Genomic DNA, 115,028 nt, shown 5'->3' with positions numbered 1-115,028 from the left:
GGCATCGTCGACGACGACACGGTCTCGCTCTCCAATCTGCAGCGGCAGGTCATTCACGGCACGCCCGATATCGGTCGTCCGAAGATCGACAGCGCCGCCGATGCCGTGGCGCGTCTAAATCCGCATGTGCGGATCGAACCGCATCTCATGCGGATCGACGCGGACAATGCCGTCGCGTTGATTGGCCGATACGATATCGTCGCCGATGGGTCGGACAATTTCGCGACCCGCTATGCCGTCTCCGATGCCTGTTTCCACGCCAAGCGTCCGCTCGTCACGGCCGCCCTCGGGCAGTTCGACGGCACACTGACGACGATCCGCGCCCATGAGACTGGAAAGGACGGCCGCCCGAATCCGACCTATCGCTGCCTGTTCCCGAACCCGCCTCCCCCTGGCAGCGTGCCCGCCTGCGCCGAGGCCGGTGTGCTCGGCGCTCTGGCGGGGGTGATGGGATCTCTGATGGCGATGGAAGTGATCCGCGCGGTTGCGGATTTCGGCGAGCCGCTGGTGGGACGGCTGCTCATGGTCGATGCCCGATCCATGCGGTTCGAGACGCTCGGCTATGGTTGGGACGAAGGAAATCCGTTGAACGGATCGGCGAATTAGGGACCGGAAAGTCGCTTTCGCCGTCCTTTACCCACCGAATACGGTACCGCGCATCCGGCAAGCGGGGCTTCTTTCGCGACCCAAAACCCACGTCATGGGCGTTCCGTGAGATTCCGGAATTCAGGACTTAGAGGGCTTCTCCGGATCGGGCGTGACGCCGTTCCAATGCGGCCCGACGAGATTGCTGTGCCCCGCCGGGTCGGAGACCCGCGTGCCGGAGGTCGTGAAGGCCTGGTAGGCGAAGCGCTGCTGCTGGTTGAGAAGCATAGCGGCCAGCGTGCCGAGGGCGACGGCAACGACGAGGGCGATGATGAAAGCTTTCATGGACGTTGTCCGATCCTCGACATGCCGGCTCCGGTCGCCGAGCGCCTGTATTAGTCCGTCAGGTTACTCGGCAGGCACCTGATGCCGCCCGAGTTGCGGGCCGCTCGCGTTCTTGGCCTGCTCTTCCTCAACCCAGAGGTCGTGGTGGACCTTTGCCCAGCCAAGATCGACCTTGCCACTGCCCATCGCGTCGTAGGCGCCCTCCATGCCGAGCGTGCCGATGTAGATATGGGCGAGGATGCCGGCGATGAAGGCGATGCCGATGAGGGCGTGGATCACCTGCATCAGCTGCATTCCGGTGATGTCGGTGAGGGCGAATGGAAAGATCATCATCAGGCCGGTGACGCTCATGGCCGTGCCGAAGCCGATCACCATCCAGAACACCATCTTTTGGCCTGCGTTGAAACGGCCAGCGCTGGGATGCTTGTTGCCGATGAAGCCGCCGAAGGCCTTGATCCAGGCAATGTCGATCTTGTTCGGGATGTTGTCCTTCAGCCAGAGCACCAGCATCAGCGCGACGCCAATCATGAACGGCCACGCGAGGTAGATGTGGCTGAACTTCGCGTATTGCGCCACCACGCCGAACGCATCCGCACCGATGAGAGGCATCAGCAGGCGCTTGCCGAAGATGTAGTTCAGGCCTGACAGAGCCAGGATGATGAAGCAGCTCGACGTCATCCAGTGCGCGAACCGCTCGAACCCGTTGAAGCGCAGGATCTTGCGGCCCGTATCGGGACCGGGCTCCATCAGGATTCGGCCCCGGAAGAAGTAGAACAGGCCGAGAAGCGCGACGGCGCCGAGGACGGCGAGCGCGCTGAGCCAGGGCAGCCACCGTTCCCGGAAATCACGGTAGTCGCGGCCGGCGGGCTGGATCAGGTGAGCCGCCTTGCCGTCGGGGATGCTGATGCGGCCGGTGATCTTCGGGTCCTGCTTGAACAGGAAATCCTCGTTGACGGATTCCGCCGTCGGGTTCTGCCCGGTCGGGTTCAGTCCGTCGCGCGTCTGCTGCGCGAAGGAGGCCGACGAGGCGCCGACAGCCGCCGTGAGGATGGTCGCTGCGACCAGCGTCCTGAAAGTCGTCAGTGTCCGCCGCATCGGCGTTTCCTTCCTGAAGTCTCGACCCCGGCAGTCCAATCCGTCGCCTAGATGGCGACGGTTTCGCGATAGGCGGTCTTCCAGCCCCAGGCGCCGGAGCCGTAGCCGCGCTTGATCACGCGCTGCTTGTAGATCTGGGCGATCATCTCACCGTCACCCGCCAGCAACGCCTTGGTCGAGCACATCTCGGCGCAGAGCGGCAGCTTGCCCTCGGCGAGACGGTTCGAACCGTATTTCTCGTACTCGATGGTGGAGAGATCGGATTCGGGACCGCCGGCGCAGTAGGTGCACTTGTCCATCTTGCCGCGCGAACCGAAGTTGCCGACCTTCGGATATTGCGGCGCGCCGAACGGACAGGCGTAGAAGCAGTATCCGCAGCCGATGCAGATGTCCTTCGAATGCAGCACCACCGCGTCGGCCGTGGTGTAGAAACAATTCACCGGGCACACCGCCGCGCAGGGCGCGTCGGTGCAGTGCATGCAGGCCATGGAGACCGAGCGCTCGCCGGGCTTGCCGTCATTGAGCGTGACGACACGCCGGCGGTTGATGCCCCACGGCACCTCGTGCTCGTTCTTGCAGGCGGTGACGCAGGCGTTGCATTCGATGCAGCGGTCCGCGTCGCAGAGGAATTTCATGCGAGCCATGGCGATTATCCCTCAAACGGCCCGGATCTGACACAGGGTGCACTTCGTCTCCTGCATGCCCGTCACAGGATCGAAGCCATAGGTCGTCGTGTTGTTGGAGCTCTCGCCCAGCACCACGGGGTCGGTGCCGTGCGGATAGAATTTCCGCATGTCGTCGCCCTGGTACCAGCCGGAGAAGTGGAACGGCATGAAGGCGACGCCCTTGCCGACCCGGTCCGTCACCAGCGCCTTGACCTTGGCCTTGGCGTTGTTCTCGGGGCCGGAGACCCAGACGAACTGACCGTCCTTGATGCCGCGATCGGTGGCATCGCCGGTGTTGATCTCGACGAACATGTCCTGCTGCAACTCGGCGAGCCACGGGTTCGAGCGCGTCTCCTCGCCGCCGCCCTCGTATTCCACGAGACGGCCGGAGGTGAGGATGATCGGGAAGTCCTTGGCGATGCCGCGATCCACCGCCGCCTTCTGCACCGAGAAGCCGATATTCGGCATGCGCAGCTGACGTTCGTCGGGGCGGGTCGGGTACTGGGCCACGAGATCGGGACGCGGCGTATAGATGGGCTCGCGGTGCACCGGCACGGGGTCGGGCAGGTTCCAGGCATTCGCCCGGGCCTTGCCGTTGCCGTAGGGCGTGACGCCGTGGTCGAGGCAGACGCGCTGGATACCGCCCGACAGGTCGGTCGCCCAGCTCACCGTATCGATGTTGGCCCCACCGATCTTCGTGATGGTCGCCATCTCCTCGGCGGTCAGATCCTTGTCCCAGCCGAGCTTCTTGAACACCGCCATGGTGAATTCGGGGTAGCCGTCGGTGAGCTCGGAGCCCTTGGCGAAGGAATCCTCTGCCAGCAGGGTCACGCCGTTACGCTCGGTGCCGAAGCGGGCCCGGAACGTTCCGCCACCGTCCTTGATGTGGAGATTGGTGTTGTAGAGGATATGCGTGCCCGGATGGCGGAGCTCCGGCTTGCCCCAGCACGGCCAGGGCAGGCCGTAATAGTCGCCGCCCACTTCAGGGTCGTCCTTGGGTGCCCGCAGCGTCACCAGATCGAACTTGGCCTGGTTGCGCATATGCGCCTTCAGGCGTTCCGGGCTCTGGCCGCAATAGCCCGTCGACCAGCCGCCGCGGTTGATCTCCCGCAGGATATCCTCTGCGTCCGGCACCGCGTCCACGACTTTGATGTTCTTGAACATCTTGTCGGCGAAGCCGAGCTTCGCCGCCAGACGATAGATGACCTCGTAATCGTTCTTCGATTCGAAGGCGGGTTTCACGATCTGCTCGCCCCATTGGAGCGAGCGGTTCGAGGCCGTGCGGCTGCCATCCATCTCCAGCGAGGTGCAGATCGGAAGGAGGTAGGTGTTGTCGCGCCGCGCATCGAGGGCGGCGAAGGTGGTGGGATGCGGATCCGCCACTACGAGGAGGTCGAGCTTGGTCAAGCCCTTCACCGCCTCCGGCAGGCGGGTGACGGTGTTGCCGCCATGGCCGAACACCATCATCGCCTTGATGCCGGTGCGCTGGTCCACCTGTTCTTCGGGCAGGTTCACGCCGTCGAACCACCTCGTGGAGGTGATGCCGGGTAATTCCATGCTCTCCTTGCGCGTACGAGCCTTCCGACCGCCCTTGGCCGGCACCTCGTCGAATCGCGACTGGAGCCAGTCGTATTCCACGTCCCAGACGCGCGCCCAGTGCTTCCAGGCCCCTTCGACGAGACCGTAATAGAGCGGCAGCGACGTCACATCGAGGCCCAAATCGGTGGCCCCCTGTACGTTGGTGTGGCCGCGGAAGATGTTCGCGCCCGTTCCCGGCTTGCCGACATTGCCCGTGGCGAGACACAGAATGCAGAGCGCACGGACGTTGGCGGTGCCCACCGTGTGCTGGGTCGCGCCCATGCACCAGATCAGGGTGGCGGGCTTCTCCTTGGCGAACTTCTCGGCCACGCGGCGCAGCTGCTCGCCCGGCACGCCGGAAACACGCTCGACCTCCTCGGGATTCCACTTGGCGACTTCCTTGCGGACGTCGTCCATGGCGTAGACCCGCTGGCTGATGAACTCCTTGTCCTCCCAGCCATTCTGGAACACGTGCCAGAGGATGCCCCAAACCACTGGGATGTCGGTGCCGGAACGGATGCGGACATATTCCGTGGCGTGGGCGGCCGTGCGGGTGAAGCGCGGATCGATGACGATCATGTTCGCGCGGTTGATCTCCTTGCCGGACAGCAGGTGCTGAAGGGAGACCGGATGCGCTTCGGCGGGGTTGCCACCGAGAATGATCATCGTCTTGGCGTTGCGGATGTCGTTGTAGGAATTGGTCTGAGCGCCGTAGCCCCAGGTATTGGCAACGCCGGCCACCGTCGTCGAATGGCAGATCCGCGCCTGGTGATCGACCGAGTTGGTACCCCAGAAGGCGCCGAACTTACGCAGGACGTAGGCGGCTTCGTTGGTGAATTTGGCGGAGCCGAGCCAGTAGACGGAATCCGGGCCGTATTTATCCCGCAGACCGGTGATCTTATCGCCGATCTCATCGATGGCCTGATCCCAGGAGATGCGGGTCCACTGCCCGTCGACCATCTTCATCGGATATTTCAGGCGGCGGTCGCTGGAGACGAGCTCGCGGATCGCCGCGCCCTTGGCGCAATGGGTACCCCGGTTGATCGGGCTGCTGAAGGAGGGCTCCTGGCCGACCCAGACGCCGTTCACGACCTCCGCCGTTACCGTGCAACCCACCGAGCAATGGGTGCAGATGTTCTTCTTGATCGTCACCTCGGGGCCGATCGCGGAGGCGCCCGCCGCCTGGGCCTTGCGGACCGAGCCGAGCTGGATCGAGCCGGCGGCCGCGAGCCCTCCGGCGACGAGGCCGGAATTGCGCAGGAAGGCGCGACGGTCGAGGGCCTTCGGCGTCTCGCCGATGGTGACGGCATGATGGAAGGTGCGGCCCGGGCCGCCTGTCTTGCGCTTGATCAGCATGGCGCCCTCAATTCTTCTTCAGGGTCTCGTAGCCGTTGGTGCGGTAGAACGCCTTGACGTGGTCGGACTCGCGGTAGCGGGCCTTCGTCTCATCCGCGCCGGGGTCGTAAGCCTGCGCGGGCGTCGCAATCATCGGCTGGGCCGTGATCGCGGCAGCGGCCGCCACCGATCCGCCGCCGAGGGCGCGGAAGAAATGGCGCCGTCCCATCTCGTCCTTTCGATCGTCCCGCATGCTCGTCACTCCTGAATGCGACCGATGTTTCAATGATTCCCGCCTCACGCGTCGAGCGCGTAAGCCCGGGTCTCGATGTCGATGAACGTCCGGCCGAGGTCGCCCACGGCACGGTAGAAAGACGAACGGGTATTGGCCGCCACATCGTCGAACAAACGCCCGGCCCAGGGCTTTAGATGCCGCTCGAAGAAGACGCGGTCCTCGCCGGCTCCCGTCTCGAAACGGCCCGAGACGAGACCCGCCATGGTCTCGAGCAGCATCGCCACATGGTCTTCCGGCTCGCTCATGCCGCCCGAGGCTTCGATGCCGAGCCGGGCCAGATCCTGGCGGATGCGCGCCAGCGGGCGCTCGTTGAGAAAGCCGGTCAGGTAGTAGGAAGCGTGCGGCACGACTTCGCCGCGTCCGACGCCGACGAAGAGATCGAAATACTCGCGCCCGACCTTGGCCAGATCCGCACCGGCCGCTTCGCGAGCGAGGGCGGAGCTCGCCTTGCCCAGGGGAGTCTCATCGCCACCCGAGCCGGCAAGAAGCGACAGGATATCATCGGACGGGACTCGGCCGGTCAGGGCCGCGAGGAGATCGTAGAGATGAGCGCGCAGAAAATCGACGTCGTCCACGACCGGCTGCGTCATGCCGGGCGCGCCGGAAGCGAGTTTCGCTTCGTCTTCGCGCAACAACTCAACCGAACGCATACCATCCTCAAACCGCGACCCGATCGCGGGCGAAGTGAATTCACTTCGTCCACAATACCGCGGAATGGGACGTGCGCAACGTAGTTTTTAATTGCTCAAAGTGGGATGGCGCTGCCATGTCGTCGCGGCCTCGGCGTGGCCGTATCCACGGGGGCAGAACGTGGCGGCGACAAGGCCAAGCTTGGCTCGTCAACCTGCACGACAGTGAGACGCGGTTCTTCACTGCCGCGATCCATCTCTTCGGTTTTCACCGGTTCGGATTCCTCCGCCAGCTCCTCCGCTTCGATCAGCGTGGCCTCTTCGCTTTCCTGCTCAGGCTCAATTTTTTCGTCGGGCGTCCCGTCGAAGATGTCCCGCAGCATGGCCTTGATGTCGTCTGTGGGCAGAAGCGGGCCGTTTCCCGGCACACCGCCCACCACATTCCAGTCATAGGCGTATTCCCGCGCCTCGCTGACATAGTCGCGGATGTTGGTGTCGAGGGACCACATCCGGCGCAAAGCCGCCTTGCGCATCACCATCGGAACGCCAGCCCGAAGGAACTGGGTCAGGTCGGTCTGTGCCGTCAGGCTGTCCAGGGAGGGCAACTTGGCGAGTTCCTCGGGCGACAGGGTCTCACCCTCGGAGAGTTCCTCCGCGAGAAGCGCCGCCTCCCTCTCGACCGCCTCGCCCGCGACCGCCTCGCTTCCAACCGGCACGGTCGCGGGCGGGTTCTCGCGGACGACAGCCCGCTTGCGCTTCGACCAGCGAGAAAAGAAATCGCCGCCGCTCAACCTTCGTCCCCCCGTCTGCGCGTACCGGTCCCCTGTCGCGCCAGGGCCTCGGGATCGGCCCGGTCGCGCTTACGCTTGTGGAACACCTGTTCGACGTGGAAGGCCTCGAAGAAAGCCAGAACCTTGGCCTGCACCTCCAGCGGCATCGGCACCGCCTCGACCACCTCGCCGATACCCTCGGCCATGGATTCGCCCTCATAGGGATCGGCCGTCACATTGGCGACTTCGTAGCTGCCCTCCGCGATCTGCCGCAGGGCGACCCAGAGCGAGGGCCGGCCCGAGATCAGGTTGTCGCGGTAATGCGACGTCTCGGCGGGGTGGAGCGAGACCTCGTAGGCGCCGGCATAGAAAGTTTCCTCCTCCGGCGTCGACGACAGCACAGTCCAGGGCGAGGCGGCCGGGATCGCCGGAAGGGCCGCGACCGGTAGCCAGGCATGGCTTGTCCAACGGCTCTTCAAGGCCCGTTTGACGACAATGATCCCGACGTCGAAACGGTCGTCGGGCGGCGCCGGTGCGGAGGTCGGATTCTCATCGGTCATGCGGCCTCCGCGCCGTCGGCGAGCGGCAATCCCGCCACGAGGTTCTGAGGTTTGAGAAAAAGGCGCTTGTCGGGGTCCATGGCCATCAGGAGATAGACCGGCCGGCCCGCCACGCGCGGGTCGATCCGCCGGTCATCGGCGAAGGTAAGGCGGAACAGGGCCAGGATGCGCATGCGGCTCGCCTCGTCCAGGGTCTCGCCGTTCCAGAGGGCGTTGCCGATTCGGGTCGCTTGAGCGTCGAGCCCGACGAACCAGCGCCAATCAGGATCGTCCATGGAGGCGATCGGCTCCACCTTCGCCTCCACATGCAGAAGGTGTCGAACCCAGGCCTCGATGGCGCGCGCTAGACCGTCGCGGCTCTTCGGGTTGCTCCCGAGGTTGAGCGCCATGGTGAATGCGTCGGAGCGGCTCCAATAGGTCCAGGCCGTCTCGTCCGTGAGCACGTCGAGCTCATTCGCCGGCTCCTTGCCCAGCATGGCGACGAGGGGCGATTGTGCGGCCCCGGTCTCCCGCGCCTCGATCACCTCGGCATCGGCCAGCAACGCCGCACCATCGACGAAGGAGACGCGCTGCGGACGGAAAAAGAGTTCGCCGGCGCGGAGCGTGTAGGGGTCATCGCAGCCATCGAGGGCATTACGCAGGATGAGATGCGCCAATTGATTGAGGAAGATCGGCGGCGTGCCGTTCAGGCCCCTGCGAACGAGGTCGAGATAGGCCGCCTCCACCGACCGCGCGGCCATCAACCGGTCGCGGAAGGCGAGCATCATGGTCCAGTTCTCGCGCGCATCGGCATCCGCCATCGCGGCGATCTCACCGGGGGAGACCGGCCGGCGCGGCGCCGTCACGAGGCCGCGGTGGAGCGCCCGCTCCGCCATGCAGGCTTCGTCGGGCGGCACGAGCTCGGGCCGCGCGAGATAGGCGAGGATCAACTCGTCGGTGACGGCAAGGCCGCCCCCTTCCGTGCGCCCGGCGAGGTGGTGTCCGCTGGAGACCCAGAACTCGGTCATCGTCCGTCATTCCCGGAAACAGGTGCGTTGGCCATGCCGATGAGGTCCGCCCGTTCCTCGGGTTCGTCATCGGTCTCCTCGAAGGTGAAAGCCCTGGCATGGGCATGCAACTTGTCCGCCCCGGCGACGCCCGGCCCACGCTGATGCAGCGTGCGGAACGCTTCGCGGATCGCACCGTCCTCGAAGGTCCGATGCAACGCGATCACGCTTCCCACCGCCGGCTGACAAAGGGTGGCGGCGAAGGCGATCTCCTCGTCGGCCGCGATGCGGGCCACATCGAGGGTCGGCGCGCCGAGGCGCTCGCAAAGGTGATGCGCCAGCTGCTCGACCGCTTTGTCCCGCTCGGCCATCGTCGCCTCGCTGACCACTGCCAGGGTCGAGAAGCCGAGGGAGGTCACCCCGAGGAACCCGGAACGAAACGCCGTACGGTCCTTACCTTCGAGAAGCGGAACGTCGGCATCCCAGAACAGGAACGAGCCCGTGACGGCCCATTCGCCGGGTTCGGCCGCCTTCGCGAAGACGAAGGTATCGGACGGATCGAGGCGGATCGTCCGGGGAAGTTTGAGACTGCTCATCGAGGCCTTCGCCTGTTCATTCCGTCGCCACCACCCGAACCGGCCGAGAGCTGGTGGCGATGGCCCTTGTCGAGGCACCTGTCCGGCGTCCACGGCACGTATCTGGTGTCGGCTCGCGGAAATTGCTCCCGGCTGGGCGCGACGCCCGTCACCAATACAATTGAAACCGGCCGATGAACGTATCGGCGTCGATCGTCCGTCCGTTCTGAAGCGCGGAGGGAGACGTATGGGACCGGACGTAATCGGCCATGATGCGGATGTTGGTATCGGGATACCAGGATAGGCCCACCGTGCCGTCCCGCTCGATGCCGCCGCGCACGCCGCCATCGTCGAGATCGATGGCCGAGAAACGCAGGCCGAGTTCGAAGACGCCGAAACCGCCACGGGTGATGCGCTGCGCTTCTGCGACTTTGACGCCACCGAAGACCGCGTAGCCGGTGCCGTTGAAGTCGGGCGCCATGCGATAGGCCCGATTGTCGCCGTTGAGCACCCAGCTCGCCTGGACGTATCCCCCCTGGAAGCTCAGCGGCGATCCGCCATCGAACCGGCCGATCTCGGTTCGCGTGTATTCCGCGCTCACCAGAAGCGGACCGGAGCGATAGGCCAGCTCCGCACCGAGGCGGGCGATGCTCGCCGCATCGCGGATATCGCCGGTATCGACGAACCTCCTCGTATAGAGGAACGCTTCGGATCGGCTCGAGAGCGAGAGGGGGCTCTCGTCACGCGGCAGGCTGCGGTAGCTCCCGGCGAGGCCGACATGGAGCGTCCGCTTCTCGTCGTTGATCGGCGCGTAGGTCACCCGGCTCGTCGAGGCCAAGCCCTCACTGCCGATACCGGTATTGGCGTTGCCGCCGAAGATCCCGGTGACGATGCTCCAATCCTTGCCGTGTCTGCCCACCGCGAAGCCGAAGTTCCGCGCCGGAACGAAGGCGTCGGACAGGGCCCGTTCGGTGAACAGGATGTTGTTGTTGGAGGCGAGCTGGTCGAGGCCGAACGGCTCCTTCTCGTTGCCGATGCTGAAGAGCATGTCCGGCACACCGCGATAGACCAGGACCGCGTCGTTGATCGGCGTCACCGGATCGGCGAAATCGTATTGGAAGCCGAGCCCGACATCCTTGCCGAGGCTCAAGGTGGTCTCGATCCACGAGCGGCGCACGGCGATATTGTCGCTGAACGGGTCGCCGAAGCCCGATTGGCGGATGCCGGCCGCACCGAAATCGAGGTGAAGGCGACCGCCGATGCGCAATGTCGCGGCATCGTCGGGAAAGGTCAGGGTGATGCCCTTGTCGTCGATGGTGAGCCGCTCGCCATAGGGGCCGGGCATGCCCTTCGCCTCGATGGCCGGGCCCCTCGGAGCCTCCTCGGCCCGAAGCCCACCCGGCAGGGATAGAAGTGCGGCCAGCGCGGCGAGGCAGGCGATGCGGGTTCTCAATGATGTCTTCTCTCCGGGGAACGCCCTCACTACGGGCGATCTCGACGGACATTCCCACAATCCGGGCATCGCGACATTCACAGATGAGGCTCGCCCGTCTGCGGATCGCCCCAGCGCATCGCGGCCAGGGCTTCGACGAGATCGCGGCGATCGCCGTCGCCGCCGATCAGGTCGCCGCCAGCATCGATCCGTGCCACCGGGCCACCCTCGGCGAGCCGCCGGAGATAGCGTCGTTCGATCCCCGCGAACCCGTCTTCCTCCCAGATGGCGAAGGTCTTCATGAGATGACGGGCGAAGCTCTCCACGAGGATTCCGTGGCCATCCTCGAAACTGAAACCCTCGTTCTCGAGGGAGGTCGAATCCGGCGTCAGGCCCGGATCGCCGGCCCGTGCCTTCGAGGCGATGATCGTGGCGGAGAAGACGAGCCAGTCCGGCACGTCGCCCTCGCCGCAGGTTTCCGGCCATCCGAGACGCCCGCCGCCGAGGCGCGCGCCGTCGAAGCGGAGCGTATCGGGCCAGCCGAACGTCACCGGGACCTCGGGCGGACCATGCGCACCGATGGCCTCGGCAAGCGCCACCATGCCGGCGAAGACGGCGCGGCGCGCCGTGGCGAGAGGCTCGTCCGGCTCGAGGATCACCGCAAAGTCGAGCAGCTCTGCGTTCTTTCGCCAGACGAGACGCCCGGTCCGGCCGCCGGATGCGGCCGCGTCGCGGGCTTCGTCGAACGCGCTCGCCGGCCCGGCTGAGATTGCGAAAGAAAAGACGGGCGGCAGGATCAGGTCCGGGTCGTCGGAGCTCGGCGCCATGCGTTTCGGTTCTACCTGCGCCCGTATGTCGGGTCCTAGTTTCGAGCCGTTATAGTATACGATGCACCAACTTGAGCGCGAGTGGGCTGGTACCCTCGCCGCTGTGACCAAACGTTCGGGGTAAATCATTGTCCGACCGGATCGTGTTCGCGTGCTCCTGCGATGAGACCGTCGCCCTAGACGGGCAGGCGATCGGCAAGGCGTGCGGTGGCCGCCTGGAGACCGCCGATCAACTGTGCGGGCGTGAGATCGCCCGGTTCGAGGACGCGCTGGCACAGGGCGCGCCCGTCACCGTCTCGTGCACGCTGCAGGCCCCCCTCTTCACCGACATCGCCGCCGGGGCCGGGGCGGAAGCCCGCGTGTCCTATGCCAATATCCGCGAGAACGCGGGCTGGTCGAGGGAGGCCGATGCGGCCGGACCGAAGATCGCGGCCCTGCTGGCCGCCGCGGCCGAGACGACGCCCGCGCCGGGCACCGTCGCGATGGTGAGCCAGGGCGTCGCCCTCATCTACGGACGCGACGAAGTCGCCATCGAGGCCGGGCGGCGGCTCGCCGACCATCTCGACGTGACGGTTCTGCTGAGCCGACCGCGCGATGTACCGGTGCCGCGCCGCCACGAGTTTCCCGTGCTCCAGGGCAGTGTCGTTTCGGCGAGCGGGCATCTCGGGGCGTTCTCCCTGCGCATCGACGATTACGCGGTGCCGAGCCCCTCATCCCGTCAATCCCTGTTCTTCGGCCCGTCGCGCAACGGCGCCACCTCCACCTGCGACGTGGTGCTCGACCTGACGGGGGGCACGCCCCTCTTTCCCGCGCATGACCTGCGCAGCGGCTATGTCCGGGCGGATCCCGGTGACCCGGCCGCCGTGGAGCGGGCGATCTTTACGATCTCCCATCTCGTCGGCGAGTTCGAGAAGGCGCGCTTCATCGATTTCCAGGCCGATCTCTGCGCGCATTCGCGCTCGCGCATCACCGGCTGCACGCGCTGCCTCGAAGCCTGCCCGACCGGCGCCATCGCGCCCGCAGGCGATCACGTCGCCATCGATCCCTATATCTGCGCCGGCTGCGGCTCTTGCGCCTCCGTGTGCCCCACCGGTGCGGCGGCCTACGCCCTGCCCGCCGCCGACGGGCTGATGCGCCGCCTGCGGACCCTGATGCGTGCCTATCACGAGGGCGGGGGACGGAACGGCGTGGTGCTGTTCCACGACGCTGAGCACGGCGAGCCCCTGATCGAGGCGCTGGCCCGCTACGGCGACGGCCTGCCGGCCAACGTGCTTCCTGTCGCCGTCAACGAGGTCACGCAACTCGGCCCGGAGGCCGCCGCGGCGCTCCTGGCCTACGGCGCCGTGGGCATCCGCCTCCTCGTCCGTGACCGTCCCAAGCACGACATCGCGGCTCTGCGCCGAATGGCTCACCTTGCCGATACCCTCGCTGGGGCGCTGGGCTACGGTTCGGCCGATGGGACGCTCGTCGTCTCGCTCATCGAGACCGACGATCCAGACATGCTGGGCTCCACGCTGACGACCGGCGGTCTCGGCACAGCCGCGCCGGTGCCCGCGGCCTTCATGCCGGTCGGCCCCAAGCGCAACGTCCTGCAATTCGCCTTCCGCGAGATGCATGTCGCCGCCCCGGCCCCTGTCGCCGTCGTCCCCTTGGAAGCCGGTTCGCCGTTCGGTGGTCTCGATTTCCGCACCGAGGATTGCACCCTGTGCCTCGCCTGTGTCGGCACCTGCCCGACCCATGCCCTCAGTGACAGCCAGGACCGGCCGCTGCTGGCATTCGAGGAAAGTCTCTGCGTGCAATGCGGGCTCTGCGCCGCCACCTGCCCGGAAGATGTCATCTCTCTGAAGCCGCAGGTGGATTTCGCCGCCTGGAGCCAGCCGCGCCGTATCGTCAAGGAGGAAGAGCCGTTCGATTGTGTCTCCTGCGGCAAGCCCTTCGGCACACGCAGCAGCATCGAGCGGGTCATCGAGAAGCTTCAGGGCCGCCACTGGATGTTCAGAGGCAGTGCCGGCGAGGCCAGGATCCGTACCCTGATGATGTGCGACACCTGCCGCGTCGAGGTCGTCGTGAACGAGGCTTTCGACCCGCATACGGTGCCGGAGCGGTCGAAGCCGAGAACCTCCGAGGATTACTTCCGGGCGCGGGAAACGAGCGGAAGCGGCGGCGCCTGAGAAACAGTTTGGCCGGATTTCCCAGCGGGTGCTCCTGCCAAAATAGTCTTCCCAACAGACGACCTCATCCTGAGGTGCCCGCGTCAGCGGGCCTCGAAGGAGCCCACCAGTTCGCTCAGTGGGTTCTGGAGCCCTCCTTCGAGGCCGCTACGCGGCACCTCAAGATGAGGTAAAGCCTTGGAAAGCAACTCAAAAAGTGTCTTACAAATAGCCCGCTGCGCCGTCTTGCTCCGAGCAAGAACCGACCGAGACGGGAAGATTCGTGATGCGTCTCACTTCCGTTTTGATCACGGCGTCTTCGTCGCCCTCTCGAGGAAACGCACCAGGGCCTCGCGGTCGTCCGGGTTATTGATCGTCTGCTCGGGCATCTTGGTGCCGGGCGTGTAGCGGGATGGGCCGATCTCGAACAGTTTCGAGATGGTCCGCGCATCCCAGACGATGTCGAGGCCCTTCAGGGCCTGCGAGAACGTGTATCCCTCGGCGGTGGCGACACGCCGACCGAACACGCCGCTCAAGGTAGGGCCGGCTCGCGTGCCGTCCTCCGGCGTCAGGGTATGGCAGGCGACGCAGGCGCGAAAGACCTCGGCCCCGTGATCGCCCTTGAAGGCCGCCAGCGAATCCACCGGCCGCGGCATCGACAGCGACCCGATGGGCTCGCCCGTCCCGGCATTCCATCGACGGACCAGCCTGTCCCCGCCCCCGGTCAGCAATTCGGTTCCGTCCGGCCGGAAGGCGAGCGACCAGATCGGCAGTCCCGGCCCCACGAGGCTGAACGCCACCTTGGCCGCACCACGGTCGATCATGGCCACGGTGCCGGCCACCGTGGCAGCGGCGACCCGCCGCCCGTCTGGAGACAAAGCGAGACCGATGACAGGGTTGGTCGCGAGGTCGACCGACGCGCGGATGGTGCCGTCGGCGGACAGGAAGCGGACCACGCTATCCGCACCGGCGGCGACGATCTCGCCATCCCCGGCCACGGCCACGCTGTTCACCGGCGATGGGAGTTGAACGATGCGCGGTGGCTCGTCGGTCTCGGCGAGGGGCCAGACTCGAAGTGTGGCGTCATAGCCCCCGGTGACCAATCTGCCATCGGGCAGGAAGGCGACGGCGTTGACGTTGCCCGCATGTCCCCGCAGCACCCGCACCGGCCCGCCGGCAAGGGACCGGATATGCGCCGTGCCATCCCAGGAAGCGGAGGCGAGGCTCGCCCCGTCCGGCGAGACCGCGAGGGCCGCGATGGGTCCGGCATGGTCGGAAAAGATCTCGACGGGCTCCGGGCGTCCGGCCTGCCAGAGGGCGATGCGCCCGTCCTCGCTGGCCGTGACGAAGCGGCCGCCATCGAGGGCAGCGACGGCATTCACCGCACCGTCGTGGAAACGAAGGACCGAGAGGGCCGTCCCCTGGTCGATCGCCCACAGAATGCCGGAATGGTCGAACCCTCCGGAAATCGCGATGCGTCCGTCCGGGGCAATCGCCAGCGCCCGCACCGGACCACCATGACCGCGAAGCTGCGCTGAGCCCGGAAGCGGTGCGGAGAGGACGAGCAGCATCGCGCAGATCGGCCAGACGCGGCGGAGCGTCTGTCGAGAGAACCGAGGTCGAACCGACAACCCTGATATCCGCGCCACGCCGTCGCTCTCTTACGGGATCGAGGACGTTGAGAATTAGTCGCGGCGACGCAACCTGTCTTCCCTCCCGGCTACCACTCGGCTGATGGGCCGCAGGCGGGGTTGCTCAGCCGCTCGCAATGCCGCATCCGTCACGGGGCATGTCGATCCGGTCCGCGACTTCGGCCTTGATGCCCCTCGACGACGCCTTGGCGCAGCTTCTGGTCGCAGAGCCGGTAAGCGCCATTGCCGTGCCGGTGGGCGATGCGATCGGCTCCGTTCTCGCGGCGGATGTCGTCGCCCCCGCCGACTTACCCACGCATCCGCGCGCGCTGCGGGACGGCTGGGCCGTGGCCGCCAGCACTGTGACGGGTGCCTCGGCCTATGCGCCGGTCACGCCGCTCTCGCCTCCGCCCTGGCTGGACACGGGCGATGCGATGCCGCCTGGCACCGATACGATTCTGCCTCCTGACGCGATCGACACCGACGGGGACATCGTGGCGGATGCGGCACCGGGCGCAGGCGTGGTCGGCACCGGCCAGGAGATCGCCCGGGGAGACGTTCTGGCGCGATACGGGGAACGGCTGACGCCGCTCGGTGCTCTCGCACTCGGTGCCAGTGGGATCGACACAGTCGCGGTCCGCGTGCCGCATGTTCACATCCTCGACATCGGGGGCCATTCCGCATCCACCATCGCGGCTTTGGCGAAGAAGGCGGGCGTTCGGGTGACGTCGAGCCGATGCTCGCGCGAAAGAGAGTCCATCGCCGATGCGCTGCTCGTCCCGGGGGCGGACGCAGTGTTCGTCGTCGGCGGCACCGGTTTCGGCCGCAATGACCACAGCGCCGAGGCCCTGGCGTTGCGGGGCCGGCTCGACGCGCATGGGATCGCGCTTCGTCCGGGAGACAGCGCCGGTTTTGGCTCGATCGGGTCTGTCCCGGTCCTGCTCCTACCGGGCAGGCCTGACGCCGCCCTCGCGACATTCCTTGCCCTAGGGCGTCCCCTACTGGCGAGGCTCTCCGGAGCGAGCCTCCCCGGCAGGGCCAAGGGGCGTCTCGCCCGCAAGATGTCCTCGACCATTGGAATGAGCGACATCGTCTTTATCGGCCTGAAGAACGAGCGGGTAGAGCCTCTCGGCGGAGCGGATCTGCCGCTGCGACGGTTGATCCACGCCTGGGGCGCGGTTCTGGTGCCGCCGGAGCGGGAAGGCTATCCCGAGGGCGAGTGGATCGAGGTCATGCCCCTGTGAAGCGTCTCGACGCATCGGAGTCGAACGAGGATTTCCTGGCGAGGCTGTCGCGCGCGGCCCGTCAGGAGCAGTTTCTTCATGTGGTCAGCCGAGACGAGGCCGCATCGCGGTTTCGCGCGGCGGTGCCGCATGTGGCGCTGCCATCCGAGAGCGTGCCACTCGCCGCAACGCTCGGCCGCGCGCTGGCGCGGGATGTAGCCTCGCCCATCGACGTGCCTCCCTTCGACCGAGCCCTCGTCGACGGGTTCGCACTCCGCTCCTCCGACACGCTCGGCGCGAGCGAGGCCGAACCGGCCCGGCTCGGACTCAACCACGAAATCCTCGCCTGCGGCGTCGCTCCCCGATTGGCGGTGGAGCCCGGCACGGCGACGGCCATCGCCACGGGCGGCATGATTCCACGCGGCGCCGACGCGGTGGTGATGGTGGAGGCGACCGAGATCGCGTCCGGCGAAGGAGCCCTGGCGATCGACCTCGACCGGGGAGCCGCGCCCGGACAGTTCGTCGGTTATGCCGGGTCGGATATGGCGCGCGGCGAGACCGTTCTCCGCAAGGGCACCGTCATCACCGCGCGCGAGATCGGCATGCTGGCCGCCTGCGGCCTCGATGCGGTCGAGATGGTGCGCCGGCCGAGGGTCGCCGTGCTCTCCACCGGCGACGAGCTGTCGCCACCGGGCCAACCCCTGCCGGCAGCCGGCATTTACGATTCGAACGGCGCCATCGTCTCCGCTTCAGTCACCGAGAATGGCGGCGAACCCGTGCCCTTCGGCATCGTCGCGGACGATGAGGCCGCTCTCGAAAGCGCCATCCGCGCGGCGCTTTCGGAGTGCGACGTCGTCGTCCTTTCGGGAGGGACGTCGAAGGGGGCGGGTGACGTGTCCCACCGCATCCTCTCCCGCCTGGGCGAGCCGGGTATCCTCGTCCACGGCGTCGCGCTCAAGCCCGGCAAGCCCCTCTGCCTCGCCAAGGCACAGGGCAAGGCCATCGTCGTCCTGCCCGGTTTCCCGACCTCGGCGATGTTCACCTTCCACGAATTCGTCGTGCCCCTGATCCGCTCGCTGGCCGGGCTTCCCCCGCGCGAGGAAGAGAGCGTCGAAGCTGTGCTGCCCCGGCGCATCCCCTCAGAACTCGGGCGCATGGAATTCGTGATGGCCTCCCTCGCCCATGGGCGGGACGCTCCGGTCGCCGTTCCGCTGTCCAAGGGTTCCGGCTCGGTGACGGCCTTCTCGCAAGCCGACGGCTTCTTCGCGATTCCCGCCGCGCGCGCCGGGCTGGAGGCCGGCGAGCCGGTGCGCCTCTCGCGGATCGGCGCGGGCACCCGCGCCCCCGACCTCACCATCGTCGGCAGCCATTGCGTCGGGCTCGATGCCGTCGTCGGACGCCTGGCCGAGCGCGGCATCCGGGCCCGCACCATCTGGGTCGGGTCCTCAGGAGGGCTCGCCGCCCTTAAGCGGGGCGAGTGCGAGATCGCCTCGATGCATCTCTTCGATCCCACGACCGGCCGCTACAATGCGCCGTTCCTGACCCCAGCGTTGCGCCTCGCCGAGGGCTGGACGCGGATGCAGGGATTGGTGTTCCACCCCGGCGACAGCCGGTTCGCGGAACGCGACGCGGCGGGTGCCGTCGCGGCGCTCCTCCTCGACCCGGACGCCATCATGGTGAGCCGCAACACCGGCTCGGGGACACACCTCCTCATCGACGGGCTTCTGAACGGGGCGCGCCCTCCCGGCTACTGGAACCAGCCACGTTCGCACAACGCCGTGGCCGCCGCCGTGGCCCAAGGCCGAGCCGATTGGGGTGTCGCCATCGAGAGCGTCGCGAGTGCCTATGGCCTCGGCTTCCTGCCGCTGGTGAGCGAGCATTACGATTTTGCCTATTCCGAAGACCGAGGGCGGGAGCCGGCCGTGGCCGCCTTCCTCGCGCTGCTCGCCGAGCGGGAAACGGGGGCGCTTCTCGCCGAACTCGGATTTTCCTTGCCGGAGGCCCAGCCATGACGGACCGGACCATGCGGGTCATCGGCCTCGCCGGCTGGAGCGGGGCGGGCAAGACCACACTTCTCGCCAAGCTCATTCCCGAACTGATCACCCGCGGCTTCACGGTCTCGACGATCAAGCACGCGCACCACGCCTTCGACGTGGACCAACCGGGCAAGGATTCCCACCGGCACCGGCAGGCCGGCGCATCCGAAGTGCTGATCTCGTCGGCGGCCCGGTGGGTGCAGATGCACGAAGTGCGCGACGGCGCCGAGGCGAGCTTGGCCGACCTGCTGCGCCGCCTCAGCCCCTGCGACCTCGTGCTGGTGGAAGGCTTCAAGCGCGAGGGGCATCTCAAGATCGAGATTCATCGGAACGCCAACGGCCGTCCGCCGCTTCATCCGCAGGACGAGAACATCGTCGCCGTTGCGACGGATGCGGAATTCCCCGACGCTCGGATTCCGGTGATAGGCCTCGACGATGTCGGTGGAATCGCCGGTCTCGTGGCGGTCATGGCGGAGCCGATCGAGGTCGTCCTGAACAGGCTCGGAGGCCATGGCGCAGCTGACTGACGATTGCTTCGCCTTCGGTGGGCAGCTCATGAGCGTGGACGACGCCCTGGCGCTGATCGCCGAGCGGCTTCCGGTGGTCGCCGGGATCGAGACCGTACCGCTCCACGAGGCGGACGGACGCATCGCGGCGGAGGACGTCATCGCCGCTATCGACTTGCCGCCATTCGATAATTCCGCCGTCGACGGCTACGCGTTGCGCCACACCGACCTTGCTCCCAACGGCGAAACGCGGCTGCCCGTGGAAGGCCGGATCGCCGCCGGCCAAGCCGGTCGGGAGATGGGAAGCGGGCCGAGCGCGGTCCGCATCTTCACTGGCGCCAGAATGCCGGACGGCGCCGACACGGTCTTCATGCAGGAGGACGTGACGGTCGAGGGCACCGAGGTGGTCCTACCCCCGGGTCTGAAGCGCGGATCGAACCGGCGGCTCGCCGGAGAGGATGTCGCAAAAGGCACCACAATCATCACGGCCGGCCGTCGACTCCGCCCGCAGGATATCGGACTCGCCGCCGCCATAGGCCGCCCGCATCTGACCGTCCGGAAAAGCCTGAAGGTGGCGGTGTTCTCTACCGGCGATGAACTGGCCGAGCCGGGGGGCGCCCTGCCGCCGGGGGCCATCCACGATTCCAACCGGGTGATGCTGGTCGCACTGCTGAAACGCTTCGGCGCCGAGGTGAGCGACCTCGGCATCCTGCGCGATGACCGAACTCTTCTCGCGGCACGCCTCACGGAGGCGGCGTCCGCCCATGATCTCCTTCTTACATCCGGCGGTGTCTCCACCGGTGAGGAGGATCACGTGAAACCGGCCGTGGAGACCGTCGGCAGCCTCGTTTTCTGGCGACTTGGGATCAAGCCGGGCAGGCCGGTGGCTATGGGCCTCGTGCAGGGGACACCCTTCGTGGGATTACCGGGCAATCCCGTCGCCGCCTACGTGACCCTGCTCTTCGTAGTACGTCGGCTCCTGGCGCGGCTCGGTGGAGAAGATTTCGTTCCGCCATTGGGCATTCCCGTCCGCTCCACCTTTGCCTATCGCAAGAAGGCTGGCCGCCTGGAATTCATACGGATAAGCCTGCAGCGCGCCGCCGATGGACTGCTCGAAGCGGTAAAATTCCCCCGCGATGGGGCCGGTATCCTCTCGTCACTCACCGACAGTGATGCACTGGCTGGCCTCCCGGGCGAGATTACCCGAATCGAGCCTGGCGATACGATCGAGGTATATCCGCACAGGATGCTGTACTGACGCGGAATCGCCTGTCCTCATACCCGTAAGCGTGACTGAAGCTTGCATTGCACGGGCTTCGGTACGATGTGCCGGGTGCCCTTCGAGACCGCATGCTCCCCGCTTTCGAGCGGGGGGCCGCTCGTTCCGACTCCCTGCCCCTCCGACCTGATCGAAAGCGCCGATGGATTTCCTCGACTCGCACTTCCTCGTCTCGGTGCTGCAGATCGTCTGGATCGACCTGCTCCTTTCCGGCGACAATGCGGTCGTCATCGCCATGGCCTGCCGATCCCTTCCCCCGGAGCAGCGGCGCACCGGGATCCTTCTCGGAGCCGGTACGGCAGTTGGGCTTCGCATCCTCTTCGCCGTCATCATCACTCATCTTCTGGCGGTACCGTTCCTTCGGATCGGTGGCGGGCTGCTTCTCCTTTGGATCGCGGTGAAGCTCGCGCTCGGCGAGGATGACGAGGCACATGCCGTCGGCGACAGCAAAACCTTATGGAAAGCGGTACGGACCATCGCCATCGCCGATGCGGTGATGAGCCTGGACAACGTCGTCGCCATCGCAGCCGTTGCGAAGGGCGAGGTGTCGCTATTCGTCTTCGGTCTTCTGCTCTCGATCCCTCTCATCGTCGCGGGCGCATCGCTGATCACGACGTTGCTGAAGCGCTTCCCCTTGGTGATCTGGGCGGGCGCGGCGCTTCTCGGGTGGATCGCCGGGGAAATGATCGTCACCGATCCCTACATTGCCGAACACGTGGCCTCGGTGCCCCACGCCCATCAGATCGCGGCTGCGATCTGCGCCGTCATCGTCGTCGCCGCGGCCTTCATCTGGAAGCGCATCGCGGCACCGGCTCGGACAGTCGCCGGCCACGGCCATCTGTGAGACGCATCACGAACGAGAAGAGGCCCCTGTCAGGGGCCTCTCATCTCGCAAAGCTCCTAAATTCTGTTTGGCGTGACCTCAGTTCGCTGTCTCGAGGATTTTGAGATCGAGGGCAGCCAGCGCCATTAGCGGGGGCGGCATGACGACCCCGTCGCGGCGAATCTGCCGAGCGACCCGCTGGCAACCCGCAATGTCATTGGCAGCCGCAGCGGTATTGCCCTGCTCGATGAACTCGGTGCTCGCAGCCTTGGGCGGTGGTGCGGCGGGGGCGGCAGCGGGCGCTGGGGCCGATGCACCCGAAGGCGCAGCGGCATTCTGTGTCGCTCCCTGGGGGCCGGCCGCGCCGGGACCATTCGGGGCGGTCGGGCCGCTGAGGCCCGAATCCTTCTGTGTCTCACTGCCAGAAGGTTTCTGCGATCCGGAGCCGGGTGCGGTGACCGCTGTGCTAGTCTGGCTCGTAGCTTGACCGGATGGTGGCGCCCCAGCGGGCGCATGCAGGAAGGCTGTGAGTTCCTTGCAGATATTAGCGGGCTTGCCCGTCGGTTCAGCCAGGGCAACGACCGGCAGCAGAGACGCCATCGCCGTCCCCGCTGCGGTGGACAATGCTACGATACGAAAACTCATCATGTCACGGCCCTCCCAAGGCCAAGCCGTCGCATACGTGACGAAACACTTAGTAGGAGAAAGTGCGACGGCCGAGAGGGGTGTCAAGGCCGGGCAATGGCGGTTCGACCGATCGCACTGCGCATTTGATAGGAGCCAAGGCTCATCTGGCTCCCGCGTTAGGGAAGAAGAGTTGTTCCCCCCCGATCCGGTATGCAGCGATGGCGTTCTGCCCCGGGGTGGAAACGAGCCAGTCGATGAAGGCCTGTCCCGCCTTCGCCTTCACGTGTGGATGCTTCTCGGGGTTCACGAGCATCACGCCATATTGGTTGAAAAGACGCTTATCGCCTTCGACCAAGATCTTGAGATCACCACGATTCTTGAATGACAGCCAAGTGCCCCGGTCGGTGAGCAGATAGGCATTGGAGGCCGATGCGGTATTGAGCGCCGGCCCCATTCCCTGACCCACATCCTTGTACCAATCGCCGCGTACCGCGCCGAGATCGAGACCGGTTTCGTTCCAGTAGCGCAGCTCGGCGGTATGGGTGCCCGAGCGATCACCGCGAGAGACGAAGGGTGCCTTGGCGGCGGCGATCTTTCGCAGGGCCTCGACGACGCTGGCGCCGGCCGCGCCGGCCGGATCGTCCTTCGGGCCGACGAGGACGAAATCGTTGTACATCACGGGATAACGCTTCGTACTCCATCCCTCGCTGACGAATTTCTCCTCGGCGGTGGTGTCGTGGACGAGGGCGACGTCGGCATCACCGCGTCGGGCGGCATCGAGTGCCTGCCCGGTGCCGAGGGCGACGACCTTCACGGCAATCCCACTGGCCAGCGTGAACTTCGGCAGCAAATCCTTGAACAGGCCGGATTGCTCGGTGGACGTGGTGGACGCCACCGTGATCGTCTCCCGGGGGGTGGCCAGAACTGGGCCTGTCGCCAGACCAAGGACGGCAATGAGGAGCCCGAGGCTCAGGGCAGAGCGGCGAAGGCGGTCCATGGCATTTCTCCAGCGAGGTAAGCTCGCGCCTGCGGCGAGTGTGGGGATGAGAGAGTGCTGCGGACAGGCCCGTGCTCAACGGCGAGTCCAGCGGCAAGGACGACGACATCTTCGGCGAGACGCATGACCTGGCCGAGGTTGTGTGAAACGAGGACCACCTTCGTACCGGCTTCGGCCATCGACACGACGAGATGCTCGATGGCGTGAGAGGAGGCCGGATCGAGATTGGCGGTGGGCTCATCGAGAAGGAGGAGATCGGGCGCTGTTGCCCAAGCTCGCGCGAGGGCGAGCCGCTGCTGCTCGCCCCCCGACAACCGCGTAGCAGGTGCACCGGCCTTCTCCGCAAGTCCGACGTGCTGCAGTGCCGCCCGCACACGGTCGTGTCGCTCGCGCCGGCTTAGCTTGAGTGGCGCTAGAGCCAGCGAAACGTTCGCGGCGGCGCTCGCCCTGATGAGACCGGGCCGCTGGAAGACGAATGCGGTACTTGGTCGAGGATGCGCAGATACGCCGATGCTGATCGTACCGCTCGTGGGCGCAAGCAACCCATCAATGAGGCGCAAAAGCACGGTCTTTCCCGCACCGTTCGCACCGATGATCGCCGTGATGCCGGGCGCTGTCACCGCCACATCGACACCGTTGAGGATCGGCATTTTTCCGGCTCGGTAGCACAATCCTTCGATCACGAGAGGAAGTGCGGCGCTCATCCATAGGCCCGCATCGCGTAAGACCTGAGCAACGAGGCAACGGCACTGACGGCGATGACGACGGCGATGAGGACGACACCGAGCGCCAGGGCAAGGGGAAGGTCTCCCTTCTGTGTTTCGAGGGAAATCGCCGTGGTCATGGTACGGGTATGCCCGTCGATGTTCCCACCGACGACGAGGACGGCGCCAATTTCCGATATGGCACGGCCGAAAGCGGCAAGAAGCGCTGTCACCAGCGAGAAGCGCGTATCGAAGATCAGGATCGCGGCGCGCTGTGCTCCATTGAGGCCAAGAGAGCTGAGTTGCTCGCCAAGGTGATCTTGCGCATCCGCCACGATTTGGCGCGTGAGTGCAGCGATCAGTGGGACAACCAGGACGGTCTGTGCCGCGATCATCGCACTCGGCGTGAAGAGCAAACCGAGACCGCCGAACGGGCCGGAACGAGACAGGATGAGGTACAGGACAAGGCCGATAACTACCGGCGGTAGGCCCATGGCTGCGTTGAGCAGACCCACAACGAGCCTTCGCCCCGGGAACTGAGACACGGCGACAAGGGCACCGAGCGGCACTCCAAGCAACGTGCCAAGACCGACCGCCGAGAAACTCACGCGGAGCGAAAGGCCGGCGATGGCGATTACGGCTGGATCAAGGGCTGCGAGCCGCGAGAGCGTCTCCTGGAGGGTTTGAAGCATGGCTCTGATGCTGTGGCGACCGAACCCCTCATGCTATCGCCGGGGAGTATAGTTCAATAGGAAACGACGTGCCTATGAAGGTCGAGTTGTTTGTCGATGGCATCATCTCGGTGGCGAAGGGGCGCATCGCGTTTGGCCCCACGCTTGCGCTCTTGGATGCGGTCGCCTCGGAAGGCTCGCTTCAAGGCGCAGCGACGCGACTGCACGTGTCCTATCGCTCCGCGTGGGGCCGTCTCACCCTCTTGGAGGATATCCTTGGGCAGCCAGTCATCAGCAAGACGAAGGGCCACGGGACCGTTCTGACATCTTTCGGCACTGTCTTTCTCGAGGCACTCGGTCGTGCGTCGCGAGCGAGCCAGGAGATCATCGGGGTGGAAGAGAGGCGATTAGAGATCGCCCTCGCCGTTCTGTCAGGCCTTGCGACCGCACCCCTGGCATTGGCAGTGAGCCACGATTCAGTGTTGTTGGATGCGCTTCACTCCATGGGCGACATAACGGTTTCGATCGCTGGGAGCACGGATGCCCTCGCACAACTGAAAAACGGTCAGGTCGATGGCGCGGGGTTTCATTTCGGCGCGGCGGTCCCAGAGCCGGGCACGATCTTCGCTGACGTTCTGGCCGATCCGAACCTGATCGCCCTCCCGGTTCTACGACGGGAACAGGGCCTCATGATGGAGGCGGGCAATCCCTTCGCAATCTCCGCGATCGTGGATTTGGCAGCGACCGGTCTCCGCTTTGTAAACAGACAGCGGGGCGCGGGCACACGGATATGGTTTGACAGATTATGCGTGGAAGCGGGCATCAATGGGCCGGACATCCAAGGCTACCAGACGGAAGAGTTCACGCATCAGGCCGTCGCGGCCTTGATCGCTTCAGGTGCAGCGGACGTTGCAATGGGCACCCGCGCCATCGCGAAACGCTTCAGTCTCGCATATCTGCCCCTCGGTGAGGAAACCTACTTCCTCGCCGTGAGGTCGTTCGTTGGCCTGCCACGCTTGGAGGCGATCAGAGCAGCAATAAGCCGTCGCGCTGCAATCACACCGGGTTATGCGTGAGCGAGATCATTCGAGTGCTCCTAGAGGGACGAGAGTCGATGTGGCCCTCGCCCTTCGTCTACAGGTCAGTGAGCCAGGATCTTCGAGAGGAAGGTCTGAGCCCGCTCCGAGCGAGGCTTGTCGAAGAAGTCGTCCTTCGTAGCGTCTTCGACGATCTCCCCACGATCCATGAAGACGACGCGGTTGGCGACTTTCCGAGCGAAGCCCATTTCGTGGGTGACGACCATCATCGTCATACCCTCGCGGGCGAGCTCGATCATCACATCCAGCACCTCTCCGACCATCTCGGGGTCGAGAGCCGAGGTCGGCTCATCGAACAGCATGACGATGGGGTTCATCGACAAGGCGCGGGCGATGGCGACGCGCTGTTGCTGACCACCGGAAAGCTGGCCCGGATATTTATGCGAGTGCGCCGAGAGACCAACACGACCGAGGAGCTTTAGGCCGCGATCGTGTGCATCGTCCTTCGACCGTCCGAGGACTTTGCACTGGCCGAGCATGAGGTTGTCGATGATCGACAGGTGTGGAAACAGCTCGAAATGCTGGAACACCATGCCGACGCGCGCACGAAGCTTGGGAAGGTTGGTGCCCTTCGCCTGAACACCGATACCATCGACGGTGATGGCCCCTTTCTGAATCGGCTCCAGGGCGTTGACGGTCTTGATCAGGGTGGATTTGCCGGAGCCTGAAGGACCGCAGACCACGACGACTTCGCCCTTGGTGACCTGGGTCGTGCACCCGTTTAGAACCTGAACCGGGCCGTACCATTTGCTGATGTTGTCGATGGCGATCATCGGCTTTGCCGAAGCCTGGGGATCGATGGCGGACATGGCGGATCCTCGGAAGCTTAGCGAATGATGGCGACACGGCGCTGCAGGCGCCGGACGAGAGTCGAGGCGGTGATGCAAATCACCAGATAGATCGCAGCCGCGAACAGATACATTTCCACGAGACGCCCATCGCGCTGAGCCACCTTGGATGCGGCACCGAGGAAATCGGTAAGCGAGATCACGTAGACGAGGGACGTATCCTGGAACAGCACGATGGTCTGGGTCAGCAGCAAGGGCAGCATGTTGCGGAAGGCTTGAGGCAGGATCACTGTCCGCATGGTCTGCCCGTAGGTGAGGCCGATGGCCTGGGCCGCGGATGTTTGCCCCTTCGGAATTGCCTGGATGCCGGCGCGCATGATCTCCGAAAAGAACGCCGCCTCGAACAAGGTGAACGTTACGAGCGCTGAGGTGAAAGCGCCGACCGAGATCGGACGCGAAGCACCCGTCATCCACTGTCCGATATAGGGAACGAGGAAGTAGAACCAGAAGATCACCAGCACGAGCGGCAGCGATCTCATGAAGTTCACGTAGATCTTGGCCGGGATCGCCAGAGCAGCGATCCCGGAAAGTCGCATCATCGCTATGACGGTGCCGAGAATGATGCCGCCCGAGGCGGCGAGTGCGGTGAGCGTCAGCGTGAACACCATTCCCGTACCGAACAGGTACGGCAAGGATGAGAGGACGACCCCGAAGTCGAAATCCGTAAACATCGGTCCTCTAGTCCCGTCTGGCGGTCGCGAAGGATGGGAAGGCGGATGGTGCGGGCATCAGCGCGATCCCGGGACAGCGATACGTGTCTCGAGCTTGCTCGACAGGGTCACCACGATCAGGCTGATGCCGAGATAGATCACCGTGGCTGCCGTAAAGGATTCGAAGACCTGCGAAGAGAATTCCTGCATCGAGCGCGCCCGCGCGGTGAGTTCGAGCAGACCGATGGTGAGCGCCACCGACGTATTCTTCAGGTTGTTCAAGAACTCCGATGTCAGCGGGGGTAGGATCACCCGGTAGGCATTGGGCAGCAGCACGTAGCGATAGGTCTGCCAAGTGGTGAGACCGATGGCGGTGCCAGCCATCCGCTGGCCACGGGGCAAGGTCTCGATGCCGGTACGGACCTGCTCAGCGACTCGTGATGCGGTGAAGAAGCCGAGACAGATGACCGCCGTGTAGAACGATGCATTGGGCAGCTGTTTCAGCCAAGTCCCCCAGGAGCCGGGAAGGAGCTCCGGCACGACGTAGAACCAGAGGAACATCTGAACCAGCAGGGGAATGTTCCGAAAAAGCTCCACATACATGGTGCCGATCCGCTGAGCCCCCCGGCTCGGAAGGGTGCGCAGCACCCCAATGAGCGAGCCGAGGGAGAAGGCGATGATCCAGGAACAGAGCGCCGTGGCGATCGTCCAAGACAGGCCGGAGAGAAGCATGTCGGCATAAGTACCGGTGCCTTCCGGCGACGGGTCGAAGAAGACCCGCCAGTTCCAGTTGTAATTCATCGCCTGTCGTCTGCTCCCGTGCGGCGGCTTAGTAAGCGGCCGGGTCGGCGCTGTCGCTCGGCGACGCGAAGGCCTTGGTCATCGGCTCGCTCATGGGCAGGTTCAAATTGATGCCGCGCGGCGGGATCGGCTTGGTGAACCAGGTCTCGTACAAGGCTTTGCCCTCGGGGCTCTTGTAGAGCTTGGCCGTCGCTTCATCGACCACGGCCTTGAACGGCGCATCGTCCTTGCGGAGCATGATGCCGTAGGGCTCGGGCTTCGACAGGGCCTCGCTGGAGATGGCGTAGGCACCCGGCTCCTTGGAACTGGCGGCCAGCGAGGCGAGCAACACGTCGTCCATCACGAAGGCAGCGGCGCGGCCGGTCTCGACCATCAAGAATGCTTCAGCGTGATCCTTGGCCGGCAGAATCGTCAGGCCCAGGTTGCGCGCGGTATTGGCCTCGTTGATCTGACGGATATTGGTAGTGCCCGAGGTGGAGACGACGGTCTTACCCTTGAGATCCTCGATCGTGTCGAGTTTGGCAGACTTCTTCGCGACGTAGCGGGTCGCGGTGAGGAAGTGGGTGTTCGTAAAGGAGACCTGCTTCTGGCGATCGACGTTGTTCGTGGTCGAACCGCATTCGAGATCGACGGTGCCGTTGGCGATCAGCGGGATGCGTGTGGCGGAGGTGACGGGATTGAGCCTCACCTCGAGCTTCGTGAGCTTCAGGTTGGTCTTCACCGCTTCGGCGATCTTCTTACAGATCTCGAAGGCGTATCCGACCGGCATCTGATCACCGTCGAGGTAAGAAAACGGAACGGAGGCGTCACGATAGCCGATCGTAATTTCACCGGTCTCTTTGATCTTTTTGAGGGTGCCGGTCAGTTCCTGGGCATTGGCGCCGGCTGCGCCGAGCGTGAAGCTCATTGCCGATGCAAGGACGACCGTCGCCTTCAGAGCGACGGACCTGTGATGACCAAAATGCATGTGAAGGCTAACTCCCGAAGGGGTTTCCGCCGACCGAATGATCGGCTCTCGAGGCTCAACGTAGCAGCGGTCGCGCCCATCGCAATCGGTGAATAAGGGACCACCGGAGATGTCAACCGCTCAGGAAGACTATAGCAATCAACGTGCCGTGCGGGCGGGCTAGATCGCTTTTGGCGAGACAATGCCCTGCGTTTGAAATCACCGGATCGAGAAGGAAGAGGCCGATTATCGATGTGCGGCAGTCATGAAAAAGGCCCGGCTTTTCAGCCGGGCCCATTTTGAACCGTTTCCTTGCATCCCCCAGGGTCGGCGCACGAAGCGCCGACCCCAAAGATCGCAGAGGCTTAGAAGTCGCGCTGGACGCGCATACGCACCTGGTAGGTGTCGTCGGCGGTCACGGTGCGAACGGCGCCGGAGGCGATGTTCGCAGCGTTGACGGTGCCGCTCGACTGGGTGCGGTCCACGACGCGGCCGTTCTGAACGCCGACCTTGGTGTAGAAGCCCTCGACACCGATATCGAGGTCCTTCACCGGCGACCAGATCAGGCTCGCGCCGGCGACAATCTGGTAGGTGTCACGCAGAACCGGGCTGACGTCGAAGGAGACCTGGCCGGGAACGCCGGTGAACTGACCAGTCGCACCGGTGGTCTGGAACGCCGCCGCATTGGCGGCGCGAGCGCCACGGGCGAAGGAGAGTTCGCCGTAGCTGCCGAACACGGCCGAACGCCACTCAGGCGACCAGTAGTGCAGGAACGAACCGACCACGGTGAAGCTGGTGGAGGTTTCGATCTTGCCGGTCAGAGGGTTCAGAGTGGCGTCGGACATGAAGGGATCGAAGGCAGCGCCGTTGATGGTGCTGGCAATCGAGGTGTAGCTGCCGTTGTAGGACGAGTAGCCCGTGTAGAGGGTCGCGCCCTCACCGTAGGCTCCCTGCAGGTACAGCGTATCGCCAGGAGCGATGAACGGGGTGTTGATCTTCACGCCACCCTGGACAGCCCAGCCGTACTCGCTGGCGGGATGTCCGGTCACAGCAGTCCCACCGAGACCGGGAACCAGAGCTGCACCGAAGGTGGATCCGACGGGATTTTGGACGTTGATTTCCTTGACGGCAGCCGAGATCTGAGCCGAACCCCAGGCAGCATCGTAGCGTAGCACACCGACGAAGTCAGGCATCCGGTTACGCTGCGACACATCGTAGTTCTGGAAGACGTAACCACCCGCTCCCACACCAACGAGGACCGGCGACGGGGCGCCAGTAACCGGAACGCTGAACGCGACGCCGTTTCTGTCAATGAGATTCGTGTTCCCGCCAAACGTCTGTGAGTAAACCGTATTGCGACGGAAGGTCGGGTCTTCGAGCGAGACCGTGGCCGAGAAGCCTTCACCGAACTTGGCCGAGTAGGCCAGCAGGTTGGTGGACTGGACGTCGGAGTTCAGGGTCGCGCCGGCGAATTCGAAGTCGTGGGCGTAGAAGTCGAAGAACGAGGAGGCGCGACCGGCGGTGAGGCCGGCGAACTGGATGAACGCCTTGTCGGTGTTCACGAACTGCTGGTCGCGACCAACCTGGTCCTGGCCGGTTGCACCGAAGGCGGAACCGATACGCTCCTGGGTGCCGGAGCGGAGACCGCCCGTGCCGCCGGTGCGCGAGGCGAACTGGATACGGGTGAAGGCGCGCAGGGTGCCGTAGGCCGTCTGGGTGCGGGCATCGACGTTGATGCGGGCGAGGCCGATATAGCCGGTCGTGTCGCCGTTACCAGCGCCGGTGCGGCTGTCCGTCGGCTGGTAGCCGATGTCGAGGCGGGCACGGCCCGAGAGACGGATGCAAGTATCCGTTCCGGGGATGTAGAAGAAGCCGGCGCCGTAGGCGGAGCAGACGCGGACGTATTCGATCGGCACGGCCTTCTTCACGGGAAGGTCGGCGGCATGCGCTCCAGCGACCGACGCAAAGGCTGCGGCAGTACCGAGGAGTGAGCTCTTCAAGAGCTTCATTGATATCTCCAAAAGCTTCGAGACCCGAGGGACAGGCAACTTCAACACGGCGTCGACCGATGTTCGTTTGCCTTTATTTGTTAGCCAGGGGAGCGTTTCATCGCCCCGTTCCGGCTGTGCCCCGGGGTTTCCCCAGTGCGTTTTCACTCTGTGCGAGCGGGTCCCGCCGGGCAACTCGGAATCGTGAATGCCACGGCGGTTGTGAACCGCTGTGGCGGCGTTGCAACGTTTGTCAGGCGGCAAACCATGTCATCGCTGAGGTCGCATGCTGTGCAGAGGTTGGCCCCGGAGAAGAAAAGCAATGCATCGCGCTGCGCTAATGGCATTACTTGTTCACGCCAGCGCACCCTTTGCTTAGTTTTTGTGCTCTGCACCGTCACTGAACCGTCATGAAGAGAGCCAGGGCCCCGTTCCAGCGCCGGCACCGGAACGACGGGGCAGTCGGGACGCGTTAGCCGTCAGGCCCCCTGATTGGTCCGTCTCACACGCGAAGGACGTGTCATGGCCTCGAGCTCCAACAGATGCTCGAGCTGATTCTCCGTCAGCAATCCCTCCTCCAACACGATCTCGGCGACGGGGCGATTCTCTGCCAGGGCACGTTGGGCGACTCTGGAGCAAGCCTCGTACCCCAAGGGCGGCACAAGGGCGGTAACGAGGCCGATCGAACCATGGACGAGGGAGCGGCAGCGTTCGCGATCCGCCTCGATCCCTTCGATGCACCGTTTCGTGAGGGTATCGACCGCGGCGGTGAGCATGCGCAGGGAGCTGAGAACGCAATACCCGATCGTCGGCTCGAAGGCGTTGAGCTGAAGCTGGCCTCCCTCTGCGCAGAGGGTCACGGTGAGGTCGTGGCCAATCACCAGGAAGGCGACCTGGTTGACCACCTCAGGAATCACCGGGTTGACCTTACCCGGCATGATCGAGGAACCGGCCTGGACGGCCGGCAGCCGTATCTCGCCGAACCCAGTGCGCGGGCCGCTGGAAAGCAGGCGCAGATCGTTGCAGATTTTAGAGAGCTTCACCGCCACACGTTTCAGCACGCCGGAGAACAGAACGAACGCCCCAAGATCGGATGTCGCCTCGATCAGGTTCGATGCGAGGACCATGGGGTACCCGGAAATCCGTGACAGCTCTTCCACCGCCAGGGACGCGTAACGAGGATCGGCATTGATTCCGGTGCCGATGGCTGTGGCACCGAGATTGACCTCGCGGAACAGCCCGACGATCTCGTTCAGTCGGGCCACGTCCTCTTTCATGGTGGCGTGGAACCCATCGAATTCTTGGCCGAGGGTCATCGGTACCGCATCCATGAGTTGGGTGCGGCCCATCTTGAGGACATCAGCGAACTCAACGGCCTTGCCCTTGAAAGCGTAGGCAAGGTCGTCGAGCGCCTTAATGAGCGGCTGGGTGGCGAAAATGACCGCAAGTCTCAGCGCCGTCGGATAGGCGTCGTTGGTGGATTGCGCCATGTTGACGTCGTCATTGGGGTGGAGCGCCTCATAATGCCCTAGCGGGTGCCCCATCAGTTCCAGGGCGACATTGGCGATCACCTCGTTGGCATTCATGTTGGTCGACGTGCCAGCGCCGCCCTGAATCGCATCCACCACGAAGGATTCGGCAAAGCGCGGCTCAGTGGCGACGAGAATACAGGCGCGGTCGATGGCGTCGGCCTTGTCGGCGGCCAGGTAGCCAAGTCGCCGGTTGGCGCGCGCAGCGGCCTGCTTCACAAGAGCGAGGCTTCTTACGAATTCAGGAAAGTGCCCCACCGGAACACCCGTGATGGGGAAGTTCGCGACCGCGCGCTTGGTATGGATCCCCCAGTAGGCGTCGGCGGGTACTTCGCCATAACCGAGAAGGTCGTGCTCCGTGCGCGTCCGCGCGCCCTCCATCTCGACGGTTCGCACGGTTGCGACAGCGATGTTCTCGGCCGGTATCTCGGTGACCGTCTGCGTGTCCGTCGCCATCGATCTTCTCCCTCGCCCTGCGCTCGCAGCGGCTCTGCGGAAGGCCACACGCGGCGGCACGACCGTCAAGCGCTTTGGAGGTCCAATCCTGACATCGGCTCAGTCCTGAAGCCGCATGAATAGCCGCCGACCTCAGATTATCGACTCATTCCGCGTCGCTGCAGACGCCGATGCAGCGATCATCGGATGAGGTGCGAGACGGCTACCCGGAGCGCGTAGAAACAATCGTCGAGCGACAAAAGCTTGTGCCGGTGGAAGGTGACGATGACCGCCGCTTCGTTGGTCGCAAGCACGGAAGAGAGCGGCGTCTTCGACCCCGTCGCCGCGTCCTCCGAGAAGACACGCTTTCACCACATCACGACGTTTTGGAAGTCAGTCCATGCTTTGCGGCGAGATATTTAAGTGAAGCTATCGATCGCTTTAGCGCTGCTATGATTGCCTCGATCGTCGTGGCGCAGCGGTGAAGATCCTGTCCAATGACGCCTGCCGGATGCGGCGGCCTTAGCTGCCCCCATGCCGCCACACCGCAGGACTGCGCATCCGAGAGTATCCTCTTGGCGGGTTCATTTCCTTCGTAGGCCTGACGCGACCCTGGCTGCCCTACGGATTGCTTCAGGCTGCGGCTCGCCGGCCGGCACGACCCAACTGCCGCCGACGCAGAGGACTTGGCCGACGGCCAACCAGTCCGGTGCCGTCGCTTCGGTGATTCCACCCGTCGGGCAAAAACAGACCTTTCCGAACGGGCCGGTGAGGGCCTTCAGCGCCTTGACGCCCCCGGCGGCCTCGGCAGGAAAGAACTTGAACCGGTCGAGCCCGTGATCGAGGCCGCGCATGATGTCGGCGGCATTGGCGATCCCTGGCAGGAAGGGAATGCCGCGGTCTAGCGCGGCTTTCGTCAGCGGATCGGTGAGACCGGGGCTGACGATGAACTGCGCGCCCGCTTTCATTGCCGCATCAAGATCCCGCTCGTTGAGTACAGTGCCTGCGCCGACCACAGCACCCTCGACCTGTGCCATGATGCGGATCACCTCGAGGGCAGCAGGGGTCCGCAGGGTGACCTCCAGCGCCGTCAGGCCGCCATCGACGAGGGCCCTGGCGATCGGCTCAGCATGGGCGGCCTCTTCGATCACGAGGACGGGAATCACGGGAACGGAGCGCATCAGCGCGTCGATGGTCGTCATTGAGAACCGTCCTTGGCGAAGGGTGGAGTGTTCGGTCGGTCGTGGAAGCGTCATGCGGAGAGCCAATGCGCCCTCCCCGGACCGGACAGCGTTGGCTAGAGTCCGGCGGCGCTGAGCATCGCGGAAGCGCCCTGCTCGGCGCCATCCGCTCCATGGCGCATAAAGGCAAAAAGCTCCCGCCCGGTACCGAAAGCCGGCGGAGGCGCTGTCGCATCTCCCCGCGTCTCCCATTCGGACGGATCGACGAGCGCTTGAAGCGTACCATCCTCGGCGCTCAGGCGAACGATGTCACCGTCGCGAAGCTTTCCCAGTGGGCCGCCTCCGAGGGCCTCCGGGCTCAGATGGATCGCGGCCGGCACCTTGCCAGACGCACCGGACATGCGCCCGTCGGTCACGAGGGCGACGCGGAAACCACGATCCTGAAGGACACCGAGTTGCGGCGTCAGCTTGTGGAGTTCGGGCATTCCGTTGGCTTTCGGTCCCTGGAACCGCACTACCACCACGACGTCCCGCTCCAGTTCACCCGCCTTGAAGGCGGCCATGACGTCGTCCTGATCGTCGAACACCCGTGCCGGAGCCTCCACCGTCCAGCGCGAGGGATCGACGGCGCTGGTCTTGAAGGTGGCCCGGCCGAGATTGCCCTTCACCAGCCGCATCCCGCCATCCGGCTGGAAGGCGTTGGCGGGGCCGCGCAGGATGCTCTCGTCATGCGAAGCCGCGGGCGCGTCCTCGAACACGAGTTCGTCCTCGATCAGCTTCGGGTCGCGGGCATGGTCGCGCAGGCGCCCGCCGGCCACGGTAAGGATGTCGTCGTGCAGCAGGCCCGCATCGATCAGGCTGGCGATGACGTAGGACATTCCGCCAGCGGCGTGGAAGTGGTTCACGTCCCCGGAGCCGTTGGGATAGACCTTGGCCACCTGCGGGATGACCGCCGAGAGCCGGTCGAAATCCTCCCAGTCGACGATGATCCCGGCGGCCCTGGCGATGGCCGGCAGGTGGATAGCGTGGTTGGTGGAGCCGCCGGTGGCCAACAGGCCGATGATCGCGTTGACGATGGCTTTCTCGTCGACGCAGCGCCCAAGGGGCCGGTAATCGTTGCCGGAGGCACCGATCTCCGTGAGCCGGTGGACGGCCGCGCGGGTCACCGCCTGGCGCAGCTTCGTGCCGGGATTGATGAAAGAGGCGCCGGGCATGTGCAGGCCCATCACGTCCATCATCATCTGGTTGGAATTCGCGGTGCCGTAGAAGGTGCAGGTTCCCGCCCCATGATAGGAGGCGGATTCCGACTCCAGAAGCTCGTCGCGGCCGACCTTGCCTTCGGCATAGAGCTGGCGGATGCGCTGCTTCTCCTTGTTGGCAAGGCCCGAGGGCATCGGCCCGGCCGGGATCAGGATCTGCGGCAGGTGCCCGAAGCGCAGGGCGCCGATGAGCAGGCCCGGCACGATCTTGTCGCAGATGCCGAGTAGGGCTGCCCCGTCGAACATGCCGTGACTGAGGCCGACCGCCGTGGAGAGCGCGATGGTGTCGCGTGAGAACAGCGACAGTTCCATGCCGCGCTGCCCCTGGGTGACGCCGTCGCACATGGCGGGGACCCCGCCTGCAACTTGCGCCGTTGCCCCGACCTCGCGGGCGAACAACTTCATCTGCTCAGGGTAGCGGCCATAGGGCTGATGCGCAGAGAGCATGTCGTTATAGGCGGTGACGATGCCGATATTCATGCCCCGGCCGGCCTTGATCGCCGGCTTGTCCTCGCCGGAGGCCGCGAAGCCATGGGCGAGGTTGCCGCAATTGAGCATCGGGCGGTGCACGCCGCCGTCGCGTTCGCGGGAGATCAGGTCGAGATAGGCGCGCCGGCTCGCCTTGGAGCGCGTCACCACGCGCTCGGTGACGGCTGCGACTTCCGGGTGAAGCTCGGTCATGGCAGATCCTTCCCTCGCTGATGCGAAGCCACCTGCTTTCAGGAACGTAGAGGGCTCGTCTCGCAGGCGATAGATCGGTCGCCGCGCGGTACGATCAATGACCGGATCGGCTCAGCACGTTTCAGGCCATCGCGGTTCGAAGCGGGTGATGGTGCGGACGGCGGGACTCGAACCCGCACAGCCTTTCAGCCGCAAGATTTTAAGTCTCGTGCGTCTACCGGTTTCGCCACGTCCGCATTGCGAGATCAGCGGTAACGAGGCGAGGCTCCGAGATCAAGGCGCCCAGCCGTAGAGCCAGTCGTAGCGGCGGCCCATTCCGGTGGGACCGAGCCGGCGCATCACGGTATTGCGGGCAAAACCGAGGAGCGCCCCGGCATGATAGGTCCGGCCGTTGCCGCGTGCCGCCGCTTGCACTCGCTTGGTGCGAGGCACGCGTCGTTTCGCATAGGCCACCATCGATCCCGCTACGTCATCGGCTCGCAGCGTCACGGCGAGGACGGCTGCGTCCTCAATGGCGAGCGCTGCGCCCTGAGCCAGGAACGGTAGGACGGGATGGGCCGCATCGCCTAGCAGGGCCACCCGCCCCCGCGCCATCGGTCGCGCCGTCGGCCGGTCGACGAGCGACCAGACCAGCCAGGAATCAGGTGCGGTCAGAAGCTCGGCAAGAACAGGGGTCGCGTCCGGAAACTGCGCTCGCAGGACCGCAGACTCGCCGAGCTGCCCCCAACCCTCGCTGCCGATGCGCTCGGGCACGACCGCCACGATGTTGATGCTCCGTCCACCCTGGATGGGGTAATGCACGACGTGCCGTCGACGCCCGAGCCAAAGACCGGTCTCGTCGCCCTGTAGTTCCGGCGGGGCGGAATCGATCGGTATCGTCGCCCGCCAGGCAGCCTCGCCGCAGGACCGCAAGGGCTTTCCGTCGAAATGGCCTCGCAGCGTGGATCGCACACCGTCGGCGCCAACCACAAGATCGACCGCCAGCGTGTCGGTTTTCGAACCCTGCCCGCTTTCCAGTGTCAGTTCGACGGAGGAGGCCGACTCGGCCAACCCTCGCACATCCCGCCCCATAAGCAACCGGATTCCCGGCCGGCTACGGACGGCATCGAGAAGGAGCGTCTGCAGATCGGCCCGGTGGATGACATAATAGGGGGCGCCATGGCGACTGCGCAGATCGGCCCCGAGTTCGACACCGCCGATCTCGCGGCCCGTCCCGAGGGCACGCACCACGACCCTTGGCGGTTCACTCGCCGCCCTGCGAAGGGCCGCACCGAGGCCCAGCCCAATGAGAACGCGGCTCGCATTCGGAGAGAGTTGCAGGCCGGCCCCGACCTCGCTGAACCCCGTCCTCCGCTCGACGAGCGTCACTTCATGCCCGGCGGCATCGAGAGCGAGAGCGGCAGTCAGGCCTCCAATGCCCGCGCCGACGATAGCTACAGAAAGGCCAGTCCTGACTGAAGGGATTCGAACGCCATGAGAATCGTCGGACACCTGCGGGTCTCGTCGCTACGAAACGCTACGCGATCAGGCCGCCTTCGCCCCGTGGTCATCCCAGACGGCGGCGGCCGGATCGGCAGTCCCAGCTTTGAGCGTTGCGCGGTAGCGGTAAAACGTCGAGCAGTACTGGCAGATGATCTCGTCATCGCTCCCCATATCGAGGAACACGTGCGGATGATCGAAGGGCGGCTTGGCGCCGATGCACATGAACTCCTTCGAGCCCACTTCGATGAGGGCGACCCCGAGGTCGTTGTGGAAATGCGGCACCGCCTTGTCAGCCATCGCCCGATCCTGCCTCCGGCCCGCCGAGGTGACCCCCGACCGGGCAACATTGCTCCGTCGCAGGCATTCTCTAGCCCCTCGGCGGCGTGAAGCCTAGCGCGGACGATTCCCCAGGCGCAGCAAAAAGCCGGCGGCGGATTGCCTTCACCGAACACGAAACCGGAAAAGCCGTCGCTGCCGGCAAAACCGCCTACAGTCGAGGGTTGGCCTCCAGCGCATGCCGCCGTAGATAGATGGTTCTCATCGCTGCTTTTACGAAACCACACTTGTCATGACCCAGAACGAACAGGCCGTTGTCGAAGGCGGACGCCGCGCGCCTCGGCCGCCGATTCACGGTCCCGAAGGGTTCGAGGGCATGCGCAAGGCCGGTCGCCTGACGGCAGAAGCCCTCGACGTGCTGATGGAAGCCACGGCGCCGGGTGTGACCACGGAAGCGCTCGACCACCTCGCCTACGAATTCGCGATGGATAACGGCGCTTACCCGGCCTCGCTACTCTATCGAGGCTACCCGAAATCGATCTGCACATCGATCAACCACGTCGTCTGTCATGGGATCCCCAACGACAAGCCCTTGCGCGAGGGCGATATCGTCAATCTCGACATCTGTTTGATAGTCGACGGATGGCACGGGGATAGCAGCCGCATGGCCTATGTCGGCGAAGTGCCGCGTAAGGCGGCACGCCTGTGCGAGATCACCCACGAATGCCTCATGCGTGGCATTGCGGCGATCAAACCGGGAGGCTCGACTACGGATATCGGCCGCGCGATCCAGGCCTATGCCGAAGCGGAGCGCTGCTCGGTGGTGCGAGATTTCTGCGGGCACGGTCTGGGTCGCACCTATCATGATGCCCCGACCATCCTGCATTATGTCGAGCCGAGCTACGACGTGGCCTTCCAGCCCGGACAATTCTTCACGGTCGAACCCATGATCAATCTCGGTAGGCCGGCGGTGAAGGTTCTCTCGGACGGCTGGACAGCAGTAACCCGAGATCGATCGCTCTCGGCTCAGTTCGAGCACACCGTAGCCGTGACGGAAACCGGGGTCGAAGTGTTCACCTTCTCACCCAAAGGCCTGCATCAGCCAATCAATCCATCTGTCTGAAAGCGATCGATCCGGAGGCAACACGATGACGCGCCTCCCCGTCGCATCGGCGAACGAGACCACAGGATCGCTGGAACCGCATTATCTCGGACATCGCGACCGGTTGAGGGCCCGATTCGCCCAAGCCGGCGCCGATGCTCTGCCCGACTATGAGCTGCTCGAACTCGTTCTCTTTCGAGCGATCCCGCGGCGGGACGTAAAGCCCCTGGCAAAGGCTTTGATTCGACGGTTCGGCAGTTTCGCGGAAGTCGTGAGCGCAGAGCCGAACCGCCTCGCGGAGGTGGACGGCGTCAGCCAGGGCGTGATCGCCGATATCAAGCTGATCGAGGCGGCCGGCCATCGCCTCGCTCGGGGTGCCATCGCCGCGCGCCCCATGCTGTCCTCCTGGGCTGCACTCCTCGAGTATTGCCGCGCGACCATGGCCTTTTCGCCGCGCGAGCAGTTCCGCGTGCTGTTCCTGGACAAACGCAACCACCTCATCGCCGACGAAGTTCAAGGTCGGGGCACCGTCGACCATACTCCGGTCTATCCACGTGAAGTCGCCCGCCGCGCCCTCGAACTCTCGGCCACCGCCATCATTCTTGCCCACAATCACCCATCCGGTGATCCGACACCGTCGGCGGCGGATATCAAGATGACGCGGGAGATTGTTGGAATCCTCGATCCACTGGGAATTATCGTCCACGACCATGTCATTCTCGGACGCGATGGACACGCGAGTCTGAAAGGGTTGAAGCTGATCTGAACGTGCTACTCTGACGTTAGGATTAGGCGGATCGTTTGGCGGACGGCGATCGGGAGACAACGTCGGCCTGATGTGACGTGCACATCGACCCGGTGGCGCGCCTCTTGCGACGATGCCGAGATAAAAGGGGAGGCGCGAATGGCGCTCGCTGCGTTCGACGAGATGAATGGGATACCCGGCGCCGCAATGGGCGATTCCGCGGTACGAGAAGCCTATGACAGTCTGAAATCCTGGCTCGACACGACTCCGCCCGAGCATTTCAATACGCGTCGTAGTCAAGCCGAAATGTTGTTTCGGCGGATCGGCATCACTTTCGCCGTTTACGGTGCAAACGAATCCACTGAGCGACTGATCCCTTTCGACATCATCCCACGGGTTATCACCAAGCCGGAATGGAGCTTCCTGGAGCGCGGGCTGAAACAGCGCGTCACCGCGATCAATGCCTTCCTCAGCGACATCTATGGCGCCCAGGAATGCATCAAAGCTGGGATCATTCCAGCCGATCTGGTCTATCGCAACCCGCACTACCGGATGGAGATGCGGGCCTTCAAAGTCCCGCACGATCTCTATGTGCACATCGCCGGTATCGATATCGTCCGTACCGGCGAGAACGACTTCTTCGTGCTCGAGGACAATGCCCGCACGCCGTCCGGCGTCTCCTACATGCTGGAGAACCGGGAAGTGATGCTGCGGCTCTTCCCCGAATTGTTTTCGCGCCATCGCGTGGCGCCGGTGGAGAATTATCCGGATTCCCTGCTCGCGACCCTACGCAGCCTGGCTCCGCAGACGGCGACCCGAGATCCCTCCGTCGTATTGCTCACCCCCGGTCGCTACAATTCGGCTTTCTACGAACACTCCTTCCTGGCCGACAAGCTTGGCGTCGATCTGGTGGAGGCATCTGACCTCTTCACCAAGGACGACGTCGTCTACATGCGCACCACGGAAGGCCCGCGCCGAGTCGATGTCATCTACCGCCGCCTGGACGACGATTTCCTCGACCCCCTGGTGTTTCGCCCCGATTCGGTTCTCGGTGTGCCCGGCCTCATGAATGCCTATGAGCGCGGGACGGTAACCCTTGCCAACGCGGTCGGCACCGGTATCGCGGACGACAAGGCGGTCTACAGCTACATGCCGGAGATCGTGAAATTCTTCACCGGCGAGGAGCCCATCCTTCACAACGTGCCGACATACCGGTGCCGCGAAAAGGAGGCCTTCTCCTACGTGATGGACAATCTCGCCGATCTCGTCGTGAAGGAAGTCAACGGGTCGGGGGGCTACGGCATGCTGGTCGGTCCGCATGCCACGAAGCGGGAAATCGAAGATTTCGGGCGCAAGCTCCGCCACTCACCGGATGGGTTCATCGCCCAGCCGACCCTTGCTCTCTCAACGTGCCCAACATTCGTTGCATCCGGCGTCGCACCGCGCCACGTCGATCTGCGACCGTTCGTGTTATGCGGCTCCGACGAAATCAGGATCGTTCCCGGCGGTCTGACACGTGTTGCCCTCAAGGAAGGGTCGCTCGTCGTCAATTCGAGCCAGGGCGGTGGCACCAAAGACACTTGGGTACTCGACGCCTGACATCACGTTCGAACTCACCTCGCGCGAGAGGTGGATCGTTTTCTCGTCTATCGCCTTAACGGAAGCCCATGCTGTCCCGGACCGCCGACAATCTTTACTGGCTCTCGCGCTACGCCGAGCGGGCCGAATTCGTGGCTCGCATCCTCGATGCGGCTCACCGGCTCGCGGCCCTGCCGTCGAGCTACGGCGGTGGCGAGACCAACGAATGGGCGTCGGCACTGGCTTCGGCGGGAGACCCGGAAGTGTTCAAGACGCTTTATGACAGCGTCAACGAAGCGACCGTGTGCAACTTCCTGGCTTTCTCACCGCACAACCCTTCTTCGATCCGCTCCTGCATCGAGACGGCGCGAGAAAACGCGAGGTCCGTGCGTACTGCACTCACCACGGAAATGTGGGACGCGATCAACGGTGCCTGGCTCGAACTGCGCAACTACGAAGGTCGTGACCTCACTCGCGATGAGTTCAGCCGTTTCCTCGAATGGGTGAAAGGAGTGTCCCTCGCGTTCGACGGCTCAGCCTATCGTACGATGCTACGGAACGACGCCTATTGGTTCACAAGACTCGGCACCGCCATTGAGCGGGCGGACAATACCGCCCGTATCCTCGATGTGAAGTACCGCATTCTTCTGCCGGCCACTGAGAAAGTCGGTGGAAGCCTCGATTATTTCCAATGGACTACGATCCTGCGAGAGGTTTCGGCTTTCAACGCTTATCATTGGGTTTACCGTGAAAGCGTCAAACCGCTTCTAGTGGCCGACCTGCTCATCCTGAACCGGCAGATGCCGCGCTCCCTGACCAATTGCTACGGAATGCTGGTGGAGCATCTCGATCTCATCGCCGACGCCTATGGCAGGCGTGGGGCTAGTCAGCGGTTGGCGAGCAACACTCTCGCCCGCCTTGAAAGCGAGAATATCGACCGGGTCTTCCGGTCGGGGCTACACGAGTTTGTCACCGCCTTTATCGTCGAGAACAATCGCCTCGGCGCGGCCGTCATCGAACAATATCTGGTGTAGGGTTCCGTCGAATCCTGAGCTCTGCAAGAGACGTCCATGCGCATCCGCGTTTTCCATGAGACCAACTACACTTACGAGCAGCCCGCTCGCGGCCTGATCCAACTCCTGCGTCTTCGTCCGCGTGACCATGACGGGCAATACGTCCGCCGCTGGCGGATCGAGCCGTCTGTGGATGGGCGGGTCAGCGAGCGCGAGGACGGCTTCGGTAATGTCACGCACTGGTTCACGGCGGACGAGCCTGCGGATGCCCTGACCATCCGGGTGACCGGCGAAGTCGACACCAACGAGATGCACGGGATCGTCCGCGGCACGGTGGAACGCCTCCCAGACGTTTTCTACCTGCGTGATTCCGATTTGGCGGTGGCAAATAGCGAACTCCAGGCTTTTGCCAAAAGCGTGGTCGACGAAGGGGATTCCTCAGTGCTCCCCTGCCTCCACCGCCTCCTTGCCGCTGTCTTCGACACGATCGCTTTCGAGCCGGGTCCGGCCAGCGCCAGCACCACCGCTGCGCAATCCTTCGCCGCCGGAAAGGGCGTCTGCCAGGATCTCGCCCATATTTTCATCGCGGCCGCGCGACATCTCGAGATTCCCGCCCGCTACGTCTCGGGCTATTTCTTCCACGCCGAAGGCGGGGAGGACCAGGGAGCGGGGCATGCTTGGGCGGAAGCCCTGGTGCCCGGCCTTGGATGGGTAGGTTTCGACCCTGCAAATGGTATCGCTACGACCGAGGCGCATATCCGTGTCGCCATCGGGCTGGATTATTTGGGTGCGGCACCGATCAGAGGCAGTCGGATGGGTGGCGGGACTGAAACGCTCGAAGTAAAGCTTCGCGTCGAACAGGTCCAAGCCGCCGTCCAGGTTTAATCTGTCGCATCGTGAGGCATGGCTCGAGATTCTCGGGCCATCGGGGGTATCGGTATCATGACCTATTGCGTCGGGCTCCTCGTCGAGGAAGGACTCGTGATGGTTGCCGATACCCGCACGAATGCGGGACTCGACGACATCTCGACCTATCGCAAGCTGCATCATTTCAACGTGCCGGGCGAACGGGTGATGATGCTGGCCTCGGCTGGCAATCTATCTGTGACGCAGTCGGTTCTCAGCATGTTGGCCGAGGGCGTCTCTGGCGATGACGGCGAACCTACACTGAAGATCACCGAAACCACGACGATGTTTCAGGCGGCCCAGCTCATCGGCAAGGCGATCCGCCGTGTGCGTGCGATCGAGAAGGCCGGGTTCGAGGCAGCGAACCTGCGATTCTCCATCTCGCTGCTGTTCGGCGGTCAGATCGGCAATGAGCCGATGCGCCTGTTTCTCATCTACTCGGCCGGAAACTTCATTGAGTGCAGCACCGACGCACCGTTCCTTCAGATTGGTGAGCATAAATACGGCAAGCCTATTCTCGATCGGGCCGTGAAGTTCGAGACGGACCTCTATGACGCCCTAAAGGTGGGCCTCGTTTCCATGGATTCGACGATGCGTTCGAATCTGGGTGTGGGTTTGCCGATCGATATCGCCGTGTGCCGACGCGATGCCCTCGACCTCGAGGTGAGCCATCGGATCGAGGCGGGAGAGTCATATTTCCACGATTTGCGGGAGCGGTGGTCGGCCGCTCTGCGCGCGGCGCACCGGGCTATCCCACGTCCTCCCTACGGGCCTGCCCCGCGCTAGCCCGGAGCCTCCCAGGCTTCGCGATAGGCACGTACCGCCCCCTCCGGATCCTTGGCCCTCATGACCCCGCCCATGATCGCAATTCCGGCAAAACCGGCATTGCGGCAGGCGCGGGTATTCAACGGGCTGATTCCCCCTAGGGCAAGGACCGGTATCTCACGCCTACGATCAGATTGGAGCGCAGCCGGCCCGAGTGCGGGCCCGTATCCCGGCTTGCTTTGCGTCTCGAAAATTGGGCTAAGGGTCGCATAGTCCACGCCCAGCTCGGCGGCCCTGTCGATCTCGGCTGGAGAATGGGCCGAGATGCCAATCAGGCATACGGATGGAAGTTGTTGCTTTGCCGAAAGGATATCCTCTCGCTTAGCGCCACCACTGAGATGGACACCGTCTGCTCCGATCGCACAGGCGAGCGCCACGTCTCCCCCCACAATGAAAGCGGCACCCATCCTACGCACCGGAATGATCAGGTCTTCGGCAAGGGATTGGCGAGAGGCCGCGTCGAGATCGCGGTCCCTGAACCAGATCCAGCGGACACCGCCGGCGAGGGCCGCCTCGACCCTTTCAACCAACGGGATGTCACTCCCCGTCCGGTCCGTTACGACGAGTAGACCTGATGGTTTCGGCGTCACGAGCCCACGAGACCGAGCTGCGGGCTCGACGGATCAGCGCGGCCTCGCTTAGGGATTCGCCCAGCAAGATGGGCGAGGCGACCGGCCTCGACGGCATGACGCATGGCGCGAGCCATGCGAACCGGATCGTCCGCTTTGGCCACAGCGGTATTGAGAAGACAGCCCGCCGCGCCGAGCTCCATGGCGACCACAGCATCGGAAGCGGTGCCGATTCCGGCATCGACAATGACCGGCACACTGGCCCGCCGACAGATCAGTTCGAGATTAGCGGGGTTGGCGACCCCCATACCAGAGCCGATCAGGGAGCCCATCGGCATCACCGCCGCGCAGCCGATATCAGCGAGCCGCTGACATACGACGGGGTCGTCATTGCAATAGGGCAGGACGACGAACCCGTCATCGACAAGATGGCGACAGGCGGCCAGCAATTCGGACACGTCCGGGTAGAGCGTTTCCCGGTCACCGATGACTTCGACCTTTATCCAGTTCGTATCGAGGGCTTCACGGGCGAGATCCGCGGTCATGATCGCATCGCGAGCAGTCTCGCAGCCGGCAGTATTGGGCAGGAAACGATAGCCCTTCAGGCGTCGCACGGTATCCGAACCATGGCCTTGCAGCGAGACGCGGCGAATCGAGGCGGTGACGACCTCTGCACCGGATGCTTCGACCGCATCGACCATGATGCTCTGCGTTGGATAACCCGCAGTGCCGATGAAGAGGCGGGAGCTCAAGGCCACGCCGGCGATGACCAATGCATCGTCCGCAGCGGTTTCGATCGTACGTCCGTTCATGATGATTGTCCTCCGGCTATCCGCCCTGCATGGCACGCACGATCTCGACCTTGTCGCCTTCCGTGATGGCGGTCGTCTCCCAATCCCGCCGGCGAACGACCATGCCGTTCACCGCGATGGCAATGCCCTGCGGGCTCTCAATTCCGGTCTGCTCCGCCTCGAGCCGGAAGAGCGCCGACACATCTCCGGCCTCGATCTCGCGAGGCTGTCCGTTGATGCTGATCTTCATGCGAAGGCCCTCCTCTCACGCTGCTCAGATCGGTGGAATCGAGCGAGACCGAAACTGCTTGCGATATCGGGCAACGCGCCGGTGGTAACGAGCTCGGCCACGCAATCGGCCGTGGCTGGAGCGAGAAGATATCCGTTGCGGTGATGCCCGGTGGCGACCACGAGGCCAGGAGCCAGAGTATCGATGATCGGCGCATCGTCGTCGGAGGTTGGCCGAAAACCACTCCAGACTGCCTCGACCTCCATCTCCTCGATGCCGGGTAGAACCCGACGCGCTCCCTCTAACAACGCATAAAGACCACCGGCGGTGACGCCGGGGACGAAGCCGCAATCCTCGACCGTGGCGCCTATGATGAGATGGCCATCTGCCTTCGGGGCCATATGGACCTGCTCGGTCCAGACCATGTGCGAGAGATTGCCCGTCCGTGTTGTAGTCTTCAGCGCCAGAGATTGACCCCGCAACGGTCTCACCGGCAAAGCGAGTTCATCGGGAAGAAGGCTGGCGTCGCCGCTCCAGGCACCGGTTGCAAGGATCAGGGTCGCCGCCGAGATATGCCCGCGAGACGTGGCGGCACCGCAGACCCGGTCGCCTACCCAATCGAGCGCCTCCACTGCGCATTGCTCGACGATTGTGACACCGGCAGCCTGATTGGCGCGGGTGAGCCCGGCCATCACGAGACGTGGATCGACCTGATGGTCGTCAGGGCAGAACAGACCAGCCGTCACGGAGGGGCGTAGGGTAGGCTCCAAAGCACGAACCTCCGACCCCGGCAACCAGCGGGCGGAAAGTCCGGACCGGATCTGCAGGTTGTGCCGAAATCGAAGGCGGTCGACCTCATCGCGTCCGATGGCTACGACGAGAGTCCCCTCCTCCCGGTAGTCGATGCTGATACCCGAGGCGGCTTGGAGTTCGTCGCGAAAGCCCGGCCAGCGTGCCAGGCTCTCAAGCGCCAGAGGCAGTAGAGGATCCGAACCCGGCTCATGCTCCGCAGCCGGTGCCAGCATCCCCGTTGCGGCGAGGCTCGCGCCGACGCCGACGGTGTCGCGCTCGATGACCGTGACGCTCAGCCCGGCTTGAGCCAGACGCCACGCACAAGAGAGACCGATCAATCCGGCGCCCACAACGACGACGTCGCTTCGGGTTGGCAACGCGTTGCTATCAATGACGATACCCGTCGCTCTGCGGGAACCGATGGTCGGGTTAGCTGAGACGTTCAAAAACAACCTCCGCGATGCTTCGCAAAGATTGGTGTCCTTCAGCTCCGATCCGAAGCGTGCCGAGCTCCCTTCGAGAGAAACCCGGGGTCCAATCCCTACGCCGGTATGAGCCGGTTCAGGTTCAAAGGATTTCCGCGCCGCCCAGGCTCATGGCCCAAGCTCATCGGTTTCTCAGCCCCTTGACGGGGATCTCCCTGGAACGAGCATCATGTGGGTAACGATCGCGCCTCGGTCAATCCCCAGGGGAGCCTTGCAATAGCGACTTGGATTATGGTCGCCGTGTTCCGTGAGGAATGCCCCACCCCGGATGGCCGTCCGGAGTGGGGCGGTCGGCCGTCGGATCGGTGGCGCCTGAGCCTTTTGGCTGCTCCTGAGCAAGATCGCGGTCGGCCTCTTCATCGAACCCGGATGGTTGCCTGAACGTCGTGGTTCGCTTGCAAGGCAGGGTCGACGAAGATGACAAACAGTAGCACGAAGACCGGTCCGGCCGTAGCCGGGATCGATGTCGGCAAGGATTGGCTCGACCTTGCCGTCGACGGATGCGACGAGCGTTGGCGCCTGCCCAACACCGGGGAGGGGCGGGCCGAACTCGTCGCGGTGCTGATCCGTCTCGGGATCGGCCGGGTCGGCCTCGAAGCCTCCGGCGGCTATGAGCGCAGGGCTACCGCTGCCTTGCGCGAGGCGGGCCTCGACGTGGTCCTGTTCCAGCCCCGGCAGGTCCGCGCCTACGCGACCTTTCGCCTGCGCCGGGCCAAGACCGACGCCATCGATGCCGGACTGATCGCCGCCTGCACGGCGGCTCACGGACCCGGCAGGCCAGCCCACGATCCGCGCTTGGTCGCCCTGGCCGAGCCCCTGCGCCTCGTCGAGCAGATCGACGAGGACGTCGTCCGCCTCGAGACACGGCGGGAGGCCTATCAAGACCCGCGCATCCGCGAGCACATCGCCGCCGAGATCCAGTGTCTCAAGGCCGAGCGCGCGGCGCGGATCAAGGCCCTCGTCACCGCCCTGCGCGCCCATGACGATCTCGCCCGACGCCTCGACCTCGTCCTCAGCGTTCCCGGCATCGGGCCGCGCACCGCCCTCACCCTCATCGTGCGCATGCCCGAACTCGGAGACCTCTCCCGCGAGCAGGCCGCAAGCCTCGCCGGTCTCGCCCCCTTCGATCACAGCTCCGGCCGACATCAGGGCCAGCGCCGCATCGCGGGAGGACGCGCCACCGTTCGAACCGCCCTCTACGCCGCAGCCCTGCCCGCCGCCTTCCGATGGAACGACGCCCTCGTCCGACTCTACAAACGCCTCGAGGACGCCGGAAAATCCCACCAGAAAAGTCTCGTCGCCTGCGCCAGAAAGCTCCTCACTTACGCAAACACCGTCCTCGCCAGAGACACGCCATGGCAAAAGACTAATGGTTGCTCAGGATACAAGAACCCGTGTCAGACGGGCACAGGTGTTCTCCCGGGCCGATAGACGCCCATTGGTTCGGCGAATCCATCGAGGTCGTGTTCGCCGAGAGCTTCCGACTCGTCCCAGAGGAAATCGACGAACGGTTTCGACATGAGAAGCGGCTCTCCAAGCGTCTTGTTCAGGCGCGCGAGGCGGCTTGCAAGGTTCACATCGCGGCCGATGACGGTGAAGTCGAGCCGGGCGCCCGATCCGACATTTCCATAGGCCGCCTCGCCATGGTGGAGAGCGATACCCGCAACGACGGGTTGAGCGAACCGACCAATGGCATTTGCCTCGTCGAGTGCGGCTAGGGCCGTTCGCGCTGCGATGAGTGCGCCTTTAGCGGCTCCGCCAAGGTCGTCGCCGCGTTCGCGGAAGATCGCCAGCAGCCCATCGCCGAGGTATTTCAACACTTCGCCACCTTCGCGCTCGACGGCCGGCACAAGGCAATCAAAGAAGATATTGAGGAGGTCCACAGCCTCCTCTGGTGTCATATTTGCCGAAATCTGGGTGTAGTCACGCATATCTGCAAAAAAAATCGCAGATCGAATACGCTTGACTTGCCCCCGGCGGATATCACCGGAGAGAATAGCTCGGTGAGGCTCGTCACCGACATAAATTCGTAGAACCTGATCCAGCGTCTTGTTGACGATCCGCATCTCCATCACTGCCGCCAGCGTGGGCATGACGAAACGGAGGATCGCGATGTCTTCGTCTCGAAAGCCGCCGACCGCGCGAGTTGCGAAGGTGATGCCGTTACGCGTGCCATTGGTAAAGAACAACGGCGCAACGATATAGTGAGTGTAACCTTCGGCCTTGAGTTCGGGAATGATCGAGTACCGTAGATCCTTCGTGTCATTCAGGTCGACGATGAGCCATTCACCGGTCTCGTGGACGGTGAAGAACGGACTATCTCGATAGGCACGGTCGGATGCATCGCCGTGCGGGAACAAGCGGACCGTCGAGCCAGTCTCGCGCGTCCAAAAACGACCCACGCCTGAATACTCGGAGTGCAACGTGTCGATGGCGGTCGATGCGCGATCGACAGGGACACCGAGAGCGATCAACCGCTCAGACATCCCGGCCAGAAGATCATCCGCCTGCGGCAGACGAGCCCCCTCGCTCAAAAGCCAATCCCTGAGGGCGACACTCTCCTGGAGCGACCCGAACGGTACGTCATTCGCCTCCGACCCGTCTGCATCGGCAGTCGGCAGAGGATGGGGCGGACTAAGATCGAGCATGATGCCAAAGTGGGTCGGGGTGGGCGGGGCGACAACAGGTGCCGTCAAGTTCGTCACGAGTTCCCACGAAAATGTCGTCCTATTGGTGCCACGGTAATATGGAATTGGCCATCACCGGCCGATCGTGACGCCGATTTTCTATCTCTACCATCGGATCAGCCCATGCCTTTCGCACATCGCGTTGTCGCCCTCGTGATCGCCATGACGTGTACCGGGGTGGCAAAGGCCGAGCCTGTATCGCTTCCGGCCGCGAACACGCCATCCCGCGCGCAGGCTGCAGCAGGCGACGAGGCTCATGCTCGGACAACATCGAGCTTCTCCGAATCGAACGAAACCAGCAGCCGGCGCCAGGCAACCTTCAATGAACGGATCGCCCGGCGCGGTGAACGGGCTATCGCGTCCTTGTGCAATGGCTGTGGAACGGACGCATCTCGGCAAAAGCCCAGGGCCACCAATCCCGTAAATCCTATGGCGGGAGCCATCATGCCGGATGCAGAAAGTATCTATTCGCGCAAGCGCGGCTTCGACCCATCGCGTGCGGCAAGCTATTGACGCGTAGGTGGCCAAGGCCGACGAGCCGTCGCGTCCCTTATTTACGGGTCATAGGCCCTGAACGAGAATGGCGCACCGAGGGATGCGCCATTCTAGATTCTGAAAGATGATCGTCGCCTGAAACGCGGAACGATCCGACCTCAGTTGTCCAAGAAGCTTCGCAACTTCCTGGAGCGGCTCGGGTGCTTCAGCTTCCGCAGCGCCTTGGCTTCGATCTGACGGATACGCTCACGCGTGACAGAGAATTGCTGACCGACTTCTTCGAGGGTGTGGTCGGTATTCATACCGATGCCGAAGCGCATGCGCAGCACACGCTCCTCGCGCGGCGTCAGCGAGGCCAGCACGCGAGTGGTGGTCTCGCGCAGGTTCGACTGGATCGCCGCATCGATCGGCAGAACGACGTTCTTGTCCTCGATGAAATCGCCGAGATGCGAATCCTCCTCGTCGCCGATAGGCGTTTCGAGGGAGATCGGCTCCTTGGCGATCTTCAGGACTTTCCGGACTTTCTCCAAAGGCATGGCCAGCTTCTCGGCCAGCTCCTCGGGAGTCGGTTCGCGGCCAATCTCGTGCAGCATCTGGCGCGAGGTCCGGACGATCTTGTTGATCGTCTCGATCATGTGCACCGGAATGCGGATGGTGCGCGCTTGATCGGCGATCGAGCGAGTGATCGCCTGCCTGATCCACCACGTGGCATAGGTCGAGAACTTGTAGCCACGACGATACTCGAACTTATCGACAGCCTTCATCAAACCGATATTGCCTTCCTGGATCAGATCAAGGAACTGCAGGCCACGGTTCGTGTACTTCTTGGCGATCGAGATCACGAGGCGGAGGTTGGCCTCGATCATCTCCTTCTTGGCCTGACGGGCTTCGCGCTCGCCCTTCTGAACCATGTTGACGATCTTGCGGTATTCGCCGATCTCCAAGCCGGTCTCCGACGCGAGCGTCAGAATCTGCTCACGCAGATCGGCAACTTGCTTGGCGCCCTTCTCGACAAGGTTCTTCCAGCCCTTGCCACCGAGCTTGCCGACACGCTCCATCCAATTCGGATCGAGCTCCCAGCCCTGGTAGTGGCGCAGGAACTCGTCGCGGGCGACGCCGTGGCTCTCGGCATAGCGCATGAGGCGCCCCTCATGGCTGATGAGGCGCTTATTGATGTCGTAAAGCTGCTCGACCAGCGCTTCGATGCGGTTCGAGTTGAGTGACAGCGACTTCACGTCGGCGACGACGGTATCCTTGAGGTCGGACTGCTTTTGACTCTGAGCGGAGGTCTGCGTTCCGCCACCCGCCTTGAGATCGGCATGCTCGTTCTGGAGCTTGCGCAGCTTCTTATAGTTGTTGGCGATGTTGTCGAATGTCTCGAGAACGCGCGGCTTGATCTCAGCTTCCATCGCCGCGAGCGAAACGTTGTTCTCCATGTCGTCTTCGTCGTCGCCGCCCTCAGAGGGGATCGGCGCCTCGGCCTCGGCCTCGTCCGCATCCTCGCCCTCGGTGAGCTGGGGAGCGTTCTTCGCGTCCGGCCCGGCATAGGTGGCTTCGAGATCGATGATGTCGCGCAGGAGCACGCGGCCGTCGACGAGCTCGTCGCGCCAGATGATGATGGCCTGGAACGTCAGCGGGCTCTCGCAGAGGCCCGCGATCATGGCTTCGCGGCCGGCCTCGATGCGCTTGGCGATGGCGATTTCGCCCTCACGGGAGAGAAGCTCCACCGAGCCCATCTCGCGCAGGTACATGCGAACCGGATCGTCGGTACGATCGGTTGGTTCTTTCGCCGTCGTCTCGCGAACGGCGAGCGGCTTCGTAGGGGCGATCTCGGCGACTTCCGTGCCTTCGGCGGCGTCATCATCGTCGGACGCTTCACCGTTGGCGGGCTTGTCGCCCCCAGCATCCTCGGTCTCTTCGGCCTCGACGACGTTGATGCCCATCTCGGACAGCTGCGACAGCACGTCCTCGAGTTGATCCGGATCGGACTGCCCCTCAGGCAGCACCTCGTTGATCTCCTCATAGGTGATGTAGCCGCGCTTCTTAGCGAGCTTCACCATCCGCTTTACCGAGGCATCGGTCAGATCGAGGAGCGGTCCGTCGGTCTGTTGCTCAGGAGCAGCATCCGCATCGTCCCGTTCCGTTGCCTTCGTCGCCATGTTCCGCCTATTGTTGCCCTGGTCGCGTTGAGCGGGAGCGTTCGGCTCACTCCGCGTCGTCCACGCCACCATTCTGTGATGTGCGGCGCGCACGAGGCGACCGCGTCGATATCTCATATTTCGGTGTACAAGCACGACGCTTGACCGATTGTTAACCATGCGCCGCAAGCGGCACCCTAAATTCTGTTTCGTCGTGGTTACGCGGCCGCCGTATCGTCTGATTCTGGCACGTCGGCGTCTGCCTCTGCCCCTGCGACTACGGCCATACGTTCCTTGACGTCGCAAAGCCAAGCGAAGTTGGCCTCGGATTCATCCTCGACCAGTGCGCGCTCGGCAGAGCGAAGCTCGCTATTTAGCGCGCCAGACTTCCGGTGCAAGATCACGGCCTGACGCAATGCGTCTTCCAGCCGCATCCGGTCTGCATGCGGATCGAGCGTCCAGCGGTCACCAGGCCGGACATGGGAGGCGAGCCGTATCGCTGCCTCGCCGAGCCCAGCCCTGCGCAAACGAGTTTCCAGCACCTCCACATCCGGCTGATCGGCGTCTGCGGCCTGGTCCAGCAGCAGGGACCGCAGCGCCTGTGCGTCGGGATCGTCGAGTTCCAGCGCTGCCAGATCCTCGGCTTCTATCCCCAACAATTCCGGGTGAGCCAGCAAGCTCGAGACGATCATAGCCTCACGATCGCGAAACATTGCCGTCCCGCCGGAATTAGTCGATCCAGCGAAGAGCGGGTTGAACTTCGTAGTGATTCGCGGCGATGGCGGCGGATCACCAGGTCGCGGTTTGCGCTGAAACGTCGATACACCACCGTTCCGGGGCTCATAACCGGTCCGACGCTGGCCACCGCTACTAGCGGGTGAGAGGCCACGAAGGCGCCCCTCTATCTCATCCTTATAGAACCGTCTCACTGTCTCGTCGCGGATCGAAGCGACCATCTCGCGCAGCCCTTTGGCGAGACCAGCCTTGCGCTCGGGCGTATCCGCTGGCGTGGATTCCGTAGCGCGCGACCAGAGAACGTCGACAAGGGGGCGGGCGCCTTCGAGAACGCGATCGATGGCCGAAGCACCGGCTGAGCGGAGCAGGTCATCGGGGTCCTGCCCCTCCGGTAGAAGCGCGAAGCGCAGCGACTTTCCAGGCGTCAATCCCGGCAGGGCCACGTCAAGTGCTTTGAACGCCGCGCGCTGGCCGGCGCCGTCTCCATCGAAGCACAGGATCGGTTCGTCGGCATGGCGCCAGAGCAGTGCCAGCTGCTCCTCCGTCAAGGCCGTGCCGAGGCCGGCGACGGCGTTCGGGTGTCCGGCCATGGTCATGGCGATAACGTCGACATAGCCTTCCACCGCGATGATCGTCCCGCGATCATGGGCCGCCTTGCGGGCGCCATGCAGGTTGTAGAGCACCTGTCCCTTGTGGAAGAGCGGGGTCTCCGGCGAATTCATGTACTTCGCCTTGGCGTCGGCCTGCATCGCACGGCCACCGAAGGCGATGACCCGGCCCCGGCTGTCGGTGATGGGAAACATCACCCGGTCGCGGAACTTGTCGAAGGGGACGGCGATGTCGTCGCCGCTGACGAGCAGGCCAAGTTCGGCCATCAGCTCCTTGTCCACGTCCTTCGCGGCCAGATGATCACGCAGGCCGTAGCGCTCCGACGTGGCGTAGCCGAGCCGGAAACGCGAGCGGATCTCGGGGCCGAGTTCGCGTCGGTCGAGATAGGCGCGGGCGCTGGTGCCGAGGCGACCCTTGAGCTGGTCCTCGTAGTAAGCAGCCGCCAGTTCCATGACCTCGAAAGCGCCGGTGCGCTTGGTTTCCATCTCCCGCATGTCGGCGCTGGGCGCGGGCAGGGTCACCCCCGCCTCTCCGGCCAGGCGCTCCACCGCCTCGGGAAAGCTGAGGCCCTCGGTCTCCATCAGGAACGTGAAGACGTCGCCGTGCTTACCGCTCGAAAAACAGTGGTAGAACTGCTTCTGGTCGTTCACATAGAAGGACGGCGTCTTCTCCGAGTTGAAGGGCGATAGGCCGCGCCACTCGCGGCCCGCCTTCTTCAGCCGCACCCGCCGCCCGACCACGTCGGAGGCGGGAAGCCGCGCTCTGATCTCTTCGAGAATGTGGGGTGGGTAACGCACTGGGGCACCGAACCTTCGCAGAGATTCATTCTAGCCCAGTGCGTTTAAAGAGTCCCGAACGCTTCGACGCGCGCTCCCCCCTGAAACCCCATCAGTCAGGATTTGGCGTTCAGCACGTCCTTCACCAGACCGCTAGCCTTGCCGAAATCCATCCGGCCCGCGAAATTTCCTTTCAACACGGCAATGACCTTGCCCATGTCCTTAGGACCAGCCGCACCGGTTTCCGCGACAGCCGCCTCGATCGCAGCTCTCGTCTCGGCCTCATCCATCTGTTGGGGCAGATAACCCGCGATGATCGCAGCCTCGGCCCGCTCATTCTCGGCGAGTTCGGGGCGGCCACCCTGATCATAGACGCCAGCGGATTCGTTGCGCTGTTTGATCATTTTCTGCAGTAGCGCGAGAATTTCTTCCTCTGTGGCTGGCTCTTTGCCGAGACCGCGGGCCTCAATGTCTTTGTCCTTCAAAGCGGCTTGAATCATCCGCACAGTGGCGAGCTTGGCCTTGTCGCCGGCCTTCATGGCCTCTTTCATGTCGCTGGTAAGGCGGGCGCGCAGCATGGTGGTCTCCTGAAAGTAGTCCCGATAACGGGAATGGTGTGCGAATTGCGAGATTCTGCGAATCGAAGTGGTTGAGCCGGTCGAACGCCGAGGCCACATTGACCCCATCACGGCCCGCTCGTTATGAGCGCCGCACAATGCGCCACCAGCGCGCGCCGTCGCACCGGCGTCGATGGGTCGGCTGGACATAAGCGAGATCGCGACGATGCTGCAAGACGAAGGCGCCCAAGCGCAATCATCCTCCACGCCCGCACCCTGGTCCGAGCCGCTCGCGACAGCCCTGCTCGTGCTGTCCGACGGCACCATCCTCGAAGGATTCGGCATCGGCCAGACCGGGGCGTCCGACGGCGAGGTCTGCTTCAACACCGCAATGACCGGCTACCAGGAGATCCTGACCGACCCCTCTTATGCCGGTCAGATCGTCACCTTCACCTTTCCGCATATCGGCAATACCGGCACCAACGACGAAGACCTGGAGAGCCTCGACGCGGCCCCCGCCTCCGGCGTCCGCGGCGCGGTCATCGCCTCGGCCGTCACCAACCCGTCGAGCTGGCGCTCGTCGAGCCATCTCGACGCCTGGCTGAAGGCGCGCGGCATCGTCGGCATCACCGGGATCGACACGCGGGCGCTCACAGCCCTCATCCGCGACCACGGCATGCCCAACGCCGTCATCGCCAACGATCCGGAGGGGCGGTTCGACCGCGAGGCACTGAAGGCGCGCGCGGCCGCCCTCGCCCCGATGGAGGGTCTCGACCTCGTGCCGCCGGTCACGAGCCGCGAGACGTCCGACTGGTCGCAGACGACCTGGGCGGTGAAGAGCGGCTACGGCAGCCGCCAAATCGGCGAGGGCCTCAAGGTCGTGGCCATCGATTACGGGGTGAAGCGCAACATCCTGCGCCTGCTCGCCGAGGCTGGCTGCGATGTCACGGTCGTGCCTGCCACCACTTCCGCCGCCGCGATCATGGCGATGAAGCCCGACGGCGTCTTCCTCTCGAACGGTCCAGGCGATCCGGCCGCCACCGGCGAATACGCGGTCCCGGTGATCCGCGAGCTTCTGGACGAGAAGGTGCCTACCTTCGGCATCTGCCTGGGACACCAGCTCATGGGCCTCGCGCTCGGCGGACGCACCGTGAAGATGGCTCAGGGCCATCACGGGGCCAACCACCCGGTGAAGGACAAGACCACGGGGAAGGTCGAGATCGTCTCGATGAACCACGGCTTCGCCGTCGATCCGGCCAGCCTGCCCGAGACGGCGGTGGAGACGCATATCTCGCTGTTCGACGGCTCGAATTGCGGCCTTACCCTCACCGACCGCCCGGCCTTCTCGGTACAGCACCACCCGGAAGCCTCGCCGGGCCCGCGCGACAGCCACTACCTGTTCGAGCGGTTCGTGGCGCTGATGCGCAGCGGCAAGGCCGAGACGGCTCCCACCGGCGCTGCGTAGGTCCGTTCGTTCGCCGCGTCAGGCGCTTTCGCACCCATCCCTCTAGTTCCGGCGGATCGCCGCCGGGGCATTCGCGAAATGGTTCCCTCGTTGTCACAAAAAACCCGGCTTTGACCGGCACTCCCCGAAGCCAACGATGATCGGCACGGTGACGCCGCCGCGACGATCGTCCTGCTGCCTTGAGCACGGGGTTTTCCACATGACGTTCGACGACGCGCGCGATGATTTCTCGCGCCTGCATCGGGTCTTCACGTTCCATCTCGGCGTGGCCGTCGCTCTCGCCTGGATGACCGCCCTGTATTCGGCCTGCTACGCCCCCTGGGTCCGCAACATCCGTGCGCTCATCGACCCGGCCTGCGGCACCCAGACCATCGAGAGCACCTGGTCCTTCCTCTTCGTCCTGCCCGTCGTCCTCACGATCGCTTGGCTCAGCCTGTTCTTCGGCCGCGAGATCCTGCGCCGCTCGCAGACCCTGCCCAACGTGGCCCTCGAATTCGCCGCGGCCGCCGCCGTGGCCTTCGGCGTGTTCTATCTCTCCATCGATCGCGCGGTGGCCGCCCTCTATATTGGCCTCTGACGACACCGCGCGGGAAGTTGGAGGCGGCTTGGCGCCGCCTCCTTCGTCACGTCACTGAACCTGGGCGAGCAGAGGCTCGAACCGCTTGGCGGCGAGCTTGTTGTGCGTCACCGCCTTCGCCGCTTCGAGGTTCTCCGGCTTATCGCCGACCACCACCACGGCGATCATGCCCATGAGGTAATGCGGCGAGCACTTGATGCCGTAGACCCCGGGCTTGTCGAACTTGACGACCTCCTCCTTGCCCAGGACGGTCTTGAAGGTTTCCGCTCCCTCGGGCGCCATGCCCTTGATCAGTTCGGCATTGTGCCCCTTGTCCTGGGGGACGAACTTGATGCTGTCGCCCGGCGCCAACTTCACGAAGGCAGGGTCGAAGACCATTAGACCACCCGGCCCGCTGTTGAGGGTCTTCACGGCGATCTCGGCGGCGAAAGCGGCTGGGCCGGAGGCGATGCACAGGGCCAGCGTGCCCATGAGCGTTCCTAGCTTTGTCATTCTTATCCTCGAATTAGTCTTGTTCGAGATCGACAACGCGCCGATCATCTCAATTACACAGCTCCGTCTAGGGCGCAATATTTTGCATCTTCTTAAATTTATAGTTATTATAGTTTAATTATTCTTGGTGGCGAACGAGCGGTCATTCGGGGCGGGCACAATCGTCGCCAAGCCTCTCGACGCTCTTCCAAAACCCTCCCGCCGCGTGTAGACGCGAACCCTAACGATCATTCACGCCGCTCGCGTCCATATCCGGCCCGCTCCAGATTGTGGCGCCGCGCTTGACGGACGCGCGCGTCCGCAAGCCAAGGCGCCCGATGCCGAAACGCACCGACCTCTCCACGATCCTCATCATCGGTGCCGGTCCGATCGTGATCGGGCAGGCCTGCGAATTCGACTATTCCGGGACGCAGGCCTGCAAGGCCCTCCGCGAGGAGGGTTATCGGATCGTTCTGGTCAATTCGAACCCGGCCACCATCATGACCGACCCGGACATGGCGGATGCGACCTATGTCGAGCCGATCACGCCGGAGATCGTTGCCAAGATCATCGAGAAGGAGCGCCACGTCCTTCCCGGCGGCTTCGCCCTGCTGCCGACCATGGGCGGCCAGACGGCCTTGAACTGCGCCCTCTCGCTCAAGAAGCTGGGCATACTCGAGAAATTCGACGTCCAGATGATCGGCGCAACGGCCGAGGCCATCGACAAGGCCGAGGATCGGCAATTGTTTCGCGACGCGATGACCAAGATCGGCCTGGAAACGCCGAAATCGGCCGTCGCCAACGCGTCCGCCGCCAAGAAGGTGGATCGCGAAAAGTACCTCGCCGAGATCGCCCGGATCGAGACCTCCACCGACGAGGCCGCTCGCCCCGCCGCCCTCGCCGCGTTCGAGAAAAAGTGGCACGCGGGCGAGTCCGACCGTCGCAAGCGCTACGGCGAGCATGCCATCGGGCAGGCGCTGATCGCGCTGGCCGAAGTCGGCCTCCCGGCCATCATCCGCCCCTCCTTCACCATGGGCGGCACCGGCGGCGGCATCGCCTACAACCGGGAAGAATTCCTCGACATCGTGGAGCGCGGCATCGACGCTTCGCCGACCAACGAGGTCCTGATCGAGGAGAGCGTCCTCGGTTGGAAGGAATACGAGATGGAGGTCGTTCGTGATAAGAACGACAACTGCATCATCGTCTGCTCCATCGAGAACATCGATCCGATGGGCGTCCATACCGGCGATTCCATCACCGTGGCCCCGGCCCTGACGCTCACGGACAAAGAGTATCAGGTGATGCGCGACGCATCGCTCGCGGTGCTGCGTGAGATCGGCGTGGAGACCGGCGGCTCGAACGTGCAGTTCGCCATCGACCCGGCCACCGGCCGGATGATCGTCATCGAGATGAACCCGCGCGTGTCGCGCTCGTCCGCGCTCGCCTCCAAGGCCACGGGCTTCCCCATCGCCAAGGTCGCGGCCAAACTCGCGGTGGGATACACCCTCGACGAGATCGCCAACGACATCACCGGCGGCGCGACCCCGGCCTCGTTCGAGCCGACCATCGATTACGTCGTCACCAAGATCCCGCGCTTCGCCTTCGAGAAGTTCCCCGGCGCCGAGCCGACGCTGACCACGGCGATGAAGTCGGTCGGCGAGGCCATGGCCATCGGCCGTTGCTTTGCCGAATCGCTGCAGAAAGCCCTGCGCTCCCTGGAGACCGGCCTCACTGGCCTCGACGAGATCGAGATCGAGGGGCTCGGCAAGGGCGATGACCACAATGCCATCAAAGCGGCGTTGGGCACGCCGACCCCTGATCGCCTGCTGAAGGTCGGTCAGGCCCTGCGTCTCGGCGTCAGCCACGAGGAGGTCCATGCCTCCTGCAAGATCGATCCGTGGTTCCTGGAGCAACTTCAGGCGATCATCGACCTCGAGAACCGGGTCAAGGCCCACGGCATCCCCACCACACCCGGCGCGCTGCGCCAACTCAAGGCGGCGGGCTTCTCGGATGCCCGTCTCGCCGTGCTCGCCAAGACCGACGAGGACAGCGTCCGTGCCGCCCGCCGGGCGCTGGGCGTCCGCCCGGTCTTCAAGCGCATCGACACCTGCGCGGCCGAGTTCAAGGCGCCCACCGCCTACATGTACTCTACCTACGTGGCGCCCTTCGCCGGCACTGTGGTCGACGAGGCGCAGCCCACCGACGCCAAGAAGGTCATCATCCTCGGCGGCGGGCCCAACCGTATCGGCCAGGGCATCGAGTTCGACTATTGCTGTTGTCACGCCTGCTTCGCGCTCACCGAGGCCGGCTACGAGACCATCATGGTCAACTGCAACCCAGAGACGGTCTCCACCGACTACGACACCTCCGACCGGCTCTATTTCGAGCCGCTGACGCAGGAGGACGTGCTCGAGATCATCGAGACCGAGCGGCAGGCCGGCACGCTGCACGGCGTCATCGTCCAGTTCGGCGGCCAGACCCCACTGAAGCTCGCCCGCGCTCTTGAAGCGGCCGGCGTGCCGATCCTCGGCACCTCCCCCGACGCCATCGACCTCGCCGAGGACCGCGACCAGTTCAAGCGCCTCCTCGACAAGCTCGGGATGAAGCAGCCGAAGAACGGCATCGCCTATTCAGTCGAGCAGAGCCGCCTCGTGGCCTCCGATCTCGGCCTGCCCTTCGTGGTGCGCCCGAGCTACGTGTTGGGCGGCCGCGCCATGGCAATCATTCGCGACGAGGTCCAGTTCGCCGACTATCTCCTCGACACTCTGCCGAGTCTGATCCCGTCGGACGTGAAATCGCGCTACCCCAACGACAAGACCGGCCAGATCAACACGGTGCTGGGCAAGAACCCGCTCCTGTTCGACCGCTACCTGTCGGATGCCACCGAGATCGATGTGGATGCCATCTGCGACGGCAAGGACGTCTATATCGCCGGCATCATGGAGCACATCGAGGAGGCCGGCATCCATTCGGGCGATTCCGCCTGCTCGCTGCCCTCGCGCTCGCTCTCGCCCGAGACCATCGCCGAACTGGAGCGCCAGACCAGAGCGATGGCGCTGGCCCTACAGGTCGGCGGCCTGATGAACGTGCAATACGCCATCAAGGACGGCGCGATCTACGTGCTGGAGGTGAATCCGCGCGCCTCGCGCACCGTGCCCTTCGTCGCCAAGGTCATCGGCGAGCCCATCGCCAAGATCGCGGCGCGTGTCATGGCCGGCGAGCCGCTCGCGAGTTTCGGGCTCGAGCCCAAGGTCCTCGACCACATCGCCGTCAAGGAAGCCGTGTTCCCCTTCGCCCGTTTCCCTGGCGTCGATGTCCTGCTCGGACCGGAGATGCGCTCCACCGGTGAGGTCATCGGCCTCGATTCGAGTTTCGGCGTCGCCTTCGCCAAGAGCCAGCTCGGCTCGGGCACCCTCGTGCCGAAAAGCGGCGCGGTGTTCGTTTCGGTCCGTGACGCCGACAAGGCCCGCATCCTGCCGGCCATCCGGGAGTTGTCGGAGGCCGGTTTCGTCATCGTCGCCACCAGCGGGACGCAGCGCTACCTCCTGGAGAACGGAGTCCCCACGGAGCGGGTGAACAAGGTGCTGGAAGGCCGGCCTCACGTGGTCGATTCGATCAAGAACGGCGACATCCAGCTGGTGTTCAACACGACGGAAGGCGCAGGCGCACTCTCGGACTCGCGCTCCCTGCGCAGGGCGGCCCTCTTGCATAAAGTCCCGTACTACACCACTCTAGCCGGAGCGATGGCAGCGGCCGAGGGGATCAAGGCCTATCTCGAAGGTGATCTCCAAGTCCGCGCTTTGCAGGAATACTTCGCGGCCTAACATTTGATGCTGCGTCCGACTTGAATGGACGTAGCAGGTGCCAAGGCTTCAAGACCATCTTACTCTGGCCCGGAGGGAGCATTCCGCTCCCGACCGGGCCTATTCATTGTGGCGCGAGACGATGACGATAGACAAGGTTCCGATGACGGTGCGCGGGTTCGCTGCGCTGGAAGCCGAGCTGAAGCATCGCCAGCAGGTGGAGCGTCAGCGCATCATCCAGGCCATCTCTGAAGCGCGCGCGCTCGGCGACCTCTCGGAAAATGCTGAGTATCATGCCGCCAAGGAAGCGCAGTCCCACAACGAGGGCCGCGTCATGGAGCTCGAGAGCATGATCGCCCGGGCCGAGGTGATTGACGTGACCAAGCTGTCCGGCACCAAGATCAAGTTCGGCGCCACCGTGAAACTGGTGGACGAGGATACCGAGGAAGAGAAGACCTACCAGCTCGTTGGTGAGCCCGAGGCAGATGTCCGTTCGGGTCTCGTCTCGATCACCTCCCCGATCGCTCGCGCTCTCATCGGTAAGGGCGTTGGCGACACCGTAGAGGTGACGACGCCCGGTGGCGGCAAGTCCTACGAAGTGGTCGCGGTCCAGTACGGCATCTGACGCCGGAGAGATCTCATCATGAAGCCGGCGGCATGCCGCCTTTCAGTCAGGATCCTGCAGAGAGCGGCGATCGCTATCGCCGCTCTTCTCGCTATGGCCGCGCCGACCCTCGCCCAAGGGCTTTCGTCCTTCGGTAGTTCGAAACTGTCGGCCATCCGTGTGGATGTGGGGCCTTTGCTGGCTCAGGGCGGCGGTGCCCCCGCGGAGGCGCTTCGCGGGGATCTCCTGACTGCGTTGAATCAGGAATTTGCCGACAGGCTCGGCGGGACCGGACCGGTTCTGGTGGTGAGGATCAAGAGCCTTTCGCTACGTCCCTATATCGGCAGCGAAGGCGGCCGCAGCGGCTTTGGTGGCGGCTCGCAATCCGACTATCTCGATGGCGAAGCCCTGCTCGTCGGGCGTCGGGGCGAGGTGCTTGCCCGGCATCCGCAGCTTTCAGCCCTGCCATCGAGCTCGGGCGGGGCATGGTATGACATGGATTCGGAACGCCGCCGCGTAGCCGCGATAGCTCGGCACTATGCCGGCTGGTTGCGCCGAGCATTCCCGTCGAACTGACGCAGCCATGTCGATCTTGGGAGCGGCCGGTGTGATGCGACCTGCTGGTGAACTCGTGTCCGCAAAACTCGCTCATCTCGGCGCCTGGATCGTTACGGACGGCAAGGCCGGCGATGAGAACCAGTGCATCGGTCTGGCAGAGACGCTCGGTCTGGACTACGAGATCCGCCGCGTCTCGCCGCGCCCCCCCTTCGGCTGGCTCGCCCCGTGGGGACCGATCGACCCGCGTGATCGCCCGGGCCAGCGCGGCGGTGCCTTGGCCGGTCCCTTTCCCGAGATCGTGATCGCCTCTGGCCGCCGCGCCGTTCCCTACCTTCGCGCGATCCGAAAAGCGTCGAAAGGCCAGACCTTTACGGCCTTCCTGAAGGATCCGCGGACAGGCCACGACACTGCGAATTTCATCTGGGTACCGGATTACGACGATCTTCGCGGGCCGAACGTGCTCACCACGCTGACGGCGCCGCACCAGGTGACGGCGGCACGTTTGGCGGCTGCACGCCGCTCATCCGACCCCCGTCTGACCCATCTTTCGAAGCCTCGCGTAGCGGTATTGATCGGGGGTGACAGCCGCCATCTGAGCTACCGTACGACCGACATGAAGCGGCTTCTCGCCCATCTGACGAAGCTGGCCGATGGCGGTGCGTCGCTCATGCTCACGGTGTCCCGCCGCACGCCGTCGCCACTGCGTTCGGCCTTGCAGCGCCTCGTTGAAGAGAAACAGGGATTCTTCTGGGACGGTACGGGGGCGAACCCCTACGTGTCGCTGCTGGCGCTCGCCGACGCCATCGTGGTCACGTCGGATTCGGCCAATATGGTGGGGGAAGCGGTGAGCACCGGCGCGCCGGTGCTTCTCTTCGATCTCCCGAAAACCTACATCCGGCACCGGCGGCTATTCGCCGGGCTGGCCATGGCGGGCGCGCTGAAGCCCTTCACCGGCCGTCTGGAAGAGTTGCATTACACCCCCCTCGACGCGACGCCGACCATCGCAGAAGCTATGGCCCGCGCCTATATCGAGCACCGCGCCGGGTTCGCACCTGCGTCGCGGCCGTAGGAGACGTCCGAACCATGGCCCCCCACCATTCCAAGCTCATCATCATCGGCTCAGGCCCGGCCGGCTACACCGCCGCCATCTATGCGGCCCGCGCTATGGTCGAGCCGCTCCTGATCTCCGGCTTCCAGCCGGGCGGCCAGCTGATGATCACGACCGATGTCGAGAATTATCCGGGCTTCGCCGATCCGATTCAGGGACCGTGGCTGATGGAGCAGATGAAGCTCCAGGCCGAGCATGTCGGCACGAAGATCGTGTCCGAGTACATCACCAAGGTCGATCTGCAGGCGCGGCCGTTCCATCTGGAAGCCGATTCCGGCGAAACCTACACCTGCGACGCCCTCATCATCGCCACCGGGGCGCAGGCGAAATGGCTCGGCCTGCCGTCCGAAGCGAAGTTCCAGGGCTTCGGCGTCTCGGCCTGCGCCACCTGCGACGGGTTCTTCTTTCGCGGCAAGGAGGTCGTGGTGGTCGGCGGCGGCAACACGGCCGTTGAGGAGGCGCTTTATCTCGCCAACCTCGCCTCGAAGGTCACGGTCGTCCATCGCCGGGGCGAGTTCCGTGCGGAGCGCATCCTGCAGGAGCGCCTGTTCAAGCATCCCAACGTCGAAGTGGTCTGGCACCACGCGATCGAGGAGATCTGCGGCAGCCAGTCACCGCCCTCGGTCACTCATCTGCGCCTGAAGGACGTGCGTTCGGGCGCGATCACCGAGCGGAAGGCCGACGGCGTCTTCGTCGCCATCGGGCATCAGCCGGCGACCGGGATATTCGAGGGACAGCTCGCCATGCGCCATGGCGGCTACATCGAGACGAAGGCGGGCACGACCGAGACGGCGATCCCCGGTGTCTATGCCGCCGGCGACGTGACGGACGATGTCTACCGGCAGGCGATCACCGCGGCCGGCATGGGCTGCATGGCGGCGCTGGAGGCGGAAAAGTACCTCGCGGCCCTCGAACTGGGTGAAACCCCACAGCAGGCTGCCGCCGAATAGGGAAATTTTCGTTCGGCGCCTTGCGTCGGGCGTCAACCTAATCGCAAGATCGTTGTCCTAAAACCAGCACGAGCCGAGTTCCATCGGCTCGGCGTCCCGTGTTGTTTGGCCGAACCGTAGGAAACGGCGGCCGGGCACACCGAGACACGGCAAAGACCGATCCCAGACCGAACCGGGTCCGGCATCGGGAGTCCGGTCGTCGGAACGGGGCTGCGTGAGGGGGTTGGACGCCGTGGACTGGGACAAGATCCGGATCTTCCTCAACGTTGCCGAGGCTGGCAGCTTCACCCGCGCGGGCGACGATATCGGCCTGAGCCAGTCGGCGGTCAGCCGCCAGATCAGCGCCCTCGAACGCGAGTTGAAGGCTCCCCTGTTTCACCGGCACGCCCGTGGCCTCATCCTGACCGAACAGGGCGACCTACTGTTCCGGGCCGCGCGGGACATGAAGCTGCGACTGGAGAACACCCGGGCGCGTCTCGTGGAGACGAGCGAGCGCCCGAGCGGCGACCTCAAGGTGACGACCACGACGGGTCTCGGCACCTCCTGGCTCGCCCAGCGGGTCGCGGAATTCCTGGATCTCTATCCCGATGTCCGCGTCGAGCTCATCCTCACCAACGAGGAACTCGATCTGGCCATGCGCGAGGCTGACGTCGCGGTTCGGATGCGGCGCCCAGCCCAACCGGACCTGATCCAGCGCAGGCTGTTCACGGTGCATTACCATGCCTTCGCCTCGGCCGATTACGTGAAGCGGTTCGGCGAGCCGAAATCCATCGCGGATCTCGACAATCACCGCCTCGTCTCCTTCGGCGGCAACGAACCCTCCTATCTGCTGGCGACCCATTGGCTGTCCACCGTCGGCCGTGAAGGCCAGGAGCGGAGAACGATCCACTTCACCGTCAACAACATCGCCGCCCTGCAGAAGGCGATGGAGACCGGCGCCGGCATCGGTATCCTCCCGGATTACGCGGTCGAGGGGCAGACCGGCCTCATGCAGGTGCTGCGCGACGTCGAGATGCCGCATATGGAGAGCTACCTCGTCTATGCCGAGGAGATGCGCTCGGTGGCGCGCGTCCAAGCCTTCAGGGACTTCCTCGTGGCGAAGGCCCAGCGCTGGACCTACTGACCGGAAGAAGTCTCTCAAGGCCTGTTTGCGTTGTTAATCCAGGGCTTTACCTCATCCTGAGGTGTCGCGTAGCAGCCTCGAAGGAGGCTACCAGGGATCGCACGACAGCTGGAGCTCTCCCTCGAGGCCCTTTGCTCAAGCAAAGAGCTCCTCAGGATGAGTTGGTCTGCTGGGATGATCGGCTTCGGCATAAGCTTCCACCGAAAAAGCCGATCAAACCGGGCCTCAGACGAACAGGCGCTCGTTTTCGAGACCCTTGTAGAGCCCGGCCACCTGCTCGCCGTAGCCGTTGTAGATCAGCGTCGGAACACGCTGGTCGGTGCCGAGTACGCGCTCCGATGCCTGGCTCCAGCGCGGATGCGACACTGCCGGGTTCACATTGGCCCAGAAACCGTATTCCGAGGCCTGGAGGCCTTCCCAGAACGTCTTCGGCCGCTCGGCGACGAAGGACAGCTTCACGATCGACTTCACCGATTTGAAGCCATACTTCCACGGCACCGCGAGGCGGATCGGTGCGCCGAACTGGTTGGCGAGCGGCTTGCCGTAGATGCCCGTGGCGATGAAGGCGAGGTCGTTGTTGGCCTCCTCCATCGTCAGGCCCTCGACATAGGGCCACGGATAGAGGAACGAGCGCTGGCCCGGCGCCATGGCCTTGTCCATGAACGTCTCCATGCGAACGTATTTCGCACCGGATGCGGGCTTTGCCAGGGCGACGAGCTTGGAGAGCGGGAAACCCGTCCAGGGCACCGACATCGACCAAGCCTCGACACAGCGATGGCGGTACAGCCGCTCCTCGAGGGTCATCTTGCGGACCAGATCGTCGATCCCGATCTCGAACGGCTTTTCGACCAATCCGTCGATCTTGATGGTCCAGGGGCGGGTCTTTAGCGCGTTAGCAGCCGGCAGCACGGTCTTCGACGTACCGAACTCGTAGAAGTTGTTGTAATCGGCCGAGAACTTCTCGGCCGTCAGCGGACGGTCGAGCGTATAGGCATCGTTACGCGCCGCCGGATAGAGACCGCTCGTCGGATCGGCGGCAGCGAATGCGTGCTCGACGCCGACGAGAGACGTCGCGGCGAGGCCCGCGGCCCCGCCCAGCAAGGTGCGGCGGTTGAGGAAGACGCTCTCGGGCGTCGCGAGGCGCTCAGGCATTTCCCAGCCGCGACTGCGCTTGATGTACATGTGCCGTCCTCGAAAATGGTGGGATCGCCGCTTGCGGCGGCTGTATCCCGCGAAGATCGTCCCCGCCGCGCATCAGCGCAAGCGAGGCCTATCGTCACCATTCGATGAGAGGCCGCCACCGGTTACATCGGCGTGCCGCTCAGGGGCGCGCCGCGTCGTCGCGCAGGGCGCGGCGAAGCACCTTGCCGACATTGGTCTTCGGCAGCGCGTCGTGGAAGACGATGCGCCTCGGCACCTTGTAGCCAGTCAGCTGCGAACGCGCGTAGCTCCGCAGCGCCTCGACATCGACGCTCTTATCCTTGAGCACCACATGCGCCACCACCATCTCGCCGGTCTCTTCGGATCGGGTGCCGACTACCGCGCATTCGAGCACGCCGGGATGGCCGACGAGGATTTCCTCCACCTCGTTCGGGTAGACGTTGAAGCCCGAGACCAGGATCATGTCCTTCATCCGGTCGACGATGCGTACCTGCCCGTCTGCCTGAAGCACCGCCACGTCCCCAGTGCGGAAATAGCCATCGCTGGTCGTCGCCAGCGCCGTCTCGTCCGGCCGCTTCCAATAACCCGCCATCACCTGTGGACCACGCACGCAGAGTTCGCCCGGCTCGCCGGGAAGGACGTCTCTCCCCTCGGCATCACGGATCGCCACATCGGTCGAGGGAACCGGAAAGCCGATCGTACCGGTCCAATCCGCCCTCGGGTCGTTCACGCAGACCACGGGGGAAGTTTCCGACAATCCGTAGCCCTCGACGATGGACTTGCCCGTGATCGCCTTCCACTTGGCCGCCACGGGAGCCTGCACGGCCATGCCACCGGCGATGACGAAGTGGATTGCGGAGAAATCCACCTCGGTGATCTTCGGGTGGTTGTTGAGCATGTTGAAGAGCGTGTTCACCCCGGAAATATGCGTGAAGCGATTGCCCTTCAGGGTCTTCACGAACCCGTCCACGTCGCGGGGATTGGGGATGAGCAGGCAGCATCCGCCAATGCTCATGAACAGGAAGAAGCAGCCGGTCAGGGCGAAGATGTGATAGAGCGGCAGGGCCGTGACCATCACCCGGTCGACCCCATCGGTCTCCGACACGCAGAACCAGACCCGGCACTGAGCCACGTTGGCGACGACGTTGGCATGGGTCAGCATCGCCGCCTTGGCCGCGCCCGTCGTCCCCCCGGTATATTGCAGGAAGGCGAGATCCTGCGGCCCGACCGGGACGGACACTTTCGGCAGGCTTCGCCCGCGGCGCACGACCGCGTCGAAGCGCAACGTCTTCCCCGTGGGCAGTCGATAGGGAGGCACCGCCTTCTTGATATGGCGCGCGGCGAGATCGATGATCCGGCCCTTGAGGCCAAGCCCGTCACCCGGCCCGGCGACGACGATCCGATCGAGGTCGAGATCGGCGCCCGCGCCGGCGACCGTATGGGCGAAATTCTCGAGGACGAAGAGCGCCTTCGCGCCTGAATCGTTGATCTGCACCGCCAGTTCACGGGGCGTGTAGAGCGGATTCACATTGACCACGACGCAGCCGGCCAGAAGGATTCCATAGATCGTCGCCGGATAGGCCGGCACGTTCGGCATCATGATGGCGATCCGGTCGCCCTTGCCGAACCCCTCGGCGACCAGCCAGGCCGCAATGGCATCGGCGGAGGCACCGAGTTGGGCATAGGTGACGGATGTGCCGAAACATCGGATCGCCGGACGAGCGGCGCATTGCGTCGTGCCGAGCCGCAGGATGTCGACGAGGGTGCGCGGGCTGCCGACGTCGATCTCGGCGGGTATGCCGGGCGGATACATGGAAAGCCATGGGCGCACGGAAACCGGCCCGGGGGCCGTGCCTTGGATCATCTCGATCCTCCCTCTGATGTGCGCGGCGGCTTGTTATCCGCGCAGCGGCTTGGTGCCGCCTTCGTTCATATGTAAACTATCTTTTCGACGTCCCTGTCATCGGATCAAACCGCAATCGACGGGGCGCCGGGTTTCTTCCGCCGCGATCTGTCACGAAGTGCCAGCCACACGAGTATGGCATGAGGCAGAAACGCGGCGAGAACGAGGGACGCTCCCAAACCCGCCTCGCCAGTCGATAGAGCGCGCCTGGGCCAGGGGCCGAAGCCCGCCATATGAGCCTGCCCGATCACTGCGAAAGCGAACCATAACGCGAGAAAGCCCGCGCCGCTGCGGAGAAGGCCGGTGGCGAGGCGTCGACCCCAGGATGCCGCCGAGGTTCGGCCGCCGATCAGGAGTGCGCCCACCGCCAGGGCCGAGCCGAACACGAAGGCCGACGAAGCGGAACCAAGGGCGAAGGCAACGCTCATCGGCTGATAGGTGAGGAAGGTCATGCCGCCGGTGGCAAAGCCTGCGCGAAGCACGAAACCGCCGAAGGTCGGATAGAGGCTGAGGGCGAGAAGTAGCGTGACCCCCAACAGGACACCGACGATGCGCCGGGGAAGGGACGCGGTGCTCGCCGCCGCCATCGCGACGAGCCTCGCCAAGCCATAGATGATGGCGAAGGTGAAGAGCGGGTATTGCTGCAGGAAGAAGCCGTAGAACCGCGCCGCCAGCTCGGGCAGAAGCGGCGAGGCTTGGCTCAGCCCGGTCACGGCCGTGGCGCACAGCGCGAGGAACGCGGCCATCAGCGGGAATGCCGCAGGCACGAGCGGTGAGATCGCGCCTACGGGAGAAGTGGCGGCGGCCGGGACGAGCACCGCCGACGCGCCGCCGGATGGCATCACGCTTCGTAATTGTCGCGGACGAGCCGGTCGAGGAGGCGCACGCCCCAGCCCGCACCCCAGCTCCGGTTGATCTCACTGGGGCTCGACGACATCGCCACGCCGGCGATGTCGAGATGGGCCCAGGGAACGTCGTTGACGTAGCGCTTGATGAACGAGGCGGCGGTGGCCGCGCCGCCATGGCGGCCGCCGGTGTTCTTCATGTCGGCGAACTTCGAATCGATGGCCTTGTCGTAGGCCGGGATCAGCGGCATCCGCCACACCGCCTCGCCGGTCGCCTCGCTGGCGGCGGCGATCTTGGCGGCAAGCGCATCGTCGTTAGAGAACATGCCGGCGATGTCCTGGCCGAGGGCGACGATGATCGCGCCGGTGAGCGTCGCCAGATCGATCATGAATTTCGGCTTGTAGGCGCTCTGCACGTGCCAGATCACGTCGGCGAGGACGAGACGTCCCTCGGCGTCGGTGTTGATGATCTCAATGGTCTGGCCGGACATCGAGGTGACGATGTCGGCGGGGCGCATCGCGCCGCCATCCGGCATGTTCTCGACGATGCCGATTGCCCCGATGGCGTTGACCTTCGCCTTGCGCGAGGCGAGCGCGAACATCGTGCCGACGACGCAGGCGGCGCCGCCCATATCGCCCTTCATGTCTTCCATGCCACCGGCGGACTTGATGGAGATGCCGCCGGAATCGAAGCACACGCCCTTGCCGATGAAGGCAATGGGGGCCTCGGACGCGTCGGCGCCGCCGTTCCACCGCATCACGACCACGCGCGCTTCGCGGGTGGAGCCCTGCGCGACGGCGAGGAGCGCGCCCATGCCGAGGGCTTCGAGCTTACCGGGGCCGAGAACCTCGACCTCGACGCCGAGCTTGGTCAGCTCCTCCGCACGCCGGGCGAATTCCTCCGGGTAGAGCACGTTCGGCGGCTCGTTGATGAGTTCGCGGGCGAGCAGGACGCCGCCGGCCACGGCCTCGGACTGCTTGGCCGCCGCCTCGGCTCCCGAAGGATCGCCGACCATGAGCGTGAGCGCGGTGACGCGGCCTTCTTCGCCCTCGGGCTTCTTCTTCGTCTTGTAGCGGTCGAAACTGTAGACGCGCAGGCGCGCTCCGAGAGCGAAATCGGCGGCATTGGCCGGGCTCACCGACGCGCCGGGCCAATCGAGGGCGACATGGGCCTGGCGGCCGCTGAGCTTGCTCGCGGCATAACCGCCGAGCGCCGGCCAATCGATCTTGGCGCGATCCTTCTCCGAACCGACGCCGATGACCAGCAACCGGTCGGCATCGAGCCCGGCGGGCGCGGGCAGCGCCAGGGAGGTGAGCGACTTGCCCTTGAACCGCTCGCTCGCGGCGGCGCGCGCCACCAGATCGGACGCGCCGCGGCCGACGGCCTGTGCGACAGCGGGGGAGAGAGCCAGATCATCGCCGACGAAGAGAACGATGTCGCCGTGGCCGACCGGGCCGAGCGGCCCGAATGCGATCGTGATACCGTCCGCCATAAGTCACGCTTTCCGAAGGTCAGGATTGGTGCGTGCGACGGAACACGCGCCGCCGCGACACTCCCTGTGTACCCATTGATGCGGAGAACGCAACGCGATCCGCCCGCCGCGAAACCGCCCGAATTGAAGTGCCCCAGAGTGATCGACATCGGTGGACGGGCACGATGCCGGGGGGCATGAGGAAGGCCCGTGGGACGCGTCCCACGGACGCCATGCGCTAGGGCCCGCCGCGAGATCCGATGACGCAAATCGAGCGCTACATATTCAGGATCGCGGCCGGGGCCTTCCTCGCCTGCCTGATCGGCCTCACGAGCACGATATGGGTGACGCAGGCCTTGCGTGAGCTCGACCTCATCACGGCCAAGGGTCAGACCCTCGTCATCTTCTTCCTGATCACCGGGCTTTCGGTGCCGACGCTGATCACCGTCATCGCTCCCGTGGCGCTGTTCATCGCCGTCGTCTACGCCCTGAACCGGCTGAACGGCGATTCCGAACTCATCGTCATGTCGGCCGCCGGTATGCAGCCGCGCCGGATCCTGCGTCCCTTTCTTACCCTGGGGCTCATCGTGAGCGCGGGCGTCGCCTTTCTGACGATCCAGGTGATGCCGTCCTCGTTCCAGGAACTGCGCGACGTGTTGACCCGCGTGCGCGGCGATTTCATCGCCAATGTGGTGAAGGAGGGCCAGTTCACCGAGCTCGACAGCGGCATCACCTTCCATTTCCGCGAGCGCGGTCCCGGCGGCACGCTCCAGGGCATCTTCATCCAGGACAAGCGCGAGGCCGGGAAGACGGTGGTCTATCTCGCCGAGCAGGGACAGGCGGTGGATTACGAGGGGCAGAGCTATCTCGCCCTCGAGAAAGGCAGCATTCACCGGCAGCAGAAGGATTCGCGGGATTCCTCGATCATCACCTTCGAGCGCTACACGGTGGACCTCGCGGCCTTCACGCCGCCTGACGGCGAGACCGTCTACAAGCCGCGCGAACGGTCGACCGCGCAACTCCTCTTCCCCGACACCAGCGAATCCTACTATCAGACGCAGAAGGGCCGTTTCCGCGCCGAAGTGCATGACCGGCTCTCGGCCTGGCTCTATCCTCTCGCCCTGACCCTCATCGCCTTCGCGGCTTTGGGCGATCCGCGCACGACGCGCCAGGGTCGCGGTCTGGCAATGGCGGGTGCGGTCATCGCCGTCATCGTGCTGCGCATCGCGGGCTTCGCCGCCAGCAGCGCGGCCGTGCGAAGCCAGGGCGCCGTCTTCGCCATCTACGCCGCCCCGATTCTGGCGTTGGCGATCTCCTGCCTCGTCGTGTTCAACGGGGCCGCCGTGCGGGACTGGAACGCGCGCGTCTCCATGACCCTGACGAATTTCGGCCGCGCCATCCTGCGCCGGCCGCGCCTCGGCGACAGGTGAGGCCGCCGCGATGATGATCGGCTTCACCCTCGGCCGCTACTTCGCCCTGCGCTTCCTGCGCACGGTGCTCGGCGTGTTCATCACCGTCTTCGCCCTGGTCTACACCCTGGATTTCGTCGAATTGCTGCGGCGCGCCGGCGACACCGAGGGCGCGTCCACAAGTTTGATGGCCCAGCTCTCGCTCTACCGGACCCCGGCCGTGGCCGAGGGCGTCCTGCCTTTCGCGATCCTGTTCGGCTCCATGGCGGCCCTGCTGCAGCTGTCGCGCAAGCTCGAACTCGTGGTCGCGCGCGCCGCCGGAATCTCGGCCTGGCAGTTCCTCCAGCCCGGCATTCTGGTGGCGCTGGCCATCGGGGCTTTCACGGTGGGGGTCTACAATCCCCTCTCGGCGGCGATGAAGCAGCGCTCGACCGAGATCGAGGCCAGGATCTTCGCGAAATCTACGAAGGCCAATTCCGGCAAGGATTTATGGATCCGCCAGAACAGTCTCGACGGACAGGCGATCCTCCGTGCCGGGACGGCGATCGAGGGTAGCACCACCCTGGCGGGGGTATCGGTCTACACGTTCGACGAGAACGGGGTGTTCCTGTCGCAGATCGAAGCCGCGCGTGCGACGCTGCACGACGGTTACTGGTCCCTTCAGGACGCGCGGCTCCTCACCAAGGGCCAGCCGCCCGAGGGCTACGACACCTATATCCTCGCCTCCAATCTCGATCCCGGTCAGGTGAAGCAGCGCTTCACGCCTCCGGAGTCTGTGCCTTTCTGGCAACTGAACGAGACCATCGCACGGACGGAGCGGGCCGGGTTGGATGCGACGCGCTACCGACTCCAGTATGATGTCCTCATGGCGAGGCCCATTCTCTTCGTTGCCATGGTGCTCGTGGCAGCCAGCGTTTCCTTAAGGTTCTTCCGCTTTGGTGGAGTGGGCAAGCTTGTGCTTGGCGGCGTGGCGGCGGGGTTCTTCCTCTACGTCGCGCGGCAGGTCATGGAAGGCCTCGGCGCATCAGGCATCGTGTCGCCCCCGGTGGCGGCATGGTTCCCGGCCGTGGTAGGGAGTCTTCTCGGTACGCTCACGCTTCTCTATCAGGAGGACGGCTGATGCCGTTGTCGGTGACGGGATGCGAAACGAGGCCGAGGCAGAGGTTGGGACACGGGTTGCGTAAAGTCTCCGACATCGCGAAGCTCGCCGGCTTGCTGGCGTTCGTCTCCGGCGCCGCGCTCACGCTCGGCACCGATGGAGCGAGCGCGCAGGCGACCGGTCGAAGCGACAAGGGCCAGGCCCGCAAGGCTACTCCGCCCAAGGCCGCCGCGCAGCCCGCGCCTGCCCCCACGGGCAAGCCGGCCGAGCGGCTTCTCGTCGAAGCCGCCGAGCTGATCTACGACAACGACAACAACACCGTCACGGCGCGCGGCAATGCCGAGCTTCATTACGGCCCGCGTACCCTTCAGGCCGACCGTGTCCGCTACGACCGGGCCAGCAGTCGCGTCTTCGCCGAAGGCAATGTGCGTCTCACCGACGAGACCGGCGCGGTCGTGACCGGCGATACGATGGAGCTGACGGACGATTTCCGGAACGGGTTCGTCGATGCCCTGCGCATTCAGCAGACCGTCGAAATGCGGGGCCAGCCGGTGCGGACGCGCTTCTCCGCGCCGCGCGGCGAGCGGGTGGACGGCGAGCAGACGACCTTCGAATCCGGCACCTACACAGCTTGCGAGCCGTGCAAGAACAACCCGGAAACGCCGCCGCTCTGGCAGGTGCGCGCCGCCAAGATCATCCACAACAACGAAACCCACATCATCGGGTTCGAGGAATCGACCCTCGAGATCGCGGGCATCCCCGTCGGCTATCTGCCGTATTTCGAGGCGCCGGATCCGACGGTCAAACGCAAGACCGGCTTCCTCACGCCGCGTTTCATCAACTCCACCGCGCTCGGCACCGGCATCTCGACGCCGTTCTTCATCAACGTCGCGCCCAATTTCGACATCACCCTGTCGCCCTCCTTCCTGAGCGAGCAGGGAATTCTCGGCCAGGGCGAACTGCGTCACCGGCTCGAGACCGGTTCCTATACCATTCGCGCCACCGGCATTTTCCAGACGACGCCCAGCGCCTTCCTTCCGGGCCCTCTCGGCGCGGGGGACCGCGACTTCCGTGGTTCGATCGAGTCCAAGGGTAATTTCTACATCAACGACCGCTGGCGCACCGGCTGGGACGTCGTCGGCGTCACCGACAAATGGTTCCTCGACAATTACCGCGTTCGCAATTCGAGCATCACCACGGATTACTTCCGTGAAGCGGTGTCGACGGCCTACCTGATCGGTCAGGGTGACCGCTCGTGGTTCGAGGCACGCGCGTATTATTTCAAGGGCCTGTCGAGCTACGATTGGCAGAAGGAGCAGCCGATCGTTGCTCCGGTGATCGACTACGATAAGCGGATCAACGGTCCCGGCTTCCTCGGCGGCGAAGTGCGCTTCGAGGCAAACATCACGCATCTCGACCGCGAGGCCACGGATTTCCAGGCGATCCCGCGCACGGGCTCCTACTACTTCAACCCCACGGTCAACGGGACGACCTATTCGCTCTACGAAACCTGCACCACCTTCACGCGCAGCACCTGCATCATCCGCGGCCTGGCGGGCAGCAACACGCGCGCATCGGCGCAGTTGTCATGGCGCCGGACCTTCATCGACGATGCCGGCCAGGTGTTCACGCCCTTCGCCTATCTGCGCACCGACGCCTTCTTCGTCGACCCGCGTAATTCCGGCTATCAGAACGCCCTGGCGCAGACGATCAGCACCACGGATTCGGATTTTTCAGGGAGGGTCATGCCGGCGGTGGGCCTCGATTACCGCTATCCCTTCGTGAGCAATTTCGGCCCCCTCGGCGTTCATACGCTCGAACCCATCGCGCAGGTCGTGATCCGTCCGAGCGAGACCCATATCGGCCGCCTGCCCAACGAGGACGCGCAGAGCCTCGTCTTCGACGACACGTCGCTGTTCGAATGGGACAAGTTCTCCGGCTACGACCGCGTCGAGGGCGGCGTCCGCACCAATCTCGGCGCACAATACTCGGTTGTGACGCCGTCGGGCTGGTACGCGAACGTGATGTTCGGCGAATCCATCCAGGTCGCCGGGGTCAACTCGTTCCGGCGCGGCGACCTCGCGAATGTCGGCCTCGATTCCGGCCTCGAGCGTCGGGAATCCGATTATGTCGGACGGTTCCAACTGTCGCCGAACCAGAACATCAGCTTCGTCAGCCGCGCGCGCTTCGAACAGCGGGACTTCTCCGTCAACCGCATGGAGACGGGCGTCATCGCGCGCCTCGCGCCTTTCGCGCCCATCGACCTGTCGATGTTCTACTCCTACTACGCTGCCCAGCCCCTGCTCGGTTTCAACAACCGCAGAGAAGGCCTGACCGCGTCGGCGACCTACCACATCACCCCGAACTGGTTCGTCACCGGCTCGGCCCTCGTCGATCTCACGCACTATCTCGACGTGCGCGATAATTTCGCCAACGCCTACACGTCCTATCTCGCCAATCCCGTCGGCGCGGCGCCCGTCTATACCAATCCCGGCCGCGCCAACCTCGCCGGATTGAGCATCGGCGGCGGTTATCAGGACGAGTGCACCACCTTCTCGCTCAACTACATCGTCTCTCCGACGGCTGCGGCCCTCGGCGTCACGGAGCGCAACCGCACCGTGCTGCTGCGCGTCGAGTTGAAGACCCTCGGCGAAGTCGACCTGCGCCAGAACGTCAACATCGCGAGCACGGCCGACGGCATCGCGGCGACCCGGTGAGATTGGGCGAGAGCCCGGTCTCGCCTTCATTCGGCGACGAAACAGGCCATGACGGTGCATAGACCCATTGCGCTCACGATGGGCGATCCGGCCGGTATCGGTCCGGAGATCGCTCTCATGGCCTGGCTGGCCCGGGACGAAGGGGCCGGGCTTCCGCCGTTCTTCCTCATCGGCGATCCCGATTTCATCGAGGGGCGGGCGAGCAGCCTGGGCTTTCAGGTTCCGGTGGCGGAGGTCGGCCCCGATCTCGCAGTCGAGGTCTTTCCCCGCGCACTCCCGGTGATGCCCCTGCCGAGCGGCACCCGGGTCGGCGCCGTGGCCGGACGACCGAGTGCGGCGGATGCCGGCGCGACCCTCGAATCGATCATGACGGCGGTCGGTCTGGTCCGGTCGGGCGAGGCGATCGCCCTGGTGACCAATCCGATCGCGAAATACGTCCTGACCAGCGTCGGCTTCGCCTATCCCGGCCATACGGAGTTCCTCGCGGCCCTTGCGGTGGAGCCCGGGAAAGCCGCGCCTCTTCCAGTGATGATGCTGTGGAGCGAAACGCTCGCCGTGGTCCCGGTGACGATTCACGTCGCCCTGCGCCGAGTGCCGGACCTGTTGACCCAGGACCTCGTGGTCCAGACCGCGCGGATCGTGGCGCGCGACCTCACCGAGCGGTTCGGAATCGCTCATCCGCGCCTTGTCCTGTCGGGGCTGAACCCGCATGCGGGCGAGGCCGGCACGATGGGAACGGAGGACCGCGACGTGCTCGAACCCGCCGTGGCGCAACTCCAGAACGAGGGGATCGATATCAGGGGCCCGCTTCCGGCGGACACGCTGTTTCATCCCCGCGCCCGGGCGACCTACGATGTCGCGCTGACACCGACCCATGACCAGGCGCTGATCCCGATCAAGACCATCGCTTTCGACGACGGCGTGAACGTCACCCTCGGCCTGCCCTTCATTCGGACCTCCCCCGACCACGGCACGGCCTTCGACATCGCCGGCAAGGGCATCGCGCGGCCGGACAGTCTCATCGGCGCCCTGCGCCTTGCCGCCAGACTTGCAGGTCAGCACTCTTGAGCGACGACGGTCTCCCGCCCCTGCGCGATGTCGTGCTGAAACACGACCTCGCGCCGAAGAAGGCGCTTGGACAGAACTTCCTGTTCGACCTCAACCTCACCGGCCGCATCGCACGCGCGGCCGGCCCGCTCGAGGGCGTCACGGTGGTGGAGGTGGGGCCCGGCCCCGGCGGCCTGACGCGTGCCCTCCTCTCGGCGGGCGCCGCCCGCGTGGTGGCGATCGAGCGCGATCCGCGCGCCCTCCCCGCCCTCGCCGAGATCGCCGCGCATTACCCCGGGCGCCTCGATGTCGTCGATGCCGACGCGCTTCGGTTCGACCCGCGCCCCCTCGTCGGCGACGGGCCGGTGCGGATCGTCGCCAACCTTCCCTACAATGTCGGGACACCGCTGCTGACCGGGTGGCTCACCGAAGCGTCATGGCCGCCCTGGTGGGAATCCCTGACGTTGATGTTCCAGCGCGAGGTGGCTGAACGGATCGTCGCGGACGAATCCGACCGTGCGAATTACGGACGCCTGGGCGTTCTCTGCGGCTGGCGCACCGAGGCGCATATCCTGTTCGACGTGGCGCCCTCGGCCTTCGTGCCACCACCGAAGGTGACATCGAGCGTGGTCCATTTGAGGCCGAGGCACACGCCCCTCCCCTGTTCGGTGACGGCGCTCGAACGAGTGACGCGCGCGGCGTTCGGTCAGCGCCGCAAGATGCTACGCCAGAGCCTGAAGGCCGCCACCCCCGACCCGGCGCGCCTGCTCGACGCGGCGGGAATTGTGGAGACGGCTAGAGCGGAAGAAGTACCGGTGGCGGGCTTCGTCGCGATGGCGCGAGCGCTGGACTGATCGCGCCGACGCTCGGCCGCTCAGAACTTTCCGAGCATCGGGAAATCGACGTTCAAGGCGGATTCGGCCGCAAGCGGCGCCTCGCGGCGGCGCGGCTTGCGGTTGATGACCTGTTTCAGCTTCGATTTCAGCACCGACATATCGAACGGCTTCAGGATGAAGGCGTCTGCGCCGGCCTGGTGAGCGAGGTTGATGTCCTCGAAATCGAAGGAGGCTTCGGTGAGGATGAAAGGCGTGTTCATCAGAGCATCGTCACCGCGAATTTCGCGCAGCAATGTCAGCCCGTCCATCGGCTCCATGGCCAGATCCGAGATGACCAGGGCGTATTTGCGCTCGCGCAGCCGCTCCAACGCGTCGGGGCCGCTGGTCACGCCATCGACGTCGGGGAAACCGATCCGCGTCATCAGAAGGATGACGAGCTTCAACAGTTTCTCCTGATCGTCGACAATCAGGATCGGTGGCGTCTCGCTCATGGGCTTTCGAAGCTCAGGGTCGGATATCCGACGTCAGGAAGGCTGAGATGGAATATCAGACGAAAAGATGGTCGATACCCTGTTTGGCCATGGATTCGGCCTGGAGCGCAACCGCGAGAGAATGGATGACCCCGGCTTTCGGCGTGCCGCGCTGAAACATCGGCAGCAAGCCGGCCTTCTGGAAGATCGCGTCGTTCGCTGGGTTGCGGATGACGGTCACGAACGAGTTAACGAATTCCCGCTTCACGATCTCGCGCCACTCGACGATCTGGACGTCGCGATGCCGGGTGTCGTTGCTGATCCGGCCGAACGTGTCGTTCACGGAGGTGCGCTCGCCCTCGATGATCTGGGCGGCGAAATTCTGCTCCACCAGTAGGAAACTGGTGATCACCGAAAATTCGTTCTTCTTCTGAGCCTGACGGGTGATCTCGCCGAGCTGACGCGTCCGGCCTGCCGCGTCCGCCGCGAGATTCAGGCGGGAGAAGTAGATGAGGTGGACAAGGGTCGTCCGCTTGCTCTTCATGATCCCCGCCCGTTGAACTCACGGCTGGATGATAATCGGCACAGGCATAACGCTGGGTAAACGATGCGCCAAGCTTTTACGGAACCGGCAAAAGCTGCCGGGTGCCTCGGGGAAAAGGCCATTCTTGCCGGCCGGACATAAATATTATCTCGTTATTTCAATGGCTTAGATTTGGCATCCCGCTTGCGGATGATGGCATGAACCAGTTTCGGTCCACGTCATTTTCAACAAAGGTTGCCGGTCATGGATGTGTTTTCCGCGCTGCAGACGGCGGTCTCGGGCATGAAGGCCCAGGGCTTCTCTCTGGAAAACATCTCCGGCAACATCGCGAACTCGCAGACCACGGGCTTCAAGCGCGTCGATACCAGCTTCGTCGACCTCGTCGCCGAGCAGGCGCCCAGCCGTCAGGTCTCCGGCAGCGTCAGGGCCAATTCCGTCCTGACCAACTCGATCCAGGGCAACATCATCGCGACCGAGATACCGACCAACATGGCCCTGAACGGGCCGGGATTCTTCGCCGTGCAGACGAAGGCCAGCGACGTCAATGGTCAGACTTCGTTCTCGCCGGAAAATCTCTATACGCGCCGAGGCGATTTCAAGACAGACTCAGAAGGCTATCTGCGTAATGGCGGAGGAGCTTATCTGACAGGAACCAATATCGACCCCATCACAGGCAACGCCGGGAGCGAAGGCCCTATCCAGATTTCGCAACGGCCAATCCCTGGCAAAGCAACGGGCACGATCAGCTATGCAGCGGATCTTCCAAAAAATCCTGCTAACACTTTGGTTGGAACGACATTTTCTGGCACAGCTAGCCCGATTATCCTGACGGGCAACGGAAATGGAACTGTTGCTGCGGGTACCGATGCAGATAAACTCATAAATGGCAGCATTACAGGCCCAATGCTGCAGATATACTCAGCCAGCGGAGCACCTGTACAACTAAATACAGTATGGGCGAAAGTTCAAGACGCAGCCGCCCCCCAGAACGCGGTTTGGAATCTATTCTATGCAAACGACACTACGGTTGCCCCAGGGAAGTCGTCATGGACGAATGCAGGAACGGCCTTCGAATTCGATGCGGGCGGAACGCTTGTGAACCCAGATACAGGTTCCATTACGCTCGCAGCGCCGACGATTGATGGCGTTAACCTCGAACCTATTGCTATCAATTACGGCGAAGGGCTGTCATCCTTCGGCGCGAAAAACATAGCAATGTCTGAGCTCAAACAGGATGGATTTACATCGGGTACATTTAAGGATAGTTACATCACCGAAGGCGGAGATGTTGTCGCAAGCTATAGCAACGGAAATACTGTCTCTGTTGCAAAGATCAAGGTGGTGCAGTTCACAAACCCCGATGGACTGAAGGCGGATTCGTCAGGCAATTATCGTCAGACCCTTGACTCCGGAGTCCCAGTCACGGGCCTCAACGGCACCACGATCGAAGGTCAAAACATCGAGCAGTCGAATACGGACATTGCGAGTGAATTCTCGAAGATGATCGTAACCCAACAGGCCTATTCTGCGAACACGAAGGTCATCTCGACCGCGCAGGATATGATGTCCGCGTTGATCAACATCATCCGCTGAGGTCCGATTTTTCCGGTGACGTAGAGGGAGGGCAAGCGTGTCGTTATCAGCCCTGAACACGGCCGCGGCCGGCCTGAAGACCACTCAGGCCGCCATCGGCATCGTCTCGCAGAACATCGCGAATGTCGGTACCACCGGCTATGTCAAGCGCTCGCTCGACACCGTCGCGCAGGGGCCCGGCAATTCCGGCGTCGCCATCGGCACGATCAACCGGGTCTTCGACGAGAATTCGTTGAAGCAGCTGCGGCTGGAGACGTCTGGCGCGGCCTATACGGGCATGATGGCGGACGTCCGGACCCAGCTCGACAAGCTCTACGGCACGCCCGGCACGACGAGCGCCCTCGACGGGGTGATGAACAGCTTCACCCTGTCGCTCCAGACCCTCGGCGCTGCCCCGGACTCCGCGCCTGCCCGCTCCGCCGTGGTCGCGGCGGCATCGAACCTCGCGACGAAGATCGGAAGCATTGCGGAGGGGGTCCAATCCCTGCGCACCGCGACCGAGAGCCAGCTGTCCAACGATACGTCGGCGGCGAGCGGCCTGCTCTCGTCCATTGCCCAACTCAACGTGAAGATCGCGGCCACCAGCGACGATGGGTCCAAGGTCGCCCTGCTCGATCAGCGCGACCAGGCCCTCAATTCCCTCTCCGGCTATCTCGACGTGCAGGCCTCGGTGCAGCGCGACGGGACCGTCACGGTCATGACTAATTCCGGCATGACCCTGGTGGACCGGGCCAGCGCGGCGACTTTGAGCTTCGACGGCCGCGGCACGCTCGGCCCCGAGGACAGCTATTCCGCGGACCCCGCTCAGCGCGGCGTCGGAACCATCACGGCGACCACGCCGGGCGGCGGAACGATCGATCTGGTGGCCTCGAACGCGATCCGTTCGGGCTCGCTGGCTGCTGGAATCGAACTGCGCGATACGGTTCTGCCTCAGGCCCAGCGCCAGCTCGACGATCTCGCGGCGGGCCTGTCGCGGTCGCTGTCCGATAGCTCGGTGGTGGGCACGCCTGCGACGGCGGCGGGCGGGGCGGGATTCGACATCGACCTGACCGGCCTGAGCGCCGGCAATGCCATCACGATCAGCCTCAAGGACGCCAACGGCGCCCAGCGCAACCTGATCCTGGTTCCGTCCAACCTGACTCCGCCCGCCGCCGTGAACCGGACCGATGTCACCGACCCGCTGGCGACCATCGTCCCGTTCACGGTGGGAAGCGACCCGGCGAAGTTTGGCACCGAGATCGCAGCCGCCCTCGGCTCGCCCTTCAGTGTCTCCTCCAACCCCACGGTCGGCAAAGGTGGCGTCAGGATCCTAGCCCCGGCGAACGGGACCACGACGATCCAAGGGATCAGCGCGAGCGTCACCCAGTCCAAAACGGCCGATGAGGTGACGAACGGCCAGCCGCAGATCGCGCTCTTCGTGGATGGCGGTGGCAAGTCCCGCCTCTTCACCGGCTCGTTCGATGGCGGCTCACAGCTGACGGGCTTTGCCCAACGCATCGCCGTGAACCCGGCGGTGGCGGCAAAGACCGAATCGCTGGTGAAGATGTCGTCATCCACTCCGGCCGACGACGTAACGCGACCGCAATACCTCTACGACGCGCTCACGACCACCAGTCGGACCTTCTCGGCGGCGAGCGGGATCGGGGGCATCAGCGCCCCCTTCACGACCTCGGTTCAGGACTTCACCCAGAAGATCATCGACGCCCAGGGCGCCGCCACAGCGACCGCACAGTTTCTCGACGAAGGGCAGAGCATCGCCCTTGCCACGGCCCAGGGCCGGTTCGCGAGCACATCCGGCGTCAAGATCGACGAGGAGATGTCGAAGCTCGTCGGATTGCAGACGGCCTATACCGCCAATGCCCGCGTCCTCACGGCCGCGCGCGACATGTTGGACACGCTCCTCCGGATCTAGAGCCTCGTTCCGGCATCCGGTTCTTCCGAAACGTGGTTTCCACGGTTCGGGTCAATTCTCCGGCGTCTTTCATCGGTCAAACCCGTGAAGACCCTTTCGCCGAGGTCACGATGACGATCAGCGCCTTCACGGCAGGCACCTATTTCCAGGACCGCAACACGGCGAATCTGGTCAGCCAGAAGGCGCGCCTCGAAACATTGACGGCCCAGCTCACCACCGGACGCAATGCGGAGACGTATGGCGGCATTGGCTCGGCGCGAACCACCAGCCTCTCTGCCCACGCCTCGCTGAGCGCGCTCGATGGCTACGATGCCGCGATCAACGCGAACACGACGCGGGTGACCGTCGCCAGTTCGGCGGTGACACAGCTCTCCAACCTCAGCGGCATCGTCCAGGGTTCGTTGAATAACGGGTCGATCGCGTCCGGTTCGAACGCCGTGCAGGTAGCCAGGAACAGCCTGGACGCCGCCGTGGACGCATTGAACCAGGACGTCGCCGGCAATTACATCTTCGGCGGTCGCGATTCGGACGCTCCGCCCGTCGCCTCGTCGGATGCGATCCTCAACGGCATACCCAGCCGTAACCTCGACGGCCTCAAGACCGTGGTGAGCGAACAGATCGCCGCCGACCTCGGTCCGAATGGCAATGGCCGCATCGCCACGGGCGTGTCGGGCTCCACCGTGACGGTCAGCGAAGAGGATCTCGGCGCGGGAGGCACGGAAGCACGAGCGAATTTCGGCTTCAGCCTCGTCTCTGCGGCCAGCTCGAACCCGGCGGCCATCACGGCGGGGCCGATGACGGCGCGCACGAATCCGGCCGTGACCTTCTCCGTGGCCAATGCGCCGGCGGAAGGCGACCGCATTCGCGTGGCGATCAACCAGCCCGACGGAACCCAGACTTTCACCGACCTGATCGTTACCGCCAATCCTCCGGCGGACGCCACGAATACGATTCCGCTCGGCACTGCCGCCGACACCGCCGCCGCCCTCACCAAGAGATTCGAGAACCAGGCCGTTGCCAGCATCCAGGGCAAGGCCTCCCTCGGGCTCGCCGCAAATTTCGGCACCGGCACGCCGGCCTCGGTGGAGCTGGCCGTAAAAGCCCCTCCGGCAGCGGGTGACACGCTGACCTTCAAGCTCGCGCTTCGCGACGGTACCACGCAGACGATCACGCTGACCGCGAAGGCGAATGCGGATGCGAAGTCCACCACCGAGTTCTCGTTGACCGGTGACGTCGCGGCCAACATCTCGACCGCCCTGTCGAACGCGCTGAAGGAGACGGCCGGGACGACCCTCTCGGCGAGTTCGGCGTCGCGCGCCACCCAGGATTTCTTCGCCGGGTCGAAGACCGAGGGATTTGCACCGCGCCGCGTATCGGCGGAAGGGAACGGCTACGCGGAAGGGGCCAGCACCACGACCGTCATATGGTACACCGGCGACGATACCTCGACCGATCCACGGGCGACGGCGTCGGTGCAGATCGGTTCGGACCGGAAGATCGGAATCGGAGCCCAGGCCAACGAGGCGCCGATCCGCGCGGTCCTCGCCGGGATTGCGCAGGTCGCGGTGCAGAGCTTCACCACCACGCAGACCGGAACGCCGGAGGCGGCACGCTACCTCGCCGTCTCGGAACGTTCACGCTCGCTCCTCACCTCCACCGCCGGGCGCGAGGGAATACAGTCCATCGCCAGCGATCTCAGCCTGGCGGCCAAGACCATGACGGAGACGAAGGCCGACAACCGCGCCGCCAGGGCCGCCCTTCATGACAGTCTCGACGGCGTCGATACGGTCTCCCTCGAGGAAGTCACCGCGAAGCTCCTGGCACTCCAGAACCAGCTTCAGGCGAGCTACCAAGTGACCTCGATGCTCTCGAAACTGACGCTGACGAACTACCTCTCCTGAATCAGGCAGCCGCCAAGCCGCGCTTGCGCAGCAGCGGATCGATGCTCGGCAGGCGGCCGCGGAAGGCGATGTAGGCCTCACCGGGATCGCGCAGGTTTCCGGCGCCGTAGACGAACTTGCGCAGCCGCGCCGCCGTCTCGGGATCGAAGATATCGCCCGCCTCGCGGAACGCGTCGAAAGCGTCGGCATCGAGCACCTCGGACCAGAGGTAGCTGTAATATCCCGCCGCATAACCGTCGCCGGAGAAGATATGGGCGAAATGCGGCGAGCGGTGCCGCATGGAGATCTCCGCCGGCATGCCGATGCGCTGGAGCGCGTCGGCCTCGAAGGCCAGGACATCGAGCCCGTCCTCGCCGCCGCTCGACAGGTGCAGCGTCATGTCGACGATGGCCGAGGCTGTGTATTCTATGGTGGAGAAGCCCTGGTTGAAGGCCCGCGCCGCCAAGAGGCGCTTCAGCAACTCCTCCGGCATCGGCTCGCCGGTGCGGTGATGCCTGGCATGGGCCCGTAGGACCTGAGGCTGTTCGAGCCAGTGCTCATAGAGCTGCGAGGGCAGTTCCACGAAATCACCTGCCACCGCCGTGCCCGAGAGGAGCGGATAGGTGACGTCAGAGAGAAGGCCGTGGAGCGCATGGCCGAACTCGTGGAACAGGGTGCGCGCGTCGTCGAAGGAGAGCAGCGGTGTCTCACCCTCCGGCGCCTTGGCGAAGTTCATCACGTTGACGATGATCGGCGTGATGGTGCCGTTGAGCCGCTCCTGTGAGCGGAAGGCGCTCATCCAGGCACCGCTGCGCTTCGAAGACCGCGCGAAATAATCGCCGAGGAAGATGCCGACCTCGGACCCGTCGGCATTGCGCACCACCCAGGCCCGCACATCGGGGTGGTAGCGGGGAAAGTCGGTGAGTTCCTCGAAGCGCAGGTCGAACAAGCGCGAAGCCGTGTCGAAGGAGGCCGCGATGACACCATCGAGGGGCAGGTAGGGCTTGATCTCGCCCTCGTCGAGATCGTGCTCGGCCCGCCGCAGCTTCTCGGCATAGTGGCGCCAATCATGCGGCCCCAGGGCGATATTGGCCCCTTCGGACGTGGCCAGGGCCTGCAGGCGGTCGCGCTCGGTGCCGGCACGGGCATGGGCCGGCGTCCAGACGTTGCGCAGCAATTCCATCGCGGCGTCGGGCGAGCCCGCCATGGTGTCTGACAGTTTGAAATGGGCGAAGCTGTCGAAGCCGAGCAGGCGGGCCCGCTCCGCGCGGAGGGCGATGATCTCGGCGATGATGGCCCGGTTGTCCGTGGCGCCGCCGCTCTCGCCACGCCGGATCCAAGCCTGATAGGCCTTCTCGCGCAGGTCACGCCGGGTCGAGAACACCAGGAACGGCTCGATGAGTGAGCGCGACAGGGTGATGATGTGCGCATGCTCGCCGCCCCGATCCTTGGCGGCGCTGGCGGCAGCGGAGCGAAGGAACTCGGGGAGCCCGGCGAGATCCTCCTCACCGTCGAGGGGGAGGATGAACGCGCCCTCATCGGCCAGCAGGTTCTGGCTGAACGTGGTCCCGAGTTCAGCCATCCGCCCCGCGATCTCCGCCATCCGGGTCTTCGCCTCAGCGGCAAGATCGGCACCGGCGCGGCGAAAGCGCGTGCGGTAGCGGTCGAGCACGCGGCGCTCCTCGTCGCCGAGGGCCTCCGCATCCGGATCGACGGCGGAGATCCGCGCCCAGAGCAGCGGGTTGAGATAGATCGCGCTGCCGTGGCGCGCGAGGCGTGGGGTGATCGCCCGCTCCACCGCCTGGAGCTCGGGGCTGGTGTTGCTGCCGCTGAGGTTGAAGAAAACGGAGGCGACGCGGTCGAGATCGAGGCCGGCGCGCTCCAGGGCCTCGACGGTGTTGGGGAAACGTGCCGGCTCGGTGTTGCCGGCAATGGCGGCGATCTCGGCATCATGCGCGTCGAGTGCGGCTTCGAAGGCGGGCAGATAATGTTCCGGCCGGATCCGCTCGAAGGGCGGAATGCCGAACGGCGTGTCCCATACGGCCTCGGCGAACGGTCCGATGTCCCGGGTCTCGGTGGCGGTTGCGCTCGTCATGGTCGTCCTTCGGTGTCGTCCGGGCCTATGCGGGGGAACCTAGTCATCCCGGCAAGCGAGCGCAAAGAGTCCCGTCGGCATTTTCGCCACGGTGTCACTCGGGTTTTCAACGAAGGGGCTTCCAGGCCTTGGGCGCTTGCACCCAAGCTCAGGCCGACGCAGGTTGCGCCCCGCCATGGCACCCCTGACCCGAACCACCTCCGTTTCCCTCCGTTCCGCCGGACTCGTGCTGGCGGCGGGCGGCTTCCTGGCCGCCGGCATCGGCGTGGCCACGGCACAGAGCCTTTCGGTCGATCTCGGTCAGGGCGGCGTCACTGAGCGAGCGCTCCAGCTCGTCGCCCTCATCACCGTCCTGGCGCTGGCGCCCTCGGTGCTGGTGATGGCGACCTCGTTCACGCGAATCGTCGTGGTGCTGTCGATCCTGCGCTCGGCGCTGGGGACGCAGAGCGCGCCGCCGAACGCCGTGATCACCAGCCTCGCGCTGTTCCTCACCGCCTTCGTCATGGCACCGACGGCGCGCGAGGCCTATCGCACCGGGATCGAGCCGCTCATCGCGGGCCAGATCACCCAGGGCGTGGCGTTCGAGAGGGCCTCGGCTCCGTTCAAGACCTTCATGCTGCGCAACGTGCGCGAGAAGGACCTGAAGCTGTTCCTCGACATGGCGAAGGCCCCCGCCCCCGCCGGGCCGGAGGCCATCGGCCTGGAGATCGTCACGCCGGCCTTCATGATTTCGGAGTTGCGCCGCGCCTTCGAAATCGGCTTCCTGCTCTTCATCCCCTTCCTCGTCATCGATCTGGTCGTCGCCTCGATCCTGATGGCGGTGGGCATGATGATGGTGCCGCCGGCGACGGTGGCCCTGCCGTTCAAGCTGATCTTCTTCGTGCTGGTCGACGGCTGGACCCTCGTGGCCGGATCGCTGATCCAGAGCTACGGAAGCTGACGGCGGCAACCCAGACACTCAGCCGTGCAGGTGATCCAGGATGGCGAGACCCGCCGGGGTCGCCTCGTAGCGCGCCCGCTGGGTTTTCTGATTGCGCTCGGTGACCGCCAGAAGCTCGGCCTCCCCGGACAGGGTCTCCACCGCACGCAGGACGAGCGCGTGCTCGACGCCGAAGACGCGGGCGAAGCTTCGGCTGTCGGCGGCGAGCTTCAGATGAAGGCCCGCGAGCAGCCCGGCCTCCAGGGTCGACAGGCCGGGCTGGAGGTCGGCGATGGAATCGGTGACGGCGAGAAAGGTCTCGGCGTCGACAGGAGGCTCGCTCACGCGGCCTCCGCCGGACGGCGAAGCGACACCATCACTGATTTCGACGTCGGCGTGTCGCTCTCCTTGCCGAAGGACGACAGGGGAACGAGGACGTTGAGCTCCGGGTAGTAACCGGCGAGACTGCCGCGCGGCATGTCGAAGGGCACGAGGCGGAAGCCTTCGGCCACCCGCACCACGCCGTCGTCATGGGTGCCGACGATATCGACCCGGTCGCCTGCGACGGCACGGATCTCGGCCAGGTCGTCGGGATGCGCGAACAGTACCTGACGCTCGCCGTAGACCCCGCGATAGCGGTCGTCGAGGCCATAGACGGTGGTGTTGTACTGATCGTGGCTGCGGAAGGTCTGGAGCACGAAGGCGCCGGCCTTCGTCCGCGCCTGCTGATGCTCCGTCGCCTCCGGGAGGGCATCGGCCGAGAAGTTCGCTTTCCCGTTCAGCGTCTCGAAATTGCGCTCGGCAGCGAGGTTGCGCAGCATGAAGCCGCGCGGACGGCGGACGCGGGCGTTGTAACCGGTGAACCCCGGAATGGTCCGCTCGATCAGCGCGCGGATGCCGTCGTAATCGTCGGCGAGGGCGGCCCAATCGACCTTGTCCGAGCCGACGGTGGCCGCGGCCATGCCGGCGATGATCGCGATCTCGGAGCGCAGCTCCGGCGAGGCGGGCTTGTTGATGCCGCCCGAGCCGTGGACCATGCTCATGGAATCCTCGACCGTAACGATCTGGATCTTGCCCTTCGAATTCCGGTCGATCTCGGTGCGGCCGATGCAAGGCAGCAGGTAGGCGACCCGGCCCGGCACCAGATGCGAGTGGTTGAGCTTGGTGGCGATATGGACGGTGAGCTCGCAGGAGGCGAGCGCCTTGGCTACCAGCGCCGTATCCGGCGTGGCGCGGGCGAAATTGCCGCCGAGCCCGATGAAGGCCTTCGACGATCCGTCGAGCATGGCGCCGATGGCGCCGATGACGTTGTGGCCGTGCTTGCGCGGGGCGACGAAGCCGATCTCACGCTCGAGGGCGTCAAGCAGGGCGGCGGGCGGCTTCTCGTTGATGCCCACCGTGCGGTCGCCCTGCACGTTGGAATGGCCGCGCACGGGACAGAGGCCAGCGCCGGGACGGCCGATATTGCCGCGCAGGAGCATGACGTTGGTCATCTCCCGGATGGTGGCCACCGAGTGTTTGTGCTGGGTCACGCCCATGGCCCAGGTGCAGATGACCTTGTCGGCACCGAGATAGACGTCGGCCGCGACCTCGATATCGGCGCGGGACAGGCCGGACTGGTCCTCGATCGCCTCCCAGGTGGTCGCCTCCACGACGGCGCGATAGGCCTCATGCCCCTCGGCATGGTGGCTGAGGAAGGCGCGATCGAGGACGGAAGGCCGGCCGGCGGCGAGCGCCGCGTCGTCGGCGGCGAAGACCGCCTTGGCGATGCCGCGGAACACCGCCATGTCGCCGCCCGGACGCGGCTGGTAATAATGGCTCGCCACCGGGGCGCTGGCGCCGCGCAGCATCTCCACGGTGTTCTGCGGATCGGCGAAACGCTCCAGACCGCGCTCGCGCACGGGGTTGTAGACCACGACGCGGGCGCCGCGGGTCGCCGCCTTGCGAAGGTCGCCGAGCATGCGCGGATGGTTGGTGCCGGGGTTCTGGCCGACCACGAAGATCGCGTCCGCCTTCTCGAAATCCTCGAGCAGGACAGTGCCCTTGCCGATGCCGATGGCTGCCTGAAGGGCGATGCCGCTGGCCTCGTGGCACATGTTGGAGCAATCGGGGAAGTTGTTGGTGCCGTAGAGCCGGGCGAACAGCTGGTAGATGTAAGCCGCCTCGTTGGAGGCGCGGCCGGAGGTGTAGAACTCGGCCCGGTCGGGGCTGTCGAGACCACGCAGGGTGGCGCCGATCTCGGCGAAGGCCGCATCCCAGCTGACCGGCAGGTAGCGGTCGCTCGCTGCGTCGTAGCGCATGGGATGGGTCAGGCGGCCCTCGCCTTCGAGCGCGTAATCCGTCCATGTCCGCAGCGACGTCACCGTGTGCTTCGCGAAGAACTTCGGCGGCGTACGCTTGTCGGTCGCCTCCCATGAGACGGCCTTCACGCCGTTCTCACAGAACTCGAACGAGGAACCGTGCGCCGGGTCACCCCAGGCGCAGCCGGGACAATCGAACCCATCGGGCTGATTGGCCTTGAGCATGGCGCGGGCCCCGGAGAGCGGGGCGCGACTGCTCAGCAGGTGTTTGCCACAGCTCTTCAGCGCGCCCCAACCGCCAGCGGCGGAGGAACGCTTGGGGGACGCGACCGGGTGATCCATGAACGATCCTGGCTCGGCAAAAAATGGCCTGGACGGCGGTATCGCCATGCGAAACCACGTCCTCTTCCACCAGCGATATCGCACCGCACACCGGTCACTCAAACACGGATAAACGCGGGCCAGTCATGCGCTTGCGACGGTGCATTGGCGCGAAACCGAGTAGTCTTTCGAAGTTCTAAACTCGCCCCCGCGTCAGGCGCATGAACCGCATGCGACGAAAGCCGGGTTAGAGCTCGCGCGTCTTGAGTAGCACCCGGCCGACAGAGGTTCGTGCCGCGATGCGGAAGACGGTCCTGCCGCGTCATCACCCTTTTTGGAGTGAGACGCCGAGGATCCGGGCTTTCTCGAAGGACTAAGCGGCAGCTGTCCCGAGTTTGGCCAGTGTCGCCGCGTCCCGGCCGACGATCGTCGACAGGTCGCGAGCATCTTCCGCGGCGAGTTTTCTGAGCAAGCCGGCTTTGATCGACCCGACGAGCCCAGGACCGGCATAGACCAGCGCAGAGTAGAGCTGCAGCAGGCTCGCCCCTGCGAGGATCTTGGTCCAGGCCGCCTCGGCCGAGTCGATGCCGCCCACGCCGATGAGCGGGATGGTGCCGCCCACGCGCAGGTAGGTTTCTGCCAGGAGGCGGGTCGCCGGCTCGAAAAGCGGGCGACCGGAGAGCCCCCCGGTCTCCTTGGCCAGGGAGGCGTCGGCCAGATTGGCCGGCCGCGCGATGGTGGTGTTGGAGACCACGAGCCCCTGCACCTTCCTCCGCAAAGCGGTGGCGACGATGGAATCGAGCGCTTCGAGCGAGATATCGGGGGCGATCTTCAGCAGAATCGCAGTCCCGGCGGAGGCCTTGTCGCGAGCCTCGACCACGCGTCCGAGCAGATCATCCAGGAACGCTTCGCCCTGAAGGTCACGCAGGCCGGGCGTGTTCGGCGAAGAAACGTTGACGGTGACAAAGGCGACATGCGGCGCCAATGCCGAGGTGCAGGCCACGTAATCGGCGATCCTGTCGCTCGACTCCTTATTGGCGCCGATATTGATTCCGACCAATCCGGTCCGGCCGCTTCTCGCCGCGAGGCGACCGCGCACGATGTCGAGCCCTTCGCTGTTGAGGCCGAAGCGGTTGATGACGGCGCCGTCGGCGCTGAGACGGAACACGCGCGGGCGTGGATTGCCACCTTGAGGCTTCGGAACGACGCCGCCGACCTCCACGAAGCCGAAGCCCAGGCCGAGCAGCGCGTCGGGCACCTGCGCGCCCTTGTCGAATCCTGCCGCCAGTCCGACCGGGTTGGGGAACCGACGGCCGAAGGCATCAACCGCGAGCCTCGGATCGTCCGGGGCCGGCTTGCGGGGTGGCAGAAGAGCCAGCCCACGTAAGGTGAGGTTGTGCGCCGTCTCGGCGTCGAGACCATGCAGGATCGGCTTTGCGAGGGGAAAGAGCGCGCCGATCATACCGATGCTCCGGTCGAGGGAGTAGTGGGCGAAACCAGATCGGCGGGAAACAGATGCCGGCCATCCGGCCCGATCGGAAGATCGGTGACGGACCTGACCGCATCGAGCCGGAGGTCGCCGTAGAGATGCGGGAACAGCGCCCCGCCGCGCGAGGGCTCGTAGCGAAGGGCATCTCCCAACGCATCGGCGTCGATCCCGACGAGGACGAGATCGGGAACACCGGCGAAATGCCGAGATGCAGTTTCAGCCACTTGGTCGGCGGTGGAGAAATGAATGAACCCATCGGCATGGTCGACCGGAGCACCGGTGAACCGGCCCGCTTCCTCGGCCTCGCGCCACAAGGCACGCGGGCATATCTTGTAGATCATTGACATCGCGCGTTGCCTTCCGGTTCGACCGCGACCGCGATAGAACGGGCAGGCATCCGTCGCAACCAGCGGCTATTTCTACCTTTGGTCGTGAGTTTGTAATTTCTCCATCTCGAGGATAGTGGCGGCGCGCCGTTGCTTCCGCCGCTTTTTAGTTCTACTTTCCTAAAGCTAGGCTGGATGTCTTAGCCATTCTGATCGAGTCTCGCCATGCTGTCCCACGAGCAGATCTGGACCGCGATCGACCGTCTCGCGGAACGCCATGGATTCTCCGCTTCGGGTCTCGCGCGCCGTGCGGGGCTCGACGCCACGAGCTTCAACCGCTCGAAGCGGATCGGGCCGGACGGGCGCAAGCGCTGGCCCTCCACCGAATCCGTGTCGAAGGTGCTCGCGGCCACCAATGCGACGCTGGACGATTTCCTTCGCCTCATCGAAGCTCGGGAAGGCATGCCGCGCACCATGGTGCCGCTGATCGGCATGACCCAGGCGGGCGCGGGCAGGCTCTTCACTGAGGAAGGCATGCCCACCGGCGGGCCGGGCTGGGAAGAAATCGAGTTTCCCGATCTCGGTGAGGATCGCGCTTTCGCCCTCGAAGTGCAGGGCGATTCCATGGAACCGCTCTACCGCGATGGCGACGTGCTGATCGTGTCTCCCACCGCCAGCGTCCGCAAAGGCGACCGCGTGGTGGTGCGGCTGGCCAGCGGCGAAGTGCTGGCCAAGGAATTGCGCCGCAAGACCGCCCGGACGATCGAGTTGCTGTCGCTCAACCCGAGCCACCCGGAACGCATCGTCCAAGTGGCGGAGATCGCCTGGATCGCGCGGGTGATGTGGGTCCGGCAGTAGACATCGTGGGGAGGCTCCGTGACGTCTTGGCGCTTCCGTCCGATGCGACTAACGCTGGAGCCCGTTCCGCTCCGACAGGCCTGGATACAGCATGGCGTTGCACGATCTGGACGGCGAACGGGATGAGGCTCCGAGCCCGCCTATCGATCTTCGCTCGGCCCTGGATGCCAGCGCCCTTCCCACGCTGCTGATCGACCAATCCAAGACGACGATCGTTGCGGCCAATCCCGCTTTTGCCCGGTTGACCGGCCACGATACTGGGGATCTCGTCGGACGCGATGCCCATCTGCTTCTCGGCGCCAATACCGACAATGACGCTCGCGCCGCTTTCGCCGCCGCGTTGGCGGGAAAGCGTCCGGAGGGAATCGAGGTGCTGGCCTGGCGCAGGAACGGCTCGACCTTCTGGGCCGAGATCTTCGCAGCCCGCCTGCCCGATACCGACCTTCTCCTCGTCCAGGTGATCGACGTGAGCAGGCGGAGGGATGCGGAGGGTGCGCTGGCTTTATCGCGGCAACGCGAGGCGCTGGGCCTGCTCACGAACAGCGTCGCTCACGAGTTCAACAACTTCCTGCAGATTCTCATCGGCTATATCGACGGGCTGAAGCGACGTCTCGGCGACCGCGAGGAACCCTTCATCCAACGGGCGGTGATACGCTCCACCGACGCGGTGGAGCGGGCGACGATCCTGACGCGCCAGCTTCTGACCTTCTCGCGGCGGATCGCGCCGGATGTCCGCCCGGTCGATATGAATGCTCTCATCACCGCCTTCGCCGCGCGCATGCAAGCGACGCTTCCCCCGGGGGTCGCCCTGACGATCCGCGCGGCGCCGGACCTGCCCAACGGGCTCACCAACCCGACCCAGGTGGATCTGGCCCTGTCTCACATCGTCGCCAATGCCTGCGAGGCGATGCCGTCCGGCGGAAGCATCGAGATCGCGAGTTTCGTGGTGCCGCCGAGCGACCCGGCGATCCGCCGTCCGGGCGATGGCGCGGTCGGTCTTTCCGTCCGCGATACCGGGCACGGGATGACACCGGAGATGGCGGCACGGGCGCTCGCGCCCTTCATCACGACGCGCGAGGCCGGACGGGGAGCGGGGCTCGCCATCGTCCACGGCCTGGTGAAGCGTCAGAACGGGACCGTGTCTCTCGACAGCAAGCCCGGCGAGGGAACGACGGTACGGATGATCTTTCCGGCCGCTCTCTGAAATGCACCGGCTTTCTCAAGTCTCGCCGTCATCACAAAAGCAGGGCGCGGCCGGACTAAAACTTGTCGTCGAACGTCACCATATAAGATCCGGCATTCCCGCCGGGACTCTCTCAGACTTCGTTCAGAGGCGTATTCATGTTCATCCCCTCCACGCGTCGCACCCGCGCCGCGACCGTCTTCGCGCTCGCCGCGATGCTGGCCGTTGCTGCGCCCGTTGCCGAGGCCCGTCCAGGCGGCGGCGGTGGCATGGGCTCGCGCGGCTCGAAGACCTTCAACGCGCCCTCGTCCACGAACACGGCGCCGAGCGCTGCGCCGATCCAGCGCTCGCAGACGCAGCCCGGTTCGACCATGGGTAATCCCGGCATGACGAGCGCTGCTACGCAGCGTCCTCGCTTCGGTGGCGGCTTCATGGCCGGCCTTCTCGGCGCCGGCCTCCTCGGAGCGCTCCTGGGTGGTGGCTTCTTCGGTGGTCTCGGCGGCATCGCCTCGATGATCGGCCTGCTGTTGCAGGTCGGCCTCATCGTGATGGTCGTCGCCTTCGCGGTGCGTTGGTTCCGCCGCCGTCAGGGAAATCCGGCTCCCGCCGGCATGGCCCGCTCCAGCATGTCGGGCAATTCGAACCCGGCGGGCTACGGCTCGACGCCCGGCGCGGGTGCTGGTCCCGCCATGGGCGCCGGTTCGGCCATGGGTGCTGCTTCGCGCGGCGCGCCGCAGCCGACCGTCGGCAAGGTCGATATCGGCCCGGGCGACTTCCAGAGCTTCGAGATCGCCCTCAACGACGTGCAGGCGGCCTATGGCCGTGGCGACGTCGCTGCGTTGCGCAACCTCGCGACACCGGAAATGGCGGGCTACTTCGCCGATGAGCTGCGCGGCAACGAATCCCGCGGGGTCGTCAATCGGATCTCGAACGTGAAGCTTCTGCAGGGCGACCTGTCGGAATCATGGAGCGAGGGCCGGATGGAATACGCCACGGTGGCGATGCGCTACGCCATCACCGACGTAACGATCGACCTTCGGACCAACCAGACCGTCGAGACCGGCGAGCCGGAGGCCCTGGAGCTGTGGACCTTCGTGCGCGAGCGCGGCGGGCGCTGGATCCTCTCGGCGATCCAGCAGGGTCGCTGATCGCCTCAACGGCATCGGTCGAAACCAAGAAAGGGCCGCGCGGTGTAAACCGCGCGGCCCTTTCTCATGAAGCCTGCGCCCAGGATCAGGCGGCGCGCTTCTGATAATCCTTGATGTCGGTGAAGCGGACCTTCGGCGCGCGCTCTTCCTCGTAGCGGAGGGAGAAGGCGGTGGTCGCCATGAAGACGGGCGCACCGTCGAGGTCGCTCGCCATGGCCGAGCCATGGGTACCGATGAAGGAATCGAGATCGGTTTCCACATCCGATTCGATCCAGCGGCAGATCGAGAAGCGTGTCGGCTCATAATCGATGGGGAGGCCATACTCGGCCTGGAGCCGCTCCTTCAGCACGTCGAGCTGCAGCGCGCCGACGACGCCGACGATGGCCTGTGAGCCGTCATGCGGACGGAACACCTGGACGACGCCTTCCTCGCCCATCTGCTGAAGCGCTTCCCGCAGTTTCTTGGCCTTCATCGCGTCGGTGAGCTTGATCCGGCGCAGAATTTCCGGGGCGAAGCTCGGCACACCGCGGAACACGATCTCCTCGCCCTCGGTGAGCGTATCGCCGATGCGCAGGGTGCCGTGGTTGGGGATGCCGACCACATCGCCGGCAAAGGCCTCGTCGGCGATAGCTCGGTCCTGCGCGAAGAAGAATTGCGGCGCGGACAGCGACATCGGCTTTCCGGTGCGCACGAGCTTCGCCTTCATGCCGCGGCTGAGCCTGCCCGAGCAGACCCGCATGAAGGCGATGCGGTCGCGATGGTTGGGATCCATGTTCGCCTGGATCTTGAAGACGAACCCCGTCATTTTCGGCTCGGTCGGCTCCACTAGGCGCTTGTCGCAATCCTGGCCGCGCGGCGGCGGCGCGAAGCGGGCAAGCCCGTCGATGAGGTCGCGCACGCCGAAATTGCGCAGGGCCGAGCCGAAAAAGACCGGCGTGAGGTGCCCTTCGCGAAACGCCTCGAGATCGAACCGCTTGAGGCCGGATTCGGCGAGCTCCGCCTCCTCCCGCCACGTGGCCACCTCGCCCTCCTCGGTGAGGAGCTGGTCGAAGAGCGGATCGTCCACGCCGGACACGGCCACGGTGCCGGCGTCGTCCGCCGCGTCGAGCCGGCGAACACGACCATTGCCGAGGTCGTAGGTGCCGGCAAAGCTCCGCCCCCGGCCGATGGGCCAGGTGACCGGCGCCACATCCAGCGCCAGGGTCTTCTCGATTTCGTCGAGCAGTTCGAACGGATCGCGCGCCTCACGGTCGAGCTTGTTGATGAAGGTGACGATGGGGATATCGCGCAGGCGGCAGACCTCGAACAGCTTGCGCGTGCGCGCCTCGATGCCCTTGGCGGCGTCGATCACCATCACCGCCGAATCGACGGCCGTCAGGGTGCGGTAGGTATCTTCCGAGAAGTCCTCGTGGCCCGGCGTGTCGAGCAGGTTGAAGACGCAGTCGCCATACTCGAAGGTCATCACCGAGGTGACGACCGAGATGCCGCGTTCCTTCTCGATTCCCATCCAGTCGGACCGGGTCGAGACGCGGTTGCGCTTCGCCTTGACCTCGCCGGCGAGCTGGATCGCGCCGCCGAACAGGAGCAGCTTCTCGGTGAGCGTAGTCTTGCCCGCATCAGGGTGGGAGATGATCGCGAAGGTACGGCGGCGGGCGACGGGATCCTTCGCCCTGTCGGCATCCTTGCCGGTCGCGTCCTTGGGTTCTGTCTGCATCAACATCGCGGGCGGTTGCTTCTCTGGTCCGCCGGGGCGGGCTTGTCTGTACAAGGTCGGGGGCGTGCCCCGTCTGTAATGCGAACGGGGACCGGGCGAAAGCGCGGGGCCTCAACCCCTCCCGATATAGGGCATCTTCGTCGCCATCACGGTCATGAACTGCACGTTGGCGTCGAGGGGCAGGCCGGCCATATAGACCACCGCATCCGCCACGTGACGGGCATCCATGACCGGCTCGACTTTCAGCGACCCGTCGGGCTGCCGGATGCCGGCTGCCATCGGCTTGGTCATGTCGGTCTCGGCATTGCCGATATCGATCTGCCCACAGGCGATGTCATGGTCGCGTCCATCGAGTGAGGTGGACCGCGTGAGGCCGGTGATCGCGTGTTTCGTCGCCGTATAGGGCGCCGAATTCGGACGCGGCACCTGGGCCGAGATCGACCCGTTGTTGATGATGCGGCCGCCGCGCGGGTTCTGCGCCTTCATCATCCGGAACGCGCCCTGCGTGCACAGGAAAGCGCCGGTGAGGTTTGCATCCACGACGGCCTGCCATTGCGCCAGGCTGAGTTCGTCCAGCGGAACGGAAGGTGCGAACAGGCCGGCATTGTTGAACAGGAGATCGAGGCGACCGAACCGCGTCTTCACCTCGGCGAAAAGATGCCCGACTGCTGCGGCATCGCCGACATCGGTCTCCACTGCCATGGCCTCGGCCCCAAGCGCACGCACGGCATCCGCGACCTCATCGATCGGCCCCCGTCGACGCCCGGCCAAAGCCAGATCGAACCCGGCTCGTGCGAGCCCGAGCGAGACCGCTCGGCCGATCCCGGACCCCGCCCCTGTGACGATCGCGATCCGCTTCGACATGCGCGCTCTCCATTTCCTGGTCGGCCCGAGCGAACAGGCTGTTGCAACGGGCCGACGCGGCGTCTAGACAACGCGCGGCCTTGCGTCGATGGGGCGTCGCCAAGTGGTAAGGCAGCGGTTTTTGGTACCGCCATTCGGAGGTTCGAATCCTCCCGCCCCAGCCATCCACGCAAATGGGCCGACTCGTGAGCGCCTGATGGGCGCCGCTTGAGCGTAGGTGATACGTCCTCCACGTCGAAGGACGACATCTACTCAACAAAACCAAGACCCATGGGAAGCCGAGCCGGTCGAACAGGTGATTCAAGGCGGAATGCTTTGGCCATCAGCGGCCAAGACTGACTGCTGTCGCCGGCAACCATCCTTTCGGTCCGCTGACTCCAATTGAGTTTCGAGCCAGATCAAGCGGTTACTCGATCATGGAAAGCCGAGGGTGTGTATGGGGCACAGCAGCCCTGGGCTCAAGTCCTATGAGAGACTTTAATCCTGCAGGCAGGATATTTCGTATTAATCGACATTAAAACTGGAATTTTTCTGCTTTGAATTGCATTTTAATGCGGCTAGGGATGAATTGCTTCGCCAGCCAACGAAACCGATTTGTGAGTTCACCATGGTACCAGCTGCTTTCACAGCCGGCCTCGGAGTCGGCCTTTCCTTTCTTTTGGGGCCGAATATCGGAGCCATCGCTCTGATTCCCGTCCTCGTTCTCTGCGTCGTCCGCCTCTTCGGGGAAAAGGTTCTGCGGATGATTGAGGACTGAGAGAGCGACGGCATCTCATCTCGTCGTCATTCGGAAATACTGAGATCGCCAGCACTTCGCGAGTAGACGCTGTGTGACACGTCTCGTCTTTGAAGGCCGAACACGTCACCCCCGTGCGTCCTCGGCGTGTCGAAGACGAGTAATGACTTCCGCGACGATCATGGACGCCGCGTACTGATCCTCGATGCGAGAGGCGTTTCTCAGCCCGTCGATCGTTCGTCCACCGGGCGAAGTACGCCGCCGCATGCTCTGCCCGCCTGCGCCGAAATCGTCCCGATTCGACGGATGAGCTGTTGTATCAGCGGCCAAGACCGAGATCCGTGGCAACAGAGGGTGTCGGTTTCTCGGGTGTTGCTCCGGCTTTGGGTATGCATCGGGACGACCTCCCTGACGACATCCTAACGCCCAGCAAGTTCGATGCCGGCGAGGGGTATCGTCAGGCCGGCGCCGTTCCTATCGTCTCCACGATATCGGCGGGGTGTCGAAAAACCATGTCGGGTCGAGCGGTTACCAGCGCGTCTCCTCGCGTATACCCCCAGGTCACGGCTCCGAAATCGCAGGACGCGGCTTTGGCCGCATCGTGATCCCGCAATTCGTCGCCGATATAGATGGCACCGCCAAGCGATCCCTCCCTTCGCATCACTGCGTTCAGGCGTTTGGCCTTACCGAACATCGAGGCGCCGCAGGCGTAATGCCGGAAGCGCAGGGCGCAGGGTCCGAGGACATGCCGGACATTGGCTTCGCTGTTCGAACTGACGATGGCGAGGGTGACGCCTGCTTCGTCGAGGTTGCAGAGCATGTCCCGTATCCCGGGAAACAGCGAGATCGTGGCGATGTCGCGCGACGCAAGTCCGTGCATGTGCCGCGTGATGAACGGCAACTTCCAGGGCGATACGCCGAGCTCACGAATGAGGGCGCGGGCCGAAAGACCCCGTAGCGCATCGGTCTCGGCCGGATCGATCTGCCGGAAACGATAGCGAACAGCGACGTCGTTGATAACGCTGCAGAACCACGGGAACGTGTCGGCAAGCGTCCCGTCGAAGTCGAAGATGGCAAGCTTGTAGGATGTGCGCATCACGCCGGTGGGTCGCCCGTTATGATTCAGCTCCCCTGAGGAAAAGGAACCTCAAGCGGCCCCGAAGCCGGCGCCACGCAGTAACGCGGACAGACCTTGATGAGTCGAACCCATCGAGGTCTGGAAGGACCGCGTCAGGCCGCCTTCGACGCGGTGCGCGTCGGGTAGTCGATATACCCTTCCGGTCCCTGGCTGTACCAGGTCGATTGCTCGTCCTTGTTGAGCGGCACATGCTCCGCGATCCGCTCGACGAGATCCGGGTTGGCGATGAACGGCCGGCCGAACGCGATGGCGTCGGCCTTGCCCTCGGCGAGGGCGGCCTCGGCGGCAGCGGGATCGTAATCCGAATTGAGGATCAGCGGGCCGCCGAAAGCCTTCCGCATCACGGGCGCGACCGGCGGATGGTTCGGCTTGCCGAAGGTCCCGTTCGGGCCGGGTTCGCGCAGTTCGAGGAAAGCGATACCGATCTTGCCGAGCGCGGCGGCAGCGGCCCCGAACAGAGCGTCCGGATTCGAATCGTCCACACCTTGGATCTCGCCGTTCGGTGACAGGCGCACGCCCGTGCGGTCCTTCCCGATCGCGTCGGCCACGGTCTGGGTGACCTCCGTCAGCAGGCGAATGCGGTTCTCGACAGAGCCGCCATAGCGGTCATCACGGTGATTGCTGTTGTCACGTAGGAACTGGTCGATGAGGTAGCCATTCGCCGCGTGGATCTGCACGCCATCGAACCCGGCCGCGATGGCATTGCGCGCGGCGCGGTCATAATCGGCGAGGAGACGCGGAATCTCCTCGATCGGCAGGGCACGCGCCTGGGTGTAGGGCTTCTTGCCCTCGTAGGTATGGGCGTGGTCCGGCGCAGTAGTGGCGGACGACGAGATCGGCGCCTTCCCGCCATTGAAGCTCGGATGGACGATGCGGCCCATATGCCAGAGCTGGCAGACGATTCGGCCTCCGGCCTCGTGAACTGCCTTTACGACGGGCTTCCAGGCTTCGACCTGCTCGTCAGACCAGATACCCGGCGCGAAGGGCCAACCGAGCCCTTCCTGGCTAATGCCTGTCGCCTCGGTGAGGATCACGCCCGCGCTCGCCCGCTGCCTGTAATAATCGACCATGATCGGGGTCGGTACATGCTCCCTCGTGGCGCGGGCACGGGTGAGCGGCGCCATGAAGATGCGGTTCTTCGAGTCGATCGCGCCGATGCGGATCGGATCGTGCAGTGAGGGCATGAAGATCTCTCGTCAGACTACGACAATGGAGACGCGACCGTTCGGCCACGCCTTCGTTGCCCGTAGGTATGGCGCTGACGGGAGACCGTCAGGGGGACGGCTGGAGCATCGGACACCGCCTGTGCGCCGCCGCACGCCACCACGCCCGGGATCATCACCCCGGCAATCACCTTTCCGGCATCTGACTGAGCTTTGGCTCCGCGAACGCCCTTCCGGCAAAGATTCAGAGGTGGGCCAGCACTGCGAGTAGGAGCAGGGCAATGATGTTCGTGATCTTGATCGCGGGATTCACGGCAGGGCCGGCCGTGTCCTTGTAGGGGTCGCCCACGGTGTCGCCGGTCACCGCCGCCTTGTGCGCATCGGAGCCTTTGCCACCGTGATGACCGTCTTCGATGTACTTCTTGGCGTTGTCCCAGGCACCGCCGCCGGATGTCATCGAGATCGCCACGTAGAGCCCGGTCAGGATCACACCCAGCAGGGATGCGCCCACCGTGGCGAAGGCTTGGTCCTTACCGGCAATCGCCTGGATCACGAAGAAGATGACGATGGGCGAAAGAACCGGCAGGAGCGACGGGAGGATCATCTCCTTGATCGCCGCGCGGGTGAGCATGTCGACGGCCCGCCCGTAATCCGGGCGGTCGGTGCCCGCCATGATGCCGGGCTTCTCGCGGAACTGGCGCCGCACCTCCTCGACCACGGCACCGGCCGCACGGCCGACCGCCGTCATCGCCATGCCGCCGAACAGGAACGGGATGAGCCCGCCGAGCAGGAGGCCGACGACGACGTAGGGGTTCGACAGGGAGAAATCGACGCTCACGCCCTGGAAGAAGCGGTACTGGGTCGGGCTCGCATTGGCGATGAAGTAGTTGAGGTCGCTGGTATAGGCGGCGAACAAGACGAGAGCGCCGAGACCGGCCGAGCCGATGGCATAGCCCTTGGTGACAGCCTTCGTGGTGTTGCCGACGGCATCGAGTGCGTCGGTGGACTTGCGGACCTCCGGCGGCAGACCGGCCATCTCGGCGATACCGCCGGCATTGTCGGTGACGGGACCGAACGCGTCGAGGGCGACGATGAACCCGGCCAGCGCGAGCATGGCCGTGACCGCGATGGCGATGCCGAAGAGGCCTGCCAGCGAATAGGTGGCAATGATGCCCGCCACGATGACGAGCGCCGGCAGCGCCGTCGATTCGAGCGAGATCGCGAGCCCCTGGATCACGTTGGTGCCGTGACCCGTGACGGAGGCGTCGGCGATCGACTTCACCGGGCGGAAGTTCGTGCCGGTGTAGTATTCGGTGATGACGACGATGAGCGCCGTGATGACGAGGCCGATCACCGCGCAGCCGAACAATCCGCCTGAGGTGAAGGTGACGCCGGCATTCGTCTTGAACTCGGTGGCGAATCCGCCGAACAGCGCAAAATTGACCAGCGCGATGGCGACGATGGAGAGTGCGCCCGCGGTGATGAGGCCCTTGTAGAGCGCGCCCATGATCGACTGGTTGGCGCCGAGCCGAACTGCGTAAGTACCGGCGATCGAGGTGAGGATGCAGGCCGAACCAATGGCCAACGGATAGAGCAGCATCGCCTCCAGCACGTTGCGTCCGGCGATATCGGTCTGGCCGGCGAAGAAGATCGCGGCGAGCACCATGGTGGCGACGACGGTCACCGCATAGGTCTCGAACAGGTCGGCCGCCATGCCGGCGCAATCGCCGACATTGTCACCCACATTGTCGGCAATGGTAGCCGGGTTGCGCGGATCGTCTTCCGGAATCCCGGCTTCGACCTTGCCGACGAGGTCGCCGCCGACATCGGCGCCCTTGGTGAAGATACCGCCTCCCAGACGGGCGAAGATCGAGATCAGCGAGGCGCCGAAGCCGAGTGCCACGAGGGAATCGATGACTTCACGGCTGGCGGGCGCGAGGCCCGAAACGCGGGTGAGGAAGGTGTAGTAGAGCGCGACCCCAAGGAGCGCGAGACCCGCCACGAACATGCCGGTAACGGCGCCGGACTTGAATGCGACGTCGAGCCCAGCCCCCAGGGAGGTCGAGGCCGCCTGCGCCGTCCGGACATTGGCGCGCACCGACACGTTCATGCCGATGAAGCCGGCCGCCCCCGAGAGGACCGCGCCGATGAGGAAGCCGATGGCGACCTTCAGTCCGAGAAAATAGGCGAGCGCCACGAACAGAACCACGCCGACGATGCCGATGGTAGCGTATTGCCGGCGCAGGTAGGCCTGTGCCCCTTCCGCAATCGCCCCGGCGATCTCTTGCATCCGCTGGGTGCCGGCGTCGCGTTTCATCACGTCGGTGATCGTGATGATTCCGTAGGCGACGGCGCATAGTCCGCCCAAGATGATAAGCAACAATGCGGTCATTCTACCGTCCTTGCGTTGTTATCGTGATGACGTAGCTCGGCTGGTTATGGGACGAGACGCTTGATGCGTTTTAGGCATTCCCTCCCTGGGATGCCTGCTCTGATTGCCAAACTTCCGCGGCAAGAGCAAATCCTGCTTAGCTCTTTCACTTGCGATTATTTTTGCGTTGCACAATCCACTAAGCGCTTGATTGAAATCACTCGCATTCGAACCTCTTCGTCTCTTACCGAACTCGTAACGCGGCGCAGCGAAACTTTGCGCATTGATTCACGCTAGGGCATCGATTCCCCTGGATTGGGACGGTTTCAAAAAGGTGGGAACACGTTATTTCCTGAAGCCATGACCCAGTCGGAACAACCGCCACCGGACCCGGCCCTGACCCGGCTCAGCCTCGCCCTTGACGGGGTACCCCAACGGGGTTTGCCGCCCGTCGAGCGATGGAACCCACCCTATTGCGGTGAAATCGACATGCGGATCGCCGCGGATGGAACGTGGTTCCATAACGGCTCACCGATCCGCCGCCCGGCCCTCGTCAAGCTGTTCTCCTCTATCCTCCGGCGAGAGCCCGATGGCCGCATCGTTCTGGTGACGCCGGTGGAGAGCGTGGGAATCGTGGTGGACGATGCGCCCTTCGCCGCAGTGGAGATGGCGGTGGAAGGTGAGGGCAAGACCCGGCGCATCGCGTTCCGCACGAATGTCGACGATCTCGTCACCGTCGATGCCGACCACGCTCTGCGGTTCGAGGAGGGTGGGGATGGCGGTCTGCGCCCCTATATCCATATCCGCCGTGGCCTCTGGGCACTGCTTACCCGCGCAACGACCTACGACCTGCTGGCGCTGGGTGAGGAACGCCTGGTCGATGGGGTGTCGTGGTTCGGCATCGCCGGCGGCGGCGGGTTTCATCCTATCGCTCGCAGCGAAGGCGCATGAGCTTCGACGCGCTGTCGGACCTGCTCGAAAGGGCCGGGCGGGGCCTCTCCCCTACTCCCCCCAAAGCCGACGACCCCGTTTCGAACCCACGCGGCGACCACGACCTCGACCCAGCCGGCATCGCGACCCCTCCGGTAAAACCGCACCGGTCAGCAGCGGTCCTGGTGCCTATCGTCGTCAGGAACGAGGAACTGGCGGTGCTCTTCACCGTGCGGGCGTCGCACCTGCGCGACCATTCCGGTCAGATCGCCTTTCCCGGTGGCAAGATCGAACCCTCGGACCGGGACCCGGCGGATGCCGCCCTGCGAGAAGCCCGAGAGGAGATCGGCCTTCGGCGTGACGACATCCGCATCCTCGGCTATCTCGACCTCTATCTGTCGGCGACGGGATTCCTCGTGGTCCCGGTGGTGGGGCTCTGTACCGAAGAAGTCCGGCTCGCCCCAGATCCGGCGGAGGTGGCGGAGGTATTCGAAGTCCCGCTGGGACGCCTGATGGACCCGGTCCGTCGGCGCCTCGGCGTCGGGCTATGGCAGGATCGCCCGAGACGCTACTACGCCATCCCCTTCGGTGACCGCATGATCTGGGGTGTGACGGCGGGGATCGTGAACAATCTCCACGAACGCCTGTTTCCGTGACATGACGGCCTTCCCTCGCCCAGCGAAAGCTCCATGATCCGCCGCCTCGTCGAAGAAGTCCTGATCTTCCTGTTGCCCTTCATTTTGTTCGGCCTCTATCTCACGATCAGAGGCCGCAACCCGAGCCACGGCGCTCATTGGGAAGGGTTCGTGTTTCGACTGACCATGGGAGGGCTCGCTCTGGTGATCCTGTCCTTCATCATCGCCGGTCTGGCGGGCGAGAAGCATCGCGGCGGCTACGTCCCACCCAGGATCGAAAACGGACAGGTCGTTCCGGGCCATTTCCAATGACTGGTCGCGATCTCCGGCGGGAGGGGCTCAATGCCCTTCTCGTGGATCCAGCCGTCTCGCACGTGCTTTCCGTGCTGAAGGCGGATGGAGAGGAAACACGGATCGTCGGGGGCTCAGTGCGCGACGCCCTGCTCGGCCAGGTGGGATCGGACATCGACCTCGCCACCACCCTCCTGCCGGAGGAGACGATGCGGCGCGCGGCGGCTGGTTCCCTACGGGCGATCCCAACGGGCATCGAGCATGGAACGATCACCCTCCTCCATGCCGGACGGGCCTTCGAGGTGACCACCCTGCGGGAGGATGTCGAGACCGACGGCCGGCACGCGGTGGTCAGGTTCGGACGGGACTTCTCCCGTGACGCGGAGCGTCGCGACTTCACCATCAACGCTCTGTCCCTGAGCGCGGATGGCGAACTCCACGACACGACCGGAAGTGAAGAGGATCTCCGGGCGGGCCGTGTCCGCTTCATCGGTGAAGCGGCGAGCCGCATCCGCGAGGACGCCTTGCGCATCCTGCGCTTCTTCCGCTTCCACGCCCGTTACGGGATCGGAGTGCCGGACGTGGACGGCCTACAGGCCGCGCGCGATGCGGGGGAAGCGCTCGATACCCTCTCGCGAGAACGGGTCCGTGCGGAATTTCTGAAACTCTTGGAAGCGCCAGGCGCCGTCGAGGCAGTCGCGGAAATGAAGAAGGCCGGGCTGCTCGCGCGCATCATCGGCGCCGAGGGTCACGTCGATCGCCTGGAACGCGCCATCGCATCGACGTCGGATCATGGCGGCCCGATGATGGCAGTGAACTCGCTCGCGGCCTTGGCCGTCGTCGACGACGACGATGCGGACCGTCTGCGACAGAAGCTGCGATTATCGAACGAGGAGCATGCCCGTTTGTGCGCCTACGTGGCTGCACGACGGGCCATCGCGCGCCTGCAGCACGTGGGAGCCATCGAGATGCGTCGGCTCGCGGCGAAAGAGGATCTACTCGGCTTGGCGCTGGTCATCGCCGTCATGGATGAGACGAACGTGAACCGGATCGACACGGAGGCTCGCCGCGAACTGAGGGGCCTGCTCAATGGCACGTCTACCGCGCCGACCTTTCCCCTCAGCGGGGGCGACCTCATCACGGCAGGCATCCCGCCGGGCCGTTCGGTGGGTCGGGGTCTCTCCGCGAGCCGCTCTCTCTGGCTCGAGCGGGGATGTCTTACCGGGGAGGAGGAGCGCGCCCTCCTCCTCGACCATGCGGTGACTCACGCCCGCTCGGGTCACTGAGCGTAGCGAAGGACGTTAGAAGTTGAGGGCGACCTTGGCGTCCTGAAGCTGGACGATCTGGCCGGTGATGTCGTCCTTCTTGGCGAAATCCTCGGTGGCATCGCGCTGCAACTCGAGGGCGGCGATGTCCTTGTCGAGCGAATCGGGCGTGATCTCCTCGAACGGGTTGGCACGCTCTGCGATCACGGTGACCATGGTCGGTCCGATATCGGCGAAGCCACCGCGCACGAGAACGCGCTTACCGGCATGGCCGGCCTCGTTGATCACGATCACGCCCACCTTGAGCGCCGTCAGGACGGGGGCATGGCCCGGAAGAACGGTCATCTCCCCTTCGATGCCGGGAAGCTGCACGGCCTCGATCTGGCCGGAATAGACCGTCCGCTCGGGACCGACGAAATCGAACTGGAAGGTGGCCATGGCGAGGGAGGTCCCGCTTCGGGTTGTCGTGTTGGAGAAGCGGCGCGGTCCCGAGAAGGCCGCGCCGTGATTGTCGGGTCAGGCCGTCCGCCATTTCGGCGGAAGGCCTTGGCGTTCGATGGATCAGGCCGCAGCCGCGATCTTCTTCGCCTTCTCCTTGGCGTCCTCGATCGTGCCGACCATGTAGAACGCCGCCTCCGGCAGGTCGTCGTAATCGCCGTTCACGAGGCCCTTGAAGCCCTTGATCGTATCGGCCAGCGGGACCTGGATGCCGGGCGAGCCGGTGAAGATCTCGGCCACCGAGAAGGGCTGCGAGAAGAAGCGCTCGATCTTGCGGGCGCGGGCAACGGTGAGCTTGTCCTCTTCCGAGAGCTCATCCATGCCCAGGATCGCGATGATGTCCTGCAGGGCCTTGTAGCGCTGCAGCGTCTGCTGGACGCGGCGGGCGACGTCATAATGCTCCTCGCCGAGGACGGCGGGGTTGAGCATCCGCGACGTAGAGTCCAGCGGATCCACGGCCGGGTAGATGCCCTTCTCGGCGATGGAGCGCGAGAGCACGGTGGTGGCGTCCAAGTGGGCGAACGAGGCGGCGGGCGCCGGGTCGGTCAGATCGTCGGCCGGCACGTAGATAGCCTGCACCGAGGTGATCGAGCCCTTGGTAGTGGTGGTGATGCGCTCCTGCAGGGCGCCCATGTCCGTGGCCAGCGTCGGCTGGTAGCCCACGGCGGAGGGGATGCGGCCGAGAAGAGCCGACACTTCCGAACCGGCCTGGGTGAAGCGGAAGATGTTGTCCACGAAGAACAGCACGTCCTGGCCCTGATCGCGGAAATCCTCGGCGATGGTGAGGCCGGTGAGCGCGACACGCGAGCGGGCACCGGGGGACTCGTTCATCTGGCCGTAGACGAGCGCGCACTTGGAGCCTTCGGCCGAGCCGTTGTTCTCCTTCGGGTCCATGTTGACCTTGGACTCGATCATCTCGTGGTAGAGATCGTTGCCCTCGCGGGTGCGCTCACCGACGCCGGCGAACACCGAGTAGCCCGAGTGCACCTTGGCGATGTTGTTGATGAGCTCCATGATCAGCACGGTCTTGCCGACGCCGGCGCCGCCGAACAGGCCGATCTTGCCGCCCTTGGCGTAGGGGGCGAGGAGATCGACCACCTTGATGCCGGTGACCAGGATCTGCGACTCGGTGGACTGCTCGGCGTAGGACGGCGCGGGCTGGTGGATGGCGCGCAGGGTGTCCGACTGGATCGGGCCGGCTTCGTCGATCGGCTCGCCGATGACGTTCATGATGCGGCCGAGGGTGTTGAAGCCGACCGGCACCTTGATGGCCTCGCCGGTGTCGGTGACTTCCTGGCCACGAACGAGGCCTTCCGACGTGTCCATGGCGACGCAGCGCACGGTGCTCTCACCGAGCTGCATGGCCACTTCGAGGACGAGGCGGTTGCCGTTGTTCTTGGTCTCGAGGGCGTTGAGGATCTCCGGCAGGTGGCCGTCGAAGTGAACGTCGACCACGGGGCCGATGACCTGGGTGATCTTGCCGACCTTATTGGAGCCGGCGCCGGGGAGAGCGGTGTTCGCCATGTTACGGGTCCTTCGAATATGTTGCGGTCAGGGCGACGGGGAGCGCTTAGAGCGCTTCGGCACCCGAGATGATTTCGATGAGTTCCTTGGTGATCATGGCCTGACGCGTGCGGTTGTAGATCTGCGTCTGCTTCTTGATCATCTCGCCCGCGTTGCGCGTGGCGGAATCCATGGCACCGGTACGTGCGCCCTGCTCGGAGGCCGCGTTCTCGAGGAGCGCGCGGAACACCTGGACGGTGAGGTTGCGCGGCAGGAGCGTGTCGAGGATCGCTTCCTCGCTCGGCTCGAACTCCAGAGCTGCATCCGGAGCGGTACCGCCGGCTGCGGGCAGCTCGGCTGGGATGAGCTTCTGGGCGGTCGGCACCTGGGCGATGACGGAGCGGAAGCGCGAATAGAACAGCGTCGCCACGTCGAACTCGCCGTCGTCGAAACGCGAGATGATGCTCTGCGCGATTTCGGCAGCGAACTCGTAATCCACCGGCTTGTTGCCGCGCAGGTCACGGCTCTCGATGATCTGGTCGCGATACTGGCGACGCAGGAGGTCGTAGCCCTTCTTGCCGACCGTGACGATCTTCACCGTCTTGCCTTCGGCCGTCAGCGTGCGGATGTGCTCGCGGGCCAGACGCACGATCGACGAGTTGAAGCCGCCGCAGAGGCCGCGGTCAGCCGTGCAGACGACCAGCAGGTGAACCTTGTCGGCGCCCGTGCCGGACAGGAGCTTCGGTCCCTGGACACCGCCGACGAGGTTCGCGGCGAGGTTGCCGAGCACCTGGGACATCTTCTCGGCATAGGGACGGGCATTCTCAGCGGCATTCTGGGCGCGCCGCAACTTGGCGGCGGCGACCATCTGCATCGCTTTGGTGATCTTCTGCGTGCCCTTCACCGAAGCGATGCGGTTACGCAGATCCTTCAAACTCGCCATGGGGTGACTTCCAGATCCGTTCGGTGCGGTTCGACGCCATCTCTCTTCCCCTTGAGTGGGGAAGAGCCGGAGGTGGGGGTGGTGTCGAAGAGGTCTCGGCCGGTCCGGCACACCTCCACCCCAGTCCCCTCCCCGCTAAGGGAGGGGATCATCGACTGGCTTTAGGCCAGCGACTTGGCGACGCTCTCGACGACGCCCTTCAGCGTCTTCGCGCTGTCGTCGGACAGATCCTTCGAGTCACGGATCTTGGTGAGCAGATCGGCGTGCTTGGTGCGCAGGGTCGAGAGCAGCGCGTCCTCGAAGGGACGGACCTTCGACACGGGCAGAGCATCGAGATAGCCGTTCACGCCGGCATAGATCACCGCGACCTGCTCTTCCATCTTCAGCGGCGAGAATTGCGGCTGCTTCAGGAGCTCGGTGAGGCGCGAGCCACGGTTCAGGAGCTTCTGGGTCGACGCATCGAGATCAGAGCCGAACTGTGCGAAGGCGGCCATCTCGCGGTACTGGGCGAGCTCACCCTTGATCTTACCGGCGACCTTCTTCATCGCCTTCGTCTGGGCCGACGAGCCCACGCGGGACACCGAGAGGCCGACGTTCACCGCCGGGCGGATGCCCTGGTAGAACAGGTCGGTCTCGAGGAAGATCTGTCCGTCGGTGATCGAGATCACGTTGGTCGGGATGTAGGCCGAAACGTCGTTGGCCTGGGTCTCGATGACAGGAAGCGCGGTCAGTGATCCATTACCGGCGGCATCGCCCATCTTGGCGGCGCGCTCGAGCAGGCGCGAGTGCAGGTAGAACACGTCGCCGGGATAAGCTTCGCGGCCCGGCGGGCGGCGCAGCAGCAGCGACATCTGGCGGTAGGCGACGGCCTGCTTGGAGAGATCGTCATACACGATCACGGCGTGCATGGCGTTGTCGCGGAAATACTCGCCCATGGCGCAGCCGGCGAAGGGGGCGATGAACTGCATCGGCGCAGCGTCCGAAGCGGTCGCGGCGATGACGATGGAGTATTCGAGCGCGCCGTTGTCTTCGAGCGACTTCACGAACTGTGCGACGGTGGAGCGCTTCTGACCGATTGCGACATAGACGCAATAGAGCTTGGCGTTCTCGTCGGTGCCGGCATGAGCCGGCTTCTGGTTCAGGATCGTATCGAGGGCGATGGCGGTCTTGCCGGTCTGGCGATCGCCGATGATCAGCTCGCGCTGGCCGCGGCCGACGGGGATCAGGGCGTCGATGGCCTTGAGGCCAGTGGCCATCGGCTCGTGAACCGACTTGCGCGGAATGATGCCGGGAGCCTTCACGTCGACGCGGCGACGCTCGGTGGTGGCGATGGGGCCCTTGCCGTCGATCGGGTTGCCGAGGGCGTCGACGACGCGGCCGAGCAGCGCCTTACCGACCGGAACGTCCACGATAGCGCCGGTGCGCTTGACGGTCTGGCCTTCCTTGATGTCGCGATCCGACCCGAAGATCACGATGCCGACGTTGTCCTGCTCGAGGTTGAGGGCCATGCCGCGCACGCCCGACTCGAACTCGACCATCTCACCGGCCTGGACGCTGTCGAGCCCGTAGGCGCGGGCGATACCGTCACCGACGGAGAGCACTTGGCCCACCTCGGTTACCTCGGCTTCCTGGCCGAAATTCTTGATCTGCTCTTTCAGGATCGCGGAGATCTCGGCAGCGCGGATGTCCATCGTCTGGCCTCTTTAAATCGAAACGAAGTTGCTGTGGAGAAACGGGAGCGGGCCTGCGCCGAAGCGCCGACCTCAGGCTTCCCGCATCGCGAGTCGAATACCGTTGAGCTTGGTACGCAGGGATGCATCCACCATCCGGCTGCCGATCTTGACGATGAGACCGCCGATCAGGGCCGGGTCGACGCGCAGATCGAGGTCGATCTCCGAGCGAGCCACATCGCGCAGGGACGCCTTGATCTCTTCGAGAACGGCGTCCGACGGGCGTTCGGCCACGGTCACCTCGGCACGTACGATCCCCTTCGATTCCGCCACCAAACGGCGGAAGGCGCGGATCATGTCGGGCAGCGCGAAAAGACGGCGGTTGGAGGCCGCGAGCCGGATGAAGTTCGCGCCGAGGCCGGTGAGACCGGCCTTGTCGAGGATGGCGCCGATGGCGGCTTCCTGCTGCTCACCGGTGAAAACCGGGCTGCGAACGAGGCGAGCCAGATCGGGGCTCTCCTTGAGAAGGGAATCAAAGCTCTGCAGGGTCGCCGCGACCGCATCGATCTGGCGCTCGTCGCGGGCCAGCTCGAACAGTGCGGAGGCATAGCGACCTGCTACGCCTGCAACCGGGGAACCCGCCTCGGAACTAGTCTGCGCCACGCGCCACTCTCTCTTTTAATCCGGCCCGAGGTTCCGGCCCGTGACACCGTTCTCGGCGTCGGCTCTGAAACCGTCAGGAATGGGAACCGCCTCGAAATACAGGTCTGAAACCCGTCCTCCCGGCGCGGCGAGGGCCTAGCATGCGTGTTGGGGAGGCGCAAGACGAAGACGGGCCTGCATAAGCTTGTGCGGCGCGCGGTCGTGCACTCATATCCAATCCGCGAGAACGATGGCGAAGGTGAGGCGTCAGGCCGCCGGCGAAAGTTCAGGCCGTCAGCAAGCGATCTGATCGCAGCGACGCATGGCCCCGATCATCCGAGCGAGGGACTTCGCACCCGGATGTCCGAGAAGGCCGGTATTGCCGAGCACGTAGGAGGGAGTCGCCACGAGACCGAGATCGGCCGCCATGCGCATCTGCGCCTTCAACGCGAGACGCACCTCGTCGCTATCGGCGATCGTCTCGAGCTCCGAGGCGGGCACGCCCAAGGTGGCGGCGACCTGAAGCGAGCCGGTGCCGTCGATCCGGCCGGGTCTGGCGAGCAGCTTCTGATAGAGCGTCCAGGCGGCGGCCGACCCCATCTTGCGCTGGATCGCCAATGCGACCTTCGCCGCCTGAGCCGATTGAGGCGAGAGAATCGGATTGTTGATAAGCCCGATTCGCAAAGCGGTATCGCTCGCGGCGAGAGACGTCATGTCGATCGCCGCCTTCCGGCAATACGGACAATTGTAGTCGAAGAACTCGTAGAGCGTGATCTCCGCCTCGCGGGCCCCCACATAGGTCACGCCCTTCAGAGCAGGGATTTCCCCGACGATTTCACCCGGGAGCCGGGTGTTCGCGATTGGCCGGCCATCGTCGTTATCGACCTTGAAGGTCTGGCCGTAGCCCTGGGCATGGCCGCCGCGGAGTGACGCGACAAGGAAAGCCAGGCTCGCGGAACCGGCCAGGAACTTTCGACGGTCGATGGACATGCGAACGGGCCTCGAAGGTGCGGGATCACCGATCATTCGGCGTCGCGTGTCGCGCCTCTTAATCCCGGTTCGAGATGGTATCCAGACCGTTGCTCCCCCGAGAGGAGTGCTCGCTCCGGAGGTCGCACGCATCCCGTCGATGAAATATTTTTCTAACTCCTCACAAAGAGTGCCTCGAATGATCCCCCCTCACATTCCAAGCAACATTCGTGTATTCTGACGCAGCGCGCATATCCGATGAACTTTCTGGCAGATTAAAATGAAATACTCGGGGGATAGATTGAGCCGCACTGCGATAAACTAAAAGCATATTGGAGTTTTGTGCGCCAGAATTAAGCAACAACAGTTATTCGTAATCTTTATAGCGCAGCCGTGACGGAAATTTTCTAGTTTTCACAATTCGTCGCAGGGATTGTTAACTCAATTGATAGGGAATCTCCCATATCGAATGACACAGGGCTGAGCGCGGCGGCCCGCCACAACCCTTACGCGTCAAATAGGGTGATGAACTTTTTTTCGAATACCGATTTCCGCTCACGGATCGCCGCATTGGATCGTTCGCAAGCGGTCATCGAGTTCGATACCGATGGCACCGTACTGACTGCAAACCGGAATTTTCTCGCCGCGATCGGCTACGGATTGTCCGAGATCCAGGGCGAGCATCACAGCCTTTTCGTCGAGCCGGCGTTCCGGGATAGCCAGGATTACAAGGCCTTCTGGAGCGCGTTGGCCGCCGGCACCTTCCAGTCCGGCGAGTTCAAGCGCATCGGCAAGGGCGGGCGCGAGATCTGGTTGCAGGCCACCTACAATCCCATCCTCGGTCGCAACGGAAAGACCGAGAAGATCGTCAAGTTCTCATCCGACATCACCGAGCGCGTGATGCGCTCGATCAACCATGAGGGCCAGATCAAAGCCCTCGACCGCTCGCAGGCGGTCATCGAGTTCGCCCTCGACGGCACCATCCTCACGGCCAACCGGAACTTCCTCGACGTGATGGGCTACGACCTGTCCGAGATTCAGGGCCAGCCCCACAGCATGTTCGTCGGTCCCGATCTGCGGGCAAGCGCGGCGTACAGGCGCTTCTGGGATGAACTCGGCCGAGGTGAGTATCAGGCCGACGAGTATCGGCGGATCGCAAAGGGTGGCCGCGAGGTCTTCATCCAGGGGACCTACAACCCAATCTTCGACCGGGACGGACGCCCGCTGAAGGTCGTCAAATTCTGCATCGACGTCACGCGGCAGGTGCTGGAGCGCCAGCGCCGCGCCGCTCTGCAGATCTCCATTGCCACCGACCTCAACGCCATCGCCGGTGCCGCTTCGGGCGCGTCGCTACAGGCCGGTCAAGCCGCTCAGGCCTCGACTCAGGTCTCTTGCGACATCCAGACCGTGGCGTCCGGCGCCGAAGAGCTCGCGGCCTCGGTGTCCGAGATCAGCATGCAGGTGACCCACGCCTCCGAGATCTCCAGTCAGGCGGTCAAGCAGGCCGAGAAAACCAGCACCATCATCGCCGGTCTCTCGGGCGCGGCGACCCGGATCGGCGAAGTCGTCGCCTTGATCCAGGGCATCGCCGCGCAAACCAATTTGCTCGCCCTCAATGCGACGATCGAGGCGGCACGGGCGGGAGAAGCGGGTCGGGGCTTCGCCGTGGTCGCGACCGAGGTGAAGGCTTTGGCCGCCCAGACCTCCAAGGCGACCGAGCAGATCAGCGCTCAGATCATGTCGACCCAGCAAGCGACTCAGGATGCGGTGGGGGCCATCACCTCGATCCAGGACACGATCATGACCCTGAACGAAGTCGCGAGCGCGATCTCGGCGGCGGTCGAAGAGCAGAGCGCGGTGACCCGCGAGATGTCGGCGAGCATGCAGACCGCCTCCAACGGCGTAGGCCAGATCACTAGCAGCCTCAGTGAGATTGCCCGCTCCACCGAAGAGGTCGATTCGGCCACTCAGAAGGTCAGGGTCGCCTCTCAGGAAGCTGCCTAAGTTCCCAATGCCGGTCCCTCGACGCTTCGCTCCAACGACGTCCGCGCCCTCCTTTGGCCGGGGGCGAAGCGCCTAACGCATTGCTCCCGGCCGGTCGCCTATCGCCCAGGCAAGCGCCTGTTCCAGCCGATCGTTACCCCAGAACAGCTCGCCATCGCCGGTCAGGAAGGTCGGGGCGCCGAAGATGCCGCGCGAGCGTGCCTCTTCGCCGTTGACGCGCAGACGCCCCTTGTTGCCCTCCAAGGCCGCAGCCTTGAGGATCACGGTGCCATCGAGACCGAGCCCGTTGAGGACCCCCACGATGGCCGGCGGTTCGGCGATGGAGCGCCCCAGAGAGAACTGGGTCTCGTAGACGGCTTTCGAGAACGGAACGAGCCAGTCGTGATCCATGCCGTAGGTGGCTGCACGGGTCGCGCTCAAGCTGTTCTGCGGGAACGGGTCGGGCCGCTTCAACGGAGGCAGGCCTTGCCTCGCCGCCTCGCGCTCCACATCCCGCCACATATGCCGTCCCTTGGCCGGAAAGAGATTGAAGGGCGAGGAATTCCAGCCCTGGCTGGCGAAGATCGGGCCAAGGAGGAAGGGCCGCCAGCGCACTTCGACGCCGGCGGCTTCCGCCATCTCGTCGATCCGCATGGCCGCCAGGTAGGAATACGTGGAAGAGAACTCGTACCAGAATTCGAGGGTCGGCCGTCGCGGCATTCGTCGAATCTCCGGCGTGGGGTGACAAGCGAGGTTGAATTACGCAGTTTCGGGCGTCGGGGCCAGGGCAGTAACGGGCTCCGCTGACGCGGTGGTGGAAAGCGGGAGCGAACACCTCTGCAACGTCTCCTGCGGCATGCCGGTTGCACGACGCGGCTGTCGGCTGATAAGTCGCCCCGACTCCACGAGAACCGAAGCGAGCCCGATGTCAGACGTGAATCCGAAGCCCGTCAACAAGGTCGTGCTCGCCTATTCCGGTGGCCTCGACACCTCGATCA

Annotated in this window: 101 protein-coding genes, 2 tRNA genes and 1 riboswitch (2 of these 104 only partly in view); of the genes, 43 read left to right on the top strand and 60 right to left on the bottom strand. The window is 64.7% G+C overall.

Annotated elements, in window-relative coordinates; genetic code table 11:
- Positions 1-606 carry the 3' portion of a HesA/MoeB/ThiF family protein gene (locus tag ACYQML_RS10905; RefSeq protein WP_461225042.1) on the top strand. It extends 171 nt beyond the left edge of the window, so only the last 606 of its 777 coding nucleotides appear in the window; its start codon lies off the left edge, out of view; its stop codon occupies positions 604-606.
- Positions 607-726: 120 nt separating this feature from the next.
- Here ACYQML_RS10905 and ACYQML_RS10900 read toward each other — a convergent pair whose 3' ends face one another.
- The 12 genes from ACYQML_RS10900 to ACYQML_RS10845 all read right to left on the bottom strand — a co-directional run bounded on the left by ACYQML_RS10900 (position 727) and on the right by ACYQML_RS10845 (position 11,677).
- Positions 727-930 carry a hypothetical protein gene (locus ACYQML_RS10900; RefSeq protein WP_207412793.1) on the bottom strand — a complete coding sequence of 68 codons (204 nt, stop codon included), beginning with the start codon at positions 928-930 and terminating at the stop codon, positions 727-729.
- Between the two features lie 63 nt (positions 931-993).
- Positions 994-2,025, bottom strand: a complete 1,032-nt coding sequence (locus ACYQML_RS10895) for a formate dehydrogenase subunit gamma (RefSeq protein ID WP_461225044.1) — start codon at positions 2,023-2,025, stop codon at positions 994-996.
- A 47-nt stretch (positions 2,026-2,072) separates the two neighbouring features.
- Complete coding sequence (gene fdh3B, locus ACYQML_RS10890; RefSeq protein WP_056431009.1) at positions 2,073-2,669, bottom strand: formate dehydrogenase FDH3 subunit beta; 597 nt, start codon at positions 2,667-2,669, stop codon at positions 2,073-2,075.
- 12 nt (positions 2,670-2,681) lie between these two features.
- Positions 2,682-5,624: a formate dehydrogenase subunit alpha gene (locus tag ACYQML_RS10885; protein ID WP_461235527.1), complete on the bottom strand. Its 2,943-nt coding sequence runs from the start codon at positions 5,622-5,624 to the stop codon at positions 2,682-2,684.
- A 7-nt stretch (positions 5,625-5,631) separates the two neighbouring features.
- Positions 5,632-5,856: a formate dehydrogenase gene (locus tag ACYQML_RS10880; protein WP_056431015.1), complete on the bottom strand. Its 225-nt coding sequence runs from the start codon at positions 5,854-5,856 to the stop codon at positions 5,632-5,634.
- A 44-nt stretch (positions 5,857-5,900) separates the two neighbouring features.
- The gene (locus tag ACYQML_RS10875; protein ID WP_405030596.1) at positions 5,901-6,488 is read right to left on the bottom strand and encodes a TorD/DmsD family molecular chaperone; all 588 of its coding nucleotides are present in this window, start codon (positions 6,486-6,488) and stop codon (positions 5,901-5,903) included.
- 155 nt (positions 6,489-6,643) lie between these two features.
- The gene (locus ACYQML_RS10870) at positions 6,644-7,318 is read right to left on the bottom strand and encodes a DUF3306 domain-containing protein (protein WP_461235526.1); all 675 of its coding nucleotides are present in this window, start codon (positions 7,316-7,318) and stop codon (positions 6,644-6,646) included.
- Positions 7,315-7,857 carry a DUF3305 domain-containing protein gene (locus ACYQML_RS10865; RefSeq protein ID WP_461235525.1) on the bottom strand — a complete coding sequence of 181 codons (543 nt, stop codon included), beginning with the start codon at positions 7,855-7,857 and terminating at the stop codon, positions 7,315-7,317. The genes ACYQML_RS10870 and ACYQML_RS10865 overlap by 4 nt, the downstream gene beginning before the upstream one ends.
- A complete protein-coding gene (locus ACYQML_RS10860; RefSeq protein ID WP_461235524.1) occupies positions 7,854-8,864 on the bottom strand; it encodes a DUF6352 family protein in 1,011 nt (336 codons plus the stop codon). Before ACYQML_RS10860 ends, ACYQML_RS10865 begins: the two co-directional genes overlap by 4 nt.
- The gene (locus tag ACYQML_RS10855; protein WP_056431027.1) at positions 8,861-9,439 is read right to left on the bottom strand and encodes a DUF6505 family protein; all 579 of its coding nucleotides are present in this window, start codon (positions 9,437-9,439) and stop codon (positions 8,861-8,863) included. The genes ACYQML_RS10860 and ACYQML_RS10855 overlap by 4 nt, the downstream gene beginning before the upstream one ends.
- 148 nt (positions 9,440-9,587) lie before the next feature.
- Positions 9,588-10,871, bottom strand: coding sequence for an OprO/OprP family phosphate-selective porin (locus tag ACYQML_RS10850; RefSeq protein ID WP_461235523.1), 1,284 nt, complete (start codon positions 10,869-10,871; stop codon positions 9,588-9,590).
- Positions 10,872-10,948: 77 nt separating this feature from the next.
- Positions 10,949-11,677 (bottom strand): biotin/lipoate--protein ligase family protein, encoded by a 729-nt coding sequence (locus tag ACYQML_RS10845; RefSeq protein WP_461235522.1) that lies wholly within the window; start codon positions 11,675-11,677, stop codon positions 10,949-10,951.
- 128 nt (positions 11,678-11,805) lie between these two features.
- On the opposite strand from ACYQML_RS10845, the gene ACYQML_RS10840 reads away from it, so the two are divergent.
- On the top strand, positions 11,806-13,848 hold the full coding sequence (locus tag ACYQML_RS10840) for a 4Fe-4S dicluster domain-containing protein (protein WP_461235521.1): 2,043 nt from the start codon (positions 11,806-11,808) through the stop codon (positions 13,846-13,848).
- A gap of 287 nt (positions 13,849-14,135) precedes the next feature.
- On the opposite strand, the gene ACYQML_RS10835 is transcribed toward ACYQML_RS10840, so the two are convergent.
- Positions 14,136-15,398: a c-type cytochrome gene (locus ACYQML_RS10835; RefSeq protein WP_461235520.1), complete on the bottom strand. Its 1,263-nt coding sequence runs from the start codon at positions 15,396-15,398 to the stop codon at positions 14,136-14,138.
- Positions 15,399-15,646: 248 nt separating this feature from the next.
- Between ACYQML_RS10835 and ACYQML_RS10830 the strand changes: the two genes are divergently transcribed.
- From ACYQML_RS10830 to ACYQML_RS10810, 5 genes are all read left to right on the top strand, one after another.
- A complete protein-coding gene (locus ACYQML_RS10830) occupies positions 15,647-16,702 on the top strand; it encodes a molybdopterin-binding protein (protein ID WP_461235519.1) in 1,056 nt (351 codons plus the stop codon).
- Positions 16,699-18,693: a molybdopterin biosynthesis protein gene (locus tag ACYQML_RS10825; protein ID WP_461235518.1), complete on the top strand. Its 1,995-nt coding sequence runs from the start codon at positions 16,699-16,701 to the stop codon at positions 18,691-18,693. Before ACYQML_RS10830 ends, ACYQML_RS10825 begins: the two co-directional genes overlap by 4 nt.
- Positions 18,694-18,704: 11 nt before the next feature.
- Positions 18,705-19,244, top strand: coding sequence for a molybdopterin-guanine dinucleotide biosynthesis protein B (gene mobB / locus ACYQML_RS10820; RefSeq protein ID WP_461235705.1), 540 nt, complete (start codon positions 18,705-18,707; stop codon positions 19,242-19,244).
- Positions 19,228-20,481: a molybdopterin molybdotransferase MoeA gene (locus tag ACYQML_RS10815; RefSeq protein WP_461235517.1), complete on the top strand. Its 1,254-nt coding sequence runs from the start codon at positions 19,228-19,230 to the stop codon at positions 20,479-20,481. The genes mobB and ACYQML_RS10815 overlap by 17 nt, the downstream gene beginning before the upstream one ends.
- Positions 20,482-20,644: 163 nt before the next feature.
- The gene (locus ACYQML_RS10810; RefSeq protein WP_056431049.1) at positions 20,645-21,346 is read left to right on the top strand and encodes a TerC family protein; all 702 of its coding nucleotides are present in this window, start codon (positions 20,645-20,647) and stop codon (positions 21,344-21,346) included.
- A 78-nt stretch (positions 21,347-21,424) separates the two neighbouring features.
- Here ACYQML_RS10810 and ACYQML_RS10805 read toward each other — a convergent pair whose 3' ends face one another.
- From ACYQML_RS10805 to ACYQML_RS10790, 4 genes are all read right to left on the bottom strand, one after another.
- Entirely contained in the window at positions 21,425-21,973 is a 549-nt protein-coding gene (locus ACYQML_RS10805; RefSeq protein ID WP_461235516.1) for a hypothetical protein, read from the bottom strand.
- A gap of 139 nt (positions 21,974-22,112) precedes the next feature.
- Entirely contained in the window at positions 22,113-22,949 is an 837-nt protein-coding gene (locus ACYQML_RS10800; protein ID WP_461235515.1) for an ABC transporter substrate-binding protein, read from the bottom strand.
- Positions 22,922-23,653, bottom strand: a complete 732-nt coding sequence (locus tag ACYQML_RS10795) for an ATP-binding cassette domain-containing protein (protein ID WP_461235514.1) — start codon at positions 23,651-23,653, stop codon at positions 22,922-22,924. The genes ACYQML_RS10800 and ACYQML_RS10795 overlap by 28 nt, the downstream gene beginning before the upstream one ends.
- Positions 23,650-24,345 (bottom strand): ABC transporter permease, encoded by a 696-nt coding sequence (locus ACYQML_RS10790; RefSeq protein WP_419951793.1) that lies wholly within the window; start codon positions 24,343-24,345, stop codon positions 23,650-23,652. The genes ACYQML_RS10795 and ACYQML_RS10790 overlap by 4 nt, the downstream gene beginning before the upstream one ends.
- A 74-nt stretch (positions 24,346-24,419) precedes the next feature.
- On the opposite strand from ACYQML_RS10790, the gene ACYQML_RS10785 reads away from it, so the two are divergent.
- Positions 24,420-25,400, top strand: coding sequence for a substrate-binding domain-containing protein (locus ACYQML_RS10785; protein WP_311275092.1), 981 nt, complete (start codon positions 24,420-24,422; stop codon positions 25,398-25,400).
- Between the two features lie 65 nt (positions 25,401-25,465).
- Here ACYQML_RS10785 and ACYQML_RS10780 read toward each other — a convergent pair whose 3' ends face one another.
- The 11 genes from ACYQML_RS10780 to ACYQML_RS10730 form a co-directional block, all read right to left on the bottom strand.
- Positions 25,466-26,194: an amino acid ABC transporter ATP-binding protein gene (locus ACYQML_RS10780; RefSeq protein ID WP_196805484.1), complete on the bottom strand. Its 729-nt coding sequence runs from the start codon at positions 26,192-26,194 to the stop codon at positions 25,466-25,468.
- A gap of 53 nt (positions 26,195-26,247) precedes the next feature.
- Positions 26,248-26,940, bottom strand: coding sequence for an amino acid ABC transporter permease (locus ACYQML_RS10775; RefSeq protein ID WP_056431063.1), 693 nt, complete (start codon positions 26,938-26,940; stop codon positions 26,248-26,250).
- 57 nt (positions 26,941-26,997) lie between these two features.
- A complete protein-coding gene (locus tag ACYQML_RS10770) occupies positions 26,998-27,720 on the bottom strand; it encodes an amino acid ABC transporter permease (RefSeq protein WP_056431064.1) in 723 nt (240 codons plus the stop codon).
- Positions 27,721-27,748: 28 nt separating this feature from the next.
- Positions 27,749-28,627 (bottom strand): amino acid ABC transporter substrate-binding protein, encoded by an 879-nt coding sequence (locus ACYQML_RS10765; protein WP_461235704.1) that lies wholly within the window; start codon positions 28,625-28,627, stop codon positions 27,749-27,751.
- A gap of 404 nt (positions 28,628-29,031) precedes the next feature.
- Positions 29,032-30,675, bottom strand: a complete 1,644-nt coding sequence (locus tag ACYQML_RS10760; protein WP_461235513.1) for a porin — start codon at positions 30,673-30,675, stop codon at positions 29,032-29,034.
- A 458-nt stretch (positions 30,676-31,133) separates the two neighbouring features.
- On the bottom strand, positions 31,134-32,639 hold the full coding sequence (locus tag ACYQML_RS10755; RefSeq protein ID WP_461235512.1) for an aspartate ammonia-lyase: 1,506 nt from the start codon (positions 32,637-32,639) through the stop codon (positions 31,134-31,136).
- A 563-nt stretch (positions 32,640-33,202) separates the two neighbouring features.
- Positions 33,203-33,820: a bifunctional 4-hydroxy-2-oxoglutarate aldolase/2-dehydro-3-deoxy-phosphogluconate aldolase gene (gene eda / locus ACYQML_RS10750; protein ID WP_461235511.1), complete on the bottom strand. Its 618-nt coding sequence runs from the start codon at positions 33,818-33,820 to the stop codon at positions 33,203-33,205.
- A gap of 95 nt (positions 33,821-33,915) precedes the next feature.
- Complete coding sequence (gene edd, locus ACYQML_RS10745) at positions 33,916-35,739, bottom strand: phosphogluconate dehydratase (protein WP_461235510.1); 1,824 nt, start codon at positions 35,737-35,739, stop codon at positions 33,916-33,918.
- A gap of 149 nt (positions 35,740-35,888) precedes the next feature.
- Positions 35,889-35,975, bottom strand: a tRNA-Leu gene (locus ACYQML_RS10740).
- Positions 35,976-36,012: 37 nt separating this feature from the next.
- On the bottom strand, positions 36,013-37,203 hold the full coding sequence (locus ACYQML_RS10735; RefSeq protein WP_056431584.1) for an FAD-dependent oxidoreductase: 1,191 nt from the start codon (positions 37,201-37,203) through the stop codon (positions 36,013-36,015).
- A gap of 60 nt (positions 37,204-37,263) precedes the next feature.
- Positions 37,264-37,518, bottom strand: a complete 255-nt coding sequence (locus ACYQML_RS10730; protein ID WP_461235509.1) for a zinc-finger domain-containing protein — start codon at positions 37,516-37,518, stop codon at positions 37,264-37,266.
- A 271-nt stretch (positions 37,519-37,789) separates the two neighbouring features.
- Between ACYQML_RS10730 and map the strand changes: the two genes are divergently transcribed.
- The 6 genes from map to ACYQML_RS10700 all read left to right on the top strand — a co-directional run bounded on the left by map (position 37,790) and on the right by ACYQML_RS10700 (position 43,627).
- Positions 37,790-38,620: a type I methionyl aminopeptidase gene (map, locus tag ACYQML_RS10725; protein ID WP_419951798.1), complete on the top strand. Its 831-nt coding sequence runs from the start codon at positions 37,790-37,792 to the stop codon at positions 38,618-38,620.
- Between the two features lie 25 nt (positions 38,621-38,645).
- Positions 38,646-39,365: a RadC family protein gene (radC, locus tag ACYQML_RS10720; protein ID WP_461235508.1), complete on the top strand. Its 720-nt coding sequence runs from the start codon at positions 38,646-38,648 to the stop codon at positions 39,363-39,365.
- Positions 39,366-39,503: 138 nt separating this feature from the next.
- On the top strand, positions 39,504-40,943 hold the full coding sequence (locus tag ACYQML_RS10715; protein WP_056431086.1) for a circularly permuted type 2 ATP-grasp protein: 1,440 nt from the start codon (positions 39,504-39,506) through the stop codon (positions 40,941-40,943).
- 68 nt (positions 40,944-41,011) lie between these two features.
- A complete protein-coding gene (locus ACYQML_RS10710; RefSeq protein WP_056431088.1) occupies positions 41,012-41,956 on the top strand; it encodes an alpha-E domain-containing protein in 945 nt (314 codons plus the stop codon).
- A gap of 36 nt (positions 41,957-41,992) precedes the next feature.
- Positions 41,993-42,820, top strand: coding sequence for a transglutaminase family protein (locus tag ACYQML_RS10705; protein ID WP_419951800.1), 828 nt, complete (start codon positions 41,993-41,995; stop codon positions 42,818-42,820).
- Between the two features lie 57 nt (positions 42,821-42,877).
- Positions 42,878-43,627 (top strand): hypothetical protein, encoded by a 750-nt coding sequence (locus tag ACYQML_RS10700; RefSeq protein WP_056431094.1) that lies wholly within the window; start codon positions 42,878-42,880, stop codon positions 43,625-43,627.
- Here ACYQML_RS10700 and ACYQML_RS10695 read toward each other — a convergent pair.
- Genes ACYQML_RS10695 through thiO form a run of 4 tightly spaced genes read right to left on the bottom strand, consistent with a single transcriptional unit; the run spans position 43,624 to position 46,493 of the window.
- On the bottom strand, positions 43,624-44,256 hold the full coding sequence (locus ACYQML_RS10695) for a thiamine phosphate synthase (RefSeq protein ID WP_461235507.1): 633 nt from the start codon (positions 44,254-44,256) through the stop codon (positions 43,624-43,626). The genes ACYQML_RS10700 and ACYQML_RS10695 overlap by 4 nt on opposite strands.
- Positions 44,253-45,047, bottom strand: coding sequence for a thiazole synthase (gene thiG, locus ACYQML_RS10690; protein WP_056452111.1), 795 nt, complete (start codon positions 45,045-45,047; stop codon positions 44,253-44,255). Before thiG ends, ACYQML_RS10695 begins: the two co-directional genes overlap by 4 nt.
- Positions 45,048-45,063: 16 nt before the next feature.
- Positions 45,064-45,276, bottom strand: a complete 213-nt coding sequence (thiS, locus tag ACYQML_RS10685) for a sulfur carrier protein ThiS (RefSeq protein WP_461235506.1) — start codon at positions 45,274-45,276, stop codon at positions 45,064-45,066.
- Entirely contained in the window at positions 45,273-46,493 is a 1,221-nt protein-coding gene (gene thiO / locus ACYQML_RS10680) for a glycine oxidase ThiO (protein ID WP_461235505.1), read from the bottom strand. Before thiO ends, thiS begins: the two co-directional genes overlap by 4 nt.
- Before the next feature lie 74 nt (positions 46,494-46,567).
- Positions 46,568-46,698, bottom strand: a riboswitch (TPP riboswitch).
- A gap of 251 nt (positions 46,699-46,949) precedes the next feature.
- Between thiO and ACYQML_RS10675 the strand changes: the two genes are divergently transcribed.
- The gene (locus ACYQML_RS10675) at positions 46,950-47,963 is read left to right on the top strand and encodes an IS110 family RNA-guided transposase (RefSeq protein WP_461235504.1); all 1,014 of its coding nucleotides are present in this window, start codon (positions 46,950-46,952) and stop codon (positions 47,961-47,963) included.
- Here the strand turns inward: ACYQML_RS10675 and ACYQML_RS10670 are convergent.
- A complete protein-coding gene (locus ACYQML_RS10670) occupies positions 47,930-49,180 on the bottom strand; it encodes an adenylate/guanylate cyclase domain-containing protein (protein ID WP_461235503.1) in 1,251 nt (416 codons plus the stop codon). The two genes, ACYQML_RS10675 and ACYQML_RS10670, sit on opposite strands and share 34 nt — an antisense overlap.
- A 162-nt stretch (positions 49,181-49,342) precedes the next feature.
- On the opposite strand from ACYQML_RS10670, the gene ACYQML_RS10665 reads away from it, so the two are divergent.
- On the top strand, positions 49,343-49,732 hold the full coding sequence (locus ACYQML_RS10665) for a hypothetical protein (RefSeq protein ID WP_082469953.1): 390 nt from the start codon (positions 49,343-49,345) through the stop codon (positions 49,730-49,732).
- A 140-nt stretch (positions 49,733-49,872) separates the two neighbouring features.
- Here the strand turns inward: ACYQML_RS10665 and rpoD are convergent, their stop codons facing one another.
- The 3 genes from rpoD to ACYQML_RS10650 form a co-directional block, all read right to left on the bottom strand.
- Complete coding sequence (gene rpoD / locus ACYQML_RS10660) at positions 49,873-51,873, bottom strand: RNA polymerase sigma factor RpoD (RefSeq protein ID WP_056431109.1); 2,001 nt, start codon at positions 51,871-51,873, stop codon at positions 49,873-49,875.
- Between the two features lie 197 nt (positions 51,874-52,070).
- Positions 52,071-53,993 carry a DNA primase gene (gene dnaG / locus ACYQML_RS10655; RefSeq protein ID WP_461235502.1) on the bottom strand — a complete coding sequence of 641 codons (1,923 nt, stop codon included), beginning with the start codon at positions 53,991-53,993 and terminating at the stop codon, positions 52,071-52,073.
- Positions 53,994-54,088: 95 nt separating this feature from the next.
- Positions 54,089-54,550 (bottom strand): GatB/YqeY domain-containing protein, encoded by a 462-nt coding sequence (locus tag ACYQML_RS10650; protein ID WP_056431113.1) that lies wholly within the window; start codon positions 54,548-54,550, stop codon positions 54,089-54,091.
- Between the two features lie 205 nt (positions 54,551-54,755).
- Here ACYQML_RS10650 and carA point away from each other — a divergent pair, with 205 nt between their 5' ends.
- Both carA and ACYQML_RS10640 read left to right on the top strand, forming a co-directional pair.
- The gene (gene carA, locus ACYQML_RS10645) at positions 54,756-55,994 is read left to right on the top strand and encodes a glutamine-hydrolyzing carbamoyl-phosphate synthase small subunit (RefSeq protein ID WP_461235501.1); all 1,239 of its coding nucleotides are present in this window, start codon (positions 54,756-54,758) and stop codon (positions 55,992-55,994) included.
- 199 nt (positions 55,995-56,193) lie between these two features.
- A complete protein-coding gene (locus tag ACYQML_RS10640) occupies positions 56,194-56,571 on the top strand; it encodes a hypothetical protein (RefSeq protein ID WP_461235500.1) in 378 nt (125 codons plus the stop codon).
- Positions 56,572-56,622: 51 nt separating this feature from the next.
- Here the strand turns inward: ACYQML_RS10640 and ACYQML_RS10635 are convergent, their stop codons facing one another.
- Positions 56,623-57,063, bottom strand: a complete 441-nt coding sequence (locus ACYQML_RS10635) for a pseudoazurin (protein WP_461235499.1) — start codon at positions 57,061-57,063, stop codon at positions 56,623-56,625.
- A 317-nt stretch (positions 57,064-57,380) separates the two neighbouring features.
- On the opposite strand from ACYQML_RS10635, the gene carB reads away from it, so the two are divergent.
- The 6 genes from carB to ACYQML_RS10605 all read left to right on the top strand — a co-directional run bounded on the left by carB (position 57,381) and on the right by ACYQML_RS10605 (position 65,188).
- Entirely contained in the window at positions 57,381-60,866 is a 3,486-nt protein-coding gene (gene carB / locus ACYQML_RS10630; protein WP_461235498.1) for a carbamoyl-phosphate synthase large subunit, read from the top strand.
- Positions 60,867-60,993: 127 nt separating this feature from the next.
- Positions 60,994-61,470, top strand: coding sequence for a transcription elongation factor GreA (greA, locus tag ACYQML_RS10625; protein WP_461235703.1), 477 nt, complete (start codon positions 60,994-60,996; stop codon positions 61,468-61,470).
- A gap of 18 nt (positions 61,471-61,488) precedes the next feature.
- Positions 61,489-62,025: a hypothetical protein gene (locus tag ACYQML_RS10620; protein WP_461235497.1), complete on the top strand. Its 537-nt coding sequence runs from the start codon at positions 61,489-61,491 to the stop codon at positions 62,023-62,025.
- A gap of 34 nt (positions 62,026-62,059) precedes the next feature.
- Positions 62,060-63,076: a mitochondrial fission ELM1 family protein gene (locus ACYQML_RS10615; RefSeq protein ID WP_311275082.1), complete on the top strand. Its 1,017-nt coding sequence runs from the start codon at positions 62,060-62,062 to the stop codon at positions 63,074-63,076.
- A gap of 14 nt (positions 63,077-63,090) precedes the next feature.
- A complete protein-coding gene (gene trxB / locus ACYQML_RS10610; protein WP_056431134.1) occupies positions 63,091-64,065 on the top strand; it encodes a thioredoxin-disulfide reductase in 975 nt (324 codons plus the stop codon).
- Positions 64,066-64,297: 232 nt separating this feature from the next.
- Positions 64,298-65,188 carry a LysR family transcriptional regulator gene (locus ACYQML_RS10605; protein ID WP_056431588.1) on the top strand — a complete coding sequence of 297 codons (891 nt, stop codon included), beginning with the start codon at positions 64,298-64,300 and terminating at the stop codon, positions 65,186-65,188.
- A gap of 225 nt (positions 65,189-65,413) precedes the next feature.
- Here ACYQML_RS10605 and msrP read toward each other — a convergent pair whose 3' ends face one another.
- From msrP to ACYQML_RS10585, 4 genes are all read right to left on the bottom strand, one after another.
- Complete coding sequence (gene msrP, locus ACYQML_RS10600) at positions 65,414-66,370, bottom strand: protein-methionine-sulfoxide reductase catalytic subunit MsrP (RefSeq protein WP_461235496.1); 957 nt, start codon at positions 66,368-66,370, stop codon at positions 65,414-65,416.
- 139 nt (positions 66,371-66,509) lie between these two features.
- Positions 66,510-68,213: an AMP-binding protein gene (locus tag ACYQML_RS10595; RefSeq protein WP_461235495.1), complete on the bottom strand. Its 1,704-nt coding sequence runs from the start codon at positions 68,211-68,213 to the stop codon at positions 66,510-66,512.
- Between the two features lie 104 nt (positions 68,214-68,317).
- Positions 68,318-69,094: a hypothetical protein gene (locus ACYQML_RS10590; RefSeq protein ID WP_461235494.1), complete on the bottom strand. Its 777-nt coding sequence runs from the start codon at positions 69,092-69,094 to the stop codon at positions 68,318-68,320.
- Complete coding sequence (locus ACYQML_RS10585; RefSeq protein ID WP_461225114.1) at positions 69,094-70,590, bottom strand: leucyl aminopeptidase; 1,497 nt, start codon at positions 70,588-70,590, stop codon at positions 69,094-69,096. The genes ACYQML_RS10590 and ACYQML_RS10585 overlap by 1 nt, the downstream gene beginning before the upstream one ends.
- A gap of 239 nt (positions 70,591-70,829) precedes the next feature.
- Between ACYQML_RS10585 and lptF the strand changes: the two genes are divergently transcribed.
- The 5 genes from lptF to rsmA are packed head-to-tail and all read left to right on the top strand — an operon-like array spanning position 70,830 to position 77,695.
- Complete coding sequence (gene lptF / locus ACYQML_RS10580; protein ID WP_056431151.1) at positions 70,830-71,999, top strand: LPS export ABC transporter permease LptF; 1,170 nt, start codon at positions 70,830-70,832, stop codon at positions 71,997-71,999.
- Between the two features lie 10 nt (positions 72,000-72,009).
- Positions 72,010-73,098, top strand: a complete 1,089-nt coding sequence (gene lptG / locus ACYQML_RS10575; RefSeq protein ID WP_056431154.1) for an LPS export ABC transporter permease LptG — start codon at positions 72,010-72,012, stop codon at positions 73,096-73,098.
- Positions 73,099-73,154: 56 nt separating this feature from the next.
- Positions 73,155-75,794, top strand: a complete 2,640-nt coding sequence (locus tag ACYQML_RS10570) for an LPS-assembly protein LptD (protein ID WP_311275077.1) — start codon at positions 73,155-73,157, stop codon at positions 75,792-75,794.
- Positions 75,795-75,842: 48 nt separating this feature from the next.
- A complete protein-coding gene (gene pdxA, locus ACYQML_RS10565; protein ID WP_419951813.1) occupies positions 75,843-76,862 on the top strand; it encodes a 4-hydroxythreonine-4-phosphate dehydrogenase PdxA in 1,020 nt (339 codons plus the stop codon).
- Positions 76,859-77,695: a 16S rRNA (adenine(1518)-N(6)/adenine(1519)-N(6))-dimethyltransferase RsmA gene (rsmA, locus tag ACYQML_RS10560; RefSeq protein ID WP_056431163.1), complete on the top strand. Its 837-nt coding sequence runs from the start codon at positions 76,859-76,861 to the stop codon at positions 77,693-77,695. Before pdxA ends, rsmA begins: the two co-directional genes overlap by 4 nt.
- Before the next feature lie 20 nt (positions 77,696-77,715).
- Here rsmA and ACYQML_RS10555 read toward each other — a convergent pair whose 3' ends face one another.
- Positions 77,716-78,168, bottom strand: a complete 453-nt coding sequence (locus ACYQML_RS10555) for a response regulator (RefSeq protein WP_056431165.1) — start codon at positions 78,166-78,168, stop codon at positions 77,716-77,718.
- Positions 78,169-78,223: 55 nt separating this feature from the next.
- The gene (locus ACYQML_RS10550) at positions 78,224-78,691 is read right to left on the bottom strand and encodes a BLUF domain-containing protein (RefSeq protein ID WP_461225118.1); all 468 of its coding nucleotides are present in this window, start codon (positions 78,689-78,691) and stop codon (positions 78,224-78,226) included.
- 243 nt (positions 78,692-78,934) lie between these two features.
- Here ACYQML_RS10550 and ACYQML_RS10545 point away from each other — a divergent pair, with 243 nt between their 5' ends.
- The 3 genes from ACYQML_RS10545 (at position 78,935) to ACYQML_RS10535 (ending at position 84,097) form a co-directional block, all read left to right on the top strand.
- Entirely contained in the window at positions 78,935-80,284 is a 1,350-nt protein-coding gene (locus ACYQML_RS10545) for a flagellar hook protein FlgE (protein ID WP_461225120.1), read from the top strand.
- A gap of 37 nt (positions 80,285-80,321) precedes the next feature.
- Entirely contained in the window at positions 80,322-82,196 is a 1,875-nt protein-coding gene (gene flgK, locus ACYQML_RS10540) for a flagellar hook-associated protein FlgK (protein WP_461225122.1), read from the top strand.
- Positions 82,197-82,306: 110 nt separating this feature from the next.
- Positions 82,307-84,097, top strand: coding sequence for a hypothetical protein (locus ACYQML_RS10535; RefSeq protein WP_461225124.1), 1,791 nt, complete (start codon positions 82,307-82,309; stop codon positions 84,095-84,097).
- A gap of 1 nt (position 84,098) precedes the next feature.
- Here the strand turns inward: ACYQML_RS10535 and ACYQML_RS10530 are convergent, their stop codons facing one another.
- The gene (locus ACYQML_RS10530; RefSeq protein WP_461225126.1) at positions 84,099-86,171 is read right to left on the bottom strand and encodes a M3 family metallopeptidase; all 2,073 of its coding nucleotides are present in this window, start codon (positions 86,169-86,171) and stop codon (positions 84,099-84,101) included.
- 175 nt (positions 86,172-86,346) lie between these two features.
- On the opposite strand from ACYQML_RS10530, the gene fliP reads away from it, so the two are divergent.
- Positions 86,347-87,111: a flagellar type III secretion system pore protein FliP gene (fliP, locus tag ACYQML_RS10525; protein ID WP_461225127.1), complete on the top strand. Its 765-nt coding sequence runs from the start codon at positions 86,347-86,349 to the stop codon at positions 87,109-87,111.
- Between the two features lie 18 nt (positions 87,112-87,129).
- Here fliP and ACYQML_RS10520 read toward each other — a convergent pair whose 3' ends face one another.
- From ACYQML_RS10520 to ACYQML_RS10505, 4 genes are all read right to left on the bottom strand, one after another.
- A complete protein-coding gene (locus ACYQML_RS10520; protein ID WP_461235493.1) occupies positions 87,130-87,435 on the bottom strand; it encodes a hypothetical protein in 306 nt (101 codons plus the stop codon).
- Positions 87,432-89,732, bottom strand: a complete 2,301-nt coding sequence (locus ACYQML_RS10515) for an FdhF/YdeP family oxidoreductase (protein WP_461225130.1) — start codon at positions 89,730-89,732, stop codon at positions 87,432-87,434. The genes ACYQML_RS10520 and ACYQML_RS10515 overlap by 4 nt, the downstream gene beginning before the upstream one ends.
- Positions 89,733-90,084: 352 nt before the next feature.
- Positions 90,085-91,173, bottom strand: coding sequence for a quinone-dependent dihydroorotate dehydrogenase (locus ACYQML_RS10510; protein ID WP_461225132.1), 1,089 nt, complete (start codon positions 91,171-91,173; stop codon positions 90,085-90,087).
- Complete coding sequence (locus tag ACYQML_RS10505; RefSeq protein ID WP_461225134.1) at positions 91,170-91,547, bottom strand: DUF952 domain-containing protein; 378 nt, start codon at positions 91,545-91,547, stop codon at positions 91,170-91,172. The genes ACYQML_RS10510 and ACYQML_RS10505 overlap by 4 nt, the downstream gene beginning before the upstream one ends.
- Before the next feature lie 204 nt (positions 91,548-91,751).
- Here ACYQML_RS10505 and ACYQML_RS10500 point away from each other — a divergent pair, with 204 nt between their 5' ends.
- From ACYQML_RS10500 to ACYQML_RS10490, 3 genes are all read left to right on the top strand, one after another.
- Positions 91,752-92,384, top strand: a complete 633-nt coding sequence (locus ACYQML_RS10500) for a S24 family peptidase (protein ID WP_056431196.1) — start codon at positions 91,752-91,754, stop codon at positions 92,382-92,384.
- 91 nt (positions 92,385-92,475) lie between these two features.
- Entirely contained in the window at positions 92,476-93,588 is a 1,113-nt protein-coding gene (locus ACYQML_RS10495) for an ATP-binding protein (RefSeq protein ID WP_461235492.1), read from the top strand.
- Positions 93,589-93,725: 137 nt separating this feature from the next.
- Positions 93,726-94,715: a TIM44-like domain-containing protein gene (locus ACYQML_RS10490; protein ID WP_461235491.1), complete on the top strand. Its 990-nt coding sequence runs from the start codon at positions 93,726-93,728 to the stop codon at positions 94,713-94,715.
- Positions 94,716-94,800: 85 nt separating this feature from the next.
- Here the strand turns inward: ACYQML_RS10490 and ACYQML_RS10485 are convergent, their stop codons facing one another.
- Positions 94,801-96,435 carry a peptide chain release factor 3 gene (locus ACYQML_RS10485; RefSeq protein ID WP_056431206.1) on the bottom strand — a complete coding sequence of 545 codons (1,635 nt, stop codon included), beginning with the start codon at positions 96,433-96,435 and terminating at the stop codon, positions 94,801-94,803.
- Between the two features lie 105 nt (positions 96,436-96,540).
- Positions 96,541-97,293, bottom strand: coding sequence for an SDR family oxidoreductase (locus ACYQML_RS10480; protein WP_461235490.1), 753 nt, complete (start codon positions 97,291-97,293; stop codon positions 96,541-96,543).
- An 89-nt stretch (positions 97,294-97,382) separates the two neighbouring features.
- Between ACYQML_RS10480 and ACYQML_RS10475 the strand changes: the two genes are divergently transcribed.
- Positions 97,383-97,457, top strand: a tRNA-Gln gene (locus ACYQML_RS10475).
- 1,029 nt (positions 97,458-98,486) lie between these two features.
- On the opposite strand, the gene ACYQML_RS10470 is transcribed toward ACYQML_RS10475, so the two are convergent.
- The 3 genes from ACYQML_RS10470 to ACYQML_RS10460 all read right to left on the bottom strand — a co-directional run bounded on the left by ACYQML_RS10470 (position 98,487) and on the right by ACYQML_RS10460 (position 102,722).
- A complete protein-coding gene (locus ACYQML_RS10470) occupies positions 98,487-99,125 on the bottom strand; it encodes an HAD hydrolase-like protein (protein ID WP_056431212.1) in 639 nt (212 codons plus the stop codon).
- 134 nt (positions 99,126-99,259) lie between these two features.
- Positions 99,260-100,351 carry an alkene reductase gene (locus ACYQML_RS10465; protein WP_461235489.1) on the bottom strand — a complete coding sequence of 364 codons (1,092 nt, stop codon included), beginning with the start codon at positions 100,349-100,351 and terminating at the stop codon, positions 99,260-99,262.
- A gap of 223 nt (positions 100,352-100,574) precedes the next feature.
- Positions 100,575-102,722 (bottom strand): sodium-translocating pyrophosphatase, encoded by a 2,148-nt coding sequence (locus tag ACYQML_RS10460; protein WP_461235488.1) that lies wholly within the window; start codon positions 102,720-102,722, stop codon positions 100,575-100,577.
- 339 nt (positions 102,723-103,061) lie between these two features.
- On the opposite strand from ACYQML_RS10460, the gene ACYQML_RS10455 reads away from it, so the two are divergent.
- From ACYQML_RS10455 to ACYQML_RS10440, 4 genes are read left to right on the top strand one after another with little or no spacing between them, the layout of a single operon-like run.
- The gene (locus ACYQML_RS10455) at positions 103,062-103,652 is read left to right on the top strand and encodes a DUF1285 domain-containing protein (RefSeq protein ID WP_461235487.1); all 591 of its coding nucleotides are present in this window, start codon (positions 103,062-103,064) and stop codon (positions 103,650-103,652) included.
- Entirely contained in the window at positions 103,649-104,287 is a 639-nt protein-coding gene (locus ACYQML_RS10450; RefSeq protein ID WP_461235486.1) for a CoA pyrophosphatase, read from the top strand. Before ACYQML_RS10455 ends, ACYQML_RS10450 begins: the two co-directional genes overlap by 4 nt.
- Before the next feature lie 33 nt (positions 104,288-104,320).
- Positions 104,321-104,578, top strand: coding sequence for a DUF6111 family protein (locus ACYQML_RS10445; protein WP_056431227.1), 258 nt, complete (start codon positions 104,321-104,323; stop codon positions 104,576-104,578).
- On the top strand, positions 104,575-105,843 hold the full coding sequence (locus tag ACYQML_RS10440) for a CCA tRNA nucleotidyltransferase (protein ID WP_461235485.1): 1,269 nt from the start codon (positions 104,575-104,577) through the stop codon (positions 105,841-105,843). Before ACYQML_RS10445 ends, ACYQML_RS10440 begins: the two co-directional genes overlap by 4 nt.
- Positions 105,844-105,858: 15 nt before the next feature.
- On the opposite strand, the gene atpC is transcribed toward ACYQML_RS10440, so the two are convergent.
- The 6 genes from atpC to ACYQML_RS10410 form a co-directional block, all read right to left on the bottom strand.
- On the bottom strand, positions 105,859-106,260 hold the full coding sequence (gene atpC, locus ACYQML_RS10435; RefSeq protein ID WP_461235484.1) for an ATP synthase F1 subunit epsilon: 402 nt from the start codon (positions 106,258-106,260) through the stop codon (positions 105,859-105,861).
- Positions 106,261-106,383: 123 nt separating this feature from the next.
- On the bottom strand, positions 106,384-107,844 hold the full coding sequence (atpD, locus tag ACYQML_RS10430; protein WP_018044914.1) for a F0F1 ATP synthase subunit beta: 1,461 nt from the start codon (positions 107,842-107,844) through the stop codon (positions 106,384-106,386).
- Between the two features lie 46 nt (positions 107,845-107,890).
- Positions 107,891-108,766 carry a F0F1 ATP synthase subunit gamma gene (locus tag ACYQML_RS10425; protein ID WP_018044915.1) on the bottom strand — a complete coding sequence of 292 codons (876 nt, stop codon included), beginning with the start codon at positions 108,764-108,766 and terminating at the stop codon, positions 107,891-107,893.
- A gap of 161 nt (positions 108,767-108,927) precedes the next feature.
- Complete coding sequence (gene atpA / locus ACYQML_RS10420) at positions 108,928-110,457, bottom strand: F0F1 ATP synthase subunit alpha (RefSeq protein ID WP_056452095.1); 1,530 nt, start codon at positions 110,455-110,457, stop codon at positions 108,928-108,930.
- A 72-nt stretch (positions 110,458-110,529) separates the two neighbouring features.
- The gene (locus ACYQML_RS10415; RefSeq protein ID WP_056431239.1) at positions 110,530-111,099 is read right to left on the bottom strand and encodes a F0F1 ATP synthase subunit delta; all 570 of its coding nucleotides are present in this window, start codon (positions 111,097-111,099) and stop codon (positions 110,530-110,532) included.
- Between the two features lie 273 nt (positions 111,100-111,372).
- Positions 111,373-112,068 (bottom strand): DsbA family protein, encoded by a 696-nt coding sequence (locus ACYQML_RS10410; RefSeq protein WP_461235483.1) that lies wholly within the window; start codon positions 112,066-112,068, stop codon positions 111,373-111,375.
- A gap of 504 nt (positions 112,069-112,572) precedes the next feature.
- Between ACYQML_RS10410 and ACYQML_RS10405 the strand changes: the two genes are divergently transcribed.
- Positions 112,573-114,051 carry a methyl-accepting chemotaxis protein gene (locus ACYQML_RS10405; RefSeq protein WP_461235482.1) on the top strand — a complete coding sequence of 493 codons (1,479 nt, stop codon included), beginning with the start codon at positions 112,573-112,575 and terminating at the stop codon, positions 114,049-114,051.
- A gap of 72 nt (positions 114,052-114,123) precedes the next feature.
- On the opposite strand, the gene ACYQML_RS10400 is transcribed toward ACYQML_RS10405, so the two are convergent.
- A complete protein-coding gene (locus tag ACYQML_RS10400; RefSeq protein WP_056431249.1) occupies positions 114,124-114,750 on the bottom strand; it encodes a 2-hydroxychromene-2-carboxylate isomerase in 627 nt (208 codons plus the stop codon).
- A 205-nt stretch (positions 114,751-114,955) separates the two neighbouring features.
- Between ACYQML_RS10400 and ACYQML_RS10395 the strand changes: the two genes are divergently transcribed.
- Positions 114,956-115,028, top strand: the 5' end (the start) of a protein-coding gene (locus ACYQML_RS10395; RefSeq protein ID WP_056431252.1) for an argininosuccinate synthase. Its footprint extends 1,169 nt past the window's final position; the window shows 73 of its 1,242 coding nt (coding positions 1-73); the start codon lies at positions 114,956-114,958; its stop codon lies beyond the right edge, outside the window.

The sequence above is a fragment of the Methylobacterium sp. CM6244 genome (genome assembly GCF_054817885.1).
This window is presented reverse-complemented; position numbering and strand designations above follow the sequence as displayed.

Coding starts and splice junctions, on each gene's coding strand:
- ACYQML_RS10755 (WP_461235512.1), bottom strand. CDS start 32,639: ATGGCGACGGACACGCAGACGGTCACCGAGATACCGGCCGAGAACATC.
- ACYQML_RS10780 (WP_196805484.1), bottom strand. CDS start 26,194: ATGATCGCCATCGACAACATCAGCAAATGGTACGGCCCGGTTCAGGTT.
- ACYQML_RS10730 (WP_461235509.1), bottom strand. CDS start 37,518: ATGGCTGACAAGGCGGTGCCGCATTTCCACAACGACCTCGGGGTCGCC.
- ACYQML_RS10450 (WP_461235486.1), top strand. CDS start 103,649: ATGAGCTTCGACGCGCTGTCGGACCTGCTCGAAAGGGCCGGGCGGGGC.
- ACYQML_RS10765 (WP_461235704.1), bottom strand. CDS start 28,627: ATGAGCTTCACGCTCGGCGCAGCCGGCGCCAATGCCCAGGAACTGACC.
- ACYQML_RS10485 (WP_056431206.1), bottom strand. CDS start 96,435: ATGTTGATGCAGACAGAACCCAAGGACGCGACCGGCAAGGATGCCGAC.
- ACYQML_RS10590 (WP_461235494.1), bottom strand. CDS start 69,094: ATGCCATCCGGCGGCGCGTCGGCGGTGCTCGTCCCGGCCGCCGCCACT.
- ACYQML_RS10650 (WP_056431113.1), bottom strand. CDS start 54,550: ATGCTGCGCGCCCGCCTTACCAGCGACATGAAAGAGGCCATGAAGGCC.
- lptF (WP_056431151.1), top strand. CDS start 70,830: ATGACGCAAATCGAGCGCTACATATTCAGGATCGCGGCCGGGGCCTTC.
- ACYQML_RS10465 (WP_461235489.1), bottom strand. CDS start 100,351: ATGCCCTCACTGCACGATCCGATCCGCATCGGCGCGATCGACTCGAAG.
- ACYQML_RS10875 (WP_405030596.1), bottom strand. CDS start 6,488: ATGACGCAGCCGGTCGTGGACGACGTCGATTTTCTGCGCGCTCATCTC.
- ACYQML_RS10550 (WP_461225118.1), bottom strand. CDS start 78,691: ATGAAGAGCAAGCGGACGACCCTTGTCCACCTCATCTACTTCTCCCGC.
- ACYQML_RS10675 (WP_461235504.1), top strand. CDS start 46,950: ATGACAAACAGTAGCACGAAGACCGGTCCGGCCGTAGCCGGGATCGAT.
- ACYQML_RS10585 (WP_461225114.1), bottom strand. CDS start 70,590: ATGGCGGACGGTATCACGATCGCATTCGGGCCGCTCGGCCCGGTCGGC.
- rpoD (WP_056431109.1), bottom strand. CDS start 51,873: ATGGCGACGAAGGCAACGGAACGGGACGATGCGGATGCTGCTCCTGAG.
- ACYQML_RS10490 (WP_461235491.1), top strand. CDS start 93,726: ATGTTCATCCCCTCCACGCGTCGCACCCGCGCCGCGACCGTCTTCGCG.
- edd (WP_461235510.1), bottom strand. CDS start 35,739: ATGACCGAGCTTCACCCGGAAGTCGCAGCCGTCACCGAGCGCGTGGTG.
- ACYQML_RS10865 (WP_461235525.1), bottom strand. CDS start 7,857: ATGACCGATGAGAATCCGACCTCCGCACCGGCGCCGCCCGACGACCGT.
- thiS (WP_461235506.1), bottom strand. CDS start 45,276: ATGAAGATCAGCATCAACGGACAGCCTCGCGAGATCGAGGCCGGAGAT.
- atpC (WP_461235484.1), bottom strand. CDS start 106,260: ATGGCCACCTTCCAGTTCGATTTCGTCGGTCCCGAGCGGACGGTCTAT.
- ACYQML_RS10405 (WP_461235482.1), top strand. CDS start 112,573: ATGAACTTTTTTTCGAATACCGATTTCCGCTCACGGATCGCCGCATTG.
- ACYQML_RS10885 (WP_461235527.1), bottom strand. CDS start 5,624: ATGCTGATCAAGCGCAAGACAGGCGGCCCGGGCCGCACCTTCCATCAT.
- ACYQML_RS10715 (WP_056431086.1), top strand. CDS start 39,504: ATGGCGCTCGCTGCGTTCGACGAGATGAATGGGATACCCGGCGCCGCA.
- ACYQML_RS10410 (WP_461235483.1), bottom strand. CDS start 112,068: ATGTCCATCGACCGTCGAAAGTTCCTGGCCGGTTCCGCGAGCCTGGCT.
- ACYQML_RS10830 (WP_461235519.1), top strand. CDS start 15,647: ATGCCCCTCGACGACGCCTTGGCGCAGCTTCTGGTCGCAGAGCCGGTA.
- ACYQML_RS10810 (WP_056431049.1), top strand. CDS start 20,645: ATGGATTTCCTCGACTCGCACTTCCTCGTCTCGGTGCTGCAGATCGTC.
- atpA (WP_056452095.1), bottom strand. CDS start 110,457: ATGGACATCCGCGCTGCCGAGATCTCCGCGATCCTGAAAGAGCAGATC.
- ACYQML_RS10460 (WP_461235488.1), bottom strand. CDS start 102,722: ATGACCGCATTGTTGCTTATCATCTTGGGCGGACTATGCGCCGTCGCC.
- ACYQML_RS10620 (WP_461235497.1), top strand. CDS start 61,489: ATGAAGCCGGCGGCATGCCGCCTTTCAGTCAGGATCCTGCAGAGAGCG.
- ACYQML_RS10495 (WP_461235492.1), top strand. CDS start 92,476: ATGGCGTTGCACGATCTGGACGGCGAACGGGATGAGGCTCCGAGCCCG.
- ACYQML_RS10790 (WP_419951793.1), bottom strand. CDS start 24,345: ATGCTTCAAACCCTCCAGGAGACGCTCTCGCGGCTCGCAGCCCTTGAT.
- ACYQML_RS10400 (WP_056431249.1), bottom strand. CDS start 114,750: ATGCCGCGACGGCCGACCCTCGAATTCTGGTACGAGTTCTCTTCCACG.
- ACYQML_RS10710 (WP_056431088.1), top strand. CDS start 41,012: ATGCTGTCCCGGACCGCCGACAATCTTTACTGGCTCTCGCGCTACGCC.
- ACYQML_RS10480 (WP_461235490.1), bottom strand. CDS start 97,293: ATGTCGAAGCGGATCGCGATCGTCACAGGGGCGGGGTCCGGGATCGGC.
- ACYQML_RS10615 (WP_311275082.1), top strand. CDS start 62,060: ATGCGACCTGCTGGTGAACTCGTGTCCGCAAAACTCGCTCATCTCGGC.
- ACYQML_RS10440 (WP_461235485.1), top strand. CDS start 104,575: ATGACTGGTCGCGATCTCCGGCGGGAGGGGCTCAATGCCCTTCTCGTG.
- carB (WP_461235498.1), top strand. CDS start 57,381: ATGCCGAAACGCACCGACCTCTCCACGATCCTCATCATCGGTGCCGGT.
- ACYQML_RS10530 (WP_461225126.1), bottom strand. CDS start 86,171: ATGACGAGCGCAACCGCCACCGAGACCCGGGACATCGGACCGTTCGCC.
- ACYQML_RS10670 (WP_461235503.1), bottom strand. CDS start 49,180: ATGCTCGATCTTAGTCCGCCCCATCCTCTGCCGACTGCCGATGCAGAC.
- ACYQML_RS10860 (WP_461235524.1), bottom strand. CDS start 8,864: ATGACCGAGTTCTGGGTCTCCAGCGGACACCACCTCGCCGGGCGCACG.
- ACYQML_RS10800 (WP_461235515.1), bottom strand. CDS start 22,949: ATGGACCGCCTTCGCCGCTCTGCCCTGAGCCTCGGGCTCCTCATTGCC.
- msrP (WP_461235496.1), bottom strand. CDS start 66,370: ATGTACATCAAGCGCAGTCGCGGCTGGGAAATGCCTGAGCGCCTCGCG.
- ACYQML_RS10555 (WP_056431165.1), bottom strand. CDS start 78,168: ATGAGCGAGACGCCACCGATCCTGATTGTCGACGATCAGGAGAAACTG.
- ACYQML_RS10895 (WP_461225044.1), bottom strand. CDS start 2,025: ATGCGGCGGACACTGACGACTTTCAGGACGCTGGTCGCAGCGACCATC.
- map (WP_419951798.1), top strand. CDS start 37,790: ATGACCCAGAACGAACAGGCCGTTGTCGAAGGCGGACGCCGCGCGCCT.
- ACYQML_RS10855 (WP_056431027.1), bottom strand. CDS start 9,439: ATGAGCAGTCTCAAACTTCCCCGGACGATCCGCCTCGATCCGTCCGAT.
- ACYQML_RS10665 (WP_082469953.1), top strand. CDS start 49,343: ATGCCTTTCGCACATCGCGTTGTCGCCCTCGTGATCGCCATGACGTGT.
- ACYQML_RS10880 (WP_056431015.1), bottom strand. CDS start 5,856: ATGCGGGACGATCGAAAGGACGAGATGGGACGGCGCCATTTCTTCCGC.
- mobB (WP_461235705.1), top strand. CDS start 18,705: ATGCGGGTCATCGGCCTCGCCGGCTGGAGCGGGGCGGGCAAGACCACA.
- ACYQML_RS10815 (WP_461235517.1), top strand. CDS start 19,228: ATGGCGCAGCTGACTGACGATTGCTTCGCCTTCGGTGGGCAGCTCATG.
- ACYQML_RS10900 (WP_207412793.1), bottom strand. CDS start 930: ATGAAAGCTTTCATCATCGCCCTCGTCGTTGCCGTCGCCCTCGGCACG.
- ACYQML_RS10845 (WP_461235522.1), bottom strand. CDS start 11,677: ATGGCGCCGAGCTCCGACGACCCGGACCTGATCCTGCCGCCCGTCTTT.
- ACYQML_RS10770 (WP_056431064.1), bottom strand. CDS start 27,720: ATGAATTACAACTGGAACTGGCGGGTCTTCTTCGACCCGTCGCCGGAA.
- ACYQML_RS10425 (WP_018044915.1), bottom strand. CDS start 108,766: ATGGCGAGTTTGAAGGATCTGCGTAACCGCATCGCTTCGGTGAAGGGC.
- ACYQML_RS10455 (WP_461235487.1), top strand. CDS start 103,062: ATGACCCAGTCGGAACAACCGCCACCGGACCCGGCCCTGACCCGGCTC.
- ACYQML_RS10835 (WP_461235520.1), bottom strand. CDS start 15,398: ATGCTGCTCGTCCTCTCCGCACCGCTTCCGGGCTCAGCGCAGCTTCGC.
- ACYQML_RS10595 (WP_461235495.1), bottom strand. CDS start 68,213: ATGATCCAAGGCACGGCCCCCGGGCCGGTTTCCGTGCGCCCATGGCTT.
- ACYQML_RS10705 (WP_419951800.1), top strand. CDS start 41,993: ATGCGCATCCGCGTTTTCCATGAGACCAACTACACTTACGAGCAGCCC.
- ACYQML_RS10445 (WP_056431227.1), top strand. CDS start 104,321: ATGATCCGCCGCCTCGTCGAAGAAGTCCTGATCTTCCTGTTGCCCTTC.
- ACYQML_RS10505 (WP_461225134.1), bottom strand. CDS start 91,547: ATGTCAATGATCTACAAGATATGCCCGCGTGCCTTGTGGCGCGAGGCC.
- ACYQML_RS10510 (WP_461225132.1), bottom strand. CDS start 91,173: ATGATCGGCGCGCTCTTTCCCCTCGCAAAGCCGATCCTGCATGGTCTC.
- ACYQML_RS10535 (WP_461225124.1), top strand. CDS start 82,307: ATGACGATCAGCGCCTTCACGGCAGGCACCTATTTCCAGGACCGCAAC.
- ACYQML_RS10640 (WP_461235500.1), top strand. CDS start 56,194: ATGACGTTCGACGACGCGCGCGATGATTTCTCGCGCCTGCATCGGGTC.
- ACYQML_RS10795 (WP_461235514.1), bottom strand. CDS start 23,653: ATGAGCGCCGCACTTCCTCTCGTGATCGAAGGATTGTGCTACCGAGCC.
- ACYQML_RS10635 (WP_461235499.1), bottom strand. CDS start 57,063: ATGACAAAGCTAGGAACGCTCATGGGCACGCTGGCCCTGTGCATCGCC.
- thiG (WP_056452111.1), bottom strand. CDS start 45,047: ATGAACGGACGTACGATCGAAACCGCTGCGGACGATGCATTGGTCATC.
- radC (WP_461235508.1), top strand. CDS start 38,646: ATGACGCGCCTCCCCGTCGCATCGGCGAACGAGACCACAGGATCGCTG.
- ACYQML_RS10700 (WP_056431094.1), top strand. CDS start 42,878: ATGACCTATTGCGTCGGGCTCCTCGTCGAGGAAGGACTCGTGATGGTT.
- ACYQML_RS10805 (WP_461235516.1), bottom strand. CDS start 21,973: ATGATGAGTTTTCGTATCGTAGCATTGTCCACCGCAGCGGGGACGGCG.
- ACYQML_RS10760 (WP_461235513.1), bottom strand. CDS start 30,675: ATGAAGCTCTTGAAGAGCTCACTCCTCGGTACTGCCGCAGCCTTTGCG.
- ACYQML_RS10775 (WP_056431063.1), bottom strand. CDS start 26,940: ATGTTTACGGATTTCGACTTCGGGGTCGTCCTCTCATCCTTGCCGTAC.
- fliP (WP_461225127.1), top strand. CDS start 86,347: ATGGCACCCCTGACCCGAACCACCTCCGTTTCCCTCCGTTCCGCCGGA.
- eda (WP_461235511.1), bottom strand. CDS start 33,820: ATGACGACCATCGACGCGCTGATGCGCTCCGTTCCCGTGATTCCCGTC.
- lptG (WP_056431154.1), top strand. CDS start 72,010: ATGATGATCGGCTTCACCCTCGGCCGCTACTTCGCCCTGCGCTTCCTG.
- ACYQML_RS10545 (WP_461225120.1), top strand. CDS start 78,935: ATGGATGTGTTTTCCGCGCTGCAGACGGCGGTCTCGGGCATGAAGGCC.
- fdh3B (WP_056431009.1), bottom strand. CDS start 2,669: ATGGCTCGCATGAAATTCCTCTGCGACGCGGACCGCTGCATCGAATGC.
- ACYQML_RS10470 (WP_056431212.1), bottom strand. CDS start 99,125: ATGCGCACATCCTACAAGCTTGCCATCTTCGACTTCGACGGGACGCTT.
- atpD (WP_018044914.1), bottom strand. CDS start 107,844: ATGGCGAACACCGCTCTCCCCGGCGCCGGCTCCAATAAGGTCGGCAAG.
- ACYQML_RS10515 (WP_461225130.1), bottom strand. CDS start 89,732: ATGGATCACCCGGTCGCGTCCCCCAAGCGTTCCTCCGCCGCTGGCGGT.
- ACYQML_RS10785 (WP_311275092.1), top strand. CDS start 24,420: ATGAAGGTCGAGTTGTTTGTCGATGGCATCATCTCGGTGGCGAAGGGG.
- pdxA (WP_419951813.1), top strand. CDS start 75,843: ATGACGGTGCATAGACCCATTGCGCTCACGATGGGCGATCCGGCCGGT.
- trxB (WP_056431134.1), top strand. CDS start 63,091: ATGGCCCCCCACCATTCCAAGCTCATCATCATCGGCTCAGGCCCGGCC.
- ACYQML_RS10500 (WP_056431196.1), top strand. CDS start 91,752: ATGCTGTCCCACGAGCAGATCTGGACCGCGATCGACCGTCTCGCGGAA.
- carA (WP_461235501.1), top strand. CDS start 54,756: ATGCTGCAAGACGAAGGCGCCCAAGCGCAATCATCCTCCACGCCCGCA.